Here is a 109396-nt window from a genome sequence, read left to right on the forward strand (position 1 = left end):
GGCCAGCAGGGCCGGGCTGTTGAGCTGCAGCGTGTAGCCCGTGACGTCGAACATCTGCGGCCGGTGGCGCACGGTCTGGCCGTGGGCGCCGATGGCTGCGATCTGGCCGGGCGCCAGGCCCGTGGCCTGCAGCAGCTCCCGCACCACCTCGGCATAGCTGCGCGCCAGCGCATTGGCCGCCAGCGCCGCGCGGTGCAGCTCGTCGCGGCCCTCGGGGGTGTTCAGGGCCAGCAGCTCGGCGCGCAGCGCGGCGTCGAACCCCCGGCTGGCATGCCACAGCACCTGCGTGCCTTCGGCAAAGTCCACGAGAACGCCGTCCACCCCGTCGAGCGAGGTGCCGGACATCAGGCCGATGCAGTAGCGGTGGGCGATGGGGGAGGGGGCTGGCTGGTTCATGCCGGCAATGGTAGCCCTGCGGGACCCCGGGCCGGCAATCACAAAAGGATGCGTCTGAAACAACAAAGGCTGCCAGGGCAGCCTTTGAAGGGGGGCGCAGTGCTCAGCGCTCGGTGGCCAAGGCCAGCGCCTCGTTCGATGCCTGCAGCTCGATGCGCATCTGCGCGGCCATCTTGTCGAAGGCGGCGCGGCCGGCCTTGGAGACGGGGCGGGCGGCATCGGTGGCCTGGACGATGGTCATGGGGTCGCGGTGCTCGCCATTGACGCGGAACTCGAAGTGCAGGTGCGGGCCCGTGGCCCAGCCCGTGGAGCCCACGTTGCCGATGATGTCGCCCTGTTCCACGCGCTGGCCGCGCGTGACGCCGATGTGGCTCAGGTGGGCATAGACCGTGGTGTGGTTGTTGGCGTGGTCCACGAAGATCACGTTGCCGTAGCCGTTCTGCACTCCCGCGAAGGAGACGGTGCCGTCGCCCACGGTGCGTACCTTGGTGCCCGTGGGCGCCGCGAAGTCCGTTCCCAGGTGGGCTCGCCAGGTCTTGTGGATGGGGTGCATGCGCATGGCAAAGCCGCTGCTGATGCGCGAGAACTCCACGGGCGAGGTCAGATAGGCCTGGCGGCGGCTCTTGCCGTCCATGGTGTAGTAGTCGCCCTTGGCCTTGCCTTCGTCCTGGAACCACAGGGCCTGCACGACCTTGCCGTTGTTGTGGAACTCGGCGCTGAGCACGCGGCCCGCGCGCAGCGGCTCGCCATCGGCTTCCAGCGATTCGTAGACCACCGAGAAGCGGTCGCCCTTGCGCAGGCCGCGGCGGAAGTCCACGTCGCCCTGGAAGATGTCGGCCATCTGCATGGCCACGGCGTCGGGAATGGAGGCCGCATCGGTGGCGGCGAACAGCGAGCTGCGGATGATGCCGCCGGCCAGGCGCGGCGAGGCGGTCAGCTTGCCCGTCTCGATGCGTGTGCTCAGTTCATTGTTCTTGCGCTCGACCACGAGGCGGCGGAAGCTGCCGTCCTCGTCGGGTGCCCAGCGCACGGTCAGCTGCGACAGCTGGTGGTCGGGCGTGGTCTCGGCCGTCACCAGGCGGCCGGCGCGGCCCAGCACATGCTGGCGCACCTGGTCGTTGCCGCGCATGAAGGCGGCGGCGGCCGGATCGGCCACGCCCAGGCGCTGCAGCAGGGTTTCGGCCGTGTCGCTGCCACGCGTGTATTCGGAACGGTACAGGGACATGCCCTGCACACTGTCGGTCAGCTCGGCCAGCGTCTGGCCTTCGGCCAGCGATTCCACGGGCGTGGAGAGCATGCGCACCGGCAGGTCGGCCGGATCGGGTCCCAGGTTGGCCACGGCGAAGGCGCCGCCGCCGCCCGTGAGCAAGATGGCTGCCAGTGCTGCGGTGACACGCTGGGGGTGTTGCTGGATCACGGAGGTCAGCCGCGCAACAAGAGCACCGCTGGCATGGTTCAAGCCATATTTCACAACATCAGATCCTTGGGTTGCGCGCATCCGGCCTGGGGGCCGGACAGCATCGCAGCGGCGGGATACGCTCTCCAGACGGGCAACAAGTCCGCGCTCTGTGGTGCGGAAAGGCGGGCGTCTAGAATTCGCCGCAGCGGGAAAATCCCCGGAGTATACCGACGCGGTCCTACGCGGCCTGGCGAAAAACCCTTATGAATCAATCTGCTGTTACAACATACCCGGTCACTGAAGGTGTAGGCCAAGCGCTTGAAATCACCCTGCGCGGCGTGGATGAACTGCTGCCCCAGGCCGACTGGGTGCAGAAACTGGCCCGCTCCGAGGCCACGGGCGTGCCGCTGCGCATCAAGCTGGGCCTGGATCCGACGGCGCCCGACATCCACCTGGGCCACACCGTGGTGCTCAACAAGATGCGCCAGCTGCAGGACCTGGGCCACCAGGTGATCTTCCTGATCGGCGATTTCACCACCCTGATCGGCGACCCTTCGGGCCGCAACAGCACGCGCCCGCCGCTGACGGCCGAGCAGATCAAGGTCAATGCCGAGACCTACTACACCCAGGCCGCCAAGGTGCTGGACCCGGCACGCACCGAGGTGCGCTACAACAGCGAGTGGTGCGACAAGCTGGGCGCGCGCGGCATGATCGAGCTGTCGGCCAAGTACACGGTGGCCCGCATGATGGAGCGCAACGACTTCCACCAGCGCTTCACCGAGGGCAGCTCCATCAGCCTGCATGAATTCCTCTACCCGCTGCTGCAGGGCTATGACTCGGTGGCGCTGCGCGCCGACCTGGAAATGGGCGGCACGGACCAGAAGTTCAACCTGCTCATGGGGCGCCACCTGCAGCAGGAATACGGGCAGGACACGCAGTGCGTGCTCACCATGCCGCTGCTGGTGGGCCTGGACGGCGAGCACAAGATGTCCAAGTCCAAGAACAACTACATCGGCATCACCGAGGACGCCAACACCATGTTCGCCAAGGTGCTGAGCATCTCGGACACGCTGATGTGGAACTGGTACACCCTGCTGTCGTTCAAGAGCCTGGCCGAGATCGCCGCGCTCAAGGCCGAGGTGGAAGGCGGGCGCAATCCCAAGGACGCCAAGGTGCTGCTGGCCAAGGAGATCACGGCGCGCTTTCACAGCGCGGCGCTGGCCGATGCGGCCGAGCAGGATTTCAACAACCGCAGCAAGGGCGGCATTCCCGACCAGATCGACGAGGTCAGCCTGTCGGGCGCGCCGCTGGGCATCGGTGCCCTGCTCAAGCAGGCCAACCTGGCGCCCTCGACCAGCGAGGCCAACCGCCTGATCGACGGCGGCGGCGTGCGCGTGGATGGCACGGCCATCAGCGACCGGGGCCTCAAGCTCGAAGCCGGCACCTATGTGGTGCAAGTGGGCAAGCGCAAGTTTGCGCGCGTGACGCTGGGCTGATGCCCGCGCAGGGCCATGCGCCCGGCTGCACAGGAATGAAGGACGCCGGCATGCCCGCGTCCTTTTTTCATCGCCGGGCCGCCCCAAGATGAAAACGGCCCCCTCGGGGGGCGCGGACCTTGCGCAGCAAGGGGAGCGTGGGGGTTATTTTTCAAGCCGGGGGCGATTCGACGGTTTCGCGCGTGACCTCGGCCTGCTCCTGCAGCCACCGGCAGAAGGCGGCCACCTCGGGACGCGCGGCGCTGCGCGGGCCCACGATCAGCCAGTAGGCCAGCGGCGATTCCAGCCGGTGCGCGGGCAGCACCTCGACCAGGTCGCCAGCCGCCAGCGCATCGGCCACCAGCGGCAGGCGTGCAATCGCCAGGCCCTGTCCGGCCAGTGCGGCCTGCACGATCTGGTGGGCGTAGTTGAAGTACAGCCAGCGCGGCGGCTGCAGCTGGTCGCAGCCCTGCACGCCGAACCAGCGCTGCCAGCCCAGCCACTCCAGCTGGGGCATGCGGTGGGCGTCGCCGGTCTCGATCAGCGTGTAGCGCGCCGCGTCGGCCGGCGTCCTGAGCGGCGGGCCGCCGGCCAGCAGGCGCGGGCTGGCCACCACGGCCAATTGCTCGCCGAACAGGCGCTGCGCCTGGGGCCAGCCGTCGCCCGCGCGGCCGTAGCGCAGGGCCAGGTCCACATCGGTGGTGTCCAGGTCCATCACGGTGTCGCTGGTGTCGATGCGGATGTCGATATCGGGCCAGGCGCGCTGGAAGGACTCCAGGCGCGGGATCAGCCACATGGCGGCAAAGCTGGCCCAGGTGGTGATGGCCACGCTCTTGCGGCCCACGGTCTGGCGGATCTGGCGCACCGAGGCGTCGATCTGCTCCAGCGCGGGCGCCACCGAGCGCAGCAGCTGGGCGCCGGCCCCGGTCAGCTCCACGGCGCGCGTGTGACGCAGGAACAGCGGCACGCCGACTTCATCCTCCAGCGACTGGATCTGGCGGCTCACGGCCGACTGCGTCAGCGACAGCTCGTCGGCGGCCGCGCGGAAATTCAGGTGCCGGGCCACGGCCAGGAAGGCACGCAGATGGCCGGCTCCGATGGCGCGTGTGCGCAGCAGGGGAACGGGTGCAGTGGTGGCATGGGGCATGGCGCCGCCAGCATACGTCAATCGTGTGACCGGCCGCAGCCCTTGGCGGGCAGATAATCGGCGGCGTTGCCGGCACAGGTTCTGGCGTTTTGGATGAATCACCTATGACAGCACCTCTGGATCTCGTCATCATGGCCGCGGGCAAGGGCACGCGCATGAAAAGCCGCCTGCCCAAAGTCCTTCAGCGCCTGGCGGGGCGCCCGCTGCTGGGCCATGTGCTTTCCACGGCGGCGCAGTTGGATGCGCGCTCGGCCGTGGTGGTCACGGGCCACGGCGCGGATCAGGTGGAGCCCGCCATGGCGGCGGCCTGCCAGGGCGGCTCCATGGCGCTGAAGTTCGTGCGCCAGGAGCCGCAGCTGGGCACGGGCCATGCGGTGCAGCAGGCCGTGCCCGCGCTGGCGGGCGACGGCATGGTCATCGTGCTCTCGGGCGATGTGCCGCTGACGCAGGCCGACACGCTGCGCGCCCTGGTCGATGCGGCCGATGGCCAGCGGCTGGCGCTGCTGACCGTGCGCCTGCCCGATCCCACGGGCTATGGCCGCATCGTGCGCGGCGAAGACGGCACGGTGCAGCGCATCGTCGAGCAAAAGGATGCCAATGACGCCCAGCGCGCCATCCAGGAAATCTACAGCGGCATCATGGCCGTGCCGGCCCGCCACCTGGCCGGCTGGCTGGCCCGCCTGACCAATGACAACGCCCAGGGCGAGTACTACCTGACCGACGTGGTCGCCATGGCCGTGGCCGACGGCGTGCCCGTGGTCGCGCACTGCATTGCCGACCCCGTGCAGGTGGCCGGCGTCAACAGCCCGCTGCAGCTGGCCGAGCTGGAGCGCGCCCACCAGGGCGCCCAGGCCCGCACGCTGATGGAGCAGGGCGTGCGCCTGGCCGACCCCGCGCGCTTTGACCTGCGCGATGACCCGCGCACCGGCCGCGCGGCACGCCTGGTCTGCGGGCAGGATGTGGAGATCGACGTGGGCTGCATCTTCAGCGGCCATGTGGAGATTGGCGAAGGCGCGCGCATCGGCGCCTATTGCAGCATTGCCAACGCCACGATTGCGGCGGGCGCCGTCATCCATCCGTACACGCATGTCGATGGCGAGAAGGCCGGCGTCAGCGTGGGCGAGGGCGCCCTGGTGGGCCCGTTTGCGCGCCTGCGCCCCGGGGCGCAGCTGGGCCGCGAAGTGCACATCGGCAACTTCGTCGAGGTCAAGAACTCCGTGCTGGCCGATGGCGCCAAGGCCAACCACCTGGCCTACCTGGGCGATGCCACGGTGGGCGAGCGCGTCAACTACGGCGCCGGCTCCATCACGGCCAACTACGACGGCGTGAACAAGCACCGCACGGTGATCGAGGCCGACGTGCACATCGGCAGCAACTGCGTGCTGGTAGCGCCCGTCACCATTGGCACGGGCGGCACGGTGGGCGGCGGCTCCACGGTCACCAAGAGCACCGAGCCTGGCGTGCTCACGGTATCGCGGGGCAGGCAGGTGAGCATCACCAGCTGGAAGCGCCCGGTCAAACTGCCCAAGTCCTGAGACTTCCGAGACACGTGGGCTCGAGGGCCCGCATCGCCGGCGGGTCCCGTACGGGGCAAGCCGATTTTCCGAATCTCCTGACCCTGTTCATGCCATGACGGAACCTTTCGCCCACCCTCCGCCTGACCCTGCCGCCGACCTGCAAGGCCCGCCCCGCACGCTGCAGGACGCGCTGGAGCGCCTGGCCCAGCGCGAGCAGGAGCTGCAGGCCCTGCGCGCCGCGCAGCAGGAATGGCTGCACGCGGTGTCGCACGACCTGCGCGCGCCGCTGCGCCATGTGCTGTCCTTCGGCCCCCTGGTGGACGAGCTGCTGTCGCAGGCCGCGCCTTCGCCGCAGGAACTGCAGGAGGCACGCGGCTTCCTGCAGACCATGGACCAGTCCGCCCGACGCATGGGCGGCATGCTCGACGGCCTGCTGGCCCTGGCGCGCGCCGCCCGCACGCCCATGCAGTGGCAGCCCATCGCCTTGCAGGAACTGCTGGAGCAGGCGCGCACGGCGGTGCTGGCGCAGCCGCGCTGGGCGGCCTGCGGCGCGGCGGCGCGGCTGCAATGGAGCCTGCCGCAGCAAAGTCCCGCCGTGCGTGCCGACGCGGCCCTGCTGCGCCAGGTGCTGGAGGCGCTGCTGGACAACGCCGTCAAGTTCACCCAGCCCGTGGCCCAGCCGCGCATTGCCATCGATGTGGAGCGTCATGCCGACGGCGGCATCACGCTCAGCGTGACGGACAACGGCGTGGGGTTCGACCCCTCGCGTGCGGGCGCGCTGTTCGGCATCTTCCAGCGCATGCACCGTGAGTCGGAGTTTCCGGGCCTGGGCACGGGCCTGGCCCTGGTGCGCGGCGTCATGCGCCGCCACGGCGGCGAGGCCACCATCCGCGCCACGCCCGCGGGCGGCTGCAGCGTAGGCCTGAACTGGCCCGGCGGCGAAGTGCGGCGCACGGATCGCGGGCTCTGAGTCTGCCTGCCGCTGGCGCCAGCCCTCAGATCAGCGTGTCGTCCGGCTCGGGCTGGTGTGCCTGGCGCGAGGCCTCGCTGCCCGCGTCCGTGCCCGACCTGGTGGGCGCGCTGCCGGCCATCAGCGGCGCAGCAGGTATCACCTGGTCGCGCCCGGCGTCCTTGGCGCTGTAGAGCGCGCTGTCGGCCGCATTGATCCAGTCCTTGACCGACAGAAAGCTGGGGTCCGCCGCCGCCACGCCAATGCTGGCGCTGACGCGCAGATGCGGGTGCTCGCGCACGCGCAGCTGGCTCAGCTGGTTGCGTATGCGCAGGGCCACCGCATAGGCATCGTCCAGATGGGTGTGCATGCACAGCACGGCGAATTCATCGCCTCCGTAGCGGCCGGCCGCGTCATGCGATCGCAGGCAGTGCCGGATGGTCAGGCCGATGGCCTGCAGCACCTCGTCACCCACGGTGTGCCCAAAGCTGTCGTTGATGCGCTTGAAGTGGTCTATGTCCACGATCAGCAGGCAGGCCGAGGTCTGCGTCTGCCGGTAGTCGCGCAGCGCGGCGCGCGCCTTCTGCCACCAGTAGTCGCGGCTGTACAGCGTGGTCAGGGGGTCGATGCGGCTGAGCACCTGCAGCTTCACGTTCTGTCGTGCCAGCTTGCGCACCAGCTGGCGCGTGGACCAGCTGGAGAACACGCTGTGCAGCAGGAGCAGGGGCAGCATGCTCAGCTGCACTGCCAGGCTGGCCTCCCACTCGGGCGCGGGCCGCAGCAGCAGGGCCCCCGCGGCGGCGGCCAGGAAGGTGGCGAACAGCGATTGCAGCCAGCCATCGCGCGTGGCTGTGTGGTTGCGGTCTGCAATGCTGATGGCCAGCAGCGCAATGCTGGGCAATGCACAGAAATGCATGACGGGAATCCAGCTGCCGATGATCAGCGCATCTATCTTCAGATTGGCGTGTTCGGCGCGGTGGCTGTCACGGCTGTGGCGGGCGTGGAGAAAGGCGATGTGCGGCCAGACCAGGGCGCTCACCAGCACAAAGCCCCAGACAGCCGTGCTGGCGCCCAGCTCGGTCATGGTCGTGCCCACGACGAGGCCACCCAAAGCCATGCTGGAGACGCGCAAGGGATAGGTGCGGCGATGGATGCGCTGGCGCAAGGACATGGCGGTGCGAGCCGAGTGCGCGCCGATTGCCTAGCGCGTCAGAAAGTGTTGTTGCATCAATTTGTATCATTGTCCCCGTGCGTGCGCAACGCCTTAAAGTCCAACGTTGCCCAAAGTTGGCGTTCGGGACACATTGCAGGCTTGCTGTCCTACGCAGTCCCGCCGCCGCGCAGTTTCCTGATGCGCACAATTACTCGCAAAATCAAGCGTCCTGGCCTCATTGGGCGCCTGTTCCGGGATTTGCCGGCGGCAGCGGCATGGCGGTGGAGAACTTGGCGCGCCTGACGCTGAAAAAACTCTTGACATTGCGCACGTTGGCGTCGCCCGTGAATAGCGCCCGGCTCAACTCCAGGTAGGCCGGCATGTCGGGCGCGGCCACCACGAGGATGAAATCAGGCCCCGCCGATACGCGCCAGCACTGCTGCACGGCGTCCAGCGCCACGGCGCGGCGCTCGAATCCGTCCAGCGCGTCACTGTCCTGGCGGTCCAGCGAGACCTCCACAATGGCCTGCAGCCCATGGCCCAGGGCGGCGGCCAGGCGTTCGGGCTGCAGGATGGCCACCTGCCGCTCGATCAGCCCGGACTCCTGCAGCCGCCGCACGCGGCGCAGGCAGGTGGGCGGCGACAGCTGCAGCAGCGCGGCCAGTGCCTGGTTGCTGCGGCTGCAGTCTTCTTGCAGCAGCTGCAGCAGCTGAAGGTCGGTAGCGTCCAGCTGAATGGAATTTTGGTTCATTTTATTATTTATATTGAAATAATATTTCTTGAATGCCTGATGATGAAATATTAGTTCAATAGATAAGGAAATCTGTAGAGAAATTTCTTTTCAACCTGCGTAGCATCCGTCGTCATCTCTAAACAAGGAGCTTGTCCATGTGTGGCATCGTCGCAGCGGTTTCCTTCCGCGATATCGTCCCCGTTCTCGTCCAGGGCCTGCAGCGCCTGGAATATCGCGGCTATGACTCCTGCGGCGTGGCCGTGCAGGCGCTGGACGCACAGGGCGTGCACAGCCTGGGCCTGCGGCGCGCCCGCTCCACGGCGCGCGTGGCCGAACTCATGGACCAGGTGCAACAGGACAAGGTCATCGGCCACACCGGCATTGCCCACACGCGCTGGGCCACGCATGGCGAGCCGGCGGTGCGCAACGCCCATCCGCATTTCAGCCACGGCCCTGGCGTCTCGCCCGTGGCCGACACCGACCAGCCGGCCCGCGTGGCCCTGGTGCACAACGGCATCATCGAAAACTACGAAGCCCTGCGCGCCGAGCTGCAGTCCAAGGGCTATGTCTTCGCCAGCCAGACGGACACCGAGGTCATCGCCCACCTGGTGGACAGCCTCTACGGCGGCGACCTGTTCGAGGCCGTGCAGGCCGCCACGCAGCGCCTGCATGGCGCCTTTGCCATCGCCGTCATGCACAAGGACGAACCGCAGCGCGTGGTGGGCTCGCGCGCCGGCTCGCCGCTGATCCTGGGCGTGGGCCAGGACGGTGCCGAACACTTCCTGGCCAGCGACGCCATGGCCCTGGCCGGCGTGACCGACCAGATCGTCTACCTGGAAGAGGGCGACATCGTGGACCTGCAGCCCGGCCGCTACTGGCTGGTGGGCAAGGGCGGCGAGCGGCTGGCGCCCGAGCAGCGCCCCGTGCGCACCGTGCACGCCCACAGCGGCGCGGCCGAGCTGGGTCCCTACCGCCACTACATGCAAAAGGAAATCTTCGAGCAGCCGCGCGCCATTGCCGACACGCTGGAAGGCGTGCAGGCCATCGTGCCCGAGCTGTTCGACGGCGTGGCCTCGGACGGCAAGGCCGGCACTTCGGCCTGGCGCGTGTTCAAGGAGATCGACCGCGTGCTCATCCTGGCCTGCGGCACCAGCTACTACAGCGGCTGCACGGCCAAGTACTGGATCGAGTCGCTGGCCGGCCTGCCCTGCAGCGTGGAAGTGGCCAGCGAATACCGCTACCGCACCAGCGTTCCCCATCCCAAGACCCTGGTCGTCACCATCAGCCAGTCGGGCGAGACCGCCGACACCCTGGCCGCGCTGCGCCATGCCCAGAACCTGGGCATGAAGCACACGCTGACCGTCTGCAACGTGGCCACCAGCGCCATGGTGCGCGAATGCGAGCTGGCCTACATCACGCGCGCCGGCGTGGAGATCGGCGTGGCCTCCACCAAGGCCTTCACCACCCAGCTGGCGGGCCTGTTCCTGCTGACCCTGGCCCTGGCCCAGTCGCAAGGGCGGCTGAGCGAGGAAAAGGAGCAGCAATACCTGGCCGCCATGCGCCACCTGCCCGTGGCCCTGCAATCCGTGCTGGCGCTGGAGCCCCAGGTCATCAGCTGGTCCGAGGACTTCGCCAAGCGCGAGAACGCGCTCTTCCTGGGCCGTGGCATCCACTACCCGATTGCGCTGGAAGGCGCGCTCAAGCTCAAGGAAATCAGCTACATCCACGCCGAGGCCTATCCGGCCGGCGAGCTCAAGCACGGCCCGCTGGCCCTGGTGGACAGCGCCATGCCCGTGGTCACGGTGGCGCCCAATGACGAGCTGCTGGAAAAGCTCAAGAGCAACATGCAGGAAGTGCGTGCGCGCGGCGGAGTGCTCTATGTGCTGGCCGATGCCAAGACCAACATCGAAAGCAGCGAAGGCATGCACGTCATCCGCATGCCCGAGAACTACGGCGCGCTCAGCCCCATCCTGCACGTGGTCCCGCTGCAGCTGCTGGCCTACCACACGGCCTGCGCACGCGGCACCGATGTGGACAAGCCGCGCAACCTGGCCAAGAGCGTGACGGTGGAGTGAGGCGGGGGCCGGGGTAGAGCGCAGGCCGTGGCCTGCCCTGGTCCTTCGTTGCCCCCTGTGCGAAATGTCCGTCGGACACCCGGCGGCTGGCCTACCTGCGGTGTCGCAACATGGGGCTGCGCACGCTCTGGCCGGTCCTACGGCTGAGCCGCATGTCCGGTCCCACACTGGTTACCAGCGCAGTGCATATCTGCGCTGCAGTCGGGCGCTTCGTTTGACGCGCCTCTTTGACCACCATGTGAAGGAGATACCCATGGCTCAGCAAAACGACCAGCAACAGCAGCAAAACAACCCGCAGCAGCAGAACCCGAACCAGCAAAACCCGGGACAGCAGCAGCAGGACAACCCCCAGCACAAGCAGCCTGGCCAGAACCAGCCAGGCCAGCAGCAGCCCAATCAGCCCCGCTGACAGGCTGGGCGGCGTTCCGTTTGACGTGAGGATGGAACCATGAAACAGCTTCTTCCCACGAGAGGCCCGCAGCATCCGGCCTATGTTCCCATGCAGATGGGGCAACCCATCACGGACAGGAACTACAGCCAGATGCAGTGCAAGGCGAACGTCCGCCAACAAGGGCAGCCTTTGCGCCAGCCACAGCAACGCTGATTGATCGCAGCCAGCGCTGGTGCAGCGCTCCCTGGAACCGGCCGCCTTCGGGCGGCTTTTCCGTGTCGAGGGCCTGCCCTGGCCGGGGCCGCCGGAAATCTCCCCGCACAATGACGCCTTTCCAGCATCAACCTCCAAGGATTTCAACGATGACACTGCAGCGCCCCTGCCTCGTTTTGCCGACCCTGGTGCTCGCCCTGGGATTGTCGGGGTGTGCCGCGCCGCCTTCCAGCGGGCAGCTCGAGAAGGAGGAAGCGGAGCAGGCGAAGACGCTGTGGGTGATCAGCGAGGCCTTGAAGGCCAACATGGCCGTGGTGCTGGTGGCTGACCTGACGCCGCACAAGTCGCTGGCCGACGCCGACGGCATGTCCAAATGGACCTCGAACGTGCTGTGGACCCACCAGGACAGGCCGGAGATCGTGTTCGGCCGCAAGTTCCAGAACAACGCGCTGCAGCGCGATCCCAAGACCACCTACCTCTTCAAGGCCTTCGAGGTCCATGTCCTGCCCCCCGGCAAGTACCTGCTGACGGGCGGCGATGACTACTGGCTCAATGCCCGGCTCGACCAGCTGGGGGCCAAGGCGGGCGCTGCGGGCGCAGGCCGCGGCGCCAGCGGCACGGTGTCCCTGGCGCCCGAGACCTACCGCGAGTTCTATACCGAGATGAACTGGAAGGAGGCCACCACGCACACGCAGACCCGCACCGAGAAGTACTGCACCACGGTGCACCGTGCCTCGGGCCATTGCGTGGCCTGGGGCGAGCGGCAGGTCACGGACAGTACGCCGGGCATGGGTGCGGGCTACTACCAGGACACGGACTCGCGCGACATCCCCGCGCTCAAGGTCCAGGTGCGCGTGCCGCCCCGGCAGGCCCTGGCCAGTTTCACGCTGGAAGGCGGGCAGCTGGTGCTGAGCCAGCGCTCGTATCTGAAGACGCCCAGCTACCAGTTCCGCCAGGCGGGCTGCCGCAAGGTGGCGGCCGAGAAGGTCGAATGCCCGCTGGAGGACTTCACCGTCCACACGCTGCCGGTGCCCATGGAATTCACGCGCACCTATCTGGCCTCCCGCGCCAACCTGACCCCTGACCAGGAAAAACTCATGGCGCGGCTGGTGCCCATGCAGGTCACCACGCTGGGCCGCCAGGGCGCCGCCGATCCGATCTGGGGCACGCCGATCTCGCTGCGCAAGGGGCCTTGAGGTCCGGGCGCAGCCGATGGTCGTTGATCGGCTGCGTCGGGTGGCGGCCCTTTCCTTGCCCGGCCGGTTGTTGGCGGGCTGCGGCGACCGGTGCCTGCCTATGGGGTCACCAGGTGTGCGCGTAGCTGATCTTCAGCACCGTGCCGGCCGCTGGCAGGCGGCTGGTGTTGTTGTTGCTGCGCAGCAGCTGGCTGTAGAGCGGGAAGTACTGGCGGTTGAACAGGTTTTCCACGCCCAGGGACACACGGTTCTTGGGGTCGATCTTCCACTGGCTGATCAGGTCCACCGTGGTGTAGCCCCGTGTGTCATAGCGGCCGAAGCCGGTCTTGCCGTCCAGGCGGTAGTCCTTGGAGGCATAGGCGGTGGCCTGGAGGCGGTGGCTCCAGCGCGTGTCGGGCCGGTACTCCACATAGGCCGTGAGCTTGAGCGGAGGGATGCGAAAGCCCGTCATGTCCTGGTAGCCGCTGGCGGCCTGGGGCAGCTCGCGGCCCTTCATCCAGGTGAAGCTGCCGCCCACGCTCCAGTGGTCGTCGTCGCTGAAGTAGTCCAGGCCGCCTTCGATGCCATGGATCTTCTCGCGGGTGCGCAGCAGGGTCAGGCCATTGTTGAAGCTCTGCACGGCGCCCAGGTTGGAGCGCGACTGGAAGACGCTGAGGTTGGCCATCACGTTGGAGAACTTGCCGCGCCAGCCCATTTCATAGGTGTTGGTCTTGACCGCCTGCAGGTTGGAGTTGCCCAGGTTGAAGGCCGGCGTGGCATTGCGCACCACCACGCCGATGTCCGGCAGCTCGAAGCCCTGGCTGTACGAGGCATAGAGCTCCTGGCCGGGGACCGGCGTGAAGACCGTGCCCAGGTTGTAGGTCCAGGCGTTGTACCGGACGGTGCCGCCGTTCACGGGCTGGGGGCTGGGGGCGCGTGACTGCGACAGCGGCGTGAAGTCATTGAAGCTGGCCTGGGCGCGGTCGTAGCGCAGGCCGCCTTCCGCCGACCATTGCGCATTGAACCGGTGCTGCAGCTGGGCGAAGGCGCCGATGCTGCGCGTGGTGACGGGCGGCATGTAGATCAGCTGGCCCGTCTTGTGAAAGACCAGGCCGCCGCTGGCGTCATAGGCCCGGGGATCGAAGATGTCGATGGGCATGTCGGTGCGCTCCTGGTTGAAGTCCGCACCCCAGATCAGCAGGCTCTTCTTGCCGGCGCCCAGCGGCGTCTTCAGGGTCAGGCGCCCGCCAAAGACCTCGGAGTTCTGCATGGACTGGTCGACATTGGCGCCCCGCACCGGCACGGCGCGTGCGTCGAAGGGCGCAAACCGCGTGAAGAAGTCCCGGTAGTAGAGCTGGGCGGCCAGCGTGCTGCCTGCGATGTCCCGGTTCTCGTAGTCCAGGCCCAGCATGGTGTTCTTGATCTGGTTCTGGTCGGCCAGCACCAGGCCCTTGATGGGGCGGGCCGCCGCCGTTCCGGCCGGCAGCCGCGCCACCGACGGGTCGGAGGCGTAGTCCGTGTCCTGGGCCGCGTTGTAGTGGCTGGCGGTCAATTGCAGGCGCTGGTCGGCATCGAGCTTGAAGCCGATCTTGGCCGAGGCGTTGTAGATGTTGGAGTCGAACAGGTCGCCCTGGCTGGGCTCGGGCGCAATGCGGTTGCCCCTGGCGTCGAAGGCGCCGCCCATGTGCCTGGCGCCCAGGCTCACCGAATAGTCGACCACCTCGCCACCGCCGGACAGGTAGTGCTGCACCTCGCCGCCCAGTCCTGCGCCGCGCAGGCGCGACAGCGGGGCCGAGCCGGTGACGATGGTCTCGGCCCGCGTCTCGCCCGAGGGCCGCTTGGTGCGGATGGAGACAATGCCGCCCGCCGCACCGCTGCCGTAGATGGCGCTGCTGCCGCGCAGCACCTCGATCTGCTCGATGTCGGCCGGGTTGATGTTGGCCAGGTTCCTGGACGAGTCGCGGTTGGTGTTCAGCGGAACGCCGTCCACCAGCACCAGCATGTTGCGGCCCCGCAGCGTCTGGCCGTAGTCGGTGATGGTGTGGCTGGAGTCCGCCATGCCGGGGACCACCTTGCTGAGCATGGTGGCCAGGCTGTCCGAGCCCTGGCGCAGCTGCTCCACCTCCTGGCCTTCCAGGATCGTCACCTGCCGCGAGGGCGCGACCAGGTTGTTCTGCGTGCGTGCGGTCACCGTGATGGCGGCAAGCTCCGTGGCCTGGGCCGCGGCTGGGGCTGAGGGTGAGGGCACGGCCGCTGCGGCAGACGGCGCCTGGCGGGCCGCCGCAGGCAGCTTCTCCAGCGCGTAGTTGCCCGCACCCACGCGGCGCGCTGTCCAGCCTGACGTGTTCAGCAGCTGCGCAAAGCCGTCCTCCACGGAGAACGTGCCGGACAGGCCGCGTGTCTCCATGCCGCCGAGCTGCTGCAGGTCCATGCCCAGGTTCACGCCTGCCTGTGCGGCAAAGGCCATCAGCGCCGGGCCCAGCGGACCCGGCTGGATCTGGTAGCTCCGGGCAGCGGCGCTGGCGGCCGGCTCGGCCGCCTGGACTGGCAGCGCGTGCAGCAGCAGCGAGGTGCTGACGGCCAGGGCCGCCAAGGCGGTGGCGCGCAGGCTGGCGCGTGGTCCGGCGGTGGAAGAAGGGGAGTGCATGGTGTTCTGTCCTCTGGGCTGTCGATGAAAGTGGTCTTCGCAAGCCTTGACAGGCGAGAGCGAAAAACCGGACAGCCACGGCAGAAAAAAATCGGATCAGCGCCGCGCCACCGTCACCCAGTACCGGCTGCGCTCGTGCACGCGCACCGGCAGGGTCTGGGCCAGCAGGGCCAGGATGCGGTCGGTGTCATGCAGCTGGTAGGTGCCGGAGACGCGCAGGTCGGCGACATCGTCGTCGCACCGCACAAGGCCTTCGCGGTAGCGCGACAGCTCGGCCAGGAAGTCCTGCAGCCGCAGGTTCTCGGCATAGAGCACGCCCAGCGTCCAGGCCGAGTCCCGCGGCGCCACCGGGCGGGTGGCGCTGGCGCCTTGTCCATCGAATTGCAGTTGCTCGCCCGCATGCACCACCACGGCCGTGGCCGATGCTGCCGGCGTGACGCGCACCGCGCCCTCCAGCACGGCCAGCGCCGTGCCGTGCTCCAGCTTGCGCACGATGAAGCGCGTGCCCAGGGCCTGCATCTGGCCGTCGTCTGTCTGCACCATGAAAGGCTGGGAGGCGTAGGGCGGGGCATGCGCGGTCTCGACCAGGATTTCCCCGGCATGATGGCGGATGCGCCGCGCCGTGCCATCCATGCGCACGCTGATGGCCGAGGCCGTGTTCAGCTGCACGCGGCTGCCATCGGCCAGCGTGACCGCGCGGCGCTCGCCCCTGGCCGTGCGGTAGTCGGCCGTCCAGTCCTGCCAGGGCAGATGGCGCCAGGCCAGCCAGCCCAGCGCAGGCGTGGCCAGGGCCAGCACGGCCGAGCGCAGCAACTGCCGCCGTGCCGCCGAGGGGCGCGCGCGGTTGAGCGTGGCCATGCCTACGGCGGCGGGCACGGTGTTGAAGCGGCCCTTGAGCTGCTCGGCGCATTGCCAGATCTGCTCATGCCGGCTGCTCTGGCTGCGCCAGCGCGCCAGTTCTGCCTGCTCGGCCGCGCTGAAGTCCGATGCGTGCCTGCGGGCCAGCCAGCGGGCGGCCTCGTCCAGGATGCGTGCGTCTGCGGCCTGCATGCTCAGTGCTCCAGCATCACCAGCAGGCATTGCCGAAAGCCCTGGGCCATGTAGCGCGTCACGGTGCGCACGCTCAGCTGCATCCGGTCGGCAATGTCCTCGTAGGACAGGCCTTCCAGCTGGGACATGAGAAAGGCCGTGCGCACCCTGGCGGGCAGGGCGTCCAGCAGCGCATCGAGCTCCTGCAGCGTCTCCAGCAGGATGGCCCGCGCCTCCACGGACGGCACGGTGGCCTGGGGCAGGAGGTGCAGCGACGCCAGGTAGGCCTGCTCCAGCGAGCGGCGTTCGAGGTGATTGACCAGCAGCCGCCGGGCCACTGTCGTCAGATAGGCCCGGGGCTCCCGGATGTCCTCGATGGCCTGCGTCCTGGCGCTGACCCAGATGCGCGTGAACGTGTCCTGGGCCAGGTCGGCCGCATCGCAGCGGTTGCCCAGCCTGCGTTGCAGCCACGCGACCAGCCAAGGGTTGTGCTGCGCGTACATGCTGCCCAGAGCCTGGCTGGCGCCACTGTCGGTGGATGGATGCACGTGCCGGGCCTTTCCTCTTGTGCGTCAAGAAACTGCCGGCATTTTATCCAGTTGATATGAATTCTCATTTGCATTGAGATCGGTGCGATCCCGCGCACCGGATCAGCCCGCCGCCGCCAGCCCGTCGAAGGTCGTGCTGGTCACCCAGTCGATGATCTGCGCGTGCGTGTACTGGCCCGACTCCTTGAGCAGGGCCACCACCGGATCGCAGGCCCGCGCGAACAGCGTGTAGAGCACCAGTTCGGCCGGCAGCGTGGCCTGCATCTGGCCGCTGGTCTGGGCCTCGGTGATCCAGATGCTCAGGCGGTTGCTCAGCGCGATCAGCCGGTCCATGTAGTCGTCGTTGGATTGCAGCGAGGCGCTGAGGTTGGAGTTCTGCGCGGGCAGGGAGGGCATCTCGCCTTCCAGCTGGGTCTGCATGGCCCAGCGCGTCACGGCCTTGAGCTGGTCCAGCGGGCGCGTGGGCGTGCCGGCCTCGGCCGCCAGGCTGGCTTCGTCGCGCAGGCCGTCCACGAAGGCCAGGGCACGGTCCAGCACGCCCACCATGGCGGCCCCTGCCAGTTCTTCCTTGGAGGTGAACAGCTTGTACAGGCTGGCCTTGGCCATGCCGGCCTCGGCCGCCACCTCGTCCACCGTCATGGCGTCGTAGCCCTTGGTGGCCAGCAGCCGGTTGACGGCCGCCACGATGGCCTGCTCGCGCACGCGCTGTATCTGTTCTTTGATGGAGGAGCGGCTTGTCATAGCCATATTTTAGACCCGACAGGTCATATCCGATACCAAATAGTGCAAAGCGAATACGTTTGGTATATAGTTTGAACTCATCAGTTCGCAGTTTGGTCTTCATGGTCTGACTGATCGATTCAACCAGGAAGGACGCTCCCATGCATCGCATTGCAGTCATCGGGTCGGGGATTGCGGGGCTGGCCGCAGCACGGCGGCTGGCCGGCGCGCCGGGCGGGCATGGCGTGACCCTGCTGGAGGCAGGCAGCCATTTCGGCGGCCATGCCAACACGGTCGATCTGGCGCTGGGCGGCGTGAGCCAGGGGGTGGACACGGGCTTTCTGGTGTTCAACCACCGCACCTATCCGCTGCTGACCCGTCTGTTCGAAGAGCTGCAGGTGCCCACGGCGGAGGCCGAGATGTCGTTTTCCGTGCAGGTGCCGCAGGCCGGCGGCCGGGCGGGCCTGGAATGGAGCGGCAGTTCGCTGGGCGGTGTGTTCGCCCAGCGCAGCAATCTGCTGCGGCCCCGTTTCCTGAAGATGCTGGCCGAGATCCTGCGCTTCAACCGCCTGACCACGCGCATCGCCGAGGAAGGCGATGAAGCGCGGCTGCGCAGCTGCATCGAAGATTTCCTGGACGACCACGGCTTCGGGCCGGCCTTTCGCCAGGACTATCTGCTGCCCATGATGGGCTGCATCTGGTCCTGCCCCACCGACCAGATGCTGCGCTTTCCCGTGGCCACGCTGATCCGCTTTTGCCACAACCACGGCCTGATCCAGGTCACGGACCGGCCGCAGTGGCGCACGGTGCGCGGTGGTTCGCGCCAGTATGTGCGGCGCATGGTGGCCGCGCTGCAAAAGGACGGCCGCCACGAGGTCCGGCTGAACGCGCCCGTGCTGGGCCTGCGCCGCGCCGCGCACGGCGTGCTGCTGCAGATGGCGCACGGCACGGAGCGGTTCGACGCCGTGGTGCTGGCCTGCCACAGCGACCAGGCCCTGCGCCTGCTGGGCTCCGATGCCACGCCGCTCGAGCGCAGCGTGCTGGGCGCCATCCGCTACCAGCCCAACCAGGCCGTGCTGCACACCGATGCCGGCGTGCTGCCGCGCCGCCCGGCGGCCTGGGCCGCCTGGAACTACGAACGCGCCGCCGATCCCGGAAAAGACCGGGCCGGCGTCTGCCTGCACTACCTGCTCAACCGCCTGCAGCCCCTGCCGTGGCAGCAGCCCGTGATGGTGTCGCTGAACCCGGTGCGCCCCATCGATGACAGCCAGGTCCACGCGCGCATCGAGTACAGCCACCCGGTGTTCGACCTGGCCGCCATCGAGGCCCAGGGCCGGGTGGATGCCCTGCAAGGCCAGCGCAGGACCTGGTTCTGCGGCGCATGGTGCGGCTACGGCTTCCACGAGGACGGCCTGCGCTCGGGCCTGGTCGCGGCCGACGGCCTGCTGCATGCCCTGCCGACCTTGCCCGTCCTGCCCGCCAGCGCGGCCTTCGAGGGGGTCGCATGACGGCCCGGCCGCTCATCGGCTTCGGCCATGTCTGGCACCGCCGCCTGCGGCCGGTGGAGCATGCCTTCCGCTACCCGGGCTATTTCCTCATGCTGCCCATGCGCAGCCTGCGCACGCAGCCGGACGCCGCGCTCAGGCGCAACCGCCGTGGCTGGCTGAGCTTCCATGACAGCGACCACGGCGAGGGCGGCTGCGACGCACTGGCCTGGTTCGAGCAGCTGCTGCACAGCGAAGGCATTGGCGACGCCGATGGCGAAGTCTGGCTGCACACCTTTCCGCGCGTGCTGGGCTACGTGTTCAAGCCCGTGAGCTTTTGGTATGCGCACCGCGCGGACGGGTCGCTGGCCGCCGTGCTGGCCGAGGTCAACAACACCTTTGGCGAGCGCCATGCCTATCTGCTGGCGGGGCCCGACCTGGCCTGGGGCCGCGAGCAGGTGGCGCGCAAGCAATTCCACGTCTCGCCGTTCTGCGAGGTGCGCGGCGAGTACCGCTTCCGCTTCGAACGCGGCGAAGACCGCACCCTGGCGCGCGTGGACCTGCATGACGAGGACGGCCCGCTGCTGCAGACCAGCGTGGGCGGCGTGCTGCAGGCGCTGGATGCCGCCGCCGTGCGCCGCGCCTTCTTCGGCACCCCTTTGATGACGCTGGGCGTGGTCGCCCGCATCCACTGGCACGCGCTGCGCCTTTGGGCCAAGCGCGTGCCTTTCCATGGCAAACCCTCCGCGCCCAAGCGCTTCGTCACACGATGAACACTACCGCCGCCCCCCTGCTGAGCCCCACCGCCGCAGCGCCGCGCCGCACGCCTGCGCGGGCACGCCGTGTGCTGAACCTGCTCGAACGCCTGCCCCACGGGCAGCTGGACCTGGAGCAGCCCGATGGCCGCCTGCTGCACCTGCCCCGTCCGCCGTCGGGGGCTGCCGACGCGCATTGCGTGCTGCACGACTGGCGGGCGCTGGAGCGCACCCTGAAATCGGGCGACATCGGCCTGGCCGAAGGCTATATCGCCGGAGAATGGGACAGCCCCGACCTGGCCGCCCTGCTGCGCCTGTGCATGGCCAACCGCGACCATGTGCAAAGCCTGGTGTACGGCAGCTGGTGGGGCCGGCTGGGCTACCGCCTGCGCCACCTGCTGCAGCGCAATACGCGGGCCGGCAGCGCCAGGAACATCCATGCCCACTACGACCTGGGCAACGATTTCTACCGCCTGTGGCTGGACCCCGGTATGAGCTACAGCGCCGCCTGGTTCCAGGGGCGCACGGGTGAATCGCTGCGCCACGCCGACCTGCAGGACGCCCAGCAGGCCAAGCTCAGGCGCACGCTGGACGAGGTGCGGCTGCAGCCCGGCCAGCGCCTGCTGGAGATCGGCTGCGGCTGGGGCGGGCTGGCCGAGGCGGCGGCGCAGGAGTTCGGCGCCCGGGTCACGGGCGTGACGCTGTCGCGCGAGCAACTGGCCTGGGGACAGCAGCGCATGCGGCAGGCCGGCCTGGCCGACGCCGTGGAGCTGCGCTACCAGGACTACCGCGACCTGCCCGCGCGCCATGCGGGCGAGCCCTTCGACGCCATCGTCTCCATCGAGATGTTCGAGGCCGTGGGCCGAGAATACTGGCGCGGCTACTTCCAGACGCTGCGCGACTGCCTCAAGCCCGGGGGCCTGGCCTGCATACAGACCATCACGCTGCGCGAGGACCTGTTCGCGCGCTATCTGCGCTCCACCGACTTCATCCAGCAGTACATCTTCCCGGGCGGGCTGCTGCCCAGCATTCCTGCCTTCGAGCAGGAGGCACGGCGCGCCGGCCTGGTGGTGGAGCGCCGCATGGCCTTCGGCCGCGACTATGCGGAGACGCTGCGGCGCTGGCGCCAGGCCTTCGATCACCACCTCGACGCCGTGCGGGCCCAGGGCTTTGACGAGCGCTTCGTGCGCATCTGGACCTTCTACCTCGCCTACTGCGAGGCGGCCTTCGACACCGGCAACACCGATGTCGTCCAGTTCACGCTGCGCAGGCCCCTGCCATGAAATCGCCACCACGTCACATGCCGCGCCGCCAGGCGCTGGCCTGGGGCGCCGCCTGCGCCCTTGTCCCTTCACTGATCGCCATGCCCAACGAACTCCACGCCAAGACTCCGACTGCCGACCTTCCGGCCGAACTGCGCAGCGCCCTGCCGGCCGCGCGCCTGGTGGGCACGGGCGTGCTGCGCTTTTTCGGCCTGCGCGTGTACGAGGCACGGCTGTGGGCCGCACCGGGCTTTGTGCCCGAGGACTACGCCCGCCACCCGTTCGCGCTGGAGCTGGTCTATGACCGCAAGCTCGAAGGCGCGGCCATCGCCGAGCGCTCCATCGCCGAAATGCGCAGGGTCGACGGCTTCACCGAGGAGCAGTCCCGCCAATGGCTGGCGCTGATGAAGCAGGCGTTTCCCGATGTGGCGGCCCAGGACCGGCTGCTGGGCCTGAACGACGGCCAGGGCGAGGTGCGCTTCTTCCACAACGGGCGCCAGACTGCACAGCTGCGCGATGCCGACTATGCGCGCCTGTTCTTCGGCATCTGGCTCGCGCCCCAGACCTCGGCACCTGCCATGCGCAGCTCGCTGCTGGGCCAATCCTGAGCGCCCGGGACCACGCCATGGCCTCGCACCCTGCCGCCGCCCCCTTGCTGCCCTGGCGCACAGGGCTGGCCTATGGCGGCCTGGCCGCGCCGCTGGCGTTCGTGTCCCTGCCGCTGTATGTGAACCTGCCCTACCACTACGCCAGCGTGGCCGGTGCGCCGCTGGCGGGGCTGGGCGCGGTGCTGCTGGCCACGCGTGCCTTCGATGCCCTGGTGGACCCCGCCATCGGCCGCCAGGCCGACCGGCTGCTGCGCCGGGGCATGCGGCCAGCGTGGTGGGCGGCTGCACTGGCCAGCCTGCTGATGGTCCTGGGCTTCTGGGCGCTGTGGCATCCGCCGCGCGGTGCCCAGGCCGCCATGCTGGGCTGGCTGGCCTGCAGCCTGCTGGTGTGCACGCTGGCCTACAGCTTCGTCACCATCGTCCACCAGGCCTGGGGCACGCGCTGGGGCGGGCCGCCCGCCTGGCGGGCCCGCGTCACGGCCTGGCGCGAGGGCGCTACGCTGGGCGGTGTGCTGCTGGCCAGCGTGTTGCCGGCCTGGCTGGGCTTGGACGCCACCAGCGCCGTGCTGGCGCTGGGCCTGGCGCTGGGGCTGGTGGGGCTGTACCGGCTCAAGGCTCCGGTGACGCTGCCGCAGCAGGCCACGGCGGACACCTCTCGGATCTCACCATGGGCGGATGCCGGCTTTCGCCGGCTGCTGGCCGTCTTCATGGTCAACGGCGTGGCCGCGGCCATTCCGGCCACCTTGCTGCCCTTCTTCGTGGCCGACAGATTGCAGGTGCCCGGGATGCAGCCCCTGCTGCTGCTGTGTTTTTTTGGCGCGGCGGCCCTGGGCCTGCCGCTGTGGGTGAAGGCCGTCTCGCGCTGGGGCCTGGCGCCCAGCTGGCGCGCGGGCATGCTGGCCAGCGTGCTGGCCTTCGGCTTCACGCCCTGGCTGGGCACGGGTGACGGCCTGGCCTTCGCCGTGATCTGCCTGGCCAGCGGGCTGGCCCTGGGCGCGGATCTGGCCCTGCCGGGCGCACTGCTCACGGGCGTGATCCACGAGTCCGGCCAGGGCGGCCAGGGCGAGGGCCGCTACCTGGGGTGGTGGACCTGCGCCACCAAGCTCAACCTGGCCCTGGCCGCGGGCCTGGCCCTGCCCCTGCTGTCCGTTGCGGGCTACCGCAGCGGCAGCACCGATCCGGCCGGCCTGCAGGCCCTGGCCTGGGCCTATGGCGGGCTGCCCTGCCTGCTCAAACTGGCGGCGGCCGGGCTGCTCTGGCGCGCCGAGCGACTGCATTCTTCCTGGAGGCACACATGAGCCACATCACCCACTGCGCTTCGTTTTCACCACTGCGGCGCGCCTGCCTGGGGGCGGCATTGGCGCTGTCTCTGGCGGGCTGCGCCGGTCCTTCCGTGCAGGACTACGCCAAGGAGCAGCCGACGCTGGACCTGCGCCAGTACTTCAACGGGCCGCTGACGGCCCACGGCATGTTCACGGACCGCTCGGGCAAGGTGGTCAAGCGATTCACCGTGCGCATGACGGGCCGCTGGAATGGCGACGAGGGCACGCTCGATGAGCACTTCGTCTACAGCGACGGCAGCACGCAGCAGCGCATCTGGCATATCCGCCACCTGGGCGAGGGCCGCTACAGCGGCCGGGCCGACGACGTGGTGGGCGAGGCCCAGGGCCAGAGCGCGGGCAATGCCATCCGCTGGAGCTACGTGCTGGCCCTGCCCGTGGACGGAAGGGTCTGGAACGTCAGCATGGACGACTGGATGTACCTGATGGACGGGCGCACCCTGCTCAACCGCACGGCCATGAGCAAGCTCGGCCTGCACCTGGGCGACGTGACGCTGGCCATCATCAAGGAGTGATGGCCATGCCACTGTTATCCCGCCGGCTGAACCCGCCGCTGCGCGACTGGAAGGGCCGCTCGGCATGGCTTCTGGGCGCCTCCTCGGGCATAGGGCGCGCCACGGCCGAAGCGCTGCACGGCCAGGGCGCGCGCGTGATTGTCTCTGCGCGGCATGGCGGTGCGCTGCAGGATTTCGTGCGTGGCCGCGAAGGCTGCCTGGCCCTGCCGCTGGACGTGACCGATGCCCAGGCCGTGGCGCAGGCAGCCCGTGCCGTGCGGGCCCATGTGGGCAGGGCGCCCGACCTGGTGGTGTACTGTGCCGGCCACTACCGGCCCCAGCGCGCCACCGAGTTCGACCTGGCCGAGATGCAGCGCCACCTGGCCGTGAACTATGGCGGCGCGCTGCACCTGCTCGATGCGGTGCTGCCCATGCTGCTGGAGGCCGGCCAGGGGCATCTGGCCCTGGTCGGCTCGGTGGCAGGCTATCGCGGGCTGCCCATGTCCCTGGCCTACGGTCCTACCAAGGCGGCGCTCAACAACCTGGCAGAAAACCTCTACCTGGACCTGCACGGCCCGGGCCTGGGCGTGTCCATCATCAACCCCGGCTTTGTCGATACGCCGCTGACGGCGCAAAACAGCTTCAGCATGCCGGCCCTGATCGGTGCCGACGAGGCCGCCCGGCACATGCTGCAGGGCTGGGCACAGGGGCGCTTCGAGATGAATTTTCCGCGCCGCTTCACACGCTGGGTGCGGCTGCTGCGCTGCCTGCCCGATGCCTGGTATTTCTCGGCGGTTCGCCGCATCACAGGAGCCTGAAACCGATGAGCACTGCCCTCGGCGATCCCCGACTGGACCGGCTGGCCCAGGCCTATGAGGCGCTGCGCCGCGACAACCTGCCGGCGCTGCTGGCCCTCTATGCGGAACAGGCCCGGTTCAAGGACCCGTTCAACGATGTGCGCGGCCACGCAGCGATACAGCGCGTGTTCGCCCACATGTTCGAGCAACTGGACCGGCCCCGCTTCGCCGTCAGCCAGGGCGCGGTGCAGGGGGACAGCGGCTTTTTGCTGTGGGAGCTGGGCTTTGTCAGGGCATCGGGCCAGCCCATGCACATCTGCGGCACCAGCTACCTGGAGTTCGATGCGCAGGGACTGGTGGCAGTGCACCGCGATTTCTGGGACCCGGTGGAGGAAATCTTTGCCAAGGTGCCCGTGCTGGGCGCCGTGGCCAAGGCGCTGCAGAACAAGCTCAGGGCTCCGCAGTAAGCAGCCTGGCCAATTGCGCCAGGGCGCCGTCCAGGTCGTCCAGGCCTGGGGCGCCCAGGCAGATGCGCAGCCCGCTGGCACGGTCGTGCGGCTCCACCATCAGCGAGCCCGGATCGGTCAGCGTCACGCCCAGCGCCGCTGCGGCCGACACCAGGCGGTCGGCGGCCTCGCGCTCCATGGGCAGCCAGGCGTTGTAGGCCTCGGGGTGCAGCACCAGGCCGGAGCCCCTCAGGTGCGGGGCGAGGTGTGATGCGGCCAGCCGGCAGCGCCGCTGTGCCTCATGGCGCAGGTCGGCCTGCAGGGAAGCGACCACGCCGTGCGACAGCCATTCATCGATCACGGCGCAGGAGAGGGCCGAAGGCGCCATGGACATCTCCTGCACAAGCTCCACAGCCGCGCCGCCCAGCGAAGCGGGCAGCACCAGCATGCCCACCTGCAGCCCCGGGCCCAGGGACTTGGACAGCCCGTTCACATGCAGCGTGATCTCGGGCGCCAGCGTGGCCAGATGGGCCAAGGATGCGTGATCGGGCAAGCAGGCGGCGTACACGCCGTCCTCGATGATCCAGGCGCCTGCGCTGCGGCAGATGTCCACGATCGCCTGCCTGCGCTCCGCGCCCATGGTGGCCGTGGTCGGGTTGTGCAGCGTGGGGGTGAGGTAGACCACCTTGCCTTCGGCGGCGGGAATGCCCTCCAGCGCCTCGGCCAGCGCCTGCGGCAGCAGGCCCTGAGCGTCGATCGCCAGGCCCTGCAGGGCATACCCCTTGCGCCGGGCCAGGGCAATGGCGCCGGGGTAGGTGATGCGCTCGGTCAGCAGCCGGCCCCGGGGCTGGCAGACCAGATCGAAGGCCAGGGACAGCGCCTGGCGCGCGCTGCTGGTCAGCACCATGTGGTCGGGTTCCACGTTCAGGCCCAGCGTCTGCAGCCAGCGCGCGAGCACGCGGCGATGCTCCAGGTGGCCCTGGGGCGGGGCATAGAAGTTGAAATGATCGGTATCGATGCTGCGCGCAATCCCGGTCAGCGTACGAGCCAGGACGCGCGCACTGATGGCGGCCGGCGGCGCGTTGGAAGACAGGTCGATGTCCTCGCCAGCCTGCGCCTGCTGTGACGCCACGAAGGTGCCCCGGCCCCTGACGCTGCGTGTCAGCCCCCGGCGCTCCAGCAGCGCATAGGCCCTGGTCACCGAGCCCAGGCCGATCTGCAGCCTGTCGGCCAGGTCCCTGTGGGCGGGGAGGCGGTCGCCGCCGGCCAGCCGGCCTTCGACGATGTCGTCGGCCAGGGCGCGCGCCAGCCGCTCGGCGGCACTGGCTTCAATGCGCGCAAGACGGGGCGTCCAGGGGGAGGGCAGGAGCATGGTCGGGGCAAGGAAAAAATGAGTGTGCCGTGACACTATTTCATTTGTCGATAGTGTAACGTTCACTCCATGTTCAGCCACATCACCGTCGGCGCCCGTGATCTCGAGCGGGCCGGCCGCTTCTATGACGCGGTGCTTTTCCCGCTGGGACTGCAGCGCCGCGCCGTCCAGCCCGATGGCGGGCCGGCCGCGCTGTGCTGGGTGGCGCCGCCGGCGGCCTTGCCGCGCTTTTATGTCTACAGCCCCTTCAACGGCGAGCCGGCCACGGCGGGCAATGGCGCCATGGTGGCCTTTGTGGCCCCGTCGCCCGACGCGGTGGACGCGGCCCATGCCGCCGGCCTGGCGCGTGGCGGCAGCGACGAAGGCCCGCCCGGCCCGCGACCTCATTACGGCGATGGCTACTACGGTGCCTACCTGCGCGATCCCGACGGCAACAAGGTCCATGTGGTGCATCGCGCCGATGTGCGGCCGTAGCGCAGATCGGGACCGCCGTCCGTTTCCCCTTCTTTTCCTTCCCATGCAACAAGGACTGTCTTCATGAGCATTGCCGTTCATATGGTCGACGTTTTCGCCAGCGGCCCGCTGTCCGGCAATCCGCTGGCCGTGATCACCGGTGGGCAGGCGCTGACCACCGCACAGATGCAGCAGCTGACACGCTGGTTCAACCTCTCCGAAACCGCATTCCTGCTGCCGCCCACGCAGGCGCAGGCCGACTACCGCGTGAGGATTTTCACGCTGGACCGGGAGATGCCTTTTGCCGGCCATCCCACGCTGGGCAGCTGCCATGCCTGGCTGTCCCAGCGCGGTGCGCCCAGGAACGCAGGCCACATCGTCCAGGAGTGCGGGGCGGGCCTGGTGCAGATACGGCAGGAGCATGGGCGGCTGGCATTCGCCGCGCCGCCCATGCTGCGCTTTGGCGCGCCCACCGCCGACGAGCTGGATGCCGCGCTGCGCATGCTGGGCATCACCGCCGAAGAGGTGCAGGCCGCCTCGTGGATAGACAACGGCCCCGGCTGGCTGGGCATCCGCCTGGCCTCGGCCGAGCAGGTGCTGGCGCTGAACCCGGCCCGGCAGTGGCCCACGCGCATGGACGTGGGCGTGGTGGGGCCCTATGCCAGGGGTATCGGTAGTGCCAGCGATGCCAGCCCTGCCGCCTGCGAGGTGCGCGCCTTCTTCTCCGATCACCAGGGCGCCATCGTCGAAGACCCCGTCACCGGCAGCCTCAACGCCTCGCTGGCGCAGTGGCTGTTTGCGACGGGGGTGATGGACAGCGACTACGTTGCCGCCCAGGGCCGCTGCCTGGGCCGTGACGGCCGCATCTTCCTGACCCGTGACGGCACGGGCCAGGTCTGGGTGGGCGGCACGGCGCGCACCCATGTCGAAGGCGCACTGAGCGGCCTTTGATCCACACCGAAAGAACCCACGAATGACAGCGATCCAGGAGAGCCTGCGCGCTCCCGTCTCATCGGCCAGGGCCAACCTGAAAATGCTGGTGCGCTACAAGGCCTGGGCCAACGGCCTGACCTTCAAGAGCGTGATGGAGCTGCCCGAAGGCGAGGCCTTGAAGCAGCGGCCCACGAGCTTCGGCAACATGGTGCGCACGCTGAACCACGTCCTTGTGGTGGAGGACATCTTCAGGCACCACCTGCAGGGCCGCAAGCATGGCTACACCATGCGCAACACCGACCACACGCCCACGCTGCAGGCGCTGTGGGAATCCGTGCAGGCAATGGACCACTGGTATGTGGAGTTCGTCGACGCATGCCCGGACGAGGAACTGGCGAAGGTCGTGCACTTCGAGTTCGTGGGCGGCGGGCAGGGCGCCATGACGCGCGAGCAGATCGTGCTGCATGTGGTGAACCATGGCAGCTACCACCGTGGCTTTGTCAGCGACATGATGTACCAGGTGCCCTTCGTGCCGCCGGCCAACGACCTGCCGGTGTTCCTCAGGGACTGCTACCGCGTGGACGAGCCGGCCTGCGGTTGAGGCAGGGCCAGGGCCTGCTGCGCCAGGGCGCCCTGGAGCACGGGCAGCGCAGGCGGCGCGTCGCCGGGCAGGGCCCATCCCTGGCGCAGCGCACCGGCAAAGCCGTCGGCCACGCGCGAGTAGGCGCGGCCGCTGGTCATCACCCGGGGCCGGGCCGACCAGGCGATGCGGGCGCCGCCGGCCGCCAGGCGGTCCACCAGGTCCTGGTCCTCGCCGCAGGTGCGTGCGTCGAACCCGCCGGCCTGGCGGTAGTGCCAGGCTGAGATGCCCAGGTTGGCGCCGTGCACGTGGCGGTGGCCGTCGCGGTCCGTGTAGGTGGTCTCGAAGTGCCGCCGCGCCGTGTCCGCCTGGACGCCGTGGGCCGACCAGTCGGCCACTTGCACCGTGCCGCAGACCACGTCGGACTGAAGCGCCAACTGGTCGGCCAGCCAACTCTGGGAGACCGTGGTGTCGGCGTCCGTGAAGGCCAGCCAGCGGGCGCCCAGCAGCAGCAGGTACTCCGACCCCAGTGCGCGCGCCTTGCCCACGTTGCGCGCGGCAATGGACAACGGGATGGCGGGCCAGCGGCGCACGGCCGATTCGGTGGCGTCCTGGCAGCTGTCCAGCACCACGACGACGGCCACGGTCTCGCCTTGCAGGTCGGCATGGGCGGCCGCGCAAAACACGCTGTCCAGGCAGCGGCCTATGAGGTCTTCCTCGTCATGGGCTGGGATGCACACGCCGATCATCTGTCCGTCCTTTCAGGGGTTTTCTGCCAGATGTCCAGCTGGAAATCCGGCTCGCTGTGGCTCAGCAGCAAGTGCAGCTGCGCATGGGCCGACACGCTGTCATGCAGGGTGCGAGTGGTCTGCAGGTGATCGTGCGCCCCATGCCGCCAGTGGCACATGAGCCAGTGCCCGCCGCCCTGCAGCGAGGCCAGGCACTGGCGGTTGAAATGCGCCAGTGCCGCGTCGTCGAAGTAGTAGGCGAGCTCCGAGACCACGATGAGATCGAAGCCTTGCTGCGGCACCTGTGGCCATTGCCAGGGCAGGGGCAGGGCCTGCAGGTCCAGGCGGGCGCGGTCCTGCGGTGCAATACGCTGCCGGCACAGATCCACGGCCCTGTCCGAGAAATCGACGGCGCACAGCCGGTCGCAGCGCTGCAGCAGGTGCTGCGTGGCCTCGCCATTGCCGCAGCCGGGCTCGAAGCCGTAGGCATAGCGCTCGCGCGGCAGGGCGGCCAGCAGCAGATCGCGCTTGCGCCGCTCGTACCAGCGCGATGCGACCTGCCAGGGGTCGGGGTCGGCCTGGTACATCTGCTCGAAGTGCTGCCTGGCGCCGTTCATAGAAACACCACTTCAAACGGACGCAGCAGGCGCTGCGTGGCCCAGGACGGCAGGACGGCGTCGCGGCCCGTGGACGGGTCTGGCAGCAGCTGGCTGCGAAAGCACGACAGGGCCTTGCGCTTGAGCGCCAGCTCCTGCGGTGCCAGCGCAATGGCGGCAGCGCGGTGCCAGGGCACGCGCGCGTCGCCGGGCTCGGCCCAGTGCCAGGCCCAGATCGGCAGCTCGAAGAGCCGGCAGCCCGTGCGAGCGGCCGCCGTGGCGCAGGCCTGGCCAGTGACCTCGTGGTCCGGGTGACCGTCTTCGCGCCAGGTGCACAGCAGCGCATCCGAGGGCTGCAGCAACTGCTCCAGCCGCTGCAGCAACTGCGCGGCATGCTCGGCGATATGGCCGTCGGGCAGGCCCAGCCGCAGCACCTGCGCCTGCGGCGCAAGCAGGGCCAGGGCCTGGGTGCTCTCCTGCACGCGCTCGCGCACCAGACGCTGCGGCGGCCACAGCGTCGAGTGGGGGTGGCTGGCTCCGCCATCGGTCACGGAGACGATGAGGCAGGGCATGCCCCGCTCGGCACAGCGGTGCAGCAGGCCGGCGCAGCCCAGGATTTCGTCATCCGGGTGCGGCGCGACGATGACGGCGCGGCGCCGGCCCTCCAGCAGGTCGTCCATGGATACCTGCGCTGGCCGGCGTTGCGCAAACCAGGCCTGCCAGCGCGATTCGGGCGTGCCCCGGCCCTCGATGAGGCGCGGCTTCACAGCATCCATGCCGCGCCTCCCGGTGCCTGCGAGGCCTGTGCCTTCTCGGCCAGCAGGCGGCCCAGTGCCGCCTGGTCGCGCTCGGCATGGCTTTGGCGGATGAAGACGGGCAGGTCGGCCATCAGCTGCGCCAGGCCCCTGTTCTTGCACAGCGGGCCGGGACCGATGGCGCGCGGCACGCGCCGCAGCACCTCTTCGGCGGCGGCTTCCACGGCCAGGCGGGCGCGGCTCACGGCCAGCAGGCAGGGGTCCGATGGCGTGGCATCGATGCAGGCCGCAGCGTCGCGCAGCAGGCCGGCCGCGCTGGCCAGGGCCACGTCCAGCGCACCCAGGTGGGCCTGGCGGTGCGGGTCCTCGCCTTGACTGACGGCCTGCTGCAGATGGCTGGCGATGCGCGCTGCCGCGCCATGCCAGCAGGCCGCAACGCCGGCGCCGCCATGGTGAAAGCCGGGGCGGCTCAGGTACTGGCCCGGGGCCCCGACCAGCACGCCGGTGGCGCCGTCGAAGTGCACATCGGCGCTGGCGCTGGAGGCCATGCCCACGGCCTGCCAGTGGCTGTCGTCCCTGCGGATGCCGGGCTGGTCCATGGTGACGGCGATCAGGCAGCGCTGGCCGTCTGCCAGCCAGCCGCTGACCAGGGCACGGTCCACGGCGCGGGCGCCGGAGCACCAGGGCTTGTGGCCGGACAGGCGAACCGCCGAGCCTGCCTGCAGCGTCGTGCGTTGCGTGGCGTCGGGAGATGCCGCCGTGGCCTGCACGCGCTCGCCCGGCGGCTCGGCGCACCAGACGGCCCAGCGCAGTCCTTCGGTGGCCAGGTCGGCCTGCAGTTCGGACAGGATGGCCAGGGCGTCGGTATGACCTTCGTAGAGCTTGGCCAGGCCCAGGCTGTGGGCGGCCACTTCGGCCAGTGCTCGCCAGCGCTGCAGCGTGTGGCCATGGCCCGGCAGCGGCAGGCGGTCGGCGCCCTGCGCTACCAGCAGGGCCAATTGGTCCGCCGGCGACAGGTCCGCATGGCCGCGCAAGGCCTGGGCCAGCGTGTCGCTGCATGTCCACGCATTGGCGTGCTCGTCGTTGTTCTGGGCCATCACCGCTCACCTTCCTTTTTCGTGCCTTGCGCAGCCTGGAAATGGGGGGAGGCGCCAGGCGATGCCATGGTGCCGGGAGGATGAACGCGGCGCCGCAGGAGCAGGAAGGCATTACCTGTCGGAGACCACCGACCGGCAGGCGTCCCGCTCCACGCCGTCGGCAGGGCAGGCGGCCAGTTCCAGGCGCAGCGGTGCCTGCTCCTGCCTGATCGAGGGAACGGGGATGCCGAAGCCTTCCCTTTCCCTGTGCTCCAGCGGCCTGGCCTCTTTCAAGGCAGACAAAAAGGCCTTGCGCCACCAGTGCACGTCCTGATCGGCAATGCACTGCAGCAGCCGCTGGTGCCGCTGGCGCCTTTCTTGCAGCGGCATCTGCAGGGCCTGCTGCACCACGGCTGCCGTGCCGTGCACGTCGTAGGGATTGACCAGCAGCGCCTCCTGCAGCTGCTCGGCAGCGCCGGCAAACCGCGACAGCACCAGCACGCCGGGGTCGGCCGGGTCCTGGGCCGCCACGTATTCCTTGGCCACCAGGTTCATGCCATCGCGCAGCGGGGTGACCAGGCCCACGGCCGCCGCACGGCACAGGCCCGGAATGCCATCGCGCGGCAGGGTCTGGTGGATGTAGCGCACGGGCATCCAGTCCAGTTCGCCGTAGTCGCCGTTGATGGCGCCACACAGCGATTCGAGTTCACGCCGTATGTCGGCATACGCGTCCAGGCCCTCGCGCGTGGGCGAGCCGATCTGGATCAGCGTGGCGCGGCGGCGCTGCTCGGGATGACGGGCCAGCAGCTCCCGGAAGGCGCGCAGGCGCTGCGGCAGGCCCTTGGAGTAGTCCAGCCGGTCTATGCCCAGCAGCAGGCGACGCTGGGCGTATTCGTGCTTCATGCGCTCGTACATGTCCCGCGCGGCGCCGCCCTGTGCAAGCGCCATGAAACCTTCCACATCGATGCCAATGGGGAAGTCGCGGCAGACCAGGCGCTGGCCATGGGCGCGGAATGCGCCGTCGCCCAGGGCCTGGCCGCCCGCCTCCTCCCAGACATAGCGCTCGAAGTGCTGCACGTCCTGGCGGGTCTGCAGGCCCACGAGGTCATAGGCGAACAGGCAGCGCATCAGCCATGCATGCTCGGGAACGGCCGCCAGCAGGGTCGGCGGGGGCAATGGGATGTGCAGGAAAAAGCCGATGCGCTGGCGGCAGCCCAGGGCGCGCAGCTCGGCCGCCAGCGGGATCAGGTGGTAGTCATGCACCCAGAGGATGTCGTCCTCCGCCAGCAGGGGCAGCAGCCTGCGCGCGAGCAATTGGTTCACGCGGCGGTAGCCGGCCGCAAGGCCCGTGTCGAAATTCGCCAGGTCCAGCCGGCCATGGAAGACGGGCCACAGCACGCCATTGCTGTAGCCCGCGTAGTAGCTGTCGTGGTCCGCACGGTCCAGGTCCACGGTGGCCAGCGTGACCTTGCCTGCCTGGGTCCGGTGCACATGTCCGGCAGGGGCGGCGGCGTGGCCATCGGTGACCGTGCCGCTCCAGCCGAACCACAGGCCGCCGGTCTGCCGCAACGCATCGCCCATGGCAACGGCCAGGCCGCCTGCGGCTGCCTTGCCCGGGTCGGCCACGCGGTTGGAGATCACCACCAGCCGGCTCATGGCAGGGCCTCCGCACAGGTCTGTGCAGCCAGGTGCATGCATGCGGACTGCAGCCAGGCGTGCACGGCCTGCGGGCTGTCCAGCCGGTGGCAGGCCCTGCTTGCGCCTTCGCCCACCTTGATCGCCATGCCACCGTGCGCCTGCACCACGGCAAAGCCGCTTTCATCGGTGACATCGTCGCCCACGAAGACGGGGACGCGGCCAGCGAACGGGCTTTCGCGCAGGAAGGCCGCAATGGCGCTGCCCTTGCCGGTGCCCATGCCGGAGCCCATTCCCGCAGGCCTGACCTCCAGCACGTACTTGCCCTGCAGCAGCTCCAGCTGCGGCCAGCGCTGCACGGCGCGGGTCAATGTCTCCAGGCACAGCGCCGCCAGCTGTGGCGCGCGCCGGTAGTGCAGCGCGATGGACGAAGGCTTGCGCTCCACCAGCAAGGCCGGATGTTCCTGCGCCAGCGCATGGCACAGCTGCAGCACAGGCGCGGGCATGGCGCATGCCCGGCCGTGCAGCCGGCCGCTGCAGTCCCGCCGGCGCAGGCCGTGCTCGCCGGCGGCGGGCAGGCACAGCGGTGCCAGGTAGCGGTCCAGCACCTCGATCTGACGGCCTGTGACGATGGCCAGAGCGCCATCGAGCCGGCCCTGCAGGCCGGCCAGCAGCGGGAGCAGGGCGGGATCCGGCCTGATGGCGTCCGGTGTCTCGGCCAGGGGCACGAGCGTGCCATCGAAGTCGAGGAACAGCGCGGATCTGCAGGTGGGGAGCGGAGGTGTTTCCATGGAGAGACCAAGGTATCGAGTGCAGGGTCCATCGGCCGTCAGCCGAGCGCTTGTGCGGGGATCGGCCATGCGCCGCAGTCTCTCGATGAAAGCAGTCCGGTCAGCCCATGAGCGCCGGCACCAGGCGCAAAATGGCCTCGCCCAGAATGCCCTGCAGGGCTGCGGCCTGCCAGAGCAGGCCCACGTTGTCCAGCGTGGCGCGCGCCCGGGGCTGCAGATGGCCGGACCATGATCGGGCCAGCAAAAAGCCGCCCAGCACCATCATCAGCACGCAGTGAAAGCCCTGGTAGGCCACGATGACGCCCACGGCCGCGCTCCAGCCGTCCGCACGCGGTGAAAGCCCCGCATCCAGATGACCTGCCAGCGACAGGCCAAAGGCCCCCACCGCGCACACCTGGGCCCCCAAGGCGCAGGCACGCAGCAGGCGCTGCCTGTGCGGTCCGTCTCCCAAAGGTGAGCGCATGCAGTGCCGCAGCAGCAGGGCACTGGCAGCCAGCAGCACCACGTTGGCCATGGCCCGGGAGGGCGCGGGCAGGGCCGCGCCCGGCGGAGGGCAGACCTCCAGCGCCATCGACAGGTGGATGTAGGCATAGGCGAAGGAGGCGAAGACCGTGAAGTCCACGGTGCACAGGATGAGCACGGCCCACCAGGAATGCGATCGCCTGCCGGCCGGCTGCATGGGCAGGAAGACGCCCGTGGCCACCTCGGCCCGCGTGGCCGGGGCAGTGCGGTCCAGCTGCCAGATCCAGGCCAGCATGGCGGCGATGGCGCCCAGGCCGCAGGCAAAGGCCAGCGCCACCCATTCCACGGTCAGCAGCAAAAAGAAGGCGGCCGTGCCCGCTGCGGCCAGCAGCGGTGGCCAGCCGTCGGTGGGCAGGCGCAGCAGTTGCACGGGCCGGGCGCTGCGCGCATCGGTGAGCAGGGTTTCCCGGCCGCCGAAGACGGTGCCGGGCAGCCAGTAGCGCCCTTCCTCCACTTCCTGCGCCAGCGATGGCCTGTCCCACAACGGCTCGGTGCCGCGCACTTCGGGAATGCTGCGCACGCCGTACTCGCGCGGCGGCAGCCATTCCAGCGTGCCTGCGCGCCAGGGATTGCCATGGTCGCGGTCCGGCCGGCGCACGGCCCGGGCCACGTCGATGAACAGCAGCAGCACGCCCAGCGCAAAGATGAAGGCGCCCACGGTGGACAGCAGGTTCAGCCCGTTCCAGCCCAGCGCGTCCGCGTAGGTGTAGACACGGCGCGGCATGCCCAGCAGGCCTGTCAGGTGCATGGGGAAAAAGGCGATGTTGAAGCCGCCGAACAGCAGGGCGAATATCCAGCGTCCCAGCCGCTCGGACAGCGCCGCGCCGTTGAACACGGGCAGCCAGTAGTACAGGGCCGCGAACACGGGGAACACCATGCCGCCGATCAGCACGTAGTGCAGGTGGGCGACGATGAAGTAGCTGTCATGCGCCTGCCAGTCGAACGGAATCACGGCCACCATCACGCCCGTCAGCCCGCCCAGCACGAAGATGAAGTGAAAGCCCAGCAGGAACAGCGTGGGCGTGTCCATGCGCACGCGGCCCTGCCAGAAGGTGGCAATCCAGGCGAAGACCTGAAGCCCGCTCGGAATGGCCACCACGAAGCTGGCGATGGAAGTCAGCAGCAGCGCCGTCAGCCCCAGGCCGGCCGCGAACATGTGGTGTATCCACAGCAGCAGGCTGACCACGCCCACGCCGGCCAGCGCCCAGACCACGGCGCGCTGGCCCACCAGGGGCGTGCCTGCCATGGCGGGCACCATCATGGACACCATGCCGGCCGCAGGCAGGAAGATGATGTAGACCTCCGGGTGGCCGAAGAACCAGAAGAGATGCTGCCAGAGCACCGGGTCGCCGCCGGACTGCGGATTGAAGAAGGGCCAGTCGAAGGCGCGCTCCAGCTCCAGCAGCGTGGTGGCCGCGATGACGGCCGGGAAGGCGAACACGATCATCAGCGCGCTGACCAGGGTGGCCCAGGCGAACACCGGCATCCGGCCCAGCGTCATGCCCGGTGCGCGTGTGAAGAGAATGCCGACGATCAGCTCGATGGCGCCCGCAATCGCCGAGATCTCGATGAAGCCGATGCCCAGCAGCCAGAAGTCCGCGCCGATGCCGGGCGAGTACTGCTTGTTCGTGAGCGGCGGGTACATGAACCAGCCGCCATCGGGCGACACGCCCCAGAAGATGGTGCAGAAGAACGCCAGGCCGCCGATCGCATAGGCCCAGAAGGCATAGGCGGACAGCCGGGGAAAGGGCAGGTCCCGGGCGCCCAGCATGCCCGGCAGCAGAAAGACTGCAATCGCCTCCACCACGGGCACGGCGAACAGGAACATCATCACCGTGCCGTGCATGGTGAACATCTGGTTGTAGGTGGCGGCGTCCAGCAGGCTGTTGTCGGGCACGGCCAGCTGCACGCGCATCACCAGCGCCAGGATGCCGCCCAGCACGAAGAACAGCAGTGCCGTCACGATGTAGAAGGCGCCGATCTGCGTGTTGTTCACGGCGCTGAAAATGCGCCAGCCGCGCGGGCGCGCCCAGGCACGCTCCAGTGCTTCGCGCTCGCCGGCGGGGCGGGGCAGGGCGCTGGGAAAGCCGTGCGGCGGGGCAGCATCTATTTCAGGGTGCTCAGCCATGCGGCGATGTCTTCCAGTTCGTGGTCGGGCACACGCCCGGCGCCCGAGGGCATGCGCGCCCCGGCCTTGAGCTGCTGCGTATGGGTGATCCAGGAGCGAAGGTTCTGTGGTGTGTTGGGCAGGCTGGCGGCGGCCAGCGACAGGCGGCCGCCCACATGGGTCAGGTCCGGCCCCAGGCCGCGCGAGGCCTCGTCGGCCACGCCGCGCACGCTGTGGCAGAAGCTGCAGCGGTGCTTCTCGAAAGCCTGCAGCCCCGGGTGGTTCACGGCAACGGAGGCGGGCCGCGCCTGCGCGGCGGACCAGCGCTCGAACGCCTGCGGCGCCACCACCAGTACGTCGAGCGCCATGCGCGCATGCTGCTCGCCGCAATACTCGGCGCATTGCCCGCGCCAGCGGCCCTCGGCTGTGGGATGTACCAGCAGGTGCTGCAGACGGCCCGGCACCATGTCCATTTTTCCGCCCAGTGCCGGCACCCAGAAGCTGTGGATCACATCGCCGCTGGCCAGCGCGAAGTACACGGGCCGGCCCACGGGCAGCCGGACCTCGTTGGCCGTCACGAACTCGGCGCCCGTGCGCGGATCGCTGTAGCGTATGTCCCACCACCACAGGTGTGCCGTCACGGTCACCACCAATGCGTCGGCCGGGGGCATGGGGCGCCAGTCGGGGCGGCGGCTTTCTCCATAGAAGAACAGGGCTGTCAGCACGGCAACGGGCAGGGCGATGCCGCCACCCATCAGCCACAGGCGCACGCGCACCGGGCGCGCGCGGCCCAGTGACAGGGCCAGCAGCAGCATCACGCCCAGCAGCAGCGCTGCCGCGCCCACGGACAGCACGGCACTGAGTTCTCCGAACGAGGCCGCCTGCACGCTGCCCGCATGCAGCGATGACTGGGGGGTGGCGGCCGCCGTGCCGCTCATTGGAGGCTGCCCAGGTAGGCCGCCATGTCGCGCGCCTGCGCGGCCGATACGCCCAGCGACGGCATGGTGGTGGAGGGCACCAGTGCCTGCGGGTGCACGATCCAGGCGCTCAGGAGGTCCGGAAGGTTGGGCAGCCGCCCGGCGATATAGCTGCGCCGCCCGAAGCCGTCCAGCGGCGTGGCGTCCCGTCCCCGGGCATCGGCCACCCCCGGAATGCTGTGGCAGCTGCCGCAGCGGTACTGGGCCAGCAGGAGCCTGCCGCGCTCGACCGACGCGCTTTCCTCGCCAGCTGCCGCACCGCCGCACGCAAGCCAGAAAGCGGCGCACAGGCTTGCGGCGACTCGCTGGCGCCGGTGCAGGAAGGAGGGGAGCGCCTCGGGCATGGGGAAATTATTCCGCGTCCCCAATCAGGATCTGCTGACATTCGCGCAGCAGGGCGGGTAGGACAATTTCTCATGGCCTCCACCAAGCTGCGCACCGTGGCACTCACGCTTTTGGCCGTTGCCTGCGCGGCAGCGGGGCTGGCTGCCGCCCTGGTGTCCAGCGGCGTCTACAACGTGGCCGCCAATCGCCAGCACCTGAAGCCGGTCTACCAGTTGCTGGACATTGCCATGCGCCAGTCCGTGCGCTACCACGCGCGGGGCCTGGAGCCGCCGCGCGCGGCGGACGAAGCCATGCTGGTGCGCGGTGCGCAGTGCTATCGCCAGCACTGCGTGCAGTGCCACGGCGGCCCCGGCGTGGCCCAGGGGGCGGCGGGCCAGGGCATGCAGCCGCTGCCCGGGCCCCTGATCGACGCCACGCAGCGATGGAACGCCGGCCAGCTGTACTGGCTCACGCGCAACGGGCTGAAGATGACGGGCATGCCTTCCTGGGAGTTGCGCCTGTCGGAGGACGATCTCTGGGCGGTGGTCGCCTTCGTGCAGAAGATGCCGCAGCTGTCGCCGCCGCAGTTCGCCGCGATGGCGGGGCAGGACTGGGTGGTTGGCTCCGCAGGACACGCGGGCCGGGACGATGTCTTCCAGCCGTGCAGGCCGCCCGTGCAGGCGCTGCGGCCCGGTGATGCCGTGCGCGGGCAGCGGGCCCTGTACCAGTACGCCTGTGTGGGTTGCCACACGGTGGCGGGCCAGGCCCAGGCCAGCCCGCAGGTGGGGCCGCCGCTGGACGGCATGGCGCGCCGCACCCGCATTGCCGGCGTGCTGGACAACACGCCCGACAACATGGTGCGCTGGCTGGTGCAGACCGACGCCGTCAAGCCGGGAACCGCCATGCCCGCCATGGGGGTCGCCGAGCAGGACGCACGGGACATTGCTGCCTACCTGGCCAGCTTGCGCTAGCGCTGGCTCAACGCTCGGCCTTGATGGAGCCGCGGATGTTGGTGATGGCCAGGCAGGCCTGCAGCGTCACCAGTGCCCAGGCGCCGGAGGACCATCCCCACAGCGCCCACAGCACATTGCTGAGCATCAGGATCCAGAAGCCCACATTGCGCCGCCCGGCGGAACGCGAGCCCACCCACCATGCGCCGATGAGGGAGGCCGCAAAGGCAGGCCACTGGAGCCAATCGGGAATGTCTGGCATGGGTTCTACCTGGATGGAGTGCAGGCAGGCCGCCTCAGTTGCCGGGCCGTGCCGGGTCGTCCTCGTCGATGGAGTGGCATTCCTTGCAGGCTCCGCTTTCGCGCGCGCGGGCGGCCAGGTTGACGTAGAAGGCCGCCACTTGCTGCAGCTGCTCCTCGTCCAGCCCCTCGATGCCGATCATGCGGTTGCTGGCAATCTTGTTGGCTGCCAGCAGCTCGTTGAGCTTCAGGTGCAGGGCCACGCTGTCCTTGTTCTGGCTTTGCTGGATGAGGAACACCATCAGAAAGGTCACGATGGTCGTGCCCGTGTTGATGACCAGCTGCCAGTTCTCCGAGAAATGGAACATCGGCCCCGCCACGGCCCATATGGCCACGCAGATCAGGGCCACGCAAAAGGCCATGGGCGTGCCGGCCCAGCGCGTCACCCTGCTGGCGAAATGATCGAAGGCCGACAGCAGGCGCGAGTGGTCGGCATACGAGGCACTGCTGGTCTCGGGCATGGAGCCCAGGGCGTCTCCCGGTGTGCGGCGGCTTGGTGTGGAACTTGTGCTTTGCATGGGGGAAAACCGTCCGGAAAAAATCGATCAAGGCTGCTTGCGCACCATCTTCTTGCGCTGCTCGGCATCCAGTCCCGGCGTCTGCCGCATGTCGGTATCCACCTGGCCGGAAACAATGTCGTCATGGGCCTGGCGCATCACCGGATCGGGCGCATCGCTGGTGGCGTCCAGGCTCTGGTCGCGCTCGTGCGGAAGGCGCAGGCCTTGTTCGGATGCGTCGGCTGCATCGGATTCACCGGGCGCATGGGGCGCCTTGCCTACCTGGCCGGGCAGCTTGGTCTGGCCATCGCCCGACGGTTTCGCCTGTGTGGGTGCAGAGGACTTGGATGCGGATGGGGTCTTGTCTTTCATGGCGTCTTCCTTTCGTTCGCGGGCCTGCGCAGGCGGCGCTTGGGCCATGGTCTCTTCGCTCGTGCGCAGCCGCCGTGGGACCACGCCGAAAGCGCAGGAACGAAAAGATGCCTCGCGCATGAACGCCGTTCTCAGGCACGTCGTTTGCCCTGTGGGAGACGCCCCACGCCGGCGGGCGCCCATGGCCCGCTGCCTGGGCCTTGCGCGCTGCCTAGACTGGAAGTCCGGCCCTGCAGCGATGGGGCCCGGCACCCTAGACAAGGAGCGCGATATGAGCAGCGACAGACAGGAGCCCGGCAAGGGCAAGGTGGAGAACGATCACAACCGCCAGGGCGCGAAGCCGCCCACGCAAAGGAACGAAGGCCAGCGAACGCCCGAAAGCCGCCATGACCGCGAGGCCCATGTCGGCAGCGGCAACCAGGCCCAGACGCGCCAGAACAAGGGCGGCGGACCAGGCGGTGACCGCGGCGCTGGATGAATTGCCGGTTCCTAGCGACAAGGGCACCCTCGGGTGCCCTTTTTCATGGCGTGCAAGGGTGCGTCACCGCCCGTTCTTGCGGTCACTGGGGCCATTGCGGTCGGACAGAATTTCGGCGGGCGGCCTGAGGCTGCCGCTGTCCGCGCCCTCGGCCTGCCAGGTGCCGCCTTCGCGCTGCGTGTTGCCGCGCGGGTGGCCCATGTCGGTTCCATCGTCGAAGTTCAGCGGGCCGTCCTGTGGCATGTCGTCGAAACGGTGCGCCGAGGCCTCGGCGATGGAATCGGCCACATCCTTTTCCGCGCTCAGGTGCTCGTTGATGTCCTTGCCTTCGGGCAGGTCGGCGCTTGCGTCTTCGCTGCGGTCGATCTGGGGAGTGTCGCTGCCGGTGGCAGCCGTGTTGTTCGGGGTGCGCATGGTGATCTCCAAGGGGGTCCGGCCACCGTGGCCGGGTCATGGACCAAGCCTGCCTGCGCGGGCTTGCAGCGGGGGTGGGCACAGCACTTTCCTGGAGGTAGGAGCGTGCCGATGCGCTCGGATGCAGTCCGATGCGGGAGGGCCGGCAGGCACGCCGATTGCCCTGTGCTTGCCCTGTGCGGCAGTGCGAAAAATGGCCACAGGGGACTGGCGCGATGTCCGCAAGGGCAGGGCGCTGCGTTCCTACGGCACATGGCCGCAAGCGCGCACGCCGGACGGCTGCTGCAGCCATCAGCATAGGAATCACTTTCAACTGCCAAGGAGCACATTCCATGACGCAATCGAACCCCGCAAACCGTGACCCGCTGTCCGACGCACCCGGCGCGCACCCGGTGGGCACCGGCATAGGCGCAGCAGGCGGCGCCGTCACCGGCGCTGCATTCGGCGCAATGGGTGGCCCCATCGGCGCTGCCGTGGGCGGCGTGGCCGGTGCCGTGGTCGGCGGGCTGGCCGGCAAGGGTGCGGCCGAGGCCGTGAACCCCACGGTTGAAGATGCCTACTGGCGCGATGCCTACCAGAGCGAGCCCTATTACGTGGCTGGCCGCAGCTACGAGGAATACCGTCCCGCCTACGAGCTGGGCTGGAACGCTGCCGCCGCACGCCGCGATGCCGACTTCGATGCCTTCGACGCCGAGTGGGAGCGCGAATGGACCACGCGCCGTGGCGCCAGCCATCTGGACTGGGACCAGGCCCGGCCCGCAGCCCGCGCCGCCTGGGCGCGCGCAGGCAGCCGTGATGTCCGTGACGAGACGGGCACCATCGTCGCCCCCGCCTATACGGGCGATATCGACAACGACGATGTGGTGGACGTGCTCAACGACCTGCTTGAATCCTGCCGCGATGGCGAGTACGGCTTCCGTACCTCCTCCGAGAACGCCGACTCGCCCGACCTCAAGGCCCTGTTCATGCGCCATTCCACCGAGTGCGGTGTTGCCGCGCGGGAGCTGGAAGCGGAAATCCGCAGGCTCGGCGGAGAGCCGGCATCGGGCGGCACGGTGGCCGGCGCGCTGCACCGGGGCTGGGTGTCCGTGAAGACGGCCCTGACCTCGCAGGACGACAAGGCGGTGCTGGAGGAATGCGAGCGCGGCGAGGACTCCGCCCTCGCCCAGTACCGCAAGGCGCTCAAGCAACCGCTGCCACCGGCCGTGCGCGTGGTGGTGGAACGCCAGGCCCAGGGTGCCCAGCGCAACCACGATGAAGTGCGCGACCTGCGCGACCGTTACCGCAGCGCAGCCTGACCGCGCATCCCGCGCACCGCGCGGGCCACAGAATCGTCAGCCGCCCACGCCATAGGGTGCAAAGCGGCTGGCGTTCTCATCCACATGCAGCGCCTTTCCCACATAGGGAAAGGCGCGCTGCGTGCACTGGTCGCGCTCGCAGACCTTGCAGCCCATGCCGATGGGCGTGGCCGATTCCGGATCGCCCAGGTCCAGTCCCTTGGCATACACCAGGCGCGCGGCATGGCGTATGTCGCAGCCCAGGCCGATGGAGAAGGTCTTGCGCGGCGAACCATAGCCGCGCTGGCCATGCGAGACCGAGCGTGCAATCCACAGGTAGCGCCGTCCATCGGGCATGCTGGCCAGCTGGCGCAGGACCTGGTCGGGCTGGCCGAAGGCCTCGTACACCGTCCACAGCGGGCAGGTGCCGCCCGTGCGGCTGAAGTGGAAATGCGTGGCCGACTGGCGCTTGGAGATATTGCCCGCGCGGTCCACGCGAACAAAGAAGAAGGGCACGCCCGGTGCGCCCGGCCGCTGCAGCGTGCTCAGGCGGTGGCAGACGGTTTCAAAGCCCACGCCAAAGCGCTGGCCCAGCAGGTCGATGTCGTATCGCAGTTGCTCGGCCGCCTCCAGGAACAGGTCGTAGGGCAGCAGCAGCGCGCCCGCAAAGTAGTTGGCCAGGCCCACGCGGGCCAGCTTGCATGACGCCGGATCGCCCTGGAAGGCGGCGGTGGCGATCAGCCGGTCCAGCGTCTCGCCCATCTCCAGCAAGGCCAGCTGCGTGCCCAGCTGGAAGGCCTGCTGCGCAGGCTCCAGCGCCGAGGACAGCCACAGCGAGCGCGTGGCCGGGTCGAAGCGGCGCTGGCTTTGCCGGGAGTCTTCCGAGCGATGCACCTGGACACCGTGGCGCTGCTGCAGCCGCCGGACCAGCCAGTCCGCCAGATGGCCCGGGTCCGCGCGCGCCTCGCCGGCCAGGGCCTGGGCCGCGCGGTCCACTTCATCGAAGTAGTTCTGGTGCGCAAAGAAGAAATCGCGCACGGCCTCGAACGGCATGGTGCGCGCCACCGGCATGTCCGAGCGGTCATCGCCCAGCCTGAGCGACATGCTCTCGATGCGCTCCAGGGCTTCCAGATGGCGGCGGTGCAGCGCCATCACCGCACGCCCCAGCGCCGGCATCTGCGCGGCGACTTCCTGAAGCTCGGGCAGGGCAATGGATTCGGGCGCCTCGGCAAGGGCCTCGCGCAGGCCGGCGACCAGGCGCGCTTCCTCGTCCTCCGAGAACTGCTGGATATCGACGCCCAGCGCACGGTTGAGCTTGAGCAGCACCGACACCGTCAGCGGCCGCTGGTTCTGCTCCAGCTGGTTCAGGTAGCTGGGCGACAGGCCCAGTGCGTGGGCCAGGGCGATCTGGGACAGGCCGTGCTCCGCGCGCAGTTTGCGCAGCTTGACGCCCATGAATGTCTTCTTCATGCCTGTTTCCTCGGGTGGCTGTTATTCGCAGAATTCGCAATATCGTGGGTTTCGTTTCGCAAGAATTCGCCTTTTCAGCCCTATGGCTGAGCCGCTATTTTGCGTAGATTGCGAAGCATGACAACACCTGCTGGAACCGCCGAGCTGCGCGAACTGGTATTGCCCGCGCTGGCCAACCACCACGGCACGCTGTTCGCAGGCCAGGGCCTGCAGCTCATGGCCAAGGCCGCCTTTCTGGCAGCGCGCAGCCTGGCGCAGCGTGAGGTCGTGATGGCAGCCGTCACCGGCATCGACTTCCTGGCGCCCGTGCCCGTGGGCCACGAGATCGTCCTGCGCGGCTGGGTCAGCCGGGTGGGGCGCAGCTCCATGACGGTCTGCGTCACCGCGTCGGCCCAGGCGCCGGGCATTGCCTGCGAGGACGTGCTCAAGGGCCTGTTCGAGATGGTGGCTGTCGACCACAACGGCCTTCCTGCCGCCATTGCCCATTCCTATCTGAACCAGGAGACCCTTCCATGAGTACCACGATCATCGACGCGCCATCTGCGCCAAGTGCTCCATCTGCGTCCGCATTCAAGCCCAAGAAGTCCGTGGCCCTGTCGGGCGTGACCGCCGGCAACACGGCGCTGTGCACCGTGGGCCGCTCGGGCAACGACCTGCACTATCGCGGCTACGACATCCTGGACATTGCCGAGGTCTGCGAGTTCGAGGAGATCGCCCATCTGCTGGTGCACGGCAAGCTGCCCACGCGCCCCGAACTGCAGGCCTACAAGACCAAATTGCAGGCGCTGCGCGGCCTGCCGGCCAGCGTCAGGCAGGCGCTGGAGCAACTGCCAGCGGGCGCCCACCCGATGGACGTGATGCGCACCGGCGTCTCGGCCCTGGGCTGCGTGCTGCCCGAAAAGGACGACCACAACCTGGCGGGTGCCCGCGACATCGCCGACCGGCTCATGGCCAGCCTGGGCTCCATGCTGCTGTACTGGTACCACTGGAGCAATTCGGGCCGGCGCATCGAGGTGGAGACCGATGACGACTCCATCGGCGGCCACTTCCTGCACCTGCTGCACGGCCACCGGCCGTCCGAAGGCTGGGTGCGCGCCATGCACACCTCGCTCAACCTCTATGCAGAGCATGAGTTCAACGCCTCCACCTTCACGGCGCGCGTGATCGCGGGCACGGGCAGCGATATGTATTCCTCCATCGCGGGCGCCATCGGCGCGCTGCGCGGCCCCAAGCATGGCGGCGCCAACGAGGTGGCCTTCGAGATCCAGAAGCGCTACGACACGCCCGACGAGGCCGAGGCCGACATCCGCCGCCGCGTCGATGCCAAGGAAGTGGTGATCGGCTTCGGCCACCCGGTCTACACCGTCAGCGACCCGCGCAACGTGGTCATCAAGGGCGTGGCCAAGCGCCTGTCCGACGAGGCGGGAACCACCCGCATGTACGACATTGCCGACCGGCTGGAATCGGTGATGTGGGAGGTCAAGAAGATGTTCCCCAACCTGGACTGGTTCAGCGCCGTCAGCTACCACATGATGGGCGTGCCCACGGCCATGTTCACGCCGCTGTTCGTGATCGCGCGCACCAGCGGGTGGGCCGCGCACGTGATCGAGCAGCGCCAGGACAACAAGATCATCCGCCCCAGTGCCAACTACACGGGGCCGGATGACCAGAAGTTCGTGCCCCTCGATGCGCGCGCCTGAGCCGCAGCTGTCCTGAACCTAGGCGGGCGGGCTGCAGGCCCGCCCGCATTGCATCCGCCCCATGAACCACACCCACAAGAAACCCCTGCCCGGCACCACGCTGCACTACATCGACGCCCGCGCCGCCGTCGATGCCCTCTCGCCCGGCGCCTGGGCACGCCTGCCCTACACCGCCCGCGTCCACGCCGAGAACCTCGTGCGCCGCGCCGATCCCGCGCAGCTGGACAGCTACCTGCTGCAGCTCATCGAGCGCCGCCGCGACATCGACTTTCCCTGGTACCCCGTGCGCGTGGTCTGCCACGACATCCTGGGCCAGACCGCCCTGGTGGACCTGGCCGGTCTGCGCGACGCCATTGCGGCCGAAGGCGGCGACCCCGCCCAGGTCAACCCCGTCGTTCCCGTGCAGCTCATCGTGGACCACTCGCTGGCCGTGGAGTGCGGCGGCTTCGATCCCGACGCCTTTGCGAAGAACCGCGCCATCGAGGACCGCCGCAACGAGGACCGTTTCCACTTCATCGAGTGGACAAAAAAAGCCTTTGCCAACGTGGATGTGATCCCCGCAGGGAACGGGATCATGCACCAGATCAATCTGGAAAAAATGTCCCCCGTGGTCACTGTGCAGGATGGTCTGGCCTTCCCGGACACCTGTGTTGGCACCGACTCGCACACGCCCCATGTCGATGCCTTGGGCGTGATCGCCGTGGGCGTGGGTGGGCTGGAGGCCGAGAACGTCATGCTGGGCCGCGCCTGCTGGATGCGCCTGCCCGAGATCGTGGGCGTGCGCCTCACGGGCCGGCGACAGAGCGGCATCACCGCCACCGACATCGTGCTGGCCCTGACCGAATTCCTGCGCCAGCAAAAAGTTGTCGGGGCCTATGTGGAATTCTTTGGCGAGGGCGCCGACAGCCTGAGCATTGGCGACCGCGCCACCATCTCCAACATGTGCCCCGAATACGGCGCCACGGCGGCCATGTTCTCCATTGATGACCAGACGCTGGCCTACCTGCGCCTGACCGGCCGCGACGAGGCCCAGGTGCGCCTGGTCGAGGCCTATGCGCGCACCGCAGGTTTTTGGAGCGACAGCCTGGCCGATGCCCGGTACGAGCGCGTGCTGCAGTTCGACCTGTCCACCGTGGTGCGCAACATGGCCGGCCCCTCGAATCCGCACCGACGCCTGCCCACCTCGGCACTGGCCGAGCGCGGCATTGCCGATGCGGCAAAACTGCAGGCCGCCCGCGCCCAGGAGGCGCAAGGCCTGATGCCCGATGGGGCCGTCATCATCGCCGCCATCACCAGCTGCACCAACACCAGCAACCCGCGCAATGTCATCGCCGCCGCCTTGCTGGCGCGCAATGCCAATCGCCTGGGTCTCACGCGCAAGCCCTGGGTCAAATCCTCGCTGGCGCCGGGCTCCAAGGCCGTGGAGCTGTATCTGAAGGAGGCTGGGCTGCTCACCGAGCTGGAGCAGCTGGGCTTTGGCATCGTCGCCTTTGCCTGCACCACCTGCAACGGCATGAGCGGCGCACTGGACCCCGCCATCCAGCAGGAAATCATCGAGCGCGACCTCTACGCCACGGCCGTGCTCTCGGGCAACCGCAACTTCGACGGGCGCATCCATCCCCAGGCCAAGCAAGCCTTCCTGGCCTCGCCGCCGCTGGTCGTGGCCTATGCGCTGGCGGGCACGGTGCGCTTCGACATCGAGCAGGATGTGCTGGGCGTGGTGGACGGCCGCGAAATCTGCCTCAAGGACCTGTGGCCCTCCGACGAGGAGATCGACGCCATCGTCGAGCGCGCCGTGCGTCCGGAGCAATTCCGCGCAGTCTACGAACCCATGTTCGCCATCCGCAAGGACGACGGAGACAAGGCCTCGCCCCAGTACGACTGGCGCCCCCAGTCCACCTACATCCGCCGCCCGCCGTACTGGGACACCGAAGGCGTGGGGGCACTGGCGGCCTTCCCGCGCACGCTGCGCAACATGCGGCCGCTGGCCCTGCTGCCCGACAACATCACCACCGACCACCTGTCGCCCTCCAACGCCATCCTGGCCGACAGCGCCGCGGGCGAATACCTGGCGCGCATGGGCCTGCCCGAGGAGGACTTCAACTCCTACGCCACCCACCGCGGCGATCACCTCACCGCCATGCGGGCCACCTTCGCCAACCCGCAACTGGTCAACGAGATGGCCGTCATCGACGGCGTGCAGCACAAGGGCTCGCTGGCGCGCATCGAGCCCGAAGGCCGCGTGGTGCGCATGTGGGAGGCCATGGAAACCTACCTGAACCGGCGCCAGCCGCTGATCATCATCGCGGGCGCCGACTACGGCCAGGGCTCCAGCCGCGACTGGGCCGCCAAGGGAGTGCGCCTGGCCGGAGTCGAGGCCGTGGTGGCCGAAGGCTTCGAGCGCATCCACCGCACCAACCTCATCGGCATGGGCGTGCTGCCGCTGCAGTTCGGGCCGGGCACCGACCGCAAGACCCTGGCCCTGGACGGCACGGAGATCTATGGCGTGGAAGGCGAGCGCACGCCGGGCACCCAACTCACGCTGGTGGTCGAACGCCGCAACGGCCAGACGCTGCGCGTGGCCGTGACCTGCCGGCTGGACACGGCCGAGGAGGTATCGGTCTACGAGGCCGGCGGCGTGCTGCAGCGCTTTGCCCAGGACTTCCTGGCGCAGGCTCAGGCAGCCTGAGCAGGGGGCGCGCCAGCGGCCAGCGGCTGTCGCGCCAGCTCGATGAAGGCCTGCAGATAGTCGGTCTGCAGGTCCGCCACGCGCGCGCCCAGGAAGATCTGCTTGGCAATGCCCTTGGCGCCCAGGCGCACGGGCACCACGTCCAGCTTGCCCGCGTACTCCTGCACCAGCCAGCGCGGCAGGGCCGCCACGCCCCGGCCGCTGGCGACCATCTGCATCATGATGTCCGTGGTCTCTATGGCCTTCTGGCGGCGCGGCGTGATGCCTGCCGGCATGAGGAACTGGTTGTAGATGTCCAGCCGGTCCATGGGCACGGGATAGGTGATCAGCACCTCGGGCGCGAGCTGGGCTGCCTCCACGAAATCGGCCCCTGCCAGCGCATGCGCGCTGGAGACCACCAGCACCTGCTCGTAGTCGAACACGGGCACGAACTCCAGGCCCGTCTTGAACAGCGGATCGGGCGTGACCAGCAGGTCGATCTCGTAGCCGAACAGCGCGCCGATGCCGCCGAACTGGAATTTCTGCTTCACATCCACATCCACATCGGGCCAGCTCGCCAGATAGGGTGCGACGATCTTGAGCAGCCACTGGTAGCAGGGATGGCACTCCATGCCGATGCGCAGCGCGCCGCGCTCGCCCTGGGCGAACTGGCGCAGCCGCTCCTCGGCCAGGTCCAGCTGGGGCAGCACGCGCTGGGCCACGGCCAGCAGGTACTGGCCGGCCTGCGTCAAGCGCAGGCTGCGGCCTTCGCGCAGCCAGATGTCCGTGCCCAGCTGCTGCTCCAGCTTCTTCATGCTGTGGCTCAACGCCGACTGCGTCACGCACAGCACGCCGGCCGCCGCCGTAAGCGAGCCCTGTTTTTCGACTTCACGGACGATGGCGAGGTGGGTGCGTTCGAGCATGCAGCCTCGGCCTCAACGCGGATCCTGGCTGTCCAGTCGTGCCAGTATGTCCAGTGCCTGCTTGGCATCGCCACTGGCAGCCAGCGTGCGAAAGCGCGTTTCCATGTCAAACGCCGTGATGGCCTGCGTGCTCAACTCTTCGATCCGTTTGTTGTTGCTCAAGGGGTTCATGGCTGTTCTTCCAGTTCCGGTTATGGGGCGGGCATCAGGACGCGCAATGCCGGCCGGGCCAGCTCCGCTGGCGCAGATCGCGCACATTGTGGGCCAGTTCCCGACGGGCCGGCGCGCTACGCAGCCGGTGCGCCGGGCTGCAGGGCGCCGGGCTGCAGGGCGCCGTGCAGGAAGGACTGCTCCATCACGGCCGCCACGCTGGCCCGCGCAACACGGCCGCGCCGCTCCGCATCCAGCAGGCCCACGGCCATGGAAAGCCACAGCTCGGTCATCGCCGCTGCCGTGATGTCGATGCGGAACACGCCGGCCTGCTGGCCGCGCAGGAAAAAGGCATCCATGGCCGCCACCCATTCGCTCTCTATCTGGCCGACCACCGAGATGTCGGAGCGCCAGAAATACATCAGGAACAGCAGCAGCGTCTGGTGGTCCTGGCAGTGGGCGGTGAGGCGGCGCAGCGCCTCCAGCGGCGCGTGGCGCTCCAGCTCGGCCGCGTGCATGGCGCGCGACAGGGTGTCGGCCGCATGCCCTATGAGCCGGTCGATGAGCTGGTCGCGCGTGGGGCAGAAGCGGTAGAGCGTGGCCTTGCTGATGCCGATGGCGCGTGCCAGCTCCTGCAGATTGGCCTTGGGATCGTCCAGCAGCGCCAGTGCCAGTGCGCCCAGCAGCTTGCCTTCGTCCTCTTGCTTGGTGCTCGTCATCGCTTGTCATGCCTCCTTGGAAAGTGCATGGATTTTATCTGTTGATGTTTCAAAGAATCAAATGAATCGATGTTGACTCATTTGATTCGGATATGTACCATCGCGGCCTTCGTATCGAACTCAATCAGGTTGTGAACATGAGCATGCGTCTGAACAAGCGACGTGGCCTGCCGCTGGCGGCCCTGGTGCTGGCCGCCCTGGCCGCCCTGGTAGCGGGCTGCGGCCGCAACGAGGCTCCGGCCGCAGCGGGTGACGCGCTGCCGGTGGTGCAGGCCGTCACCGTGCAGCCCGCGCCGCTGGCCCTGTCCAGCGAGCTGCCGGGCCGTATCGAGCCCGTACGCGTGGCCGAGGTGCGTGCGCGGGTGGCCGGCATCGTGCTGCGCCGCCATTTCGAGGAAGGCGCCGACGTCCGGGCCGGCCAGGTGCTGTTCCAGATCGACCCGGCGCCCCTGCGCGCCGCCCTGTCCCGCGCCCAGGGCCAGCTGGCCAGCGCCGAGGCGGCCCTGCTCGATGCGCGTGCCGTCGTCGGCCGCAACGCGCCGCTGGTGGCGCAGGAGGCGGTCAGCCGCCAGGACTTCGAGGCCATGCAGGCCCGCCTGCAGGCGGCCCAGGCCGCGCGCCAGTCCGCCCAGGCCGAGGTGCGGGCGGCCGCCCTGAACCTGGAATACGCCACGGTCAGGGCTCCGATCGCGGGCCGCATCGGCCGTGCACTGGTCACCGAGGGCGCCCTGGTGGGCCAGGGCGAGGCCACGCCCATGGCGCTGGTCCAGCAGCTCGACCCGGTCTATGCCGACTTCCAGCAGCCCGTGGCCGAAGCCCAGCGCCTGCGCGCTGCCCTGGCCGAGGGCCGCCTGGCACAGACGGCGGGCAAGGACGGCACGCCGGTCTCCCTGAAGGTGGACGGCACGGGCCTGCAGCGCACGGGGCGGCTGCTGTTCTCGGATGTGACGGTGGACCGCGGCACGGGCCAGATGGCGCTGCGCGGGCGCTTCGACAACCGCGACGGCATGCTGCTGCCCGGCATGTATGTGCGCGTGACCGTGGGCCAGGGCGTGGACCCTGCCGCCATCCTGGTGCCGCAGCGGGCCGTGCAGCGCAGCACCGACGGGCAGGCCCACGTGCTGGTGGTGGATGACCAGGACACGCTGCAGATGCGCCCCGTGCAGACCGCGGCCATGCATGGCGCGCAGTGGCAGATCAGCGCAGGCCTCAAGGGCGGCGAGCGCGTGGTGGTGGGCCGCATGGCGGGCCTGCAGCCCGGGGCGCGGGTTCAGGTCACGGCCCTTTCCGATGCCGCGGCCTCCCCTACGGCGGGGCTGTCCGGCACCTTCAGCGCCTCCGGCAGCTCCGCCACGTCCAGCGACTGAGCCGGCGCGTGCCCAAGGAATAGACCATGTCCAAGTTCTTCATCAACCGCCCCAACTTCGCCTGGGTGGTGGCCATCTTCATCATGCTCGCCGGGCTGCTGGCCATACCGGCGCTGCCCGTCTCCCAGTTTCCCAACGTGGCGCCGCCGCAGATCTCGATCACCGCCAACTACCCGGGCGCCTCCGCCACCACGGTGATGGAGTCGGTGACCAGCGTCATCGAGGAGGAGCTCAACGGCACCAAGGGGCTGCTGTACTTCGACTCCTCCAGCGGCTCCACGGGCCTGGCCGAGATCACGGCCACCTTCGCTCCGGGCACCGAGCCCGCGCTGGCCCAGGTGGAGGTGCAAAACCGCATCAAAAAGGCCGAGGCGCGCCTGCCCGCGTCCGTGATGCAGATGGGCCTGCAGGTCGAGCAGGCCAGCGCCAACTTCCTGATGATCTACTCGCTGACCTACAAGGACGGCAGCGGCGGCAGCGGCGGCAGCGGCAACAGCGGCAACAGCGGCAACAGCGAGGTGGCCCTGTCCGACTACGCCGTGCGCAACATCAACAACGAGATCCGCCGCGTGCCCGGCGTGGGCAAGGTGCAGTTCTTCGCGGCCGATGTGGCCATGCGCGTGTGGGTTGATCCGAACAAGCTGCTGGGCTACGGCCTGTCGGTGGCGGACGTGAACGCGGCCATCGCCGCCCAGAACGCGCAGGTGCCGGCCGGCAGCTTTGGCGCCTCGCCCGCAGGGCCCGGCCAGGAGCTGAGCGCCACCATTGCCGTCAAGGGCACGCTGGCCTCGCCCGAGGAGTTCGGACAGATCGTGCTGCGTGCCAGGGCCGATGGCTCGGCCGTGCGCCTGGCCGATGTGGCGCGGCTGGAGGTGGGCCAGCTGGACTACAGCTTTTCCTCGCGCGAGGACGGCCGCCAGGGCGTGGCCGCCGCCGTGCAGCTGGCGCCCGGGGCCAACGCCATGCAGACCGCCAAGGCCGTCAAGGCGCGCCTGGCCGAGCTGTCGCAGAACTTCCCTGCCGGCATCCAGTACGCCGTGCCCTATGACACCTCGCGCTTCGTGGAAGTGGCCATCGGCAAGGTCATCCAGACCCTGGTGGAGGCCGTGGCGCTGGTGTTCCTGGTGATGTGGCTGTTCCTGCAGAACCTGCGCTACACGCTGATTCCCACCATCGTCGTGCCCGTGTGCCTGGCCGGCACCCTGGGCGTGATGTATGCGCTGGGCTTTTCGGTGAACATGATGACCATGTTCGGCATGGTGCTGGCCATCGGCATCCTGGTGGACGACGCCATCGTGGTGGTGGAGAACGTGGAGCGCCTCATGGCCGAGGAGGGGCTGTCCCCGCTGGCCGCCACGGTCAAGGCCATGCAGCAGGTCTCGGGCGCCATCGTCGGCATCACCCTGGTGCTGGTGGCGGTGTTCCTGCCGCTGGCCTTCATGAGCGGCTCGGTGGGCGTGATCTACCGGCAGTTCTCGCTGTCGCTGGCCGTGTCCATCCTGTTCTCGGGCCTGCTGGCGCTGACCTTCACGCCGGCGCTGTGCGCCACACTGCTCAAGCCCGTTGCCAAGGGCCACCACGCCGAGCGCAAGGGCTTCTTCGGCTGGTTCAACCGCCGCTTCGCGGCGCTGACCGAGCGCTTCGACCTGCTCAACCAGCGGCTGGTGCGCCGCGCCGGGCGCTGCATGCTGGTGTATGCCGCCATCGTGGCCGGGCTGGGCGTGGCGTACACGCGCATGCCCGAATCCTTCGTGCCCTACGAGGACATGGGCTACTACATCGTCGGCGTGCAGCTGCCGCCGGGCGCCACCACGGAGCGCACCAAGGCCATGGTCAAGGACATGGAGGACTATGTTCAGAGCCGCCCCGCCACGGCCCAGGCCGAGTTCCTGATGGGCTACAGCTTCTCAGGCATGGGGCAGAACGCGGCCCTGGCCTTCGTCACGCTCAAGGACTGGTCGGTGCGCGGCGCCGGGCAGGCATCGTGGGACGAGGTGCAGGCCTTCAACCAGCGCTTTGCCAGCCTGTCCGACGGCACCGTCATGGCCGTGGACCCGCCGCCCATCGACGGCCTGGGCAACTCCGGCGGCTTTGCGCTGCGCCTGCAGGACCGCGCCAGCCTGGGCCGCGAGGCGCTGATCGCCGCGCGCGACCAGCTGCTGGCCAAGGCCAATGCCTCGCCCATCATTGCCTACGCCATGATGGAAAACCTGGAGGATGCGCCCCAGCTGCGGCTGGACATCGACCGGCGCAAGGCGCAGGCCCAGGGCGTGGATTTCAGCGCCATCAACACGGCCCTGTCCACGGCCTACGGCTCGGCCGTGATCAACGAGTTCCCCAACGCGGGCCGCCTGCAGCGCGTGGTGGTGCAGGCCGATGCCCAGGCCCGCGCGCGGCCCGAGGACATCCTGCGCCTGCACGTGCCCAACGCCGCCGGCCAGCAGGTGCCGCTGTCGGCCTTTGCCACGGTGCGCTGGGAAAGCGGGCCGGTGCAGATCTCGCGCTACAACGGCTATCCGGCCTTCCGCATCTCGGGCGATGCTAGGCCCGGCCACACCACGGGCGAGGCCATGGCCGAGCTGGAACGCATCATGGCCGAGATGCCGCGCGGCATCGGCTACGAGTGGACGGCCCTGTCCTTCCAGGAGAAAGCCGCCGGTGCCCAGGCGCCCAAGCTGTTCGCGCTGGCCATCGTGGTGGTGTTCCTGCTGCTGGTGGCCCTGTACGAGAGCTGGAGCATTCCCGCCGCCGTGATGCTGATCGTGCCCATAGGCGCGCTGGGATCGGTGCTGGCCACCTCGGCCGTGGGCCTGTCCAACGACGTGTACTTCAAGGTGGGCCTGATCACCATCATCGGCCTGGCGGCCAAGAACGCCATCCTGATCGTGGAGTTCGCCAAGGACCTGCATGCGCAGGGGCACAGCCTGGCCCAGGCCGCGCTGCAGGCGGCACGGCTGCGCTTTCGGCCCATCGTCATGACCTCGCTGGCCTTCATCCTGGGCGTGGTACCGCTGGCGCTGGCCTCGGGCGCGGGCGCCTCCAGCCAGGCCGCCATCGGCTTCGGCGTGATCGGCGGCATGCTGTCGGCCACGCTGCTGGGGGTGGTCTTCGTTCCCGTCTTCTTCGTCTGGGTGCTGTCCCTGTTCCGGCGCAAGGCGCCGGCCGGCACCCCGCCTGCCCTGCAGGCCCCGGCAACCTCCACAGAGTAAGCGCCATGTCCATGCACTTCTTCCCACGCGCCCTGTGTGCGCTGGCCGCCAGCCTGGTGCTGGCCGGCTGCTCCCTCGCCCCGGTCCACCAGCGTCCGCAGGCGCCCATTCCCACGCAGTGGCCGCAACAGGATGCCGCGCCCGTGCTGTCCTCGTCGGCGGCCACGCTGGACTGGAACAGCTTCATCGCCGACCGCCAGCTGCGCCAGCTGGTGGACCTGGCCCAGGCCCACAACCGCGACCTGCGCCAGACCTTGCTCAACGTGGAGGCGGCACGCGCCCTGTACCAGGTGCAGCGCGCCGACCGCCTGCCCGGCGTGGGCCTGCAGGGCGGCGGCACGCGCCAGCGCCTGCCGGGCGACATGAATGCCACGGGCCAGCCGCAGGTGCAGGGCAGCTGGCAGGCCGGCCTGGGGCTGGCCGCCTTCGAACTGGACCTGTTCGGCCGTGTGCGCAACCTGTCCGAAGCCGCCCTGGGCGAGTACCTGGCCACCGAAGAGGCCGCGCGCGCCGCCCGCATCAGCCTGGGTGCCGAAGTGGTGCAGGCCTACCTGTCCCGCGACGGGGCCCTGCGCCGGCTGCAACTGGCGCAGCGCACGCTGCAAAGCCGTGAATCCTCGCTGCGCCTGACCGCGCAGCGGCGCCAGGCGGGCACGGCCACGGCCCTGGACCACCAGGACGCCCTGGGCCTGGCCGCCCAGGCCCGCGCCGACGTGGAGCGCAGCGAACGCGAGCTGCGCCAGGCCGGCAACGCCCTGCTGCTGCTGACGGGCGTGGAGGATCTGACGCCGTACCTGTCCGCACAGTCCGCAGGGTCGGCAAAGTCGTCCGACGTACCCCTGCTGCTGCAGGACCTGTCGGCCGGCACGCCTTCCGAACTGCTCATCCACCGGCCCGACATCCAGGCGGCCGAGCACCGGCTGCGCGCCCGCAGCGCGGACATTGGTGCGGCGCGCGCGGCCTTCTTCCCGCGCATCTCGCTCACCGGCTTCCTGGGATCGTCCAGCGCCGATCTGTCCGACCTGTTCCGCTCGGGCCAGCGCGCCTGGTCGTTCACTCCCCAGGTCACGCTGCCCCTCTTCGACGGGGGGCGCAACCGCGCCAACCTCGACCTGGCCGTGCTGCGCAAGGACATGGCCGTGGCAACCTACGAGCAGGCCATCCAGACCGCCTTCCGCGAAGTGGCCGACGCCCTGGCCGCCACCGACACGCTGCGCCGCGAGGAAGCCGCGCGCCTGGCGCTGCGCGACAGCAGCCGCGAAAGCCTGCGGCTGGCGCAGGCCCGTTACCAGGCGGGGGTGGACGACCATCTGCGCTACCTGGACGCACAGCGCAACGCCTTCGCCAATGAAAGTGCCTACATCGATACCGTGACCCAGCGGCAGCTGGCGCTGGCCCAGCTGTTCCGCGTGCTGGGCGGCAGCTGGACGGCGCCGCCGCCTCACAGCGCCCCGAACACCTCCGGCAAGGCGGCATCGCGCGGCATGCCGCCATAGCTCTTGGTGCCGCCCTGGCTGTCGATCACCACGATGCCCGGCGTGCCACGGAAGCCCAGGGACATCATCAGCTTGCGGTGGGCCTCCAGCGTCTTGCGCACGTCTGGGCTGACGCTGAAGGCGGGCGCTATGCCGCCCTGGGCGGACTTCTTCTCGTGCTCCATCAGTGCGGCCGCGCGGTCCGGGGCCTGCAGGATGGCGGCGGCCTTGGCCGGGCTGTCGTCCCGGATCACGCCCACCAGGATGTGGCGCAGCTGCACCTTGCCTGCGTCCACCCAGGGGCGTGCGGCCTCCCAGAACTTGTGGCAGTACTTGCAGTTGGGGTCGGTGAAGGTATAGATCACGCGCGGCGCATCGGCCTTGCCGTCGGGCACCCAGGTGGAGGTCTCCAGCTGCGCTTGCACGGTGTCGCCCGCCGGCTTGGCGGCCTGTGCCTTGGCCTGGGGGGCCTGGGCCGTGGCAGGGCCTTCTGCGGCCGTGGCCCATCCCGCCGCCAGAAAGAGGCTGGCAGCCATGCCTGCAAAAAGGACGGTGCGTTGAAGATGCATGGGAACTCCTTGAAACGGTTGAATAGGGGGCAGCGGGTTTCGCAGGGTGGCTAGTCTATTGCCAGCACGTCCTGCCCGCCGCATCCCCCTGGCCGACCGTCAGAACGAGCCACGCAGCGTCAGCATCACATTGCGCGGATCGCCGTAGTGACTGCTGTTGAGCAGATTGCCCACGGAGACGTAGTAGGTCTTGTCGAACATGTTGTTGAAGTTCAGCGACGCTTCCCACTGGCGGTTGATGCGATAGCGCACATAGCTGCTCCAGACCGCGCGGCCGGGCACATGCACGGCCACGGCGCCGACCTGGCGGTAGTTGGAGCTTTGGGCATTGACGCCGCCACCTATGGTGAAGGCATTCCACTCACCGGGCAGCTGGTAGGTGGTCCAGGCGCGCAGCAGGTGGCGCGGCGTGTAGGTGTTGAAGCTCTTGCCCTGGTTGTTCAGGTCCTGGGCGTACTTGTTGCTGTTGTAGGTGTAGCCCGTGAACAGCTTCCAGCCGCGCGCCAGCTCGCCGCTGACCTCGGCATCCAGCCCCTGGCTGGTGACCTTGCCGGTGTCGGTGTAGCAGTAGTAGCCGCCGCGGCAGGTGGGGCTGGTGCTCAGGTCCTCCTGGGCGCGGTGGTTCTGGTTCACGCGGTACAGCGCAAGCGACGTGTTCAGCCTGCCGTCCATCAGCTCGCCCTTGATGCCGACCTCGTAGGTGTCGCCCATGATGGGCTTGAGGTTCTCGCCGGCCGCGTTCAGCAGCGTCTGGGGCTTGAAGATGCTGGCGTAGCTGGCATAGGCGTTCCACTGCGGATTGATGGCGTAGATGGCGCCCGCGAACGGCATGAACCGGGTATTGCCCTGATGGGTGCTGTTGAAGCTGGGCACGCCGGCGCTGCGCAGGTAGGTGTCCCAGTCGCTCTTGTAGTTGCTCAGCCGTCCGCCCACCACCAGCTTGAGCGGATCGCTGACCTGCAGGCGCAGCGCGCCGTAGACGCCGGCCTGCTGCACCATGGCCCTGCGTTGTTCGTTGAACACGGCTGCCAGGGCTGCATCGCTGGGCTCGGGAATGTGGGCGTTGGGCGCCGTCACATCGATGGGGTTGGCCGCCGTCAATGCGTTGTAGGTGGGGTTGGCGTGCGAGCGGCTGTAGGTTGCGCCCAGCACCAGCTCGTGCTGGCGGCCGAAGGCATCGATGTCGCCGGTCACGTGGGCATCCAGGCCGGAGGCGTTCATGCGCGCCTGGGTCATGGCCGCGATGTTGCCCCCCAGCATGGTGGAGGGATTGACCGCGCGCAGCGAGGCCGCGTACTTCATGTCCAGCTCCTCGCGCACGTGGATGGCCGAGACCTTGGCGCGCCAGCGGTCGTTGAACTGGTGAGACAGGTCTGCGTACAAGGCCTTGTTGCTGTTGTCCTGGCGGTTCCAGTCGGCGCCCAGGAAGGTGGAGCGCGGCAGGCCGATGTCGGCGCCCGTGGAGTAGCGCGGCAGGCCCGAGATGAAGGGCCGGCCCTTTATGCTCTCGATGCTGGCGCCCACGCTGACCTGCGTGTCGGCCGACAGCCGGTAGTCCAGCGTGCCGTACAGCGTGGTGTTCTTGCTGTTCACGTAGTCGATGAAGGAGTGCTCGTCCTGTCGGTCCAGCACGGCGCGGCCGCGCAGCGTGCCGTCCTGGTTGAGGGAGCCGCTGGCATCGATCTGCGCGCCATAGCGGTCCCAGGAGCCGGCCTTGGCCATGACGCTGACGCCTGGCTCGGTCAGGGGGCGCTTGCGCACCAGGTTGACGGCGCCGCTGGGGTCGCCGCCGCCCTGCACCAGGCCCGTGGCGCCGCGCAGCACTTCCACGCGGTCATAGATGACCGAGCTGCCTGCGTAGTTGCTGGCGCGGCCGTACAGGCGCTCCACGGGAATGCCGTCGTACTGCATGCCCGTCACGTCCAGGCCGCGCGAATAGATGTACTTGCCGCCCTGCGGGCTTTGCAGCAGCGTGATGCCCGTGGTGCTGGCCAGGGCCTCGTAGACCGAGGTGATGTTCTGCTCCCTCATCAACTGGTCGGTGACCACGCTGACGGATTGGGGCGTGTCCTTGAGCGCCTGCTCGCTCTTGCCGATGCTCACGGCCCGCGCCGCATAGGCGCCCGTGCCTTCGGTGGCCGTGCTGCGCAGGGCCTGCGCGGTCACGTGGACCTCGCCCAGCGTCAGCGCGCCGGCCGCGGGCCGGGGTGCGGGCTTGAGCGTGAAGCCGCCGCTGCGCTCCGTGGCCACGGCCATGCCCGAGCCGCCCAGCAGCTGCTCCAGCGCCTGGCGTGGCGTGAACCGGCCCTTGACGGCCTGGGCGCTGCGCCCGGTCAGATCGGCCTCGTCGAACAGCACCTGCTGCCCGGACTGCTTGCCGAACGCACCCAGCGCCGTGGCCAGCGGCTGGGCCGCAATGTCGAACGGCAACTGCTGCGCACGCGCCTCCTGTGCCGGTACCTGCGCTTGCGATGGAACAGGCAGCGCCATCGCTGCCACCGCGCCGGCCACCAGCAGCGCCATGGCGCCCTGGCGTGCCGTGCACATCTGTGCTCCCGCTTGGTCGTGGCGCGTCTGCGCCGTCAGTCCCTGGCCCCCCAGGGCCCCTCTCAGTTGTCTTGCCCGCTTCACGTTTGAATCCTGCGTCATGTCTGCACGGCGCCCATGCGCCCCATCGCACCGTGCGCGCAGGCCCGGGCCCTTGCCCGGCATACCCACCAGTCCATGCCGGCCCGGCCACCAGGCCCAGCCCGCCGGTTTGCGCGCGCGGCGCACCGCGTTTGCGGCCGTTGGCTGGGGGGCGAAGTCCTGCTTCGGCCCTGCTGGCTGGCAGCCGAGGGAGTGCCGGAAAAATCCGGTCCCTATCTGTTCAAGACGAGGTTTTGGCGAAGACCACGAACCTGTGTTGCTGTGGTTGTTTGAAACAATTTGTAAACAGAGTGGTTTCGCCGGTCGGCTCAGCGCCTGGCAATCAGCCAGCCGCCCGAGGCCTGCCTGCGCACGCGCACGGGAATCAGGTCCGGCAGCAGCTCGATGAAGGGCTCGGGCGCGGCCGTGGAGAAAAACGCCGACACGGGCAGGCTGCCCAGTTCCTCGGAAGCCAGCACCACGGGCTGGCCCAGGTAGCGCGACAGCTCCCGGGCCACCTCGTCCAGCGGCGTGCGCCTGAACCGCAGCTGCCCGGTGCGCCAGTCGCCCACCGTGTCCGCAGGCGCGGCCACCGTGTCATGGCCGCCCGTCACGGGGTCGATGGACACGCCGCTTGCCGGGCCCAGCAGCATCACCGGCCCGTCTGCGGCATCGCGGTCGGCGCGCACCTCGACCTTGCCGCGCAGCACCTTCACCACCAGGCGCGGCGGCGCAGCCCGCACGTTGAAGGCCGTGCCCACCACCTTCACGCGGCTGCGGCCCGAGTCCACGGTGAAGGGCCGCGATGCATCCGGCGCCACCTCGAAGAAGGCCTCGCCGCTGTCCAGCACCACCTCGCGGCGGCGCGGGTAGTAGCGCACCTGCAGCGTGCTGCTGAAATTCACAGTCACATGGCTGCCATCGGGCAGGTCCACCTCGCGCGTTTCGCCCGGCCCGGTCGCCATCTGCAGCGTGTAGCGCGCCGTGTTGTCCCAGGTATGCCAGCCGCCCACCAGCAGGGCGCAGCACAGGGCAACGCCTGCCGTGGCGAAGGCGGCCCGCCAGCGGCCAGGCCAGGTCTGCATGGCAGACGGCGCTGTGCGCCGACGCGCAGGCTCATGGGCCGGCGGGCGCTGTGCCTTTACCTGCTTCTGTGCCTGTGCCTGTGCCTGCACGCGCTCCTGCTGCAGCTGGCCGAACAGCTGGCGCGTGCGGCCCATGCTGTCGAAGATCTCGCGGTGAAAGGGGTCCGCCTGCAGCCAGGCGTCCAGCGCGCGCTCGTCCGCGCCCGTCCAGCCCGCCGTCTGGCGGCGCGTGAACCACTGGGCGGCGGCTTCGTGCAGGTCCACCAGCGTGTCTGGCGCCATTCCTGGGGGCGGTGTCTTGTTCATGGCGTGGGGCCGCGTCCTGGGGTGTGTTCGGAAGGTGGCGCTGCGTCGGCGCGCAGGCGCTGCATCTGCTCCATGCTGCCGTATTGCAGGCGCAGCTCGCAGTAGGCATAGGCGCGGCTCACATGCCGGGACACCATGCGCAGCGAGATGTCCATGCGCTGCGCCACTTCCTCCTGCGTGAATCCTTCCATGATGTGCAGCGTGAACGCCTCGCGCTGGCGCTCGGGCAGCTCGCCCAGCGCATCGTCCAGGCGGGCCAGGTACTGGCGGTTCTGGGCCTGGCGCACGGGGTCATGACTGTCATCGGCCGCCAGGCCCTGCAGTTCATCACCGCAGTTGTCAGCCGACACCGTGGCCAGGGCCTGGGCCCCGCCCTGCCGGCGCCACTGGTCCACGGCGAGATTGCTGGCGGCGCGGCTCAGGTAGGCCTGCTCCTTGCCCTCTTCGGGCAGGCGGCCCGAGGCCGCCATCTGAGTGAACACCTGCTGGGCCGTGTCCTCGGCCTGCGCTCGGCTGCCCAGGCGCCCCTGCAGCAGCCGCACCAGCGGCTGGCGCCAGCGCGCATACAGCGCGGTCAGTGCGGAGGGTGGTGCCATGCCGCCCTGCGTGGCGAAGGGGTCTCGTTTCACGGCCGCCGCCCCGCATCAGGCAGCCATGGCGCGGCCACCCGGGGCAGGGCGCGGGCGGCGGTCAGGCAGGCGGTGGTCGGGGAGGGCAGGGGCACGGCGCGCGGCAGCTTGCCAGCGGTCCGGAGCGGCTGCCGGGCCTGGGCTGGCTGAAAACAGCGGCGATTGTACTGAGATTGATTCTCATTGGCGCGGGTGCGGGGGTGCTTTACATGGGTGGGACGGCACCGTGCCGTGGCTCCGGCTCCAGAACCACGGCGTCCAGCCCGCTGTCCTGGAACCAGCAGCCATCCTGCGCAACCACTTCATGCTGCCCGCGCAGTTGAGGCCCCCGTGCATGCAGGCGTACCCGGGCGGTATGGCCGGTGGCCCAGGGCATGTCCTGGCCGAAGGGAACGATCAGCAGGGCTCGCGGCGACAGGTGCCCGGCTTGCAGGTTGCCTGGCGCAGGCGCCAGCCCCTGAAGGGATTGGCGCGCCTGGACCTCCACCCCAACCACCCAGGCCCAAAGAATGCTGGGCGCGCTCCTGGCCCAGACATGCAGCTGCAGCAGCGCACTGCCGCCGTTCTCAAGCGCGTGGGTACAGACCTGCACGCTGGCCGGCGCAGCGCTCCAGCCCGGCAGCCATTGCTGCAGGACATGCGCCATCTGGCGGGCATCCGGCTGCGCAGGCAGGCCGGGCGGCAGTTGCATGGACCGCCATGGCCGCTGCGCCAAAACAGCGGCGCACCGCTGCGCACACCACCAGGCGCCATGGGGATCGGCCTGCGCACAGGCGTCGGAGACCATGGGCAGCCGCGCCCAGCGCACCCTGCCCGTGGAGCCGCGTGCCTGGTAGTACCAGAACGAGTGGAAGCGCAGGCCGGGGATGAAACGGTGGAACAGGGTTTTGCTGGCTGCATTTTTCATGGGAAAAATTTAGCATAGCTATCAAAAAATGAAAAGCATTGCTAATGGTTTCGATTATTAGCATCGCTACATGAAAGTTTGGACCACCGAGCAAGAGGCGGCGAACCTGAAGCGCCTGCTCTCTACTGTGAAAAGCAAGGCCGAGTTCGCAGAGAAGGCCGGCATTCCCGGCGGCTCCTCCATGGTCTCCCAGCACCAAAGCGGCAACCGGCCCATCAGCCTGGAGGCGGGCATTGCGTATGCCAAGGGCTTGAAGGTTTCGCTTTTCGAAATCAGTCCCAGGCTGGTGAAGATGGTTTCCGATTTGCCGGCCCTGCTTCCAGATGGGGACACGCCCGGCACCAATCTGCCCGAGTTTCCCAAAGGATTGCGGCAATATCCCGTTCTCTCGCATGCCCAGGCTGCAGCCCTGGCAGATGACGGCGCATTCCCCGAGTCTGCTGAAACCCTGGACATCGAATTCGGCAAGGACAACGCATCGCCCGGTGCGTTTTTTCTTGCGCTGGAGGGCGATGCCATGTCGCCCGAATTGCGCGAGAGCGACCGCGTGCTGATCGATCCGCAGGCCAGCCCCCGGCCCGGCGACCATGTGCTGGCCAGGAATGGCAAGCGGCAGGTGCTGCTCAGAAAGTACCGCGTGCGCGGTGTGGGAGAGGACGGCATCGAGGTCTTTGATCTGGTACCGCTCAACGAAGACCATGCCGTGCTGCGCAGCGACAGGAACCGACTGGTTCTGCTGGGCACGGTGATCGAACACCGGCGCCGGCTGCGGGGAAGCTGACGATCGAGCTGTTTCGATAGACCGCCGCGCGGCCCCGGCGCCCCGCCTCCGTGCTCAGGGCGCAGCGGCAATCTCGGTCTGGCCATCGGGCCCGGCCACCAGAGTGACGGGCAGGATCTGGGCCAGCATGCGTGCGAACTCGGCGGGGCGGCTGGCCTGGTAGGTGCCGCCAATGCGCAGAGCCGCCACGGCCGGGTCGTGCACTACCAGGCCGGTCGGCCCGTAGCGCTCCAGTTCCACCAGGGCGTCGGCCAGGGGCGTGTTCTCGAAGCGGATCAGTCCCTTGCGCCACAGCGCAATGCTGCCGGGCGCCACAGCCGACACCGGACCGAGCACGCCTGCAGGCGACACGCTCAGGGCCTGGCCAGCGACCAGGTCGGCAGGCGTTGCCGCGCCTTGCGCACCGGCCACGCGCACATGGCCCTCCTGCACGGCCACCTTGGCGCTGCCCGCCTCCATGCCCGTGGCGCGATAGCGCACGGAAAACCGCGTGCCGCCCACGGTGACGCGCGCCGGGCCGGCCAGCACATGAAAGGGCCTGGCGCTGTCGGGCGCCACGGCGAACAGGATCTGCCCTTGCGTGATGCGCACCTCGCGCCGGTCGCGGTACAGAGTTACCTGCGCCTGGGTATCGGCATCCAGGGACAGTGCGGTGCCATCCGGCAAGGTGATGGTCTTGGCCTGGCCGCGTGGGGTCAGGTGGCTGCTGGTGAAGGTGGGCTGCTGCTGCCACTGGTGCCAGCCCACGCCCACGGCCAGGACCAGGGCAAGGGCAAGGGCCACCGTGCAGCACAGGGCCGCCAGGGCAGGTCGCGGCAGCAGGCGGGACCAGATCCAGCCTTGGCGCTCTTCGGAGGACGGGCGCTGCGAGGCCGGTTCCGGGTGTGCGTGAGGCGCTGACTGCGAGCGCCGGCGTGCCTGCTCCGCGCGCAGGCGCGCCTCCTGTTCGGGGGGAATGGACCGCGCTGCCGCCAGGCTCTGACCCAGGTGGCGCAAGGCGGCCTCGTGCGCCGTGCTGGCCGCCAGCCATTCAGTGAATTCGGCTTCTTCCTCGGCGGTCAGGCCTTGCTCCATGCGCGTGTGCCAGTCGGCCGCAGCGAGGTCGATGGGGTTTTGCCCGCGGAAGAACTCTTCCAGTTCGCGCACCTGCGCAGCCTTGTCCAGGGGCGCGGTGCAGGAGCGGTGGCGGCGCATGCGTGCGGCTTGCCGGTTTCAGAAGCTGGTCCAGTCCTGCGATTCGGCGGACGGCTTGGCCGCAGCCAGGCGTGCAGGGCTTGCAGGGCGCGCGCCAGCTGCGGGTCGTGCCGGTGCCGGCCTGGCCGGCGCCAGCGCAGATGCCGTGGCCGCGCGCGTGGGCACGGACGCCGGCAGCGGCGCCTGCAAACTCGGCTGCTGCGCCGCGCCACCCTGGTCGCCCAGGCGGAAGATGGCCACGGCCTGCACCAGGCGCTGGGCCTGGGACTTGAGGCTGGAGGCCGCCGCCGCGCTTTCTTCCACCAGCGAGGCGTTTTGCTGCGTGACTTGGTCCATCTGGCTCATGGCCTGCCCGACCTGGGCCACACCGGCGCTTTGCTCGTCGCTGGCATTGCTGATCTCGCCCATGAGGTCGGTCACGCGCTGTATGGATTGCAGCACCTCGGCCATGGTGGCGCCGGCCTGGTCGGCCAGCTCCGCGCCCTGGCTGACGCGCGTGGCGCTGTCAGTGATGAGCTGCTTGATCTCGCGGGCGGCCTGCGCGCTGCGCTGGGCCAGGGTGCGCACTTCGGCGGCCACCACGGCAAAGCCCTTGCCCTGTTCGCCGGCGCGAGCGGCTTCGACGGCGGCATTGAGGGCGAGGATGTTGGTCTGGAAGGCGATGGAGTCGATCACGCCCACGATGTCGCCGATCTGGCGCGAGCTGGCATGGATGTCCTGCATGGCGCCGACGACTTCCTGCACCACGGTGCCGCCCTTGACCGCCACCTGGCTGGCGCCGAGCGCGAGCTGGTTGACCTGGCGCGCGTTGTCCGCGTTCTGCTGCACGGTGGAGGACAGCTCGTCCATGGAGGCCGCCGTCTGCTGCAGCGCGCTGGCCTGCTGCTCGGTGCGGCGGCTCAGGTCGGCATTGCCCTTGGCGATCTGCTCGCTGGCCACGGCCACGCTGTCGGCGTTGTTGCGCACGTCGCTGACCACGCTGGCCAGGCTCTGGTGCATGGCGTTGAGCGAGGCCTGCACGCTGCCGGCGGGCGCTTCGCTGCGCAGCAGTCCGGGGTCGAGGTTGCCGTCGGCTATCTGGCGGGCGACTTCACCGAGCTGGGCCGGCTCGGCGCCCAGCGCGCGTGTCAGGCCGCGTGCGATCAGCCGGCCCATGAGCAGGGCCAGCACGAAGGCGACCGCGCTCATGCCGATCTGCATGTTGCGTTGCTGCACATAGGACTGCGTGGCCTGCTCCACCATGTCCTGGGCGTGCTGGCGCGTGAGCCGGCTGTACTCGTCGGTGGCCGCGATCAGCTGGGCCAGCAGCGGCCGGCACTCGCTGTTCATCTTGGCAATGGCCTCGTCCCGTTGCTGGCGCAGCGCCAGCGCGACGATGTCCAGCGCCACCGGGCCGTAGCGCTGCTCTATCTGGTCGATGCGGGCGACCAGGGCGCGTGCCTCCTCACCCACCCCGGGCGCGGCCACCAGGGCCTTGAGCTGGTCCAGCCGGTTCTTGACCTCGGCATGGGCGGCGTACACGGCCGCTTTTTCCAGCTCCAGGTCGGCTGGCGTGTTCACCAGCACCAGGTTGCGCGCCGCGATGGCACGGCTGTCCACGGCTGCGCGCACCTGTTCGGCCAGTTGGGCACGGGCGTTCACGCCATCGACGAACCGGGTCAGGTTGCGGTTGGCATCGTCCAGCGCCTGCAGGGCGGATACGGAAACCAGCGCGACCAGCAGAGCCAGGGCGGTGAAGGCGGCGTAGAGCTTGGTCTTGACGGTCCAGGTGCGGAGATTCATGGCGCTTTCCAGGTAGATGGTGCAAGTATCAGTTTTTATCAAAGAGTAAGTGATTAATTTGATAAAAGCCCTTTGAAAATTGTTAAATTTCCATGAGAAGTGACAAATTCAGACGAGGCATCGGTTCAGCGTCACCGCTGCGCTTCCCGTGCAGGCTGGATCAACAAAGCCCGCATTTCTTGACCGCCTGCGGGTGCTGCCCCTGCGGGACAGGCTGCGTCGGCGCTACAGTCGGTCCCCATCCCATGCATACCCCTCCCCACATCCAAGGCTGGTGCCCCGGCGCCTGGCAGCCCATGGCCTCCGGCGATGGGCTGGTGGTGCGCGTGCGCCCGCCGCTGGGGCGGTTGACGGTGGCCCAGGCGCGGCGCCTGGCGCGCCTGGCCCTGGTGCATGGCACTGGCGTGCTGGAGCTGTCCAGCCGCGCCAATGTGCAGCTGCGCGGCATTGCACCCGTTCGGCACGCCGCCGTGCTGCGCGCCCTGGCGGCCGTGGGCCTGCTGGACGCCGACGCGGGCCGCGAGCGCCGCCGCAACCTGGTGATCGACCCGCTGTGCCGGCCGCAGGAGTCGGTCCATGCGCTGGGCCAGGCCCTGCAGCAGGCACTGGATGCGGCCGACGACCTGGCGGGCCTGCCGGCCAAGTTCGGCTGGTCGGTGGAAGGCGCGCCGGGCCGGCTGGCCGGCGTGTCCGCCGATATCCGCCTGCAGCGCACAGCCACCGGCTGGCTGGTGCAGCCCGATGGACGGCAGCAGGCGCTGGCCGTGGCCGACGCAAGCCAGGCCGTGGCCGTGGGCCTGGCGCTGGCACGTTGGTTTGCCGACCAGGCCTCCCTTCGCCGCGCCCAGGGCTTGCGGCCCGGACGCATGGCCGCGGTGGCGGCGCAACTGCAGCCGCCTCCCGGACTGGACTGGGTGGAGACAGAAACCCCGGCCCACGGCGAAGGACCGGCGTCCGGTGCCGTGCCCGGCGTGGGCTGGATGCTGGGCGCGCCGCTGGGCCGCTTGCCGGCCGTGGCGCTGGCGCGGCTGCTGCGTGCGCTGCCCGTTCAGGCCGTTTTGCGTGTCACACCCTGGCGCATGCTGCTGGTGGGAGACGAAGACGCCGGAGCCGGCGCGGCCCTGCCCCGCTGGTGGGCGGCGGCGGGGCTGGACAGCGCCGCTGACTGGATCACCCACGCCCATGACCCGCGCCTGCGCGTATCCGCCTGTACCGGCGCGCCGGGCTGCACCCAGGCCCTGGGTCCCACGCAGACATTGGCGCTGGAGCTGGCGCCGCAGGTGCCGCCCGGCGCGCACCTGCATGTGACCGGATGCGCCAAGGGCTGCGCGCGGCAGGCGCCGGCCACGGTGGTGCTGCGGGCAGAAGGTGAAGACGAGGGCGAAGGCCCTTTCTATTCCGTAGTGCGCCATGGCCGTGCCGGGGATAGGGCGCAGGAGCAGCGGACCCTGGCCTCGGTGCGAGACAATCCGGGATTGCTGTTTTCAAAAGAATAATGCTGCACCGCTACGAAACCGATGGCGCCGAGATCTACCGGCAGTCCTTTGCCACCATCCGCCGCGAGGCGGCGCTGGAACGCTTCACGCCTGTCGAGGAACGTGTGGTGGTGCGCATGATCCACGCCGCTGGCTTGGTGGAGCTGGCCCCGCACGTGGCCTTCTCGCCGGGCATGGCCGAGGCCGCCGCGCAGGCCCTGCAAAACGGCGCGCCCGTGCTGTGCGACGTGCGCATGGTCAGCGAGGGCATCACGCGCTCGCGCCTGCCCGCCGCCAACCCCATCATCTGCACGCTGCAGGACGAGCGCGTGCCCGCGCTGGCCCGTGACATGGGCAACACGCGCAGCGCCGCCGCGCTGGAGCTGTGGCGCCCGCACCTGGCCGGGGCCGTGGTGGCTATCGGCAATGCGCCCACGGCCCTGTTCCACCTGCTCAACATGCTGCAGGACCCGGCCTGCCCCCGGCCGGCCGCCATCATCGGCTGCCCCGTGGGCTTTGTGGGTGCCATGGAATCCAAGCAGGCGCTGATGCAGGACCTGCCCGTGCCCTGCATGGCCGTGCACGGCCGCCTGGGCGGCTCGGCCATCACCGTGGCCGCCATCAACGCACTGGCCAGCCATGTCGAATAGGCAGCCGCGTCCCGGCCAGGGCGGGCCCGGCATTGTCTGCGTGGGCCTGGGCCCGGGCGACCCCGAACTCATGAGCGTCAAGGCCGACCGCCTGGTGCGCGGCGCCCGCCAGGTGGCGTTCTTCCGCAAGAAGGGCCGGCCCGGCAAGGCCCGCCAGCTGGTGGACGGCCTGCTGGCCCAAGGCGCTGCCGAGCACGCCATGGAATACCCGGTGACCACCGAGCTGCCCGTGGACAGCCCCGCCTATGTGGACCTGCTGGCGCGCTTCTATGACGACTGGTGCCTGCGCCTGGAAGCGCTGGCGCAGACCGGGCAGGTGGTGGTGCTGTGCGAGGGCGACCCCTTCCTCTACGGCTCCTTCATGCATCTGTATACCCGGCTGCGCGAACGCGGCCAGGTGCCGCTGGACGTGGTGCCCGGCATCCCCGGCATGGTGGGCTGCTGGCACGCCACGGGCGAGCCCATCACCTGGGGCGACGACGTGCTCAGCGTGATGACCGGCACCCTGTCGGAAGACGAGCTGGTGCGCCGCATGCAGACGGCCGAGGCCCTGGTGGTCATGAAGGTCGGCCGCAACCTGCCGCGCATCCGCCGCGCCCTGCAGCGCACGGGCCGGCTTGACGCCGCCTGGCTGGTGCAGAACGGCACCACGGACAGCGAGCAGGTCGCGCGCCTGGGCGATGTGTCCGACGACGCCTGCCCCTATTTCGCCATCGTGCTCGTGCACGGCCAGGGCCGCCGCCCGGAGGCCGCATGGTGAGCGCCGGTCGTCTGACGGTGGTGGGGCTGGGCCCGGGCGCACTGGACCAGATCACGCCCGAAGCCGCAGCCGCCTTGCACGCGGCCGACGATGTGGTCGGCTACCTGCCCTATGTGTCCCGCGCGCAGGCCCTGCTGGCGCAGGCGGGTCAGGGCCAGGCCGTGGCCTGGCATGCCTCCGACAACCGCGTGGAGCTGGAGCGCGCGCGCCAGGCGCTGGCGCTGGCCGCGCAGGGGCGGCAGGTGGTCGTGGTGTCCTCGGGCGACCCGGGCGTGTTCGCCATGGCGTCGGCCGTGTTCGAGGCCATTGAATCTGCCGATGCGGTGCAGGCTGCCGCCTGGCAGGCGCTCGATATCCAGGTGCTGCCCGGCATCACCGCCATGCTGGCCGCCGCCGCGCGCGCTGGTGCGCCGCTGGGCCATGACTTTTGCTGCATCAATCTCTCGGACAACCTCAAGCCCTGGCCGGTGATCGCGCGGCGCGTGGAACTGGCGGCCGAGGCCGACTTCGCCATGGCCTTCTACAACCCGCGCTCCAAGAGCCGGCCCGAAGGCTTTGTGCGCCTGCTGCAGCTGCTGCGCACCCGCTGCGAGCCGCAGCGCCTGCTGGTGTTCGCGCGCGCCGTGTCCACGCCCGAGGAACACTTGCACGTATGCACGCTGGCCGAGGCCACGCCCGAGATGGCTGACATGCGCACCGTGGTCCTGGTGGGCAACAGCGCCACGCGCCGCGTGGGCCGCTGGGTCTACACGCCACGCCACTACGGCATGGATGGCGGCGCGGAAGGTGCTGGCGGCGCGGGCGGTGCTATCGGCAGCACGCCATGAGCAATCCAGTGCAGCACCGCAGCCACCGACCCGGTGCGCTGGCGCTGCGGCAGCGCCGGGCGCTGCACCATCACCACGGGCAGGCCCAGGGCGCGTGCGGCATCGAGCTTGCCGCGCGTGGCCTCGCCGCCTGCGTTCTTGGCCACCAGCCATTCGATGCCGTGCGTGCGCAACAATGCTTCATCGTCTTCCGCGCTGAAAGGACCGCGCCCCAGCACTACCGTGGTGTGGGGCAGGGGCAGGCTGCCGGGCTCGGGCGCATCGACCAGGCGCAGCAGGTAGTGGTGCTGCGGCTGGCCCGCAAAGGCCGCAAGCTGCTTGCGGCCCACGGCCAGAAACACCCGGGCGGCTGCCTGGGGCAGGGCGGCAGCGGCGGCTTGCATGTCGGGCACGTCGATCCAGGCGTCGCCGGCACTGGCCTGCCAGGGCTCGCGCTCCAGCGCCAGCAGCGGCGTGCCGGTGGCGGCGCAGGCCTCGCAGGCATTGCGGCTCATCTGTGCGGCAAACGGATGGGTGGCATCGACCACATGGCTGATGGCCTGCCCGCGCAGGAATTGCGCCAGGCCCTGGGCGCCGCCAAACCCGCCCACGCGCGTGGGCAGGGGCTGGGCGACGGGCGACTGCGTGACGCCCGCATACGAGAACACGGCGGCAATGCCGGCGCGGTGCAGGGCCTGGGCCAGCTGGCTGGCGCCGCTGGTGCCGCCCAGCAGGAGAACATGGGGCATGACTGATCCCTGGTTGACATTGGTGGGCCTGAACGAAGACGGCCTGGACGGCCTCTCGCCCGCCGCGCTGCGCGCGCTGGACGCGGCCGAGACCGTCTTCGGCGGGCCGCGCCACCTGGCGCTGGCCGGTGCCGGCGAGCGGGGCCGTCCCTGGCCCGTGCCCTTTGACGTGGCACCCGTGCTGGCCTGCCGTGGCCGGCCCACGGTGGTGCTGGCGTCGGGCGATCCGTTCTGGTTCGGGGCGGGCGGCAGCCTGGCGGCGCATCTGGCGCCGCAGGAGTGGCGCTGCCACGCCCAACCTTCGACATTTTCGCTGCTGGCGTCCCGCCTGGGCTGGAAGCTGGAAGACACGGTCTGCCTGGGCCTGCACGCCGGCCACGTGGAGCAGCTGCTGCCGCACCTGTCGCCAGGCCGCCAGTCGCTGGTGCTGCTGCGCGATGGCGCCGCCGTGGCCGCATTGGCGGACTGGCTGGTGCAGGAAGGCTGGGGCGACAGCCGCCTGGAAGTCCTGGAATCCGTGGGCGGCCCGCGCGAGCGCCGCCGCGCATGGCGCGCCGCCGAAGCCGCCCAGGCCCTGGCCGCCGCCCCTGCCTGCGCGCCCGTGGCCGTGGCCGTGCTCGCCCAGGGCGGCGCGGCCCTGCCGCTGGTGCCGGGCCGGCCCAACCACTGGTACGCCAACGACGGCCAGATCACCAAGGCCCCGGCCCGCGCGCTGACCCTGGCGGCTCTTGCGCCGCGCCACGGCGAATGCCTGTGGGATGTGGGCGGCGGATCGGGCTCGGTGGCCGTGGAGTGGTGCCTGGCCGGTGGCTCGGCCATCAGCCTGGAGCAGCATGCGGCGCGTGCGGACAACATCCGCCACAACGCCCGGCGCTTCGGACTGCGGGCGCGCCTGCGCGTGGTGCAGGGCGTGGCGCCCGAGGCGCTGGCCGAACTGCAGGCGCTGGCCCGGCCCCAGGCCGTGTTCGTGGGCGGCGGCTTTGACGCCGAATTGTTCGAGCGCCTGCAGGCCCTCATGCCCGCAGGCTGCCGCCTGGTGGTCAATGCCGTGACGCTGGAGACCGAGGCCCTGCTGGTGCAACTGCAGGCCGAGCACGGCGGCCAGCTGCTGCGGCTGGAGATTTCCAGCGCCGAGCCGCTGGGCCGCATGCGCAGCTGGAAGGCTGCGCGGCCGCTGGTGCAGTGGAGCTGGCAGCGGTGAACCCGGACGAAGCCATCCCCCACCGCTGCGGCGTGCTGGGCCTGGGCCTGCACACCGACGCACTGCCCCATGCGCTGCAGGCGCTGTGGCAGCGGGCGCAGGCGCAGCTGCCGGAAAGCGCAGACGCAAGCGCCTGCGCGCCCCAGCCCATCTGCGCCGTGGCCGTGCTGGACACCAAGGCCGGCCACCCGGCGCTGGCCGCCTGGATGGCGGCTGTCGTGCCCACGGCCGTTCTGGTGCGCGTGCCGCCAGGGCAACTGCCTGGGCAGCCCGTGGTCACGCAGTCGCCGCGCATGCTGGCGCGCTATGGCACGGGCAGCGTGGCCGAGGCGGCGGCGCTGGCCGCCGCAGGCCCGCACTCCGCCCTGAGCGTGACCCGCCTGGTCGCGGACGATGGTAGCGCCACCCTGGCCCTGGCCGTGGGCCAGGGCGGACCTCTGAACTGTTGCCTGGCCCACGCCAGCCAGGCCAAGAACCAAGGAGCAACGGCATGACCGTGCATTTCATCGGCGCCGGCCCCGGCGCCGCCGACCTGATCACCGTGCGCGGGCGCGACCTCATGGCGGCCTGCCCGGTCTGCCTGTACGCAGGCTCGCTGATACCGCGCGAGCTGCTGGCGCACTGCCCGCCGGGCGCGCGCATCGTCAACACCGCCTCCATGAGCCTGGACGACATCGTGGCCGAGATCCAGGCCGCCGAGGCGCGTGGCGAAGACGTGGCGCGCCTGCACTCGGGCGACCTGTCCGTGTGGTCGGCCATGGGCGAGCAGCTGCGCCGCCTGCGCGAGGCCGGCATTGCCTACACCGTCACGCCCGGCGTGCCCTCGTTCGCGGCCGCCGCCGCCACGCTGGGCGCGGAGCTGACCCTGCCCGGCCTGTGCCAGTCCGTGGTGCTGACGCGCACTTCGGGCCGCGCCACGGCCATGCCCGAGGGCGAGAACCTGGCCGCCTTCGCGGCCACGGGCGCCGTGCTGGCCATCCATCTGTCCATCCATGTGGCCGCCAAGGTGCAGTCCGAGCTGCTGCCGCACTACGGCGCCGACTGCCCCGTGGCCATCGTCTGGCGCGCCAGCTGGCCTGACGAAACCGTGGTGCGCACCACGGTCGGCGGCCTGACCGAGGCCGTGGCCACCCACATGGAGCGCACGGCCCTGATCCTGGTGGGCCGCAGCCTGCAGGCCGAGGACTTCGGCGAAAGCCGCCTCTACGCGGCCGACTACGACCGCCGCTACCGCCCGCTGGGCGCCGAGCCGCGCTTTCCCGCCACCGATGTGCGCGGCGGCGCCGCGCTGGATACCGCGAGGGATACCTTGAGGGACACCGGGAGCGACACCGTGATCGACGTGCCCCTCGGGAACCCCGCCCCATGAGCGCGGCCCTGCCGCCCGTGGCGCTGAGCCTGATCGGCATCGGCACGGGCAACCCCGACCACCTCACGCGCGAAGCCCAGGCCGCCATGCAGGCCGCCGACCTGATCCTGCTGCCGCACAAGGGCGAGGACAAGGCCGAACTCGCCGCCCTGCGCCGCGACCTGTGCGATGCCGTGCTCACTGCGCCCGGCCCGCGCATCGAAGGCTTCGACATGCCCGTGCGCCGCAGCGTGGGCGACGACTACCTGGCCCAGGTCGATGAATGGCATGCGGCCATCACGCGCTGCTGGCAGGCGGCCATCACCCGTTCCCAGGACGGGGGGCTGCAGCCGCGCAGCCCCGGCCAGCCCTTGCAGGTCGCCCTGCTGGTCTGGGGGGACCCGGCGCTGTACGACAGCACCCTGCGCATTGCCGCGCGCATGCAGCCGGCGCCGCACAGCGTGCGCGTGGTGGCGGGCATCAGCTCCATGCAGGTGCTGTGCGCCGCGCATGCGATTGCGCTCAACGGCATAGGCCAGCCCTTCGTGGTGACCACGGGCCGCCAGCTGCGCGAGCAGGGCTGGCCGCCCGGCGTGGACACGGCCGTGGTGATGCTGGACGGGCAGTGCAGCTTCACCGAGCTGCCCTCCCACGGCCTGCACATCTGGTGGGGTGCCTACCTGGGCATGGACCGCCAGATGCTGGACAGCGGCCCGCTGGCCGAGGCCGCCCCGCGCATCGTGCAGGCCCGCGCCGCAGCGCGCGAGCGGCATGGCTGGATCATGGATATCTACCTGCTGCGGCGCGGCAGCTGAGGCCGAGGCTGCTGCCGACGCCGGCCCTCTAGCTGTACACCCCCTTCATCAAGGAATCCCGCCATGCAGATGGACAACATCCCCTTCAACACCACCGACTGGGCCGCCGTGGCGCCCACCGAGCATTCGGCCGAGGCCGGCCAGGCGTTCTGGCGCACGCAGAACTTCGGCAACATCCGCGTGCGCACGGTGGAGTACATGCCCGGCTATGTCTCCGACCACTGGTGCACCAAGGGCCATGTGCTGCTGTGCCTGGAAGGGGAACTGGAGACCGAACTGGCGGACGGCCGCCGCTTCACGCTGACACCCGGCATGAGCTACCAGGTGGCGGACAACGCCGAGCCGCACCGCTCGCGCTCGCCCAAGGGTGCCAGGCTCTTCGTGGTGGACTGAACCGCCCGCCACCATCGCCACGGACGTGGAGTGGCCTACGGCACGGAGGTGCCAGTGGGCTCATGCCCGGTCGGTGGAATGCCTGAAGGACGGATGGCTCTCGAAGTACGCAGCCATGGTCTTGGCGCGAGGAACTGCGGGCTGGCACCGTCGTGATGCCTTTTGACCTGCCGGTAGCGCTGCAGCGCGGCTATTTCCAGTGCGTGCTTGGCGTGCGGCGGCTCCGGCCCGGCTTTGCCGAGTTTCGACACTGGCCTGCGAATGAGGGCCTTGATATCGAAATCGTTGAATTGATATCATTGCCGGTGAACTCCATGAAAGGCTGCGCAATGGCCAATGTGACTGTGAGAAACCTGCCCGATGCCGTGCACCGGGCCTTGCGGGTACGCGCTGCCCACCATGGCCGCAGTACGGAGGCGGAAATCCGCGACATTCTGGAATCCGCCGTCCGGCCGGCAGAGCGTGTCAGGCTGGGCTCCATGCTGGCGTCGATTGCCCGCGAGGCAGGAGGACTGACCGACTCCGAAGCCGAGGGCTTCAACAGGCTGCGCGACAGGGCGCCGGCCGAGCCCATGGACTTTGAATGATCGTTGTCGATACCAACGTCATTTCGGAACTCTGGAGGCTTGAGCCCGACTCCAGAGTGCTTGCCTGGATGGACGCCCAGGCCATTGAAACGCTGCATCTGTCTGCCGTCACCGTGGCAGAACTGCGCTACGGCATTGCAGCGATGCCCGAGGGAAGGCGTCGCACGATCTACCAGGAGCGACTGGAGCATGAGGTTTTGCCGGCCTTCGCCGGCCGTGTCCTGGCCTTTGACCTGGACGCGGCAAAGGCCTATGCCGACCTGATGGCGAGCGCGAAAACGCAGGGCAAGGCCATCGCCAAGGCCGATGGCTATATCGCGGCCACCGCCATGGCGCATGGGCTGATGGTGGCAACGCGCGACACCAGTCCGTTCGAGGCCGGTGGGCTGCAGACCATCAATCCCTGGACGGCGGCGCCCTAGGGCCTGTTCACGCTAATGCGGGGATCGCGTTGCCCGGCTGCGCCGCCGCGCGCCTGGACTCGCCTGCATGAGCTCCATAGGCGTTGACGGTCATTGCGTGCTTCCTTCCAGGTGGGGAGCACAGAGGGTGGAGGGCAATGGTGACGGGCAGCGCATGGACACCACGCCGACCCCGCCACGGTCGTCCATCAACTCAGCGGCGAAGTAGGCATTGCCGATGGCGACAGCCCCTGGGGCCGGGCTTGTGCACAATGAAGAGCTTTCGCCCAGCCTCTTCACGCGATGCAGCAAGAACCCGACTTCCTCCACAACCTGAACCAGGAATTCCGGGACGGCAGGCGCTGGCTGGACCGCACCATCGTGCTGGCCTATGCCGCCGCCGCCGGGCTGTGCGTGGTGGCCTTCACGCTGATGGCGGACGCGGGCTTCGAATTCTTCGAGAGCATCTACCACTGGCAGGGCGGCTGGGCCGTGCTGCTGTGGATGCCTGCCGTCACGGCGGGCGCCGTGTGGCTCACGCGGCGCTGGGCGCCGGGTGCGGCGGGATCGGGCATTCCGCAGGTGATCGCCACGCTGGACCCGGCGCTGGACTCCACGCAGCGCGGGCGCTTCGTGTCGCTGTGGCTGTCCTTCGCCAAGATGGCGCTGGCCAGCGCAGGCTTTGCGGCGGGGCTGTCCATCGGGCGCGAGGGGCCGTCGGTGCAGGTGGCCGCCGGTGTCATGCACCATGCGCGGCGCTGGTTCGGCCCGCATTCGGGCATCAGCCACCATGCGCTGCTGGTGGCCGGCGGCGCGGCCGGCATTGCGGCGGCCTTCAACGCGCCGCTGGCCGGCGTGGTCTTCGCCATCGAGGAGCTGTCGCGCAAGCTGGAGTCACGCTCCAGCGGCCTGATCATCGCGGCCATCGTGCTGGCCGGCCTGATGGGCGTGTCGGCCTTCGGCAACCTCAGCTATTTCGGGCGCATCCAGGTGCCCCACCTGACCTGGGACGCGCTGCTGCCCGGCCTGTGCGTGACCCTGGCCTGCGGCGTGCTGGGCGGGCTGTTCGCCAAGCTGCTGGCCGCCTCGCTGACCCGCGCGCCCGAGCGGCTCAACCAGCTGCGCGCGCGCTTTCCCATCCGCTTCGCGGCGGCGGTCGCGCTGGTGATCGCCGTCATCGGCATGGTCACGGGCGGCGCCACCTTCGGCGCGGGCTCGGAAGCCGTCAAGCACATGCTGGCGGGCCAGGCCGACGTGCCTTCGTTCTACGTCACCCTGAAGTTCATCGCCACCTGGCTGTCGGCCTGGGTGGGCGTGCCGGGCGGCATCTTCGCGCCCTCGCTGTCCATTGGCGCGGGCGTGGGCCACAACGTGGCCGGCCTCATGGGCGCAGACATCGCGCCCGCCCTCATCGCCATGGGCATGGCCGCCTTCCTGGCCGCCGTGACGCAGGCGCCGCTGACGGCCTTCATCATCGTCATGGAGATGGTGGACGGCCACTCCATGGTGCTCAGCCTCATGGCGGCGGCCATGCTGGCCAGCCTGGTCTCGCGCATGCTGGCCCGGCCGCTGTACGAGACGCTGGCCCAGCACATGCTGAGCATGGTGGTCGCACCTGCACCTGCACCTGCTCCTGCGTCGGCACCCGCACCGGTGCCCGAGCAGGCCTCTCCCCCGAAGGACCAGGACAAGCCCGCAGGCGCCTGAAGCGGGCGCGCTTGGCTGACAGCCAATGGCGAATGGCGATGGCCTGGGTGTGCTGCACGCCACGCCATGCTCCCTTCCTGAGTCCGGACGCAAACCCAAGGAAAGGAACGCGCCATGTGGGAGGAAGTGGCCAACACCCTGGTCGAGGAATTTTCCAGCCTGCCCGATGCGGCCGAGGTCACGCGCGTCATGGTGCGCCTGCTGCTGGCGGCGCTGCTGGGCGGCATCGTCGGCTACGAGCGCGAGCACAAGGGCAAGGCCGCAGGCCTGCGCACCCACATGCTGGTGGCCATGGGCGCGGCGCTGTTCGTGCTGGTGCCCGAGCGCGGCGGCATGGACATTGCCGACATGAGCCGCGTGATCCAGGGCGTGGTGGCCGGCGTAGGCTTCCTGGGCGCGGGCGCCATCATCAAGCGCCACTCAGAGGAACAGGTACAGGGCCTGACCACGGCCGCCGGCATCTGGATGACGGCCGCCATCGGCGTGGCCTGCGGCCTGGGGCGCGAGGCCATCGCGCTGCTGGCCACGCTGCTGGCCATCGTCATCCTCGTGATGCTGCCGCACGTGGTCAGTGCGCCGCCCCCGCACGATGACGCGGAGCCGGACACCAAGCCGCGCGAGACCTGAGGGCGGGCTGCGGCTCAGGCGTGCGGCTGTGAGTCGGGTGGCGGGGACTTCGCCTGTGCCAGCAAACTGTCCCAATCGCCAGGAGGGTGCCCGTTGGCGAGCATTTTTCGGAACACCCTGTAGGCATCGTCGCTGCCCTCATAGGCTCGCCTGGTGTCCTCATCGTTGACCCAGGCGAACACGATGATTTTGCTGGGGGCGTGAAAGCGAAAGAACAGGCGGTACTGCTGGAAGAACCTGGCCCGAAACCAGTGCTTGTGCTCCTCGCCCAGGGTATGGCCCTGGCGGTAGTCTGGCCGCGTCGGATCCTGCGGGATGACATCGAATGCCAGCTTGCGGATCGCCGCCAATCGCTTGGTCGCGTTCTTGCGTGTGTACCCGCCAGGGTCCTTGGTTTTCAGACCCTCCACTTCCTGGCTCAACGCCTGCAGCTGGGCCAGGAAAAGCGGGTGCATGAATACCGTCCAGCCGTGAATGCGCAAGGGGGCGGGGGGTACGGCGCTCATTCGTCGTCTGCTGAAAGCGGTGCATCCAGATCGACCTCGATGCCTTCGGTCAGCGCCTGGATCTGCTGCGCTAGACGGGCATCCATGGTCTGCAGGCGCTCGGGGTGGGCTGCCATGTCCTGGGCCAGAAAGCCGAGAAACTGGCCCAGCACGGGATCGGCATCCTCGGTGGAGTCGGCGCGACTGAGCACGACCTCACCGCCGGGCAGGATGGTGTAGTGGATCCTGTCGCGCTTGCTCAAGTGCAATGCGCGGCGAACGGCTTCGGGAATGGTGGTCTGGTAGCGGTCAGTGAGCGTGGATTCGGCTTCAAGTGTCGAAAACATGATGGCATCTCCTGATAGGCTGCCATGCATGGTAATGCAGGTGCATTACCATGCCCGGGCGAAAGGTTCCTTCCCCAAAAAGCACGCGCATCCCGCCTCAGAAATCCACACTCGCACTCAGCGAGAACGTGCGCGGACCGCCCACCGTCAGGTAGCCCGAACCGGGGTAGCCGCCTACGGAGGCCCAGTAGTTGCGATCCGTCGCGTTGTCCACGCGCAGGCGCAGCGTGAGCAGCTTGCCCTGCACTTCGGTCATGTAGCGCACGCCCAGGTCCAGGCGGTTCCAGCCGGCCACGCGCAGGCTGTTGACATCGTTGGCGTAGCTGGCACCGGTGTGCACCAGGCGGCCGTCCAGCGCCAGGCCGTTGATGCCTGGCACATCCCATTCCACGCCCGCCGTGGCCTGGAAGCGCGGCACGCCGATGACGCGCTTGCCGTCGGTGGTGGCGCGGCCCGTGCTCTGCTGCCTGGCGTCCAGCCAGGTGGCGCCGCCCAGCAGGCGCAGGCCGCGCATGGGTTCGCCGAAGACGTTGAATTCCACGCCCTGGTGACGGTCCTTGCCGGCCGAGGTGAACAGGTTGCCGTCGATCAGCGAGCGCGGCTTGTCGGTGGAGAAGAAGGCCAGGCCGCCGCCCAGCTTGCCGCCGTCGTACTTGACGCCCACTTCCTTTTGCTTGGTCACGTAGGGCGACATCTGCTGGCCCGCGTTGGCGATGATGGTGTCGCCCGACTTGGCCGGCGCCGTGTCGCCCTGGGCCAGTCCCTCGATGTAGTTGCCGTACAGCGATACCTGGGGCGTGAGCTTGAACACCGCTCCCAGCACCGGGCTGGTGCGGCTCTGGTCATAGGCCGTGCGCACGCCGCCCTGGCTGGTGACTGCGCCGTTGCTGACGATGCGGTAGCTCACCGAGTCGGTCTCTATCGTCTGGCGACGCACGCCGGCCGTCACCAGCATGCGGCCGTCCATCAGCGACAGCGTGTCGCCCAGCGCAAAGCTGTTCAGGCGCGTGCCCCGGTTGTAGGCGGGGTTGGACAGGTCGTTGCCCAGGTAGTTGAGCGGCGTGATCGCGTAGTAGCGCGGGTCGTAGAGATTGGTGGCCAGCGTGTTGCTGCCCCCGCCGGTGCTCATGCCGTAGGCGTTGTAGACCTTGAGGTCGAAGGCAGAGTAGCTGGCCACGATCTCATGGCCCACGCTGCCCGTATTCAGGCGTGCGCGCACGCCCAGCTCGCCTGTGCTCACGCGGTCCTTGCGCGCGTTGTCGAAGCGGCTGGTGGTGGCCGCGCCATTGCCGGCCGCCGCCAGCGTGATGTTGGCCAGCGAGTTGTTCTCGGAGCTGCGGCGCAGGCCGTAGGCGGCCCAGGCCGTCACGTTGCTGTTGATGTCCCATTCGCCGCGCAGCGTGCCGAACAGGTCGCGCTCGTCGGAATAGGTCCAGGGCTGGGCCCAGTTGGAGGAAGCATCGGGCGCAGCAGCAATGGCGGCCAGCCCTGCGCCCGGCGTGACATTGGTGCGCGTGCGCTTGAGGCGGTTGTCCTGCCAGCCGATGTCGCCCGACAGGCGCACATTGCGGCTGCGCCAGTCCATGCCCACGGACAGCAGATCGAGCTTGGAGCTTTCCTGGTCGATGGCGGTATCGCCGCCACGGTGCGCGGCGTTCAGGCGGATGCCCGTGGCCTGGTCGGGGCCGAAGCGCCGGCTCACGTCGGCCGCCACGAAGGCCTGGCCGCCGCTGGCAATGCCTGCCGTCACGCGCGACAGCGGATCAGTGCCCGCGCGCTTGGGCAGCAGGTTGATGTTGCCGCCCAGGCCGCCGCCATTGGGGCTGGCGCCCATCAGAAAGGCCGATGCGCCGCGCAGCAGCTCCACGCGCTCGAACAGCTCGGTGGCGATGTACTGGCGCGGCAGCAACGCATACAGGCCGTTGTAGGCCACGTCGTCCGAGCCCAGCACGAAGCCGCGCACGAAGTAGGACTCCTGGAAATTGCCGAAGCCGCGCGCCACGCGCACGGAAGGATCGTTCTGCAGCACATCGCCCACGCTCTTGGCCTGGCGGTCCTGGATCAGCTCGTTGGTGTAGCTGGTGATGGAGAACGGCGTCTCCATGTTGTCGCGCGTGCCCAGAATCCCGGCCCGCCCGCCGCGCGCCACCTGGCCGCCCGTGTAGGGCCTGGACAGGCCTTCAGCCGACGCATCGGCGCTGGCCTCCACGGTGACGGTGCCCAGCTCGGGCGCGGCCGTTGCCGTGGAAGGGGCAGGCTGGGCCCATGCGGCGCCAGCAGACAAAAGAAGGGCCAGGGCCCCGGCGATCGGGGTCAGCGTGTGGAGGGGGGAGTGCATGGAGAAAACGGGATGAGAATGATTCCCAATAATTTTATCGATCCGACTCCCCCGTATGAGGCTTGTAGGGAGATGTGTCTGTTTGTGCCAACACTTGGTAGCGTCAGTCGTTGACGAGGAGTTCTCTCAGTTCAAATTACTGCACTATGAAATATTCTTTACCGGTGCAGAACTAAATGAATCTCCTTTTAAGCTCCTTTGATATATGCGCTATATCGATTGGATTTCCTGGGTTGGATTCGCAAAAAGCATGCAACACTGAAATGTAACTGTCGCCGAGCAGTTTAGTCAGTGTTCCCGCAGTGGTCGCTGCAATTGCTCCGCCGGCAACACTTCCAATTCCAGGTATTATTTTTAGCATTCCTGAAACAACGGTTCGTCCAACTAGTGTTACTGCGGAACCACCTAGGGCGCCAGAAATTAAAGTAGTGATTGCTGTTGTGTTTAACTCCATGCCGTAGGTTGAACCTATTTTTGCTAGCATTCCAATTTGTATTGGAAGTAAAACTACTGCATCTGAGAATGGAATTGGTATTGTTGCGGCGGCGACTGCCATGGCGGTTGCGGCTTTGACTTCAACTTCCGCTTGTTTCTTTTTTTCTACAAGCGCCCGCTTATTTCGAGTGGAGAGAGCATTGGTATAGGCGCGAGATTGAGCATCTGGTAAGAGTTTGGATGTTTCTTCAATTAGATTATCTAATCCGATGATGGGTAGTTTTACTTCTGCCTCTTCAATATATTCCTCCAGCGCGCGAACACCCAGAACACAATCGGCGTCGGGAATGAGTTCTTTGACTTTTTCGATGAATGGGTCGTTCCTCTTTGATTTCGTAACGACTACAATCAAAGGGATATTTTTTTCTTTAATGAATTTGCATAGATTTATCTCCGCATCCTCTACACGATCGGAGACAGATGGGATGCAAACCCATCCGATGTGAATATGCTCGTTTGGATCTTCACTTGCGGCGCGACGTAGAATCTCTTCCTCTAAATCATTTTTTATTTTCTCATAATCTTCAATCTCCAGTCCTTTGGTATCAATTATGGTAAGAGGATGCCCTGGTTTCGTGATCTCTTCGATTTTCTGTGTTACAGGCTTCCCCGAACCAGTCCTTGCGAAGTCGCCTCGGAATACAGAATTAATTAACGTGCTTTTTCCAACCCCAGTTTTTCCCGCAACCAATATGCACAAACGCCCCACTCCTTTTCTTGCATCTGTAATAGCTTGTTCAATTATCCTGTCAAAGGAATCGTCATGTGCCATTTTTGTTTCCATGAGCTCTGTTAATAGGTTGAGTTTAAGTTTGCTCTATTGCGTCAAACAGTAGAAGTGTATCAGATTGTTTTGAAAAAGAAAAGAGTACTAAGAAAAGAATTTATTGAAAATAACGCATTATTAATGAAATAAGATTAAATTTATTTACTTTAAATTTTAATTGTAATAGCTAAGGATAATCAATGAAATATGAATTTATTACATTAATTGCCCTTGAGAATTCTCTGAGAAATCTAGTTTTCCGAGATTTCATTTCAACCAAATCAGCGGCTTACGAACGATGGCTGGTTAAAAAACGGGGTTTGCAGACTTCCCTTAATTATTTCACGATGCAGTCAAAGTAGTTCACATATTCCGCACTCAAAAGACTATATGATTCACCCTAGCCCCTGTCCGGGGCTGGTGCGTAAGAACACCTCACATACACAGCGGAAGAGCCTCCCCGATAGCGAGGCCTTGTCACGTCTGAACACTCGACGAGTGGGCATCGCGCCCGCTCGTCCATGCGGTTTTGGGCGGGATGGGGCTACCCGTAAGGGCGTCCGCACGTCTGTGTATGTGTTCTTAACATCCCGTCCACCTGTCTGCGCGTAAGAACGCGGGCTGGTGGTTTCCGTCTCACACAGGAGTACGAAACCATGGCGAATGTCTCTCGCCCGATGGCCTGCACGGCCACGGTAATTTCTTCACTTCAGCCCTCTCTGTCTTGCGGTCTGGCGCAGCTCTTAAACACCCTCGCACGGAGGGCGCAGCCATGAAGCAGACCAAGGAACAGGCCAAGACCGCGGCCGCCAGGATCGAGCGGCTGACGCGCGATATCTCCGAGATCCACAAGCTGGTGGATGAGGGCTGCGCCGAGATCACGGCCACGGCGCAGATGGCCTTGAAGTGGCTGGAGACGCCGGAGGGCTGCCAGCGGCTGGACGTGGTGGCCGAGGCCTTGAAGATGATTCGCCACAGCGCCCTGTTCACGGGCGACTGCTCCAGAAGCAAGGCGATCACGGCTGGCAGCACCTACCGCAATCTGGCCCAACGGCGGCTGCGCGAGGCCGAGAAGGCAGCCGATGAGGCGCGCGTGGCGCAGGCCTTGCGGGATTCGGCGGCTTAGCGCCGCAGCGTGCAGCGTGCACCGGGCCAGGTGCGCGCCGAGGGGACCGGCGCCTGCTCAGGCGCTGGCCAGCAGCTCCCACGAGCACGCCTGCGCCTCATCCTCCCCCTGCACGAACGCAACCCGCATGCCCAGCGCCTTGCCCATGCCTTGCACGGCCAGGCGCAGGGCCATTGGCACGGCGCGGTCGCCCGTGATGACGACCATGCCCCGGCACAGCTGGCGCATGCGTTCGCGGTTGCGCTTGAAGAACAGGGCGCGCTGCTTGCGTTCTTCGTGGCTTTCCTCGGGGTGGTCGCCGGGCAGGTGGTCGGTGAGCAGCACGAAGTGCCGGCCCTGGTCGAGCAGGGATTCGATCTGGGCCTCGGCCGATGCGTCATTGCCGTTGCCTGCGTCTGCAGGTGCCTGCGCTTCGGGTTCGCGCAGGTAGACCAGGGGAAAGCGGGAAGTATCGATCAGCATGTCATGGTTCCTGGGAAAAAGCAGGGCATCAGTACAGGTCGTGCCTGACCGCATGGGCGTAGTGGGCGTTGGCCTGCTCCTGTTGGGCGGCATCCATGGCGGGCGCCGTGGCATCGGCCAACTGCGTGAGGGCGGCCATCATCTGGCCCACGGAGGGCAGGGCGGTGCGGTCCAGCTGGCTTGACGGGTTCCAGAGGCCGGAGCGGTGGATGGCCTTGCCGCAGTGCAGCAGCACCTCGTCGACCAGCACCACGGTGGCGGTCTTGGGCGTGCCCCGGCCTTCGCTCAGCTCTTGCAGCAGATGGGGGTCGGTGGAGATGCGGCCGCGCCCGTTGATGCGCAGGAAGATGTCCAGCCCCGGGAACAGGAAGAGCATGGCCAGGCGGTCATCGGCCTGCAGGTTGCGCAGGGATTCGATGCGGTTGTTGCCGGGCCAGTCGGCAAAGGCCACGGTGCGCTCGTCCAGCACCTGCACAAAGCCGGGTGGCCCGCCGCGCGGCGAGGCATCCAGGCCGCGTTCGCCGGCCGTGGCCAGGCAAAAGAAGCTGGCCTGGCGCAGATAGGCCTCGTGGAAGTCGGACAGGCGGTCGCGCACGGCCTTCTGGATTCTTTCTGCCGGGGCGGCGTAGAGCGAGTCCAGGTCGATGGCCGGGCCTGGCGGGTCTGCAAGGGCGGTGTTGTCTGTGTGCATGGCACAAGCGTAAGAACAAAGGCGTTGGCGGCTGTAGACTGGATCGGCCAACAAATAGCTCAAAGACGCCATGCCCGATGCCATTCTTGAACTGGTCAGCCATGTGAACCGTGCCGATGGCCCCGTGCTGATCGCGGCCGTGGGCAACCAGGACGAGGAGCTGGCCTCCGAGCCGCACCGCCACGCGCGCGGCCAGCTGTTCGGCTCGCTGCGCGGGCTGCTGTCGGTGGGCGTGGAAGACGCGGTCTGGGTGGTGCCCGCCATCCATGCCGTGTGGCTGCCGCCGCACCAGCTGCATTCGGGCCGCTCCCATGGCCCCTTCCACGGCTGGAGCGTCTATGTGGCGGAGCCGGCCTGCGCCGACCTGCCGCAGCGGCCCTGCGCCATCCGCACCTCGGGCCTGCTGCGCGAGGCCGTGCTGCGCGCCGCCGGCTGGGGATGGCAGCAAGGCGTGCCCACAACGCAGCCCGTGCAACCAGGCCCTTCGGCGGACCAGGCCCGCGCCCATGTGATGGCGGTGATCCTGGACGAGATCCGCACCCTGCCCGTGGAGCCCCTGGGCCTGCCCCTGCCCGCCGACCCGCGCCTGCAGCGCATCGCCCGCGCACTGATCGCCGACCCGGCCGATGCCCGCGACCTGGAGGCCTGGGCGCGCTGGGCAGCGGTCAGCTCGCGCACGCTGAGCCGGCGCTTTGTCTCGGAAACCGGCTTCAGCTTCACCGCCTGGCGCCAGCGCGCGCGGCTGATGCGCTCGCTGGAGATGCTGGCCGCCGGCGCGCCGGTGACGAACATCGCGCTGGACCTGGGCTACGCCACGGCCAGCGCCTTCATCGGCTTGTTCCGGCGCACGTTCGGGGAGACGCCTGCGGCGTACCGGGGGAGGTTGGGGGCGAGTGCAAGCTGAGGCGGGGTCGGCGACTGGATTGCCACATGAAAGTAGGATCACTCACTTGCCTACAGGGAGCCTCCCATGCAGACCACTCAGCAAATGAGCATCACCTTGCCCAATGACATCGCCGATGCGGTCAGGGCCAAAGTGAGGGCCGGTGAGTACGCCAGCGAAAGCGAGGTGATCTGCGCGGGGTTGAAAGCGCTGATGGACAAGGATCGCGGCCTGGATAGCTGGCTGCACCTGGAGGTAGGCCCTGCTTATGACGCCTTGAGGGCTGATCCCTCCAGCGCCGTCACCCTCGGCCAGTTGCGGGAGCGTCTGGCTGCCGAGCGCAGCGGCGGCAACGGCGCGTGACGCTGCCCGCGTCGCTCCTGGGGTGACTTCGCCTACAACCGCTGCAACTGCGCATTCAGATACGCATCGCGCGAGGGCAGCAGGTGCTCGGCGCACAGGCGGACCAGGGCGTCGCGGTCCTGGGCGCGCAGGGCTTCGATCATTTGCCAGTGTTCCTGGCGTGCGCGCTCGCGGTAGTCGGCCGAGACCAGGGAGGCGAAGCGGATGGGGTGCGTCTGGCGCGCGTATTCGGTGATGGCCTTGTGCAGCGTGTCGTTGCCCGCCAGCGCAAACAGTTCCTGGTGAAAGGCCAGGTTGATGCGGAACACCAGGCGCGCGTTGCCTTCGGCCACGGCGGCGTCGTGCTGCTGCTGGATGGAGGTCAGGCGTTCGAGCCTCTCGGCCGGCACGGGCAGGGGGATCTTGCGGGCAGCCTCCACTTCGAGCATGCCGCGCAGCTCGTACAGCTCCTGCACTTCCTGGGTGGAGAAGGAGCGCACCAGGGCGCCGACGTTCTTGCGGCGCTCGATGAGGCCCATGCGGTCCAGCGCGGCCAGGGCCTCGCGGGCGATGTGGCGCTTGACGTCGAAGCGGGCCATGAGGTCGTCTTCCACCAGGCGCTCGCGCGGGTGCAGCCGGCCGAAGACCACGTCCTCTTCCAGCGCGGCCACCATGGCGCCCAGGGCGTCGGCTGCGGGGGCGGGTTCGGCATCCAGGGAAATCGGCAGTGAGGCGGCAGCGACCATCAAGACAGGCGGTTGGGACAAAGACGCCATTTTGTCCGAATTGACCGCCTGCGCCGACTATTCACGCCGGCCGGGAATGGTGCCGCGCTCGGTGGCGCAGCGCAGGAAGTCGAAGTCCACGCCCTGGTCGGCCTGGTTCACGGTGGTGAGGAAGAGCTTGCGATAGCCGCGCTCGGGCGTGGGCACGGCCACCGGCTGCTCGCGGGCGCGGCGGGCCAGTTCCTCGTCGCCGACCTGCAGCGTCAGCTCGCGGCGCGCCACCGATAGCGTGATGCGGTCGCCATTCCTCACATGGGCCAGCGGCCCTCCCACGGCCGATTCGGGCGTGACGTGCAGCACGATGGTGCCGAAGGCCGTGCCGCTCATGCGCCCGTCGGAGATGCGCACGATGTCCTTGACGCCGGCCCGCGCCAGCTTGCGCGGGATGGGGATGTAGCCGGCCTCGGGCATGCCGGGCGCGCCCTTGGGGCCGATGTTCTTGAGCACGAGGATGTCGTCGGCCGTCACGTCCAGGTCGTCGCTGTCGATGCGGTGGGCCAGGTCGGCCGCGTTCTCGAAGACCACGGCGCGGCCTTCGTGCTCCATGAGCCGGGGATGGGCGGCCGACTGCTTGATGATGGCGCCGCCCGGCGCGAGGTTGCCGCGCAGCACGGCGATGCCGCCCTGCGGGTAGATGGGGTTGGAGCGCGGGCGCACCACGTCCTGCGCAAAGCCGGGGCCGGCGCGATCGATCTCTTCGCCCAGCGTGCGGCCGGTGACGGTGAGGGCGTCCAGGTTCAGCAGGGGCTTGAGCTCGCGCAGCAGCGTGGCCATGCCGCCTGCGTGGTGGAAGTCCTCCATGTAGTGATCGCCCGAGGGCTTGAGGTCCAGCAGCACGGGCGTGTCGCGGCCCATGCGGTCCAGGGCCTGCAGGTCGATGTCATAGCCAATGCGGCCCGCAATGGCGGCCAGGTGCACGAGCCCGTTGGTGGAGCCGCCGATGGCCAGCAGCACGCGCATGGCGTTCTCGAAGGCGGCGGGCGTGAGGATTTTGTCGATGGTCAGGCCCCCGCGCGCCATGCGCACGGCCTCGGTGCCGGTCTGCTCGGCAATGCGGATGCGGTCGGCCGTGACGGCGGGGGGCGAGGCGCCGCCGGGCACGGTCATGCCCAGCGCCTCGGCAATGCAGGCCATGGTGCTGGCCGTGCCCATGACCGAGCAGGTACCCACGCTGGCCACCAGCTGGTTGTTCACATCGGCGATCTCTTCGGCGTCGATCTCTTCGGCGCGGAACTTGCCCCAGTAGCGGCGGCAGTCCGTGCAGGCGCCCACGCGCTCGCTGCGGTGCGAGCCGGTGAGCATCGACCCGGTGATCAGCTGGATGGCCGGAATGCCCGCCGAGGCCGCTCCCATCAACTGGGCCGGCACCGTCTTGTCGCAGCCGCCGATGAGCACGATGGCGTCCATGGGCTGGGCGCGGATCATCTCCTCGGTGTCCATGGACATGAGGTTGCGCAGGTACATGCTGGTCGGCGCCGAGAAGCTTTCGTGCACCGAGATGGTGGGGAAGTCCATGGGCAGGCCGCCCGCCAGCATGACGCCGCGCTTGACGGCCTCGATCAGCTGGGGCGCGTTGCCGTGGCAGGGGTTGTAGCTGCTGCCCGTGTTGGCAATGCCTATGACGGGCCGCTGCAGCGCCGAGTCCGTGTAGCCCGCGCCCTTGATGAAGGCCTTGCGCAGGAACAGCGAAAAGCCGCGGTCGCCGTAGTTGGTCAGGCCCTTGGAGATGCCCGTGGCCGCATCGGCGGGGGCGATGTCATGGCCTGGAGCGCCATCGGGAGTCTTGGGGTCGGTCATGGGTGGGGTGCTTTGCAGAGGGTCTTGGCGGGGTCGGAAGGCAGGCGCTGCCTTGTCGTGGGGCAGGATAGCGGCGGATGCCACGGATTATTATCGTCGTTATCACCTATATTATTAATAATCTATCTGGCCAACCATGCAGCCGTGCCCGGAGTGCGTGCCGGGCATGTTTTTCCGACACAAGACAAAAGGAGGAGACACCCATGGTTGTTGCTGCATCCCGCATCCGTCGCATTCATGCGCCCAACCGGCGCGCCGCCCTGGCTGCGGCGCTGCTGGCCGCGCTGGCGCTGGGCCCAGGCCTGGCCACGCCCGCGCTGGCCGACGGCGCCTATCCGGCCCGGCCCATCAAGCTGGTCGTTCCGTACACGCCCGGGGGCGCCACCGACGTGATCGGCCGCGTGGTGGGGCAAAGGCTCTCGCTGGCGCTGGGCCAGCCCGTGGTGGTGGAGAACCGGGCCGGCGCGGCCGGCAACCTGGGCGCCGCAGCCGTGGCCAAGGAAAGGCCCGATGGCTATACGCTGCTGCTGGGCGCGCTGACCAGCCATTCCATCAACAGCGTGCTCATGCCTGCCACGGCGGGCTTCACCATGGACAAGAGCTTCGCGCCCATAGCCGTGGTGGGCCGCGTGCCGCTGGTGATCACCGTGGGGCCGTCGGTGACGTCGGCCAATCTGGCGGAGTTCATCGCGCTGGCCAAAGCGAAGCCGGGCGGGCTGAACTACGGCTCCTCGGGCAATGGCTCACCCCAGCATCTGGCGGCCGAGCTGTTCAAGCGGCAGGCCGGCGTGCCGCTGACGCATGTGCCCTACAAGGGCAGCACGCCCGCGCTCAACGATTTGATGGGCGGCCAGGTGGATGTGGTGTTCGACACCCTGCCCGCCACGCAGGGCTTCATCAAGGGCGGGCGGCTGCGCGGCCTGGCCGTGACCACGGCGCAGCGCGTGCCCTCCATTGCCGACATTCCCACCACGGCCGAGGCCGGGCTGTCGGGCTTCGAGGTGACGTCGATGTTCGGCCTGCTGGCGCCTGCGGGCACGCCCGCGCCCATCGTCGCCCGGCTCAGCGGCGCGCTCAAGGAGGTGATGGGGCAGCAGGAAGTGAAGGACGCCCTGGTCGCACAGGGCGCCATGCCCACGTTCACCACGCCTGCCGAGGCGCGAGCCCGGATCGCCGAGGAGGTGGCGCGCTGGTCCGCCGTGATCCGGCAGGCGGGCATACAGCCGGATTGAGGCTGCGCCTCAGCGTCGCCGGGCCCGCGTTTCCGGCAGAAAGGCCGTTGCCAGCCCCAGCAGCGGCAGGTAGGCCACCAGGCGGTACACCCAGACGATGCCGTGGGTGTCGGCCAGGTTGCCCATGCCGGCGGCCCCCAGGCCGCCGATGCCGAACATGAGGCCAAACATCAGCCCCGAGACCAGGCCCACGCGGCCGGGCACGGCCTCCTGCGCATAGACCACCAGCGCCGCAAAGGCCGAGGACATGACCAGGCCGATGACGATGGACAGCACGGCCGTCCAGAACAGGTCGGCATGCGGCAGCAGCAGCGCAAACGGCGCCACGCCCAGGAAGGACACCCAGATCACGGCCTTGCGCCCTATGCGGTCGCCCACCGGGCCGCCCGCGAAGGTGCCCGCCGCCACGGCCGCCAGGAAGGCGAACAGGTACAGCTGCGACTGCTGCACGGGCAGGGCAAAACGCTCGATCAGATAGAAGGTGAAGTAGTTGGCAAAGGCCGCGATGTAGACGAACTTGGCGAACATCAGCACGCAGATCACGGTCACCGCGCGGATGACCTGCGAGCGGTTCAGCGCCGTCAGCGCATGCTGGCCGGCCGCCACCACCTTGGCCGGCGCATGGTGCAGGCGCCAGTGCGTGATGCGCAGCAGCACCCAGATGGCCAGCAGCGCCACCAGCATGAACCAGGCGATCGCATGCTGGCCAAACGGAATGACGATGGCCGCCACCATCAGCGGGCCGATGGCCGAGCCCGTGTTGCCGCCCACCTGGAAGGTCGATTGCGCCGTGCCGAAGCGCCCGCCCGAGGCCAGCCGCGCCACGCGCGAGGCCTCGGGGTGGAAGGTGGACGAGCCCACGCCGATCAGCGACGCGGCGGCCAGCAGCATGGGGTAGCTGGTGGACAGGGCCAGCAGGCCCACGCCCACCAGCGTCACCACCATGCCCAGCGGCAGCAGGTAGGGCTTGGGATGCTTGTCGGTGTACAGGCCGATCCAGGGCTGCAGCAGCGAGGCCGTGACCTGGTAGACCAGGGAGATCCAGCCGATCTGCGCGAAGCTCAGCGAGAACTCCGTCTTGAGCATGGGATAGACGGCCGGCAGCACGGCCTGGATCAGGTCGTTGAGCAGGTGGGCAAAGGCGGCGGCGCCGACGATGCGCAGCAAAAAGCCCTGCGCGGCATGGCTGGGTGCTGGATGGGCGTGCGTTGCAGGCGCGCCCAGCTCGCCCGGGGCGCCAAGAGTGGTGGTGTTGCTTGTCATGGAGGAAAGGGCCCCGCAGGGCGGCACGGTCAGGGTCCGGCGTTGACGAAGGTCAATGGGCCGTGGGACCGAAGATAGGCGTTTGGTGCCCGTCTGTCTCTCTCTATACTGACTTCAATTGTCGAGATCGGGACAGAGAGTCGCATAGAACCGTACAGGACGGGAAGCCTCATGGCCGCAGAACTGCCGCGCATATACCTCAAGTACCACCAGACCGGGCTCCCCATGGCCGCCATGGAGGCCAACTGGGCGCATGGCACCAGCACGGGCTGGCACTCCCACCCGCGCGGCCAGCTGCTGTATGCGATCGAAGGCGTGATGTCCGTGCAGCTGCATTCCGGCTCCTGGCTGGTGCCGCCCAACCGGGGGCTGTGGATAGAGGCCGACGCCGAGCACGATGTGCGCATGTCGGGCGACGTGAAGATGCGCACGGCCTACATCGACGCCTCGGCCTTTGCGGACCTGCCTGCGCGCACCTGCGTGGTCAACGTGTCGCCCCTGCTGCGCGAGCTGGTGGTGGCCGCCGTCGGCGTGCCGCTGGACTATGCCGAAGGCAGCCGCGACGAGCGCCTGATGCACCTGCTGGTCGATGAACTGCGCGCCGCCGAGGTCCTGCCCCTGCACCTGCCCCTGTCCGCCGATGCGCGGCTGCGCCAGGTCTGCGAGGCCCTGATGCGCGAGCCTGCCGACACCGCCACCGCCGAACACTGGGCGCAGCGCCTGGGCGTGAGCGCCAAGACGCTGCAGCGCCTGTTCGTGAAGGAAACCGGCATGCCCTTCGCCCAGTGGCGCGAGCAGGCGCGGCTGATGTTCGCGCTGGGCCGCATTGCGGCGGGCGAGCGCATCATCGACATCGCCCTCGATTGCGGCTACGCCAGCCAGAGCGCGTTCACGGCCATGTTCAAAAGGCATTTCGGGGTACCGCCTTCGGGCTTCCAGCGCTGAGGCACGACCGGACCAAGGTCGGGCCGGGCGGACTTGGATGCAGATCCAGATATCGATTGCGGCACAAGCATATGCCCAAAGATTCGTTCCCCCGCGCCTGCATCGTGGCGATACTGGCCGGCCGCATTCCCTCCACCGCCTCAGCTTTTTCACCGCCGTACCGTGCTACCCGACCCAGTCCCCGACAGCGCGGCCGAAGCGCAGGTCGATCGCGTCATCGACGGCCTGCTCAACGGCCTGCAATGGCGCGCCAGCGTGTTCCACGTGGGGCAGTACTGCGGGCGCTGGCGGGCCTCCACGGCGGGGCGCGCGCGGGCCAGCTTTCACCTGATCCTGGACGGGCGCTGCTGGCTGCACCTGCCGGGCCAGCCTTCGGTGGAGCTGCAGCCGCGCGACGGCGTGTTTCTCTCGCGCGATGTGCCGCATTTCATCTCGCCCTATGCCGACCCGGACATGGCCTGCGCTCCGCAGGCCATGCGCCCCGCCACTGGCGATGCCGGCATAGGAGAGACGGCGCTGGCCTGCGGCTTCTTCACCTTCGAGGGGCCCATGCGCGGCCTGCTGGTCGATGCCTTCCCCGACCACCTGGTGCTGCGCGGCGACGACCATGCGATGAGCGGCGCCTCCATGCTGTTCGACCTGATGCGCGCCGAGGCGCTGCGCACGGGCACCGAGCCCTCGGCCGTGATGGACCGGCTGGTGGGCCTGCTGTTCTTCTACGGCCTGCGCCAGCTCGCGCATGGCGATGCGCGGGCGCGCGGCATCTGGAGCCTGCTGCGCCGGCCGGGCTTTGCGCCGCTGGTGGCCGAGCTGCTGCGCGAGCCGGCCCGCAACTGGAGCGTGGCCGACATGGCCGCGCGCGTGTGCCTGTCGCGCGCCACGTTCTTTCGGCAGTTCGCCGAGGCCTGCGGCCAGCCGCCCCAGCAATTCCTGCTGCTGCTGCGCATGCAGCTGGCCGCGCGCCGCCTGGCCCAGGGCGAGGCGATAGGCCAGGTGGCCGAGGCCGTGGGCTACGAGTCCTATGCGGCTTTCTCGCGCGCCTTCAAGCGCGTGATGGGCGAGCAGCCCGGCGCCTGGCAGCGCGCGCAGGCGCGCTGCTGCTGAGCCGCCATCCGGGCCCGCCGCATCCGCCTGCGGGTTGACACGTTCGGGCATAAATCCGCGACGCGGCGGCATTGATGGCAAGGGGGGCGCGGCCGATCATGAAGGCATTCCTTCATTCCTGCAAAGCACCATGGCACGCCTGACCCTGCACACCCCGCAAACCGCCCCTGAAGCCAGCCGCCCCTTCGTGGAGCGCGCCCTGGCCGGCAACGGATTCCTGCCCAACCTGATCGCCATCCTGGCCAACTCGCCCCAGGCGCTGGAGACCTATGTGACCGTGGGCCAGATCAACGCGCGCGCCCAGCTCACGCTGGCCGAGCGCGAGGTGGTGCAGATCACGGCGGCGCGCATCCATGGCTGCGACTTCTGCGTGGCCGGCCACACCAAGCTGGCCTTCAAGCAGGCCGGCCTGACCCAGGCCGAGGTGGTGGCGCTGCAGGACGGCCGCGACACGGGCCAGCCGCGCCTGGACGCCGTGCGCCGCTTTGCCGAAGCCGTGATCGCCACGCGCGGCGCCGTCGCCGACGAGGCCCTGGCCGCCTTCCATGCAGCAGGCCTGAGCGGGCAGCAGGCGCTGGAGGTGGTGCTGGGCATCAGCCTGGCCACGCTGTGCAACTTTGCCAACAGCCTGGCGCAAAGCCCCGTCAACCCGCAGCTGCAGCCCTATCTGCCCGAACAGTTCCGACAACCGCAGGAGAACGCACATGCTGGCTGATTCGCTGCGGCAGTGGCTGGACGCCCATGCCGACTCCCTGGACGAAGGCCCCGCGCATGCCCACGAAGTGCTGCCCCGGCTGGCGCAGCACGGCCTGTTCGGCCTGGGCGTGCCCGTGGCCGAGGGCGGGCAGGGCGGCAGCCTGGGCGATGCGCTGGAGGCCATTGCCGGCGTGGCCGGGCATTCGCTGACGGCGGGCTTCGTGTTCTGGGCGCAGCGCGCCTTTGTCGAATACCTGCTGCAGTCGCCCAACGCGGCGCTGCGCCAGCGCTGGCTGCCGGGCCTGCTGCAGGGCACCCAGGCGGGCGCCACGGGCCTGTCCAACGCCATGAAGTACCTGGGCGGCATCGAGGCCCTGCAGGTCGAGGCCACGTCCGTCGGCACTGGCGGCGCTGTCGGCGCCGACGGCCTTGCACTGCGCGGGCGCGTGCCATGGGCCACCAACCTGGTGCCGCCGGGTCGCTTCGTGGTGGCCGTCGCCGTCTCGCGCAGCGACGGTGCAAAGCCCTTCGTGGCCGCGCTGCCCGGCGATGCGGCGGGCCTGCAGCGCAGCGCCGACCTGGACCTGATCGCGCTGCGCGGCAGCCATACGGCGGCGCTGTCCATCGAGGGGCTGCAGATCGGTCCGGCCGATGTGATCCATGCCGACGCCAACCATTTCCTGCCGCGCGTGCGGCCCGCCTTCATGGGCCTGCAGCTGGGGCTGTGCATCGGCCTGGCGCGCGCCTCGCTGGCGGCGGCCTCGGCCCGTGCCGGCGCCGGGCGCGATGTGCTGGGCGGCCCGCTGCAGCAGCAGCGCCACGTGCTGGAACTGGCCACGGCCACGCTGCATGCCGGCCTGTCCGACGGGCGTTTTCTTGACCGACCTCAAGCCCTGTTCCGCCTGCGCCTGGAATTGAACGACATCGTGCAGCAGTCCCTGCAACTGGAGCTGCACGCCAGCGGCGGGCGCGCTTATCATCGCGACCAGCCGCTGGGATTTGCGCGCCGTTGGCGCGAGGCGGCCTTCATCCCCATCGTGACGCCCAGCGTCACGCAGCTACAGGGTGCGCTGGCTGGCGCGGCCCTGGCAACCACCAGTTCATGACCCAGACGGAAGCTTTCTCCCCTGACGCTCCCGCGCCCGTGCTGCAGGCACGCGGCGCGGGCTTTGGCTATGCGCCCGGCAAGGCCGTGTTCGAGGACATCTCCCTGAGCATTGCCCCGCGCGAGATCGTCTGCCTGCTCGGCGGCAGCGGCTGCGGCAAGTCCTCGCTGCTGCGCGTGCTCGGCGGCCTGGAGTCGCCGGACGGCGGCGCCTGGAGCCGGGGCGAGCTCCAGTTCCTCGGCCAGCCGCTGACCGCGCCGCATCCGCGCGCGGGCTTCGTGTTCCAGCAGCCCAGCCTGCTGCCCTGGCTGGACGCGCGGCGCAACGTGGGCTTCGGCCTGGACTTCGAGCGCCAGCCGAAGCTGGAGGCCGAGGCCCGCCGCCAGCGCGTGGAGCAGGCGCTGCAGGCCGTGGGCCTGGGCGGCAGCGGCGCGCTCTACCCCTCGCAGCTGTCGGGCGGCATGGCCCAGCGCGTGGCCCTGGCGCGCGCCCTGGCGCGCGAGCCGCAGCTGCTGCTGGCCGACGAGCCGTTCTCGGCCCTGGACGCCATCACGCGCGCCGAGATGCAGGAGCTGATGGTGGACGTGGTCCACCGCTGGCACACGGCGGCGCTGCTGGTCACGCATGACATCGACGAGGCCATCCTCGTGGGCGACCGCATCCTGCTGATGGGCGGGCGGCCCGGCCACATCGTGCGCGAATGGCGCGTGGACATAGCGCGCCCGCGCGAGGACCAGGCCGCCGCCGTGACCGCGCTGCGGCTGGACATCCTCTCGGCCCTGCACGGCGTGCGCCATGCGGCCCAGGCCTGATCTCCCTCGCCTGTCTGCCTGTCTGCCTGCCGATCCGCCTGCAGATCCGCCATTTCTTCGACTTCAACCATGCTCTTCTGAAAGGTCTTTCGCATGAGCTTCCAGGACCACCCTTCCTACACCCACATCTGCGCCTCGTCGGACTGCGGCTGCGGCCTCACGCGGCGCGACATGCTGCGCCTGGGCGCGCTGGCCACGGCCTCGGTGGCCGCGCCGCTGCTGGCCGCAGGCGATGCGCGCGCCCAGGCCTTCAAGGGCGATGACCAGCCCGTGAAGATCGGCTACCTGCCCATCACCGACGCCACGCCGCTGCTGGTGGCCCACGGCAACGGCCTGTTCGAGGCCGAAGGCCTCAAGGCCGAGGCGCCGCGCCTGTTCCGCTCCTGGGCCCAGATCGTCGAGGCCTTCGTCTCGGGCCAGGTCAACGTCATCCACCTGCTCACGCCCTCCACGCTGTGGGTGCGCTACGGCGCCAAGTTCCCCGCCAAGATCGTGGCCTGGAACCACGTCAACGGCTCGGGCCTGACCGTGCTGCCCGAGATCCAGAAGGTGCAGGACCTGGGCGGCAAGACCGTGGCGATCCCGTTCTGGTACTCCATCCACAACATCCTGCTGCAGGACGTGCTGCGCAAGGCCGGCCTCACGGCCGTGACGCGGGCGCGCGGCGGCGCCATTGCGGCCAACGAGGTCAACCTCGTCGTGCTGGCACCGGCCGAAATGGTCTCGGCCCTGGCCGGCAAGTCGATTGCGGGCTTCATCGTGGCCGAGCCCTTCAATGCCGCCGCCGAGATCGCGGGCGTGGGCAAGATGCTGCGCTTCTCGGGCGATGTCTGGAAGGACCACGCCTGCTGCGTCACCTTCCTGGCCGAGCGCGATATCGCCGACAAGCCCGAATGGGCCCAGCGCGTGACCAATGCCGTGGTCAAGGCCCAGCTGTGGACGCGCGACAACCGCCTGGCCGCCGCGCGCCTGCTGTCGAGCACCGGCGAGCGCCGCTACACGCCGCATCCGCAGCAGACGCTGTCCAAGGTGCTGGCCGCCACCGACTACGCCAGCTACGAGGCCAGCGGCGTGGTCGTCAACAAGGGCTGGCACCAGCGGCGCATCGACTTCCAGCCCTATCCCTATCCCTCGTACACCGAGCAGCTGGTGCGCGCCATCAAGGCCACCAAGGTCGAGGGCGACACGCGCTTCCTCGACAAGCTGGAGCCCAAGTTTGCGGCCACTGACCTGGTGGACGACCGCTTCGTGCGCAAGGCCATCCAGGCCGTGGGCGGCCCGCAGGTCTTCGGCATTCCGGCCGATTTCTCGCGCCGCGAAACCATCGTGGTGTGATCCAGGTGTTGCGACGTATTGGATTGCCGCTGCTGGGCGCGGCCCTGGTCCTGGCCCTGTGGTGGGTGGGCGGCGCGCTGCTGGCGCGCAGCACGCCCGTGGCTGCGGCCTTCGCGCCCTGGCCTTCGCTGCAGGCGCTGGGCCAGCTGCTGACGGGCGCCGACATCTGGATGCACACCCTGCTGAGCCTGCAGCGCGTGGCCGTGGGCCTGCTGCTGGCCTTTGTGGTCGGCGTGCCGCTGGGCGTGCTAGTGGGCCTGTCGCGCGGGTTCTCGCAGGCGTTCTCGCCCGTGTTCCAGTTCCTGCGCATGATCTCGCCGCTGTCGTGGATGCCCATTGCCGTGATGGTGCTGGGCGTGGGCGACGCGCCCGTGTACTTCCTGCTGGCCTTCGCCGCCGTCTGGCCCATCCTGCTGAGCACGGCGGCCGGCGTGGCCCAGCTGGACCGCAACTGGCTGCTGCTGGCGCGCAGCCTGTCGGCCACGCGCACCGAGACCGTGCTGCGCGTGGTGCTGCCCGGCATCACGGCCCAGATCCTCACCGGCGTGCGTCTGGCCATCGGCATCATCTGGATCGTGCTGGTGCCCGCGGAAATGCTGGGCGTATCGGCCGGCCTGGGCTACTTCATCCTCGACACGCGCGACCGCCTGGCGTATTCGGAGCTGATGGCTGCCGTGGTGCTGATCGGCGCCCTGGGCTATGCGCTGGACCATGCGGCTCGGTGGCTGCACCAGCGCTGGATGCATTCGGCCTGAGGCCTGCGGGCAGGCGGCGGCATCAGGTGCTGCATCAGGTGCCGCATCAGGTGCCGTGCACGCGGCGCAGCCGCAGTCCTGCCCATCCCGTCAGCACGGCGCACAGCAGCACTCCCCAGGGGCCCAGCGCGGGCACGGGGGTGGTTGTGGCCGGGGCCGGAGCTGCGGGCTCCACGGTCTGGGTCCATGCGCCGCTGTCCGCGGCGAGATAGTTCGCATCGCCGCCGTACCGGGCCACGATGGCATGCGGGCCGGCCACCGTCAGTTGGGTGGTGGCGATGATGGCCCTGGCATTGGACAAACCCGCCGTGCCCAGCGATAGGCCGCCAGCCATGATTTCGACCGTTCCCGTGGGGACGGCGGCGGTGCCCAGGGAGACATCGGGTGCGACCACCACGGAGAAGGACAGCGACTGCCCGGAGCGCGAGGGATTGGCGCTGGAGGTCAGCGTGACACGGGAGGGGCCCTGTCCCACCGCCGCCATCTGCACCGCCTGCGGAGCCGCGTCATGGTCCACATCGCCGAGCTGGCTGGCGTTGATCGTGCATGTCCCTGCGGCCTGGAAGCGGATGGTGCTGCCGGAGGCGCTGCAGATCGCCGCGGTCAATGCATCCACGGCGAACATGACGGGGTTTCCCGAGGCGCCTCCGACGGCGGCCACGTCATAGGTATCCCCCACCCGTGCGCCGGCCGGTGGTGCCGTGGTGAAGGTGATGGCCTGCGGCGCTTTGGCGATGGCACCTGCCGCCGCCGGGCAACTGGTATCGCTGGCCGGCCAGTAGCGATTGCCCGTCCCCGTGAACGTTTCGCCGCCACAGTTGTTCCCGGGCGCGTTGTTCGTGATCTGGTTGCCGTGGAGTGTGCGGGGGCGGGTGAGCGTGAACGAGACGCCGGCACCCGAGCCCGGAGACACCAGCACGTTGCCGGTGACGGTGCTGTCGGTCATGGTGGTCGGCACCCCGCTGCGCAGGCCCCCGCCCAGCGTGCGGGCCGTGTTGCCGGACAGGCGGCTGCGCTCCACCGTCAGCGAGCCGCTGCCCGTGCTGTAGATGGCACCGCCCTGTCCCCCTGCCTGGTTGCCGCTGAACACACTGTCCACGATGGTCACCGTGCTGTCGCGGCTGTACAGTCCCCCGCCGTTGATGCCGGCCGTGCTGTCCTGCACCACGCTGCGCTCCAGGCGCAGGGTGACGCCGTTGTCCAGGTAGATGGCGCCGCCGTCTTCACCGGCGGTGGTCAGCCCGCCGCGCAGTGTCAGGCCGCGCAGCGTGAGCTGGACACCGCTGCCCTGGGCCGACACCAGGCGGGAGGCATTGCCCCCATCGAGCGCCACCCGCTGGTCCCCGTCGATCGTGATGTCCGAGGTGGTGAAGTTGAGGTCGATGGAATGGCCTGCCAATGCAATGGCGGTGAGGCTGCCTGCCGGAAAGACGGCCGGGTCGAACACGATGGTGTCCGCGCCATTGCCCGATATGCATGCGCCGTTGCCCCAACTGCCGTCATCCATCTGGGCACTGGTCAATGCCTCATTCAGACTGCAGTCCGCTGCACCGGGCGTGTTGTCCGTGGTATTGACCACGATGGTCGCGGCCTGGCCATTGAGTGCCAGCAGGCTGCACAGCGCGCCAGGCACTGCCAGAAGCCGGAGGCGTCGAAGGGGTCTGTGAAGAAAAGCGTGCACGGTTCCTCCCGTTGCGCTGCGTGTCCCGGGCAGACCCGCGCGCTGTTGTTGCGGACCGCGTGACCTTAGCTTTCTGCGAAGATCGTGAAAATGTGCCGACGGCACATCGCAGGCCTGAAAATGCGGCCTCAGCCGGCCCACCTATCGCCAGCACCTCGAGCACGCCATTGGATTTCGCGACATGACCCTGTCAACGCAGCAACTGGGGCAACTCAATCAGGCCATCCTCGCGGTGCACGGCGCGCCCGATCTGCACGCGCTGGCCACGCATTTGCTGCACGCGCTGCGCCTGGTGGTGCCGGGTGACATTCGGGTGGTGGATTTCTCCGGCATTGCGGAAGTCCGTGGCTACACGGCCTACGATCCGGTGCGGGCCATTTCCTCCGAAGTCAACGCTGCGGTGCACCGGCATCTGGCCGACAACCCCTTGTATCGGCAGCGCCAGACGCAGGCCGCCAGCATTTCCGACCTGCTGACTCGCGGGCAATGGCAGAGGACGGCGCTCTATGCCCAGGCCTACTCCCAGGTGGGCCAGCAGGACGGACTCGCGCTGGACGTGGAACTGGGCCACGGCGCGATGCTGACCCTCAATGTCACACGCGCCTCGCGCGGCTACACCGCGGCGGAGCGCATGGCGCTGACCTTGCTGGGGCCGCATGCGCAGGCGCAGTGGCGGCGCCTGAGCCAGCAGCAGCGAATCAGCCAGGCGGCATGGCAGGCGCTCTCACCGGGCTCGCCGGCTGCCGACGTGCTGAGTCCGCGCGAACGTGAAGTGCTGCAATGGGTCGCCAACGGCAACACCAACGCAGAAATCGCCACCATGCTGGAGTTGCGTGCAGGCACGGTGAAGCGGCACCTGGAAAACATCTACCGCAAGCTGGGAGCCGCCAATCGGCAGGACGCCTTGTCGAGGATGCGCAGGCCGGATTTCTAGCGCGTGTCGCGCGCTTGTGCGAACCCGCGCGTGCGCCGTGCGCGGGGCCAGCCCTTCGAGAAGCAGGGAAACCGGCCCTACGGCAAGACGCTCCGGCAGGCAATGCCAAACCGCTGGGCCAGCGCGTGCAGGCGCCTGTCTCGCGACCACAGGCTTGCTCGACGTAAGCGGTGCAGCCACGTCCGGCACAGTTTTACCTACAGGTCTCGCGCCAGCACAATAAAAGTCCGCCCAAGCCATACGGCGGACTTCCTGAAATCCACTGTGTCGAGGCCTCATGTTTTGTTTTGCCAGTTGCTCTCCTGTCGGCTTCAACGCCGTCCTTCTCAGCGGCGGTACGTTGCCATTTCTGGTGTCCGACGGCATGTTGTTTCAACCATTGCAGTGAGGCAGCGCATGGAGCAGGAAGTGAGATGCGCGAACTGCAATCGAAAGCTCGCCATGGGCGTCTTTCAGCTACTGAACATCAAGTGCCCGCGTTGCGGCACGTTGAATTCCCTGAGGGTCCAAGCGAACCCCCCACCCGAGTGCCGCCGAGCGCCTTCGACTCCATCCATTGAATAGGAGGCCTCCATGGCTCAAGTTTCCAAGGTTCTCGTCTCGGATCAGTACATGCCGCCGGACAACATCCAGCAGTACAAAAGCACGACGGGTTTCCCTCTTGTTTACGATTCGCGGCATATCAATCCGCATGCGCTCGTGTTCGACAACACGGGGCGTCCTGCCAACTACAACCCTGCCAACAACCGCCACACCATCGTGATGGATGTGCGCTTCAGCGATGGCTATCTGGCCGCTTGCCACATGGGCATCATTGCCAGGCACAAAGGCTCATACAGTGTGGCGGGTGACAACCGTGGCGGTGCTGTCATTGCGGGCAATTGGGGCTATTCGCCAGGCAGCGTGGCGCTTGAGGAAATTGAGATCACCAACACCAAGGACAACGGTGACTCGCACCATCGTCCGTCCGCTCAATATCCGCGTGGTGCCATCGGCGAGGCCAAGCTCGAGGAACTGCGCTGGTATCGACTGGTGATCGAAAGCATTTCCAAGAACGGCAGCATCGGCCACGCAGTCCGGGCAACGGACAAGAGTACGGGCCAGACCGTATTCAGCCTGCCAACCTTCTGGTCGGATTACTCGGCCAACTATGACTCCCGTGACGCAGGCAAGGTGGTGTTGTTCAGCATCAGTGATCCCAACAAGCCTGCCGCCGGCTTTGTCTATACACGCCTGATCAGCTATTGGTCGGATGCTGACGAGGTGATAGCCAATCCGTAAGTGATCTGAGAGCGGGTCCCAGGGCAGCGTGTAGCCGTATCGCCGCCATGCCCTGGTCCTCCTGGCAGGGGGTGGTCAATACGCATGCTGCCATGCGTTGCGCATCGTGCTGCCTTTGGTGGAAAGCCAGTCTGTAGGCGAGGGCCAGCGATACGCAATCTCCTGGGAATCCGGCATATCGGTTGCCCTGCCGCCAAGTGCTGCGAGGCGTTTGACTGCCTGCACCCTCACGAAAGTTCTGAGGACCTGTTGGAACAGAGCTGCCTCGTCCATGCCTGGCTCCAGCATCTTCAGGGCTTATTCGTACAAGGCATCGTCGATCGTCACGGTGATCCGCATGGCGGGCCCTCTGTCATCAAAACAGATGCAATTCTGGGCTTGCGCCAGCCTGCAGACAAGCGCGCTTCCCTCCGAAGTGGTCACTCCTGTTTTGCTATGATGACTGTATAAAGATACAGTTTTCGAGCGGCCTGGCTGCCCGATCTGCCAGGCCCATGCTCCCTCCCCACCGCTTCTACTACCTGCACAACTTCCAGCGCGCGCTGGACTGGATTGGCCAGCGTTACGGCGATCTGCTGGACGCGCCCGAGCAGGCATTCCTCACCCGTTTCACGCAGCTGCCCCAGCCCTCGCAGGCGCTGATGGTGCGTTTGCTGATGCGGCGCGGGCCGTGGTTTCGGGCCGGCAAGCTGGTGTATGAAGAGATTCCCGCCATTGCTGACGCGGCCGCACCCCTGCTGGATCTTGGCTGGCTGGACGCGGGCCACCCCATGGCGCTGGAGGAGCTGTTTGCGCTGCACACCAAGCCCGAGCTGCTGCAGCTGTTCGCAGGCGCACCCGTTCACTCAGGCCTGCGCAAGGCCGAGCTTTTGCAGGCCCTGCAGCCCCTGCATGAGGCGCCCAGGCCCTATGCGCAGTGGCAGCCCCAGGGTGTCGCAGCCGGCGAAGCCGCCTGGCGCGTGATGGTGGGCGCGCTGTGCGAGCGCTTTCGGCTGATGTTCTTCGGCAACCTCTACCAGGACTGGTCGGAATTCGTGCTGGCCGACCTGGGCGTGTTCCGCTACGAGGCCGTGGCCTTCGATGCGGCGTCGCGGGCCTTCCAGTCGCGTGCCGATGTCGATGGCTACCTGGCCCTGCAGGCCTGCCGCGCGGCGCTGGATGAAGGCGTGGAGATCGATGCGCTGCTGCAGCAGGTGGCCGGCTGCGCCAGCGGCAATGCCTGGCTGGAGCAGCGCCGCGCCAAGGTGCTGCTGCGCATAGGCCAGGCCTGCGAGCGCATGCAGGACTGGGAGCGTGCCGAGCAGGCTTATGCGCAAAGCCGCTACCCCGGCGCCCGCCACCGGCGCATGCGCGTGTACGAGCGCATGGAGCGCTTTGCCGATGCCATGGCGCTGGCCCAGGCCGCCCAGGCCCAGCCCGAGAGCGACGAGGAGCTGCAGCGCGTGGCGCGCATGCTGCCGCGCCTGCGCCGCAGCCTGGGGCAGGGCGCACGCGGGCGTGCGGCGGCGCTGGCGCCCGTGGTGGCGCAGATGCGCATGGACGTGGAGCTGGACCTGCCGGCGCGGCCCGCATCGGTCGAATACGTGCTGCGCGACCATTGGCACAGCGACGTCGCGCCGGTGTTCTACGTGGAGAACGCGCTCATCAACTCGCTGTTCGGCCTGCTGTGCTGGCCGGCCATCTTCGCGCCGCTGCCGGGCGCCTTCTTCCACCCGTTCCAGAGCGGCCCGGCCGACCTGTCCGCGCCCGACTTCGTGCAGCGCCGCGCAGCCTTGTTCGAGGAATGTCTGGCGCATCTGGACGATGGCAGCTGGCGCGAGGTCATCGTGCAGCGCCATGCCGACAAGCAGGGCCTGCAGTCACCCTTCGTGTTCTGGGGCACGCTGAGCGCGCCGCTGCTGGCGCTGGCGCTGGACTGCATTCCGGCCGCCCACCTCAAGCTGTTCTTTGCGCGGCTGCTGCGCGACGTGCAGGCCAACCGCACGGGCTTTCCCGATCTGGTGCGTTTCTGGCCGGCCGAGCGCCGCTACGAACTGGTCGAGGCCAAGGCCCCCGGCGACAAGCTGCAGGACAACCAGATCCGCTGGCTGCAGTACTGTGCCGAGCACGGCATTCCCGTGCGCGTGTGCCATGTGCAGTGGCGGGGCCAGCCGCTGGGAGAGGCCGCGTGAGCTACACCGTGGCCGTGCGCGCGCTGTGCGAGTTCACGGCACGCGCGGGCGACCTGGACCTGCGCTTCACGCCCGCGCCCAGCGCGCTGGAGGGCATGGCCGGCCACAGCCTGGTGCAGTCGCGCAGGGGCAAGGACTACGAGACCGAGATCAGCCTGGCCGGTGAATACGGCGACCTGCGCGTGCGCGGCCGCGCCGACGGCTTCGATGCCCAGGCCGGCCAGCTGGAGGAAATCAAGACCTACCGGGGCCAGATCGAGGGCGTGCGCGCCCACCACCGCGCCCTGCACTGGGCCCAGGCGCGCATCTATGCCCATCTGCTGTGCCAGGCGCGCGGCCTGCAGCGGCTGCGCGTGGCCCTGGTGTATTTCAACGTGGGCAACTTGGAGGAAACCGTGCTGGTGCAGGAGGAAGACGCGGCCACGCTGCGCGCCTTCTTCGAGCAGCAATGCGCGCTGTTCCTGGACTGGGCGCGCAGCGAGGCCGCCCACCGCGCGGCGCGCGAGGCGGCGCTGGCCGCGCTGCGCTTTCCCATGCAGGGCTTTCGCGCGGGCCAGCGCGAGCTGGCCGTGGCCGTCTACCGCGTGGCGCGCGCGCAGCAGGGCGGCCAATGCCTGATGGCGCAGGCGCCCACGGGCATCGGCAAGACGCTGGGCACCATCTTCCCCATGCTCAAGGCCATGCCGGACCAGGGCCTGGACAGGCTGTTCTTCCTCACGGCCAAGGGCACGGGCCATGGCTTGGCGCTGCAGGCGCTGGCCAGCGTGAACCGGCAGATTGCCGAGCAGCACCAGCCACCGCCGCAGGAACCGGCTGCGCCGCAACCGCTGCCCGCGCCGTCCGCGCCACCCGCAAGGCTGCGCGTGCTCGCCATCCTGGCGCGCGACAAGGCCTGCGAGCATCCCGACAAGGCCTGCCACGGCGACTCCTGCCCGCTGGCGCGCGGCTTCTTCGACCGCCTGACCGCCGCGCGCGCCGCCGCGCTGCAGCAGGCGCCCTGGGAACCGCCTGCCGTGCGTGCCGTGGCGCTGGCGCACGACATCTGCCCCTACTACCTGGCCCAGGAACTGGTGCGCTGGAGCGACGTGGTCGTGGCCGACTACCACTACTTCTACGACAGCGCCGCCATGCTGTACGCGCTCACCCAGGCCCAGCAATGGAAGGTGGGTGTGCTGGTGGACGAAGCCCACAACCTGCTCGAGCGCGCGCGCCGCATGTACACGGCCGAGCTGTCGCAGTTCGCCCTGGCGGCCGCCCGCAAGTCGGCCACCGGTGCCGTGCGCAAGGCGCTGGACCGGCTCAGCCGCAGCTGGAGCGCGCTGAACAGGGAGCAGACCGCCAGCTACCAGGCCCATGAGGAAGTGCCCGCAGGCCTGCTGGGCGCCGTGCAGCGCGCCGTGGCCGCCATCGCCGACGCCAATGCCGACAGCCCCATGCTGCCCGGCGACCCGGTGCTGGATTTTTACTGGGAGGCGCTGCAGTTCATGGCGCTGGCCGAGCAGTTCGGCGGCCATGCGCTGTTCGATGTCCACCTGCTGCCCGGGCGCTCAGGCCCCCGTCGCACACCGGCCTCCACGCTGTGCATACGCTGCGTGGTGCCCGCGCCCCACCTGGCGGCACGCCATGCGGCGGCCCATGCCTCGGTGCTGTTCTCGGGCACGCTGAGCCCGCCGCATTTCTACCGCGACATCCTGGGCCTGCCCGAAGGCACGCACTGGCTGGAGGCCGAATCGCCCTTCCAGGCCGACCAGCTCGATGTGCAGGTGGCCGGCCACATCTCCACGCGCTACCGCGACCGCGACCGTTCGCTGCGGCCCATCGCCGACCTCGTGGCCGCGCAGTACGCGCGCCGGCCCGGCAACTACCTGTGCTTTTTCAGCAGCTTCGACTACCTGCAGCGCGTGGCCGAATGCCTGCAGCGCGCCCATCCCGATCTGCCGGTCTGGCTGCAGACCCCGTCCATGGACGAAGAGGGCCGCGCGGCCTTCCTGGCCCGCTTCACCGAAGCCGGTCAGGGCGTGGGCTTTGCCGTGCTGGGCGGGGCGTTCTCCGAGGGCGTGGATCTGCCCGGCGAGCGCCTCATCGGCGCCTTCGTGGCCACGCTGGGCCTGCCCCAGGTCAATCCCGTGAACGAAGAGATGAAGCGCGCCATGGACCGCCAGTTCGGCGCGGACAAGGGCTATGACTACAGCTACCTCTACCCAGGCCTGCGCAAGGTGGTCCAGGCCGCAGGCCGCGTCATCCGCAGCGAGCGCGACCGCGGCGTGGTCTTTCTCATCGACGACCGCTATCGGCGCGGCGAGGTGCAGGCGCTGCTGCCGCGCTGGTGGCGGGTGGAGGGCATGCGATGATCCGGGGCCGCACCAGTCCGCGACTGCCATCCCATCCCCATCCAGTCCCCCATCCCGCCCCCATCCCGCCCCCATCCAGGAGCCTTCCGAATGCCCCGCATGCGCTGCGCCATCCTTGCATTGACCCTGGGCCTGCTGGCCGGCGGCCCGGCTGCGGCAGGCGTGGTGCAGCCTGTGCCTGACAGGCAGGCCAGCGAGAACAAGATGCCGGCCTATCCCAAGGAAGCCAGGCGGCTGGAGCAGGAAGGCAAGGTGGTGCTGCGGGTTCTGGTGGGCGCCAGCGGAAAGGCACTGGCCGTGGATGTGGCAGACAGCAGCGGCTATCCTCTGCTCGACCAGGAGGCGCTGGACGCCGTGCGGACGTGGCGCTTTGTCCCCGGCACGCGCGACGGCGTGCCGGACAGCATGTGGACGCGCGTGCCCGTCACCTTCCTGCTGAAATAGCGGCATGCCGGTGGTGGCAGGTGTGTACCCGGTGCGTGCCCTGCGCAGCGACACAAGGAGCATTCCATGAAGATCGTCATCACCAGCGTGCTCGTCGACGACCAGGACAAGGCCCTGGCCTTCTACCGCGACGTGCTCGGCTTCGTCCTCAAGCACGACATTCCCATGGGCGGCGACGCGCGCTGGCTCACCCTGACATCGCCCGGCGATGCCGATGGCGTGGAGCTGCTGCTCGAACCCGACATGCACCCGGCCGCCAGGCCGTTCAAGACCGCCCTGCATGCCGACGGCGTGCCGGCCACCTTCTTCGGCGTGGACGACGTGCAGGCCGAGTACGAGCGCCTGAGCGCGGCCGGCGTGCGCTTCACCAGGCCGCCGACGCATCTGGGGCCGGTCACGATTGCCGTGTTCGACGACACTTGCGGCAATCTCATACAGATCAACCAGCGGCATTGAGCGGGGCCTGCGGCCCCTGCAGCCTTTTCGCGCTCAGTCCCTGGCGGTGGGCTTGTCGTGCCGGGGTGGATCGATGCGCTCGATGTTGCCCAGCAGCAGCGCGCGGCCCGCAAAGTTGCCGCCGGCGGTCTCCAGCGCAAAGCGCTCGGTGTCGCGGCCGCGCACTTCGGCCTCCAGCGTCTGGGCCTCGTCCTCGGTGGCGCCCAGGGCCAGTACGGCGTGGCGCCCCATGAGCAGGGCGGACTCGAAGCTCTCGCGCACGACATGGTCGGCGTCCTTCTGGATGAGCTCCAGCGCGTGCTCGCGGTCATAGGCGCGCACGATGAGGCGGGCGTGCGGGCATTCGTGGCGCACGTTCTCCACGATGCGCGTGGCGGCGGCCTTGCTGTCCACGCAGACCAGGATGGCGCTGGCATGGCTGGCGCCGGCCGCATGCAGGATGTCGGCGCGCGCGCCGTCGCCGAAGTAGACCTTGAAGCCGTAGGGCTCGGCGTTGCGGATCACGTCGGGGTCGTTGTCGATGATGGACAGTCTGGCCCCATGCGCCAGCGGCCCCTGGCTGGCGATCTGGCCCACGCGGCCGAAGCCGATGACCAGCACGTTGCCGCGCAGGTCCTGCGGCGCCTCCACGCCGTCCAGCGACACGGCCTGGGCGCCGGCCAGGCGCTTGTGCAGCAGCACCACCAGCGGCGTGATGGCCATGGACAGCACCACGATGGCCGTCATGTTGGCATGCACCTCGGGGCTGAGCACCTTGAGCTTGAGCGCCTCGGCAAACAGCACGAAGGCGAACTCCCCGCCCTGGGCCATGAGGATGGCGCGGTCCAGTGCATCGGCATGGCTGCTGCGTGCCACGCGGGCCACGGCATAGATGCACAGCGCCTTGCCCAGCATCAGCGCCACCACGCCCATGCCCACGATGCGCCAGTTCAGTGCCACCACCTCCAGGTTCAGCGCCATGCCCACGCCCAGGAAGAACAGGCCCAGCAGCAGGCCGCGGAAGGGCTCCACATCGGCCTCCAACTGGTGGCGGAACGAGGATTCGGACAGCAGCACGCCCGCCACGAAGGCGCCCATGGCCATGGACAGGCCGCCCATCTCCATCAGCAGGGCGGCGCCCAGCACCACCAGCAGCGCGGCGGCCGTCATCACCTCGCGCGCCTTGGCCTTGGCCAGGATGCGGAACAGCGGGTTCAGCAGCCACAGGCCCGCGCCCACCAGCGCGCCCAGCGACAGCAGGGCCAGGCCTGCGCGTTGCCACAGGGGCGAGGTGGCCACGGGAGCCGCATCGGCAGGCGCCAGAAACGCCACCACGGCCAGCAGCGGCACGATGAGCAGGTCCTCGAACAGCAGGATGGAGACGATGCGCTGGCCGCGCGGCGCCAGGATGTCGCCACGCTCGGCCAGCACCTGCATGACGATGGCCGTGGAGGTCAGCACGAAGCCCGCGCCGCTCACGAAGGCCACCTGCCACGGAAAGCCGAAGGCCATGCCCACGCCCGTGAGCAGCAGCGCGCACACCACCACCTGCAGGCTGCCCAGCCCGAAGATCTGGCCGCGCAAATCCCACAGGTGCGAAGGCTTCATCTCCAGCCCGATGACGAAGAGGAACATCACCACGCCCAGCTCGGCCACGTGCAGGATGGTCTGCGCGTCCGTCACCAGGCCCAGCCCGTAGGGGCCTATGGCCAGGCCAGCGGCCAGGTAGCCGAGCACGGCGCCCAGGCCCAGCCGCTTGAACAGCGGCACGGCCACCACGGCGGCCCCCAGCAGCGTGACGATTCCTACGAGCTGGCTTGCATTGCCTTCAGCTGCCATGTTGTGTTTCCTTTGTGCGTGCGTGCGTGCGGCAAGGCGGATTTCCATCCGCGAATTTGCGCGCAGGATAGCAAAGCCCGGTCCTGTGTAGAATCGCGCCCCCTCTGTGCCCCCCTCTGTGTCCCTCTCTGCGCTTACCTCACCGCCCAGCGCCATGCCCCAGATCCTCGTCCACGACCTCCGCAAGACCTACCGCATCCATGAGCGCGACCCCGGCGTGATGGGCGCGCTGCGCGCGCTGGTGCATCCGCGCCATCGCACGGTGCAGGCGCTGGATGGCGTGTCGTTCGCACTGGAGCGTGGTGAGCTGCTGGGCTTCATCGGCCCCAACGGCGCGGGCAAGTCCACCACCATCAAGATCCTGTCGGGCATCCTGCGGCCCGATGGCGGGCGCGTGGAGGTGGACGGGCGCGACCCCTTCGCCGACCGCCAGCGCCATGTGGGCCGCATCGGCGTGGTCTTCGGGCAGCGCTCGCAGCTGTGGTGGGACCTGCCCGTGGGCGATGGCTTCAACCTGCTGCGCGACCTGTACCGCGTCGATCCCGCACGCTACGGGCGCACGCGCGACGAGCTGGTGGCGCTGCTGAACCTGGAGCGCGTGCTGGACCAGCCCGTGCGCCAGCTGTCCCTGGGCCAGCGCATGCGCGCCGAGATCGCCGCGGCCCTGCTGCACGAGCCCGAGATCCTGTTCCTGGACGAGCCCACCATCGGCCTGGACGCACCCTCCAAGCTGGCCGTGCGCGAGTTCGTGCTGCGCGCCAACCGCGAGCGCGGCACCACGGTGCTGCTGACCACGCATGACATGCACGACATCGAGGCGCTGGCGCGGCGCGTGATCGTCATCGGCCATGGCCGCGTGCTGGCCGACTGCGCGGTCGATGCGCTGCGCGCCCAGGTGGTGGCAGCGCAGTGCGAGGGGCGTGGAGGTGGTGAGGGCGAAGGCAATGGAGAAGACATGGCCATCGAGGCCGTGATCGCCCGCTTCTACGCCATGCACGGAGCGGCCGAAGGCTGAGCCGGCATGACGCTGCGTGAACTCCTGCGCCCCTATGTGGCGGCCTTCGCCTCGCGCTTTCTGCTGATGCTGCAGTACCGCACGGCCGCCTACGCGGGCTTTGCCACGCAGTGCTGGTGGGGCGCCATCAAGACCATGGTGCTGGCGGCGTTCTACGGCAGTGCATCGGCATCGGCCGGCGCGCCGATTTCGCTGGAGCACGCCATCACCTACACCTGGGTGGCGCAGGGCCTGTTCGCGCTGCTGCCCTGGAGCGGCGACCCCGACGTGGCCCTGGCCGTGCGCACGGGCGCCGTTGCCTATGACCGGCTGCGGCCCGTGGATGCCTATGCGCTGTGGTTCGTGCGCTCGGCTGGCTGGATCGCCGCGCGCGTGCTGCCGCGCGTGGCGCTGATGGTGGCGTTTGCAGGGCTGGCCCTGCCGCTGATGGGGCTGGGCGACTGGGGCTGGCAGCCGCCGGCCGGCTGGGCCGCAGGCCTGGGCTTTGCCGCCTCCATACTGCTGGCGCT

108 protein-coding genes (2 of these 108 only partly in view) are annotated in these 109396 nt (G+C 68.8%); 61 read left to right on the forward strand and 47 right to left on the reverse strand.

Features of this window, described 5'->3' with window-relative positions:
* Together AAN986_RS03575 and AAN986_RS03580 are read right to left on the reverse strand one after the other, a co-directional pair.
* Positions 1-396: the 5' end (the start) of an anhydro-N-acetylmuramic acid kinase gene (locus tag AAN986_RS03575; RefSeq protein ID WP_047218461.1), read on the reverse strand. 753 nt of this gene lie to the left of the window's left edge; the window shows 396 of its 1149 coding nt (coding positions 1-396); the start codon lies at positions 394-396; its stop codon lies beyond the left edge, outside the window.
* A gap of 103 nt (positions 397-499) precedes the next feature.
* Positions 500-1894: a peptidoglycan DD-metalloendopeptidase family protein gene (locus AAN986_RS03580; RefSeq protein WP_047218462.1), complete on the reverse strand. Its 1395-nt coding sequence runs from the start codon at positions 1892-1894 to the stop codon at positions 500-502.
* A 164-nt stretch (positions 1895-2058) separates the two neighbouring features.
* Between AAN986_RS03580 and tyrS the strand changes: the two genes are divergently transcribed.
* Positions 2059-3291, forward strand: a complete 1233-nt coding sequence (gene tyrS, locus AAN986_RS03585) for a tyrosine--tRNA ligase (RefSeq protein ID WP_016448449.1) — start codon at positions 2059-2061, stop codon at positions 3289-3291.
* 151 nt (positions 3292-3442) lie between these two features.
* Here tyrS and AAN986_RS03590 read toward each other — a convergent pair whose 3' ends face one another.
* Complete coding sequence (locus tag AAN986_RS03590; protein ID WP_012207701.1) at positions 3443-4417, reverse strand: LysR substrate-binding domain-containing protein; 975 nt, start codon at positions 4415-4417, stop codon at positions 3443-3445.
* A gap of 104 nt (positions 4418-4521) precedes the next feature.
* Here AAN986_RS03590 and glmU point away from each other — a divergent pair, with 104 nt between their 5' ends.
* Both glmU and AAN986_RS03600 read left to right on the forward strand, forming a co-directional pair.
* Positions 4522-5952 carry a bifunctional UDP-N-acetylglucosamine diphosphorylase/glucosamine-1-phosphate N-acetyltransferase GlmU gene (gene glmU / locus AAN986_RS03595; protein ID WP_047218463.1) on the forward strand — a complete coding sequence of 477 codons (1431 nt, stop codon included), beginning with the start codon at positions 4522-4524 and terminating at the stop codon, positions 5950-5952.
* Positions 5953-6046: 94 nt separating this feature from the next.
* Entirely contained in the window at positions 6047-6904 is an 858-nt protein-coding gene (locus tag AAN986_RS03600; protein WP_047218464.1) for an ATP-binding protein, read from the forward strand.
* Between the two features lie 25 nt (positions 6905-6929).
* Here AAN986_RS03600 and AAN986_RS03605 read toward each other — a convergent pair whose 3' ends face one another.
* Together AAN986_RS03605 and AAN986_RS03610 are read right to left on the reverse strand one after the other, a co-directional pair.
* Positions 6930-8054, reverse strand: a complete 1125-nt coding sequence (locus AAN986_RS03605) for a diguanylate cyclase AdrA (protein ID WP_016448446.1) — start codon at positions 8052-8054, stop codon at positions 6930-6932.
* Positions 8055-8271: 217 nt separating this feature from the next.
* Positions 8272-8787: an Lrp/AsnC family transcriptional regulator gene (locus AAN986_RS03610; protein ID WP_016448445.1), complete on the reverse strand. Its 516-nt coding sequence runs from the start codon at positions 8785-8787 to the stop codon at positions 8272-8274.
* A 137-nt stretch (positions 8788-8924) separates the two neighbouring features.
* On the opposite strand from AAN986_RS03610, the gene glmS reads away from it, so the two are divergent.
* The 4 genes from glmS to AAN986_RS03630 all read left to right on the forward strand — a co-directional run bounded on the left by glmS (position 8925) and on the right by AAN986_RS03630 (position 12644).
* A complete protein-coding gene (gene glmS, locus AAN986_RS03615; protein ID WP_016448444.1) occupies positions 8925-10844 on the forward strand; it encodes a glutamine--fructose-6-phosphate transaminase (isomerizing) in 1920 nt (639 codons plus the stop codon).
* 253 nt (positions 10845-11097) lie between these two features.
* Entirely contained in the window at positions 11098-11253 is a 156-nt protein-coding gene (locus tag AAN986_RS03620) for a hypothetical protein (RefSeq protein WP_164474684.1), read from the forward strand.
* 39 nt (positions 11254-11292) lie between these two features.
* Positions 11293-11448 (forward strand): hypothetical protein, encoded by a 156-nt coding sequence (locus AAN986_RS03625; protein ID WP_016448436.1) that lies wholly within the window; start codon positions 11293-11295, stop codon positions 11446-11448.
* Between the two features lie 149 nt (positions 11449-11597).
* Positions 11598-12644, forward strand: coding sequence for a hypothetical protein (locus AAN986_RS03630; RefSeq protein WP_047218785.1), 1047 nt, complete (start codon positions 11598-11600; stop codon positions 12642-12644).
* 106 nt (positions 12645-12750) lie between these two features.
* Here AAN986_RS03630 and AAN986_RS03635 read toward each other — a convergent pair whose 3' ends face one another.
* The 4 genes from AAN986_RS03635 to AAN986_RS03650 form a co-directional block, all read right to left on the reverse strand.
* Entirely contained in the window at positions 12751-15270 is a 2520-nt protein-coding gene (locus AAN986_RS03635) for a TonB-dependent receptor (protein WP_047218784.1), read from the reverse strand.
* 96 nt (positions 15271-15366) lie between these two features.
* Positions 15367-16320, reverse strand: coding sequence for a FecR domain-containing protein (locus AAN986_RS03640; RefSeq protein WP_047218783.1), 954 nt, complete (start codon positions 16318-16320; stop codon positions 15367-15369).
* Positions 16321-16322: 2 nt separating this feature from the next.
* Positions 16323-16802, reverse strand: coding sequence for a sigma-70 family RNA polymerase sigma factor (locus tag AAN986_RS03645; RefSeq protein WP_189354164.1), 480 nt, complete (start codon positions 16800-16802; stop codon positions 16323-16325).
* Positions 16803-16949: 147 nt separating this feature from the next.
* Entirely contained in the window at positions 16950-17588 is a 639-nt protein-coding gene (locus AAN986_RS03650; RefSeq protein ID WP_017407121.1) for a helix-turn-helix domain-containing protein, read from the reverse strand.
* A 140-nt stretch (positions 17589-17728) separates the two neighbouring features.
* Here AAN986_RS03650 and AAN986_RS03655 point away from each other — a divergent pair, with 140 nt between their 5' ends.
* Genes AAN986_RS03655 through AAN986_RS03690 form a run of 8 tightly spaced genes read left to right on the forward strand, consistent with a single transcriptional unit; the run spans position 17729 to position 24774 of the window.
* The gene (locus AAN986_RS03655; RefSeq protein WP_017407120.1) at positions 17729-19075 is read left to right on the forward strand and encodes an FAD-dependent oxidoreductase; all 1347 of its coding nucleotides are present in this window, start codon (positions 17729-17731) and stop codon (positions 19073-19075) included.
* Positions 19072-19824, forward strand: a complete 753-nt coding sequence (locus AAN986_RS03660; protein WP_046986842.1) for a DUF1365 domain-containing protein — start codon at positions 19072-19074, stop codon at positions 19822-19824. Before AAN986_RS03655 ends, AAN986_RS03660 begins: the two co-directional genes overlap by 4 nt.
* Positions 19821-21089, forward strand: a complete 1269-nt coding sequence (locus tag AAN986_RS03665) for a cyclopropane-fatty-acyl-phospholipid synthase family protein (RefSeq protein ID WP_016448428.1) — start codon at positions 19821-19823, stop codon at positions 21087-21089. Before AAN986_RS03660 ends, AAN986_RS03665 begins: the two co-directional genes overlap by 4 nt.
* A 17-nt stretch (positions 21090-21106) precedes the next feature.
* Positions 21107-21676 (forward strand): chalcone isomerase family protein, encoded by a 570-nt coding sequence (locus tag AAN986_RS03670; protein WP_016448427.1) that lies wholly within the window; start codon positions 21107-21109, stop codon positions 21674-21676.
* A gap of 17 nt (positions 21677-21693) precedes the next feature.
* Positions 21694-22974 (forward strand): MFS transporter, encoded by a 1281-nt coding sequence (locus tag AAN986_RS03675; protein ID WP_047218780.1) that lies wholly within the window; start codon positions 21694-21696, stop codon positions 22972-22974.
* Complete coding sequence (locus tag AAN986_RS03680; RefSeq protein WP_016448425.1) at positions 22971-23531, forward strand: DUF3833 domain-containing protein; 561 nt, start codon at positions 22971-22973, stop codon at positions 23529-23531. Before AAN986_RS03675 ends, AAN986_RS03680 begins: the two co-directional genes overlap by 4 nt.
* Before the next feature lie 5 nt (positions 23532-23536).
* Complete coding sequence (locus tag AAN986_RS03685) at positions 23537-24328, forward strand: SDR family NAD(P)-dependent oxidoreductase (RefSeq protein ID WP_016448424.1); 792 nt, start codon at positions 23537-23539, stop codon at positions 24326-24328.
* A 5-nt stretch (positions 24329-24333) separates the two neighbouring features.
* A complete protein-coding gene (locus tag AAN986_RS03690) occupies positions 24334-24774 on the forward strand; it encodes a nuclear transport factor 2 family protein (RefSeq protein WP_047218779.1) in 441 nt (146 codons plus the stop codon).
* Here the strand turns inward: AAN986_RS03690 and AAN986_RS03695 are convergent.
* On the reverse strand, positions 24758-26125 hold the full coding sequence (locus AAN986_RS03695) for a PLP-dependent aminotransferase family protein (protein WP_047218778.1): 1368 nt from the start codon (positions 26123-26125) through the stop codon (positions 24758-24760). The two genes, AAN986_RS03690 and AAN986_RS03695, sit on opposite strands and share 17 nt — an antisense overlap.
* A 69-nt stretch (positions 26126-26194) precedes the next feature.
* Here AAN986_RS03695 and AAN986_RS03700 point away from each other — a divergent pair, with 69 nt between their 5' ends.
* From AAN986_RS03700 to AAN986_RS03710, 3 genes are all read left to right on the forward strand, one after another.
* Positions 26195-26599, forward strand: coding sequence for a VOC family protein (locus tag AAN986_RS03700; RefSeq protein ID WP_012207674.1), 405 nt, complete (start codon positions 26195-26197; stop codon positions 26597-26599).
* A 63-nt stretch (positions 26600-26662) separates the two neighbouring features.
* Complete coding sequence (locus AAN986_RS03705; protein ID WP_047218777.1) at positions 26663-27529, forward strand: PhzF family phenazine biosynthesis protein; 867 nt, start codon at positions 26663-26665, stop codon at positions 27527-27529.
* A gap of 22 nt (positions 27530-27551) precedes the next feature.
* Positions 27552-28112, forward strand: coding sequence for a DinB family protein (locus AAN986_RS03710; protein WP_047218776.1), 561 nt, complete (start codon positions 27552-27554; stop codon positions 28110-28112).
* On the opposite strand, the gene AAN986_RS03715 is transcribed toward AAN986_RS03710, so the two are convergent.
* The 9 genes from AAN986_RS03715 to AAN986_RS03755 all read right to left on the reverse strand — a co-directional run bounded on the left by AAN986_RS03715 (position 28082) and on the right by AAN986_RS03755 (position 37622).
* Complete coding sequence (locus AAN986_RS03715; RefSeq protein WP_047218775.1) at positions 28082-28840, reverse strand: glycosyltransferase family 2 protein; 759 nt, start codon at positions 28838-28840, stop codon at positions 28082-28084. The two genes, AAN986_RS03710 and AAN986_RS03715, sit on opposite strands and share 31 nt — an antisense overlap.
* Positions 28837-29436: a class I SAM-dependent methyltransferase gene (locus AAN986_RS03720; RefSeq protein WP_047218774.1), complete on the reverse strand. Its 600-nt coding sequence runs from the start codon at positions 29434-29436 to the stop codon at positions 28837-28839. The genes AAN986_RS03715 and AAN986_RS03720 overlap by 4 nt, the downstream gene beginning before the upstream one ends.
* On the reverse strand, positions 29433-30191 hold the full coding sequence (locus AAN986_RS03725; RefSeq protein WP_047218773.1) for a PIG-L family deacetylase: 759 nt from the start codon (positions 30189-30191) through the stop codon (positions 29433-29435). Before AAN986_RS03725 ends, AAN986_RS03720 begins: the two co-directional genes overlap by 4 nt.
* The gene (locus AAN986_RS03730; protein WP_047218772.1) at positions 30179-31267 is read right to left on the reverse strand and encodes an acyl-CoA dehydrogenase family protein; all 1089 of its coding nucleotides are present in this window, start codon (positions 31265-31267) and stop codon (positions 30179-30181) included. Before AAN986_RS03730 ends, AAN986_RS03725 begins: the two co-directional genes overlap by 13 nt.
* Before the next feature lie 111 nt (positions 31268-31378).
* Positions 31379-32902, reverse strand: a complete 1524-nt coding sequence (locus AAN986_RS03735; protein WP_047218771.1) for a trehalose-6-phosphate synthase — start codon at positions 32900-32902, stop codon at positions 31379-31381.
* Positions 32899-33672, reverse strand: a complete 774-nt coding sequence (otsB, locus tag AAN986_RS03740; protein ID WP_047218770.1) for a trehalose-phosphatase — start codon at positions 33670-33672, stop codon at positions 32899-32901. The genes AAN986_RS03735 and otsB overlap by 4 nt, the downstream gene beginning before the upstream one ends.
* Positions 33673-33772: 100 nt before the next feature.
* Positions 33773-36322: a cbb3-type cytochrome c oxidase subunit I gene (locus AAN986_RS03745; protein ID WP_047218809.1), complete on the reverse strand. Its 2550-nt coding sequence runs from the start codon at positions 36320-36322 to the stop codon at positions 33773-33775.
* Positions 36301-37239, reverse strand: a complete 939-nt coding sequence (locus AAN986_RS03750) for a c-type cytochrome (protein WP_047218769.1) — start codon at positions 37237-37239, stop codon at positions 36301-36303. Before AAN986_RS03750 ends, AAN986_RS03745 begins: the two co-directional genes overlap by 22 nt.
* Positions 37236-37622, reverse strand: coding sequence for a c-type cytochrome (locus AAN986_RS03755; RefSeq protein ID WP_047218768.1), 387 nt, complete (start codon positions 37620-37622; stop codon positions 37236-37238). Before AAN986_RS03755 ends, AAN986_RS03750 begins: the two co-directional genes overlap by 4 nt.
* Positions 37623-37694: 72 nt before the next feature.
* Here AAN986_RS03755 and AAN986_RS03760 point away from each other — a divergent pair, with 72 nt between their 5' ends.
* Complete coding sequence (locus AAN986_RS03760; RefSeq protein WP_047218767.1) at positions 37695-38573, forward strand: c-type cytochrome; 879 nt, start codon at positions 37695-37697, stop codon at positions 38571-38573.
* Between the two features lie 7 nt (positions 38574-38580).
* Here AAN986_RS03760 and AAN986_RS03765 read toward each other — a convergent pair whose 3' ends face one another.
* Genes AAN986_RS03765 through AAN986_RS03775 form a run of 3 tightly spaced genes read right to left on the reverse strand, consistent with a single transcriptional unit; the run spans position 38581 to position 39721 of the window.
* Entirely contained in the window at positions 38581-38814 is a 234-nt protein-coding gene (locus tag AAN986_RS03765) for a hypothetical protein (protein WP_013800488.1), read from the reverse strand.
* A gap of 34 nt (positions 38815-38848) precedes the next feature.
* Positions 38849-39370, reverse strand: a complete 522-nt coding sequence (locus AAN986_RS03770) for a low affinity iron permease family protein (protein ID WP_047218766.1) — start codon at positions 39368-39370, stop codon at positions 38849-38851.
* 27 nt (positions 39371-39397) lie between these two features.
* Entirely contained in the window at positions 39398-39721 is a 324-nt protein-coding gene (locus tag AAN986_RS03775; RefSeq protein ID WP_043821628.1) for a hypothetical protein, read from the reverse strand.
* 271 nt (positions 39722-39992) lie between these two features.
* Here AAN986_RS03775 and AAN986_RS03780 point away from each other — a divergent pair, with 271 nt between their 5' ends.
* Positions 39993-40199: a hypothetical protein gene (locus tag AAN986_RS03780; RefSeq protein ID WP_013800491.1), complete on the forward strand. Its 207-nt coding sequence runs from the start codon at positions 39993-39995 to the stop codon at positions 40197-40199.
* Positions 40200-40262: 63 nt separating this feature from the next.
* Here the strand turns inward: AAN986_RS03780 and AAN986_RS03785 are convergent, their stop codons facing one another.
* Complete coding sequence (locus tag AAN986_RS03785; RefSeq protein WP_013800492.1) at positions 40263-40613, reverse strand: hypothetical protein; 351 nt, start codon at positions 40611-40613, stop codon at positions 40263-40265.
* A gap of 332 nt (positions 40614-40945) precedes the next feature.
* Here AAN986_RS03785 and AAN986_RS03790 point away from each other — a divergent pair, with 332 nt between their 5' ends.
* Entirely contained in the window at positions 40946-41911 is a 966-nt protein-coding gene (locus AAN986_RS03790) for a PA2169 family four-helix-bundle protein (RefSeq protein ID WP_012207662.1), read from the forward strand.
* Positions 41912-41947: 36 nt separating this feature from the next.
* On the opposite strand, the gene AAN986_RS03795 is transcribed toward AAN986_RS03790, so the two are convergent.
* Positions 41948-43360, reverse strand: coding sequence for a short-chain fatty acyl-CoA regulator family protein (locus AAN986_RS03795; protein WP_047218765.1), 1413 nt, complete (start codon positions 43358-43360; stop codon positions 41948-41950).
* 117 nt (positions 43361-43477) lie between these two features.
* On the opposite strand from AAN986_RS03795, the gene AAN986_RS03800 reads away from it, so the two are divergent.
* The 3 genes from AAN986_RS03800 (at position 43478) to acnD (ending at position 47749) form a co-directional block, all read left to right on the forward strand.
* Positions 43478-43876: an acyl-CoA thioesterase gene (locus tag AAN986_RS03800; protein WP_012207660.1), complete on the forward strand. Its 399-nt coding sequence runs from the start codon at positions 43478-43480 to the stop codon at positions 43874-43876.
* Positions 43873-45060: a 2-methylcitrate synthase gene (gene prpC, locus AAN986_RS03805; protein ID WP_047218764.1), complete on the forward strand. Its 1188-nt coding sequence runs from the start codon at positions 43873-43875 to the stop codon at positions 45058-45060. The genes AAN986_RS03800 and prpC overlap by 4 nt, the downstream gene beginning before the upstream one ends.
* Positions 45061-45121: 61 nt before the next feature.
* Entirely contained in the window at positions 45122-47749 is a 2628-nt protein-coding gene (gene acnD / locus AAN986_RS03810; RefSeq protein ID WP_047218763.1) for a Fe/S-dependent 2-methylisocitrate dehydratase AcnD, read from the forward strand.
* On the opposite strand, the gene AAN986_RS03815 is transcribed toward acnD, so the two are convergent.
* The 3 genes from AAN986_RS03815 to AAN986_RS03825 all read right to left on the reverse strand — a co-directional run bounded on the left by AAN986_RS03815 (position 47737) and on the right by AAN986_RS03825 (position 49520).
* Complete coding sequence (locus AAN986_RS03815) at positions 47737-48651, reverse strand: LysR family transcriptional regulator (RefSeq protein ID WP_012207657.1); 915 nt, start codon at positions 48649-48651, stop codon at positions 47737-47739. The genes acnD and AAN986_RS03815 overlap by 13 nt on opposite strands.
* Positions 48652-48663: 12 nt before the next feature.
* The gene (locus tag AAN986_RS03820) at positions 48664-48822 is read right to left on the reverse strand and encodes a hypothetical protein (RefSeq protein WP_156179875.1); all 159 of its coding nucleotides are present in this window, start codon (positions 48820-48822) and stop codon (positions 48664-48666) included.
* Between the two features lie 116 nt (positions 48823-48938).
* Complete coding sequence (locus AAN986_RS03825) at positions 48939-49520, reverse strand: TetR/AcrR family transcriptional regulator (protein WP_047218762.1); 582 nt, start codon at positions 49518-49520, stop codon at positions 48939-48941.
* 137 nt (positions 49521-49657) lie between these two features.
* Between AAN986_RS03825 and AAN986_RS03830 the strand changes: the two genes are divergently transcribed.
* The 3 genes from AAN986_RS03830 to AAN986_RS03840 are packed head-to-tail and all read left to right on the forward strand — an operon-like array spanning position 49658 to position 55592.
* Positions 49658-50887, forward strand: coding sequence for an efflux RND transporter periplasmic adaptor subunit (locus AAN986_RS03830; RefSeq protein ID WP_047218761.1), 1230 nt, complete (start codon positions 49658-49660; stop codon positions 50885-50887).
* A 26-nt stretch (positions 50888-50913) separates the two neighbouring features.
* Positions 50914-54096: a multidrug efflux RND transporter permease subunit gene (locus tag AAN986_RS03835; RefSeq protein ID WP_349335572.1), complete on the forward strand. Its 3183-nt coding sequence runs from the start codon at positions 50914-50916 to the stop codon at positions 54094-54096.
* A 5-nt stretch (positions 54097-54101) separates the two neighbouring features.
* Positions 54102-55592 carry an efflux transporter outer membrane subunit gene (locus AAN986_RS03840; RefSeq protein ID WP_349335573.1) on the forward strand — a complete coding sequence of 497 codons (1491 nt, stop codon included), beginning with the start codon at positions 54102-54104 and terminating at the stop codon, positions 55590-55592.
* Here AAN986_RS03840 and dsbG read toward each other — a convergent pair.
* The 5 genes from dsbG to AAN986_RS03865 all read right to left on the reverse strand — a co-directional run bounded on the left by dsbG (position 55538) and on the right by AAN986_RS03865 (position 61695).
* On the reverse strand, positions 55538-56140 hold the full coding sequence (gene dsbG / locus AAN986_RS03845) for a thiol:disulfide interchange protein DsbG (protein WP_016448401.1): 603 nt from the start codon (positions 56138-56140) through the stop codon (positions 55538-55540). The genes AAN986_RS03840 and dsbG overlap by 55 nt on opposite strands.
* 99 nt (positions 56141-56239) lie before the next feature.
* Positions 56240-58771 (reverse strand): TonB-dependent siderophore receptor, encoded by a 2532-nt coding sequence (locus tag AAN986_RS03850; RefSeq protein WP_241150392.1) that lies wholly within the window; start codon positions 58769-58771, stop codon positions 56240-56242.
* A 326-nt stretch (positions 58772-59097) separates the two neighbouring features.
* A complete protein-coding gene (locus tag AAN986_RS03855) occupies positions 59098-60159 on the reverse strand; it encodes a FecR domain-containing protein (RefSeq protein ID WP_349335574.1) in 1062 nt (353 codons plus the stop codon).
* On the reverse strand, positions 60156-60788 hold the full coding sequence (locus AAN986_RS03860) for a sigma-70 family RNA polymerase sigma factor (RefSeq protein ID WP_241150391.1): 633 nt from the start codon (positions 60786-60788) through the stop codon (positions 60156-60158). The genes AAN986_RS03855 and AAN986_RS03860 overlap by 4 nt, the downstream gene beginning before the upstream one ends.
* Before the next feature lie 205 nt (positions 60789-60993).
* Complete coding sequence (locus AAN986_RS03865; protein WP_047218754.1) at positions 60994-61695, reverse strand: hypothetical protein; 702 nt, start codon at positions 61693-61695, stop codon at positions 60994-60996.
* A gap of 70 nt (positions 61696-61765) precedes the next feature.
* Between AAN986_RS03865 and AAN986_RS03870 the strand changes: the two genes are divergently transcribed.
* Complete coding sequence (locus AAN986_RS03870; protein ID WP_082138106.1) at positions 61766-62476, forward strand: S24 family peptidase; 711 nt, start codon at positions 61766-61768, stop codon at positions 62474-62476.
* A gap of 54 nt (positions 62477-62530) precedes the next feature.
* Here the strand turns inward: AAN986_RS03870 and AAN986_RS03875 are convergent, their stop codons facing one another.
* Together AAN986_RS03875 and AAN986_RS03880 are read right to left on the reverse strand one after the other, a co-directional pair.
* Positions 62531-63670 carry a FecR domain-containing protein gene (locus AAN986_RS03875; protein ID WP_047218753.1) on the reverse strand — a complete coding sequence of 380 codons (1140 nt, stop codon included), beginning with the start codon at positions 63668-63670 and terminating at the stop codon, positions 62531-62533.
* Positions 63671-63688: 18 nt separating this feature from the next.
* Positions 63689-65452 (reverse strand): methyl-accepting chemotaxis protein, encoded by a 1764-nt coding sequence (locus tag AAN986_RS03880; protein WP_047218752.1) that lies wholly within the window; start codon positions 65450-65452, stop codon positions 63689-63691.
* Between the two features lie 245 nt (positions 65453-65697).
* Here AAN986_RS03880 and cobG point away from each other — a divergent pair, with 245 nt between their 5' ends.
* The 4 genes from cobG to cobJ are packed head-to-tail and all read left to right on the forward strand — an operon-like array spanning position 65698 to position 69164.
* A complete protein-coding gene (cobG, locus tag AAN986_RS03885) occupies positions 65698-66948 on the forward strand; it encodes a precorrin-3B synthase (RefSeq protein ID WP_047218751.1) in 1251 nt (416 codons plus the stop codon).
* Positions 66948-67577 carry a precorrin-8X methylmutase gene (locus tag AAN986_RS03890; protein ID WP_013800507.1) on the forward strand — a complete coding sequence of 210 codons (630 nt, stop codon included), beginning with the start codon at positions 66948-66950 and terminating at the stop codon, positions 67575-67577. The genes cobG and AAN986_RS03890 overlap by 1 nt, the downstream gene beginning before the upstream one ends.
* Positions 67567-68337, forward strand: a complete 771-nt coding sequence (cobI, locus tag AAN986_RS03895; RefSeq protein ID WP_047218750.1) for a precorrin-2 C(20)-methyltransferase — start codon at positions 67567-67569, stop codon at positions 68335-68337. The genes AAN986_RS03890 and cobI overlap by 11 nt, the downstream gene beginning before the upstream one ends.
* Complete coding sequence (gene cobJ / locus AAN986_RS03900) at positions 68331-69164, forward strand: precorrin-3B C(17)-methyltransferase (protein ID WP_047218749.1); 834 nt, start codon at positions 68331-68333, stop codon at positions 69162-69164. The genes cobI and cobJ overlap by 7 nt, the downstream gene beginning before the upstream one ends.
* On the opposite strand, the gene AAN986_RS03905 is transcribed toward cobJ, so the two are convergent.
* Complete coding sequence (locus AAN986_RS03905; RefSeq protein ID WP_047218805.1) at positions 69098-69892, reverse strand: cobalt-precorrin-6A reductase; 795 nt, start codon at positions 69890-69892, stop codon at positions 69098-69100. The two genes, cobJ and AAN986_RS03905, sit on opposite strands and share 67 nt — an antisense overlap.
* On the opposite strand from AAN986_RS03905, the gene cbiE reads away from it, so the two are divergent.
* The 9 genes from cbiE to AAN986_RS03950 all read left to right on the forward strand — a co-directional run bounded on the left by cbiE (position 69891) and on the right by AAN986_RS03950 (position 76971).
* Entirely contained in the window at positions 69891-71093 is a 1203-nt protein-coding gene (cbiE, locus tag AAN986_RS03910; RefSeq protein WP_349335575.1) for a precorrin-6y C5,15-methyltransferase (decarboxylating) subunit CbiE, read from the forward strand. The two genes, AAN986_RS03905 and cbiE, sit on opposite strands and share 2 nt — an antisense overlap.
* Positions 71090-71587, forward strand: coding sequence for a cobalamin biosynthesis protein (locus AAN986_RS03915; RefSeq protein ID WP_047219211.1), 498 nt, complete (start codon positions 71090-71092; stop codon positions 71585-71587). The genes cbiE and AAN986_RS03915 overlap by 4 nt, the downstream gene beginning before the upstream one ends.
* Positions 71584-72462, forward strand: coding sequence for a precorrin-4 C(11)-methyltransferase (gene cobM / locus AAN986_RS03920; protein ID WP_047219177.1), 879 nt, complete (start codon positions 71584-71586; stop codon positions 72460-72462). Before AAN986_RS03915 ends, cobM begins: the two co-directional genes overlap by 4 nt.
* Positions 72459-73256 (forward strand): precorrin-6A synthase (deacetylating), encoded by a 798-nt coding sequence (gene cobF, locus AAN986_RS03925; RefSeq protein ID WP_047219178.1) that lies wholly within the window; start codon positions 72459-72461, stop codon positions 73254-73256. Before cobM ends, cobF begins: the two co-directional genes overlap by 4 nt.
* 63 nt (positions 73257-73319) lie before the next feature.
* Positions 73320-73649, forward strand: coding sequence for a DHCW motif cupin fold protein (locus tag AAN986_RS03930; protein WP_047219179.1), 330 nt, complete (start codon positions 73320-73322; stop codon positions 73647-73649).
* A 329-nt stretch (positions 73650-73978) separates the two neighbouring features.
* Positions 73979-74236 (forward strand): plasmid stability protein stbC, encoded by a 258-nt coding sequence (locus tag AAN986_RS03935; RefSeq protein WP_047219212.1) that lies wholly within the window; start codon positions 73979-73981, stop codon positions 74234-74236.
* The gene (locus AAN986_RS03940) at positions 74233-74658 is read left to right on the forward strand and encodes a type II toxin-antitoxin system VapC family toxin (protein ID WP_047219180.1); all 426 of its coding nucleotides are present in this window, start codon (positions 74233-74235) and stop codon (positions 74656-74658) included. The genes AAN986_RS03935 and AAN986_RS03940 overlap by 4 nt, the downstream gene beginning before the upstream one ends.
* Before the next feature lie 282 nt (positions 74659-74940).
* The gene (locus AAN986_RS03945) at positions 74941-76344 is read left to right on the forward strand and encodes a chloride channel protein (RefSeq protein ID WP_047219181.1); all 1404 of its coding nucleotides are present in this window, start codon (positions 74941-74943) and stop codon (positions 76342-76344) included.
* Between the two features lie 114 nt (positions 76345-76458).
* On the forward strand, positions 76459-76971 hold the full coding sequence (locus AAN986_RS03950; protein WP_016448386.1) for an MgtC/SapB family protein: 513 nt from the start codon (positions 76459-76461) through the stop codon (positions 76969-76971).
* 14 nt (positions 76972-76985) lie between these two features.
* Here AAN986_RS03950 and AAN986_RS03955 read toward each other — a convergent pair whose 3' ends face one another.
* The 4 genes from AAN986_RS03955 to AAN986_RS03970 all read right to left on the reverse strand — a co-directional run bounded on the left by AAN986_RS03955 (position 76986) and on the right by AAN986_RS03970 (position 81408).
* Positions 76986-77477: a type II toxin-antitoxin system YhaV family toxin gene (locus tag AAN986_RS03955; protein WP_047219182.1), complete on the reverse strand. Its 492-nt coding sequence runs from the start codon at positions 77475-77477 to the stop codon at positions 76986-76988.
* Positions 77474-77803, reverse strand: coding sequence for a type II toxin-antitoxin system PrlF family antitoxin (locus tag AAN986_RS03960; RefSeq protein WP_043790977.1), 330 nt, complete (start codon positions 77801-77803; stop codon positions 77474-77476). The genes AAN986_RS03955 and AAN986_RS03960 overlap by 4 nt, the downstream gene beginning before the upstream one ends.
* A gap of 97 nt (positions 77804-77900) precedes the next feature.
* A complete protein-coding gene (locus AAN986_RS03965; RefSeq protein WP_349335576.1) occupies positions 77901-80141 on the reverse strand; it encodes a TonB-dependent receptor in 2241 nt (746 codons plus the stop codon).
* Positions 80142-80313: 172 nt separating this feature from the next.
* Entirely contained in the window at positions 80314-81408 is a 1095-nt protein-coding gene (locus tag AAN986_RS03970) for a GTPase (protein ID WP_156179956.1), read from the reverse strand.
* 766 nt (positions 81409-82174) lie between these two features.
* Between AAN986_RS03970 and AAN986_RS03975 the strand changes: the two genes are divergently transcribed.
* Positions 82175-82528, forward strand: a complete 354-nt coding sequence (locus AAN986_RS03975) for a hypothetical protein (protein ID WP_047219184.1) — start codon at positions 82175-82177, stop codon at positions 82526-82528.
* 57 nt (positions 82529-82585) lie between these two features.
* Here the strand turns inward: AAN986_RS03975 and AAN986_RS03980 are convergent, their stop codons facing one another.
* Both AAN986_RS03980 and AAN986_RS03985 read right to left on the reverse strand, forming a co-directional pair.
* On the reverse strand, positions 82586-82990 hold the full coding sequence (locus tag AAN986_RS03980) for a hypothetical protein (RefSeq protein WP_047219185.1): 405 nt from the start codon (positions 82988-82990) through the stop codon (positions 82586-82588).
* 28 nt (positions 82991-83018) lie between these two features.
* Complete coding sequence (locus tag AAN986_RS03985) at positions 83019-83681, reverse strand: MSMEG_1061 family FMN-dependent PPOX-type flavoprotein (protein ID WP_047219186.1); 663 nt, start codon at positions 83679-83681, stop codon at positions 83019-83021.
* A 70-nt stretch (positions 83682-83751) separates the two neighbouring features.
* On the opposite strand from AAN986_RS03985, the gene AAN986_RS03990 reads away from it, so the two are divergent.
* The gene (locus AAN986_RS03990; protein ID WP_016448379.1) at positions 83752-84585 is read left to right on the forward strand and encodes a helix-turn-helix transcriptional regulator; all 834 of its coding nucleotides are present in this window, start codon (positions 83752-83754) and stop codon (positions 84583-84585) included.
* A 66-nt stretch (positions 84586-84651) separates the two neighbouring features.
* Positions 84652-84927 (forward strand): type II toxin-antitoxin system ParD family antitoxin, encoded by a 276-nt coding sequence (locus tag AAN986_RS03995; RefSeq protein ID WP_016448378.1) that lies wholly within the window; start codon positions 84652-84654, stop codon positions 84925-84927.
* Positions 84928-84959: 32 nt separating this feature from the next.
* Here AAN986_RS03995 and AAN986_RS04000 read toward each other — a convergent pair whose 3' ends face one another.
* Positions 84960-85652, reverse strand: coding sequence for a GntR family transcriptional regulator (locus AAN986_RS04000; protein ID WP_043821684.1), 693 nt, complete (start codon positions 85650-85652; stop codon positions 84960-84962).
* A gap of 57 nt (positions 85653-85709) precedes the next feature.
* A complete protein-coding gene (locus AAN986_RS04005; RefSeq protein WP_047219187.1) occupies positions 85710-87488 on the reverse strand; it encodes an IlvD/Edd family dehydratase in 1779 nt (592 codons plus the stop codon).
* Between the two features lie 203 nt (positions 87489-87691).
* Between AAN986_RS04005 and AAN986_RS04010 the strand changes: the two genes are divergently transcribed.
* Positions 87692-88720 (forward strand): tripartite tricarboxylate transporter substrate binding protein, encoded by a 1029-nt coding sequence (locus tag AAN986_RS04010; RefSeq protein ID WP_349335577.1) that lies wholly within the window; start codon positions 87692-87694, stop codon positions 88718-88720.
* Positions 88721-88729: 9 nt separating this feature from the next.
* On the opposite strand, the gene AAN986_RS04015 is transcribed toward AAN986_RS04010, so the two are convergent.
* A complete protein-coding gene (locus AAN986_RS04015; RefSeq protein ID WP_047219189.1) occupies positions 88730-89983 on the reverse strand; it encodes an MFS transporter in 1254 nt (417 codons plus the stop codon).
* A 171-nt stretch (positions 89984-90154) separates the two neighbouring features.
* On the opposite strand from AAN986_RS04015, the gene AAN986_RS04020 reads away from it, so the two are divergent.
* From AAN986_RS04020 to AAN986_RS04050, 7 genes are all read left to right on the forward strand, one after another.
* Positions 90155-90928 carry a helix-turn-helix transcriptional regulator gene (locus AAN986_RS04020; protein WP_047219190.1) on the forward strand — a complete coding sequence of 258 codons (774 nt, stop codon included), beginning with the start codon at positions 90155-90157 and terminating at the stop codon, positions 90926-90928.
* Between the two features lie 162 nt (positions 90929-91090).
* Positions 91091-92032, forward strand: a complete 942-nt coding sequence (locus tag AAN986_RS04025) for an AraC family transcriptional regulator (protein WP_016448374.1) — start codon at positions 91091-91093, stop codon at positions 92030-92032.
* A 130-nt stretch (positions 92033-92162) separates the two neighbouring features.
* Entirely contained in the window at positions 92163-92747 is a 585-nt protein-coding gene (locus tag AAN986_RS04030) for a carboxymuconolactone decarboxylase family protein (RefSeq protein WP_046987654.1), read from the forward strand.
* Positions 92737-93834, forward strand: a complete 1098-nt coding sequence (locus AAN986_RS04035; protein ID WP_047219191.1) for an acyl-CoA dehydrogenase family protein — start codon at positions 92737-92739, stop codon at positions 93832-93834. The genes AAN986_RS04030 and AAN986_RS04035 overlap by 11 nt, the downstream gene beginning before the upstream one ends.
* Positions 93831-94646, forward strand: a complete 816-nt coding sequence (locus AAN986_RS04040; RefSeq protein ID WP_013800535.1) for an ABC transporter ATP-binding protein — start codon at positions 93831-93833, stop codon at positions 94644-94646. The genes AAN986_RS04035 and AAN986_RS04040 overlap by 4 nt, the downstream gene beginning before the upstream one ends.
* A 93-nt stretch (positions 94647-94739) precedes the next feature.
* Positions 94740-95981: an ABC transporter substrate-binding protein gene (locus tag AAN986_RS04045; RefSeq protein ID WP_047219193.1), complete on the forward strand. Its 1242-nt coding sequence runs from the start codon at positions 94740-94742 to the stop codon at positions 95979-95981.
* The gene (locus tag AAN986_RS04050) at positions 95978-96736 is read left to right on the forward strand and encodes an ABC transporter permease (protein WP_016452684.1); all 759 of its coding nucleotides are present in this window, start codon (positions 95978-95980) and stop codon (positions 96734-96736) included. The genes AAN986_RS04045 and AAN986_RS04050 overlap by 4 nt, the downstream gene beginning before the upstream one ends.
* A gap of 46 nt (positions 96737-96782) precedes the next feature.
* Here the strand turns inward: AAN986_RS04050 and AAN986_RS04055 are convergent, their stop codons facing one another.
* Positions 96783-98369 carry an Ig-like domain repeat protein gene (locus AAN986_RS04055; protein WP_047219194.1) on the reverse strand — a complete coding sequence of 529 codons (1587 nt, stop codon included), beginning with the start codon at positions 98367-98369 and terminating at the stop codon, positions 96783-96785.
* 229 nt (positions 98370-98598) lie between these two features.
* On the opposite strand from AAN986_RS04055, the gene AAN986_RS04060 reads away from it, so the two are divergent.
* From AAN986_RS04060 to AAN986_RS04070, 3 genes are all read left to right on the forward strand, one after another.
* Positions 98599-99351 (forward strand): helix-turn-helix transcriptional regulator, encoded by a 753-nt coding sequence (locus AAN986_RS04060; protein WP_043790986.1) that lies wholly within the window; start codon positions 98599-98601, stop codon positions 99349-99351.
* A gap of 396 nt (positions 99352-99747) precedes the next feature.
* A complete protein-coding gene (locus tag AAN986_RS04065; protein WP_080649906.1) occupies positions 99748-99915 on the forward strand; it encodes a Com family DNA-binding transcriptional regulator in 168 nt (55 codons plus the stop codon).
* A 9-nt stretch (positions 99916-99924) separates the two neighbouring features.
* Positions 99925-100632 (forward strand): hypothetical protein, encoded by a 708-nt coding sequence (locus AAN986_RS04070; protein WP_016452681.1) that lies wholly within the window; start codon positions 99925-99927, stop codon positions 100630-100632.
* 75 nt (positions 100633-100707) lie between these two features.
* Here the strand turns inward: AAN986_RS04070 and AAN986_RS04075 are convergent, their stop codons facing one another.
* Positions 100708-100920, reverse strand: a complete 213-nt coding sequence (locus AAN986_RS04075) for a DUF2191 domain-containing protein (RefSeq protein ID WP_227740898.1) — start codon at positions 100918-100920, stop codon at positions 100708-100710.
* A 206-nt stretch (positions 100921-101126) separates the two neighbouring features.
* Between AAN986_RS04075 and AAN986_RS04080 the strand changes: the two genes are divergently transcribed.
* The 4 genes from AAN986_RS04080 to AAN986_RS04095 all read left to right on the forward strand — a co-directional run bounded on the left by AAN986_RS04080 (position 101127) and on the right by AAN986_RS04095 (position 106054).
* On the forward strand, positions 101127-102803 hold the full coding sequence (locus AAN986_RS04080) for a VRR-NUC domain-containing protein (RefSeq protein WP_047219195.1): 1677 nt from the start codon (positions 101127-101129) through the stop codon (positions 102801-102803).
* Complete coding sequence (locus AAN986_RS04085) at positions 102800-105154, forward strand: helicase C-terminal domain-containing protein (protein WP_047219196.1); 2355 nt, start codon at positions 102800-102802, stop codon at positions 105152-105154. The genes AAN986_RS04080 and AAN986_RS04085 overlap by 4 nt, the downstream gene beginning before the upstream one ends.
* Positions 105155-105244: 90 nt before the next feature.
* A complete protein-coding gene (locus AAN986_RS04090) occupies positions 105245-105598 on the forward strand; it encodes an energy transducer TonB (protein WP_012207609.1) in 354 nt (117 codons plus the stop codon).
* Positions 105599-105664: 66 nt separating this feature from the next.
* A complete protein-coding gene (locus tag AAN986_RS04095; protein WP_012207608.1) occupies positions 105665-106054 on the forward strand; it encodes a VOC family protein in 390 nt (129 codons plus the stop codon).
* A gap of 33 nt (positions 106055-106087) precedes the next feature.
* Here AAN986_RS04095 and AAN986_RS04100 read toward each other — a convergent pair whose 3' ends face one another.
* Complete coding sequence (locus AAN986_RS04100) at positions 106088-107872, reverse strand: monovalent cation:proton antiporter-2 (CPA2) family protein (protein WP_047219197.1); 1785 nt, start codon at positions 107870-107872, stop codon at positions 106088-106090.
* 154 nt (positions 107873-108026) lie between these two features.
* Here AAN986_RS04100 and AAN986_RS04105 point away from each other — a divergent pair, with 154 nt between their 5' ends.
* Together AAN986_RS04105 and AAN986_RS04110 are read left to right on the forward strand one after the other, a co-directional pair.
* Positions 108027-108887, forward strand: a complete 861-nt coding sequence (locus AAN986_RS04105) for an ABC transporter ATP-binding protein (RefSeq protein ID WP_047219198.1) — start codon at positions 108027-108029, stop codon at positions 108885-108887.
* A 6-nt stretch (positions 108888-108893) separates the two neighbouring features.
* A protein-coding gene (locus AAN986_RS04110) for an ABC transporter permease (protein WP_047219199.1) crosses the window boundary here: on the forward strand, positions 108894-109396 show its 5' portion. Its footprint extends 337 nt past the window's final position; the window shows 503 of its 840 coding nt (coding positions 1-503); it begins with the start codon at positions 108894-108896; its stop codon lies beyond the right edge, outside the window.

The sequence above is a fragment of the Delftia sp. DS1230 genome (genome assembly GCF_040112715.1).
GTDB classification, from domain to species: domain Bacteria; phylum Pseudomonadota; class Gammaproteobacteria; order Burkholderiales; family Burkholderiaceae_C; genus Comamonas; species Comamonas tsuruhatensis.

What these genes read in the sequence shown, in the direction of transcription:
- AAN986_RS03580 (WP_047218462.1), bottom strand. Translation starts at nt 1,894, where the DNA reads ATGCGCGCAACCCAAGGATCTGATGTTGTGAAATATGGCTTGAACCAT.
- tyrS (WP_016448449.1), top strand. Translation starts at nt 2,059, where the DNA reads ATGAATCAATCTGCTGTTACAACATACCCGGTCACTGAAGGTGTAGGC.
- AAN986_RS03590 (WP_012207701.1), bottom strand. Translation starts at nt 4,417, where the DNA reads ATGCCCCATGCCACCACTGCACCCGTTCCCCTGCTGCGCACACGCGCC.
- glmU (WP_047218463.1), top strand. Translation starts at nt 4,522, where the DNA reads ATGACAGCACCTCTGGATCTCGTCATCATGGCCGCGGGCAAGGGCACG.
- AAN986_RS03600 (WP_047218464.1), top strand. Translation starts at nt 6,047, where the DNA reads ATGACGGAACCTTTCGCCCACCCTCCGCCTGACCCTGCCGCCGACCTG.
- AAN986_RS03605 (WP_016448446.1), bottom strand. Translation starts at nt 8,054, where the DNA reads ATGTCCTTGCGCCAGCGCATCCATCGCCGCACCTATCCCTTGCGCGTC.
- AAN986_RS03610 (WP_016448445.1), bottom strand. Translation starts at nt 8,787, where the DNA reads ATGAACCAAAATTCCATTCAGCTGGACGCTACCGACCTTCAGCTGCTG.
- glmS (WP_016448444.1), top strand. Translation starts at nt 8,925, where the DNA reads ATGTGTGGCATCGTCGCAGCGGTTTCCTTCCGCGATATCGTCCCCGTT.
- AAN986_RS03620 (WP_164474684.1), top strand. Translation starts at nt 11,098, where the DNA reads ATGGCTCAGCAAAACGACCAGCAACAGCAGCAAAACAACCCGCAGCAG.
- AAN986_RS03625 (WP_016448436.1), top strand. Translation starts at nt 11,293, where the DNA reads ATGAAACAGCTTCTTCCCACGAGAGGCCCGCAGCATCCGGCCTATGTT.
- AAN986_RS03630 (WP_047218785.1), top strand. Translation starts at nt 11,598, where the DNA reads ATGACACTGCAGCGCCCCTGCCTCGTTTTGCCGACCCTGGTGCTCGCC.
- AAN986_RS03635 (WP_047218784.1), bottom strand. Translation starts at nt 15,270, where the DNA reads ATGCACTCCCCTTCTTCCACCGCCGGACCACGCGCCAGCCTGCGCGCC.
- AAN986_RS03640 (WP_047218783.1), bottom strand. Translation starts at nt 16,320, where the DNA reads ATGCAGGCCGCAGACGCACGCATCCTGGACGAGGCCGCCCGCTGGCTG.
- AAN986_RS03645 (WP_189354164.1), bottom strand. Translation starts at nt 16,802, where the DNA reads ATGTACGCGCAGCACAACCCTTGGCTGGTCGCGTGGCTGCAACGCAGG.
- AAN986_RS03650 (WP_017407121.1), bottom strand. Translation starts at nt 17,588, where the DNA reads ATGACAAGCCGCTCCTCCATCAAAGAACAGATACAGCGCGTGCGCGAG.
- AAN986_RS03655 (WP_017407120.1), top strand. Translation starts at nt 17,729, where the DNA reads ATGCATCGCATTGCAGTCATCGGGTCGGGGATTGCGGGGCTGGCCGCA.
- AAN986_RS03660 (WP_046986842.1), top strand. Translation starts at nt 19,072, where the DNA reads ATGACGGCCCGGCCGCTCATCGGCTTCGGCCATGTCTGGCACCGCCGC.
- AAN986_RS03665 (WP_016448428.1), top strand. Translation starts at nt 19,821, where the DNA reads ATGAACACTACCGCCGCCCCCCTGCTGAGCCCCACCGCCGCAGCGCCG.
- AAN986_RS03670 (WP_016448427.1), top strand. Translation starts at nt 21,107, where the DNA reads ATGCCGCGCCGCCAGGCGCTGGCCTGGGGCGCCGCCTGCGCCCTTGTC.
- AAN986_RS03675 (WP_047218780.1), top strand. Translation starts at nt 21,694, where the DNA reads ATGGCCTCGCACCCTGCCGCCGCCCCCTTGCTGCCCTGGCGCACAGGG.
- AAN986_RS03680 (WP_016448425.1), top strand. Translation starts at nt 22,971, where the DNA reads ATGAGCCACATCACCCACTGCGCTTCGTTTTCACCACTGCGGCGCGCC.
- AAN986_RS03685 (WP_016448424.1), top strand. Translation starts at nt 23,537, where the DNA reads ATGCCACTGTTATCCCGCCGGCTGAACCCGCCGCTGCGCGACTGGAAG.
- AAN986_RS03690 (WP_047218779.1), top strand. Translation starts at nt 24,334, where the DNA reads ATGAGCACTGCCCTCGGCGATCCCCGACTGGACCGGCTGGCCCAGGCC.
- AAN986_RS03695 (WP_047218778.1), bottom strand. Translation starts at nt 26,125, where the DNA reads ATGCTCCTGCCCTCCCCCTGGACGCCCCGTCTTGCGCGCATTGAAGCC.
- AAN986_RS03700 (WP_012207674.1), top strand. Translation starts at nt 26,195, where the DNA reads ATGTTCAGCCACATCACCGTCGGCGCCCGTGATCTCGAGCGGGCCGGC.
- AAN986_RS03705 (WP_047218777.1), top strand. Translation starts at nt 26,663, where the DNA reads ATGAGCATTGCCGTTCATATGGTCGACGTTTTCGCCAGCGGCCCGCTG.
- AAN986_RS03710 (WP_047218776.1), top strand. Translation starts at nt 27,552, where the DNA reads ATGACAGCGATCCAGGAGAGCCTGCGCGCTCCCGTCTCATCGGCCAGG.
- AAN986_RS03715 (WP_047218775.1), bottom strand. Translation starts at nt 28,840, where the DNA reads ATGATCGGCGTGTGCATCCCAGCCCATGACGAGGAAGACCTCATAGGC.
- AAN986_RS03720 (WP_047218774.1), bottom strand. Translation starts at nt 29,436, where the DNA reads ATGAACGGCGCCAGGCAGCACTTCGAGCAGATGTACCAGGCCGACCCC.
- AAN986_RS03725 (WP_047218773.1), bottom strand. Translation starts at nt 30,191, where the DNA reads ATGGATGCTGTGAAGCCGCGCCTCATCGAGGGCCGGGGCACGCCCGAA.
- AAN986_RS03730 (WP_047218772.1), bottom strand. Translation starts at nt 31,267, where the DNA reads ATGGCCCAGAACAACGACGAGCACGCCAATGCGTGGACATGCAGCGAC.
- AAN986_RS03735 (WP_047218771.1), bottom strand. Translation starts at nt 32,902, where the DNA reads ATGAGCCGGCTGGTGGTGATCTCCAACCGCGTGGCCGACCCGGGCAAG.
- otsB (WP_047218770.1), bottom strand. Translation starts at nt 33,672, where the DNA reads ATGGAAACACCTCCGCTCCCCACCTGCAGATCCGCGCTGTTCCTCGAC.
- AAN986_RS03745 (WP_047218809.1), bottom strand. Translation starts at nt 36,322, where the DNA reads ATGGCTGAGCACCCTGAAATAGATGCTGCCCCGCCGCACGGCTTTCCC.
- AAN986_RS03750 (WP_047218769.1), bottom strand. Translation starts at nt 37,239, where the DNA reads ATGAGCGGCACGGCGGCCGCCACCCCCCAGTCATCGCTGCATGCGGGC.
- AAN986_RS03755 (WP_047218768.1), bottom strand. Translation starts at nt 37,622, where the DNA reads ATGCCCGAGGCGCTCCCCTCCTTCCTGCACCGGCGCCAGCGAGTCGCC.
- AAN986_RS03760 (WP_047218767.1), top strand. Translation starts at nt 37,695, where the DNA reads ATGGCCTCCACCAAGCTGCGCACCGTGGCACTCACGCTTTTGGCCGTT.
- AAN986_RS03765 (WP_013800488.1), bottom strand. Translation starts at nt 38,814, where the DNA reads ATGCCAGACATTCCCGATTGGCTCCAGTGGCCTGCCTTTGCGGCCTCC.
- AAN986_RS03770 (WP_047218766.1), bottom strand. Translation starts at nt 39,370, where the DNA reads ATGCAAAGCACAAGTTCCACACCAAGCCGCCGCACACCGGGAGACGCC.
- AAN986_RS03775 (WP_043821628.1), bottom strand. Translation starts at nt 39,721, where the DNA reads ATGAAAGACAAGACCCCATCCGCATCCAAGTCCTCTGCACCCACACAG.
- AAN986_RS03780 (WP_013800491.1), top strand. Translation starts at nt 39,993, where the DNA reads ATGAGCAGCGACAGACAGGAGCCCGGCAAGGGCAAGGTGGAGAACGAT.
- AAN986_RS03785 (WP_013800492.1), bottom strand. Translation starts at nt 40,613, where the DNA reads ATGCGCACCCCGAACAACACGGCTGCCACCGGCAGCGACACTCCCCAG.
- AAN986_RS03790 (WP_012207662.1), top strand. Translation starts at nt 40,946, where the DNA reads ATGACGCAATCGAACCCCGCAAACCGTGACCCGCTGTCCGACGCACCC.
- AAN986_RS03795 (WP_047218765.1), bottom strand. Translation starts at nt 43,360, where the DNA reads ATGAAGAAGACATTCATGGGCGTCAAGCTGCGCAAACTGCGCGCGGAG.
- AAN986_RS03800 (WP_012207660.1), top strand. Translation starts at nt 43,478, where the DNA reads ATGACAACACCTGCTGGAACCGCCGAGCTGCGCGAACTGGTATTGCCC.
- prpC (WP_047218764.1), top strand. Translation starts at nt 43,873, where the DNA reads ATGAGTACCACGATCATCGACGCGCCATCTGCGCCAAGTGCTCCATCT.
- acnD (WP_047218763.1), top strand. Translation starts at nt 45,122, where the DNA reads ATGAACCACACCCACAAGAAACCCCTGCCCGGCACCACGCTGCACTAC.
- AAN986_RS03815 (WP_012207657.1), bottom strand. Translation starts at nt 48,651, where the DNA reads ATGCTCGAACGCACCCACCTCGCCATCGTCCGTGAAGTCGAAAAACAG.
- AAN986_RS03820 (WP_156179875.1), bottom strand. Translation starts at nt 48,822, where the DNA reads ATGAACCCCTTGAGCAACAACAAACGGATCGAAGAGTTGAGCACGCAG.
- AAN986_RS03825 (WP_047218762.1), bottom strand. Translation starts at nt 49,520, where the DNA reads ATGACGAGCACCAAGCAAGAGGACGAAGGCAAGCTGCTGGGCGCACTG.
- AAN986_RS03830 (WP_047218761.1), top strand. Translation starts at nt 49,658, where the DNA reads ATGAGCATGCGTCTGAACAAGCGACGTGGCCTGCCGCTGGCGGCCCTG.
- AAN986_RS03835 (WP_349335572.1), top strand. Translation starts at nt 50,914, where the DNA reads ATGTCCAAGTTCTTCATCAACCGCCCCAACTTCGCCTGGGTGGTGGCC.
- AAN986_RS03840 (WP_349335573.1), top strand. Translation starts at nt 54,102, where the DNA reads ATGTCCATGCACTTCTTCCCACGCGCCCTGTGTGCGCTGGCCGCCAGC.
- dsbG (WP_016448401.1), bottom strand. Translation starts at nt 56,140, where the DNA reads ATGCATCTTCAACGCACCGTCCTTTTTGCAGGCATGGCTGCCAGCCTC.
- AAN986_RS03855 (WP_349335574.1), bottom strand. Translation starts at nt 60,159, where the DNA reads ATGAACAAGACACCGCCCCCAGGAATGGCGCCAGACACGCTGGTGGAC.
- AAN986_RS03865 (WP_047218754.1), bottom strand. Translation starts at nt 61,695, where the DNA reads ATGAAAAATGCAGCCAGCAAAACCCTGTTCCACCGTTTCATCCCCGGC.
- AAN986_RS03870 (WP_082138106.1), top strand. Translation starts at nt 61,766, where the DNA reads ATGAAAGTTTGGACCACCGAGCAAGAGGCGGCGAACCTGAAGCGCCTG.
- AAN986_RS03875 (WP_047218753.1), bottom strand. Translation starts at nt 63,670, where the DNA reads ATGCGCCGCCACCGCTCCTGCACCGCGCCCCTGGACAAGGCTGCGCAG.
- AAN986_RS03880 (WP_047218752.1), bottom strand. Translation starts at nt 65,452, where the DNA reads ATGAATCTCCGCACCTGGACCGTCAAGACCAAGCTCTACGCCGCCTTC.
- cobG (WP_047218751.1), top strand. Translation starts at nt 65,698, where the DNA reads ATGCATACCCCTCCCCACATCCAAGGCTGGTGCCCCGGCGCCTGGCAG.
- AAN986_RS03890 (WP_013800507.1), top strand. Translation starts at nt 66,948, where the DNA reads ATGCTGCACCGCTACGAAACCGATGGCGCCGAGATCTACCGGCAGTCC.
- cobI (WP_047218750.1), top strand. Translation starts at nt 67,567, where the DNA reads ATGTCGAATAGGCAGCCGCGTCCCGGCCAGGGCGGGCCCGGCATTGTC.
- cobJ (WP_047218749.1), top strand. Translation starts at nt 68,331, where the DNA reads ATGGTGAGCGCCGGTCGTCTGACGGTGGTGGGGCTGGGCCCGGGCGCA.
- cbiE (WP_349335575.1), top strand. Translation starts at nt 69,891, where the DNA reads ATGACTGATCCCTGGTTGACATTGGTGGGCCTGAACGAAGACGGCCTG.
- AAN986_RS03905 (WP_047218805.1), bottom strand. Translation starts at nt 69,892, where the DNA reads ATGCCCCATGTTCTCCTGCTGGGCGGCACCAGCGGCGCCAGCCAGCTG.
- cobM (WP_047219177.1), top strand. Translation starts at nt 71,584, where the DNA reads ATGACCGTGCATTTCATCGGCGCCGGCCCCGGCGCCGCCGACCTGATC.
- cobF (WP_047219178.1), top strand. Translation starts at nt 72,459, where the DNA reads ATGAGCGCGGCCCTGCCGCCCGTGGCGCTGAGCCTGATCGGCATCGGC.
- AAN986_RS03930 (WP_047219179.1), top strand. Translation starts at nt 73,320, where the DNA reads ATGCAGATGGACAACATCCCCTTCAACACCACCGACTGGGCCGCCGTG.
- AAN986_RS03935 (WP_047219212.1), top strand. Translation starts at nt 73,979, where the DNA reads ATGGCCAATGTGACTGTGAGAAACCTGCCCGATGCCGTGCACCGGGCC.
- AAN986_RS03940 (WP_047219180.1), top strand. Translation starts at nt 74,233, where the DNA reads ATGATCGTTGTCGATACCAACGTCATTTCGGAACTCTGGAGGCTTGAG.
- AAN986_RS03945 (WP_047219181.1), top strand. Translation starts at nt 74,941, where the DNA reads ATGCAGCAAGAACCCGACTTCCTCCACAACCTGAACCAGGAATTCCGG.
- AAN986_RS03950 (WP_016448386.1), top strand. Translation starts at nt 76,459, where the DNA reads ATGTGGGAGGAAGTGGCCAACACCCTGGTCGAGGAATTTTCCAGCCTG.
- AAN986_RS03955 (WP_047219182.1), bottom strand. Translation starts at nt 77,477, where the DNA reads ATGAGCGCCGTACCCCCCGCCCCCTTGCGCATTCACGGCTGGACGGTA.
- AAN986_RS03960 (WP_043790977.1), bottom strand. Translation starts at nt 77,803, where the DNA reads ATGTTTTCGACACTTGAAGCCGAATCCACGCTCACTGACCGCTACCAG.
- AAN986_RS03965 (WP_349335576.1), bottom strand. Translation starts at nt 80,141, where the DNA reads ATGCACTCCCCCCTCCACACGCTGACCCCGATCGCCGGGGCCCTGGCC.
- AAN986_RS03970 (WP_156179956.1), bottom strand. Translation starts at nt 81,408, where the DNA reads ATGGCACATGACGATTCCTTTGACAGGATAATTGAACAAGCTATTACA.
- AAN986_RS03975 (WP_047219184.1), top strand. Translation starts at nt 82,175, where the DNA reads ATGAAGCAGACCAAGGAACAGGCCAAGACCGCGGCCGCCAGGATCGAG.
- AAN986_RS03980 (WP_047219185.1), bottom strand. Translation starts at nt 82,990, where the DNA reads ATGCTGATCGATACTTCCCGCTTTCCCCTGGTCTACCTGCGCGAACCC.
- AAN986_RS03985 (WP_047219186.1), bottom strand. Translation starts at nt 83,681, where the DNA reads ATGCACACAGACAACACCGCCCTTGCAGACCCGCCAGGCCCGGCCATC.
- AAN986_RS03990 (WP_016448379.1), top strand. Translation starts at nt 83,752, where the DNA reads ATGCCCGATGCCATTCTTGAACTGGTCAGCCATGTGAACCGTGCCGAT.
- AAN986_RS03995 (WP_016448378.1), top strand. Translation starts at nt 84,652, where the DNA reads ATGCAGACCACTCAGCAAATGAGCATCACCTTGCCCAATGACATCGCC.
- AAN986_RS04000 (WP_043821684.1), bottom strand. Translation starts at nt 85,652, where the DNA reads ATGGTCGCTGCCGCCTCACTGCCGATTTCCCTGGATGCCGAACCCGCC.
- AAN986_RS04005 (WP_047219187.1), bottom strand. Translation starts at nt 87,488, where the DNA reads ATGACCGACCCCAAGACTCCCGATGGCGCTCCAGGCCATGACATCGCC.
- AAN986_RS04010 (WP_349335577.1), top strand. Translation starts at nt 87,692, where the DNA reads ATGGTTGTTGCTGCATCCCGCATCCGTCGCATTCATGCGCCCAACCGG.
- AAN986_RS04015 (WP_047219189.1), bottom strand. Translation starts at nt 89,983, where the DNA reads ATGACAAGCAACACCACCACTCTTGGCGCCCCGGGCGAGCTGGGCGCG.
- AAN986_RS04020 (WP_047219190.1), top strand. Translation starts at nt 90,155, where the DNA reads ATGGCCGCAGAACTGCCGCGCATATACCTCAAGTACCACCAGACCGGG.
- AAN986_RS04030 (WP_046987654.1), top strand. Translation starts at nt 92,163, where the DNA reads ATGGCACGCCTGACCCTGCACACCCCGCAAACCGCCCCTGAAGCCAGC.
- AAN986_RS04035 (WP_047219191.1), top strand. Translation starts at nt 92,737, where the DNA reads ATGCTGGCTGATTCGCTGCGGCAGTGGCTGGACGCCCATGCCGACTCC.
- AAN986_RS04040 (WP_013800535.1), top strand. Translation starts at nt 93,831, where the DNA reads ATGACCCAGACGGAAGCTTTCTCCCCTGACGCTCCCGCGCCCGTGCTG.
- AAN986_RS04045 (WP_047219193.1), top strand. Translation starts at nt 94,740, where the DNA reads ATGAGCTTCCAGGACCACCCTTCCTACACCCACATCTGCGCCTCGTCG.
- AAN986_RS04060 (WP_043790986.1), top strand. Translation starts at nt 98,599, where the DNA reads ATGACCCTGTCAACGCAGCAACTGGGGCAACTCAATCAGGCCATCCTC.
- AAN986_RS04065 (WP_080649906.1), top strand. Translation starts at nt 99,748, where the DNA reads ATGGAGCAGGAAGTGAGATGCGCGAACTGCAATCGAAAGCTCGCCATG.
- AAN986_RS04070 (WP_016452681.1), top strand. Translation starts at nt 99,925, where the DNA reads ATGGCTCAAGTTTCCAAGGTTCTCGTCTCGGATCAGTACATGCCGCCG.
- AAN986_RS04075 (WP_227740898.1), bottom strand. Translation starts at nt 100,920, where the DNA reads ATGCTGGAGCCAGGCATGGACGAGGCAGCTCTGTTCCAACAGGTCCTC.
- AAN986_RS04080 (WP_047219195.1), top strand. Translation starts at nt 101,127, where the DNA reads ATGCTCCCTCCCCACCGCTTCTACTACCTGCACAACTTCCAGCGCGCG.
- AAN986_RS04090 (WP_012207609.1), top strand. Translation starts at nt 105,245, where the DNA reads ATGCCCCGCATGCGCTGCGCCATCCTTGCATTGACCCTGGGCCTGCTG.
- AAN986_RS04095 (WP_012207608.1), top strand. Translation starts at nt 105,665, where the DNA reads ATGAAGATCGTCATCACCAGCGTGCTCGTCGACGACCAGGACAAGGCC.
- AAN986_RS04100 (WP_047219197.1), bottom strand. Translation starts at nt 107,872, where the DNA reads ATGGCAGCTGAAGGCAATGCAAGCCAGCTCGTAGGAATCGTCACGCTG.
- AAN986_RS04105 (WP_047219198.1), top strand. Translation starts at nt 108,027, where the DNA reads ATGCCCCAGATCCTCGTCCACGACCTCCGCAAGACCTACCGCATCCAT.